99 protein-coding genes, 5 pseudogenes and 1 riboswitch (2 of these 105 running past the window's edge) are annotated in these 115,343 nt (G+C 46.6%); of the genes and pseudogenes, 48 read left to right on the forward strand and 56 right to left on the reverse strand.

The features are described from left to right. Window positions 1-1,010, forward strand: partial view of a BatD family protein gene (locus PTW35_RS23500; RefSeq protein WP_281027703.1) — the 3' portion only. It extends 601 nt beyond the left edge of the window; 1,010 of the gene's 1,611 nt are visible here — the last part of the coding sequence; the start codon falls outside the window, past its left edge; it ends in the stop codon at window positions 1,008-1,010. Between the two features lie 265 nt (window positions 1,011-1,275). Continuing rightward, the gene (gene sstT, locus PTW35_RS23505; protein WP_281027704.1) at window positions 1,276-2,517 is read left to right on the forward strand and encodes a serine/threonine transporter SstT; all 1,242 of its coding nucleotides are present in this window, start codon (window positions 1,276-1,278) and stop codon (window positions 2,515-2,517) included. Between the two features lie 96 nt (window positions 2,518-2,613). On the opposite strand, the gene PTW35_RS23510 is transcribed toward sstT, so the two are convergent. Next, complete coding sequence (locus PTW35_RS23510) at window positions 2,614-3,588, reverse strand: outer membrane beta-barrel protein (protein WP_281027705.1); 975 nt, start codon at window positions 3,586-3,588, stop codon at window positions 2,614-2,616. A gap of 268 nt (window positions 3,589-3,856) precedes the next feature. On the opposite strand from PTW35_RS23510, the gene PTW35_RS23515 reads away from it, so the two are divergent. Beyond that, on the forward strand, window positions 3,857-5,350 hold the full coding sequence (locus PTW35_RS23515; protein ID WP_281027706.1) for an FAD-dependent oxidoreductase: 1,494 nt from the start codon (window positions 3,857-3,859) through the stop codon (window positions 5,348-5,350). Between the two features lie 59 nt (window positions 5,351-5,409). Here PTW35_RS23515 and PTW35_RS23520 read toward each other — a convergent pair whose 3' ends face one another. From PTW35_RS23520 to PTW35_RS23530, 3 genes are all read right to left on the reverse strand, one after another. After that, window positions 5,410-5,733, reverse strand: coding sequence for a cupin domain-containing protein (locus tag PTW35_RS23520; protein ID WP_281027707.1), 324 nt, complete (start codon window positions 5,731-5,733; stop codon window positions 5,410-5,412). 48 nt (window positions 5,734-5,781) lie between these two features. Then, the gene (locus tag PTW35_RS23525) at window positions 5,782-6,534 is read right to left on the reverse strand and encodes a chromosome segregation ATPase (protein ID WP_281029131.1); all 753 of its coding nucleotides are present in this window, start codon (window positions 6,532-6,534) and stop codon (window positions 5,782-5,784) included. Between the two features lie 107 nt (window positions 6,535-6,641). Beyond that, window positions 6,642-7,703 (reverse strand): PTS sugar transporter subunit IIC, encoded by a 1,062-nt coding sequence (locus tag PTW35_RS23530; RefSeq protein ID WP_281027708.1) that lies wholly within the window; start codon window positions 7,701-7,703, stop codon window positions 6,642-6,644. Between the two features lie 390 nt (window positions 7,704-8,093). Between PTW35_RS23530 and PTW35_RS23535 the strand changes: the two genes are divergently transcribed. After that, window positions 8,094-8,885, forward strand: a complete 792-nt coding sequence (locus PTW35_RS23535) for a DNA ligase (protein WP_281027709.1) — start codon at window positions 8,094-8,096, stop codon at window positions 8,883-8,885. A gap of 673 nt (window positions 8,886-9,558) precedes the next feature. Then, window positions 9,559-10,719 (forward strand): MFS transporter, encoded by a 1,161-nt coding sequence (locus PTW35_RS23540; protein ID WP_281027710.1) that lies wholly within the window; start codon window positions 9,559-9,561, stop codon window positions 10,717-10,719. 620 nt (window positions 10,720-11,339) lie between these two features. Here PTW35_RS23540 and PTW35_RS23545 read toward each other — a convergent pair. Beyond that, window positions 11,340-14,177 (reverse strand): ATP-binding protein, encoded by a 2,838-nt coding sequence (locus PTW35_RS23545; protein ID WP_281027711.1) that lies wholly within the window; start codon window positions 14,175-14,177, stop codon window positions 11,340-11,342. Between the two features lie 53 nt (window positions 14,178-14,230). On the opposite strand from PTW35_RS23545, the gene PTW35_RS23550 reads away from it, so the two are divergent. Then, window positions 14,231-14,710, forward strand: a complete 480-nt coding sequence (locus PTW35_RS23550) for a hypothetical protein (protein WP_044620900.1) — start codon at window positions 14,231-14,233, stop codon at window positions 14,708-14,710. A gap of 3 nt (window positions 14,711-14,713) precedes the next feature. Further along, window positions 14,714-15,766 (forward strand): hypothetical protein, encoded by a 1,053-nt coding sequence (locus PTW35_RS23555; protein ID WP_281027712.1) that lies wholly within the window; start codon window positions 14,714-14,716, stop codon window positions 15,764-15,766. A gap of 57 nt (window positions 15,767-15,823) precedes the next feature. Here PTW35_RS23555 and PTW35_RS23560 read toward each other — a convergent pair whose 3' ends face one another. Then, window positions 15,824-16,738, reverse strand: a complete 915-nt coding sequence (locus tag PTW35_RS23560) for an ROK family protein (RefSeq protein ID WP_281027713.1) — start codon at window positions 16,736-16,738, stop codon at window positions 15,824-15,826. A gap of 228 nt (window positions 16,739-16,966) precedes the next feature. Between PTW35_RS23560 and PTW35_RS23565 the strand changes: the two genes are divergently transcribed. Next, window positions 16,967-17,182 (forward strand): hypothetical protein, encoded by a 216-nt coding sequence (locus tag PTW35_RS23565; protein WP_044620897.1) that lies wholly within the window; start codon window positions 16,967-16,969, stop codon window positions 17,180-17,182. Between the two features lie 59 nt (window positions 17,183-17,241). On the opposite strand, the gene PTW35_RS23570 is transcribed toward PTW35_RS23565, so the two are convergent. The 5 genes from PTW35_RS23570 to phhA all read right to left on the reverse strand — a co-directional run bounded on the left by PTW35_RS23570 (window position 17,242) and on the right by phhA (window position 22,177). Then, entirely contained in the window at window positions 17,242-17,829 is a 588-nt protein-coding gene (locus tag PTW35_RS23570) for an ABC-type transport auxiliary lipoprotein family protein (protein ID WP_281027714.1), read from the reverse strand. Then, window positions 17,829-19,475, reverse strand: coding sequence for an intermembrane transport protein PqiB (gene pqiB, locus PTW35_RS23575; protein ID WP_281027715.1), 1,647 nt, complete (start codon window positions 19,473-19,475; stop codon window positions 17,829-17,831). The genes PTW35_RS23570 and pqiB overlap by 1 nt, the downstream gene beginning before the upstream one ends. Continuing rightward, entirely contained in the window at window positions 19,468-20,802 is a 1,335-nt protein-coding gene (locus PTW35_RS23580) for a paraquat-inducible protein A (RefSeq protein ID WP_281027716.1), read from the reverse strand. The genes pqiB and PTW35_RS23580 overlap by 8 nt, the downstream gene beginning before the upstream one ends. Before the next feature lie 172 nt (window positions 20,803-20,974). Continuing rightward, a complete protein-coding gene (locus tag PTW35_RS23585; RefSeq protein WP_281027717.1) occupies window positions 20,975-21,319 on the reverse strand; it encodes a 4a-hydroxytetrahydrobiopterin dehydratase in 345 nt (114 codons plus the stop codon). Window positions 21,320-21,328: 9 nt separating this feature from the next. Then, window positions 21,329-22,177 carry a phenylalanine 4-monooxygenase gene (gene phhA, locus PTW35_RS23590; RefSeq protein WP_281027718.1) on the reverse strand — a complete coding sequence of 283 codons (849 nt, stop codon included), beginning with the start codon at window positions 22,175-22,177 and terminating at the stop codon, window positions 21,329-21,331. A 390-nt stretch (window positions 22,178-22,567) separates the two neighbouring features. On the opposite strand from phhA, the gene PTW35_RS23595 reads away from it, so the two are divergent. The 4 genes from PTW35_RS23595 (at window position 22,568) to PTW35_RS23610 (ending at window position 27,587) form a co-directional block, all read left to right on the forward strand. Then, a complete protein-coding gene (locus tag PTW35_RS23595; RefSeq protein ID WP_281027719.1) occupies window positions 22,568-23,704 on the forward strand; it encodes a homogentisate 1,2-dioxygenase in 1,137 nt (378 codons plus the stop codon). Between the two features lie 38 nt (window positions 23,705-23,742). Beyond that, window positions 23,743-24,774: a fumarylacetoacetate hydrolase family protein gene (locus PTW35_RS23600; protein ID WP_281027720.1), complete on the forward strand. Its 1,032-nt coding sequence runs from the start codon at window positions 23,743-23,745 to the stop codon at window positions 24,772-24,774. Between the two features lie 90 nt (window positions 24,775-24,864). After that, window positions 24,865-25,536: a maleylacetoacetate isomerase gene (gene maiA / locus PTW35_RS23605; RefSeq protein WP_281027721.1), complete on the forward strand. Its 672-nt coding sequence runs from the start codon at window positions 24,865-24,867 to the stop codon at window positions 25,534-25,536. Between the two features lie 11 nt (window positions 25,537-25,547). Next, window positions 25,548-27,587, forward strand: coding sequence for an acetoacetate--CoA ligase (locus PTW35_RS23610; protein ID WP_281027722.1), 2,040 nt, complete (start codon window positions 25,548-25,550; stop codon window positions 27,585-27,587). 104 nt (window positions 27,588-27,691) lie between these two features. On the opposite strand, the gene PTW35_RS23615 is transcribed toward PTW35_RS23610, so the two are convergent. Together PTW35_RS23615 and PTW35_RS23620 are read right to left on the reverse strand one after the other, a co-directional pair. Beyond that, window positions 27,692-28,066: a hypothetical protein gene (locus PTW35_RS23615; protein WP_281027723.1), complete on the reverse strand. Its 375-nt coding sequence runs from the start codon at window positions 28,064-28,066 to the stop codon at window positions 27,692-27,694. A 126-nt stretch (window positions 28,067-28,192) separates the two neighbouring features. Next, entirely contained in the window at window positions 28,193-29,167 is a 975-nt protein-coding gene (locus tag PTW35_RS23620) for a GTP-binding protein (RefSeq protein ID WP_281027724.1), read from the reverse strand. Between the two features lie 251 nt (window positions 29,168-29,418). On the opposite strand from PTW35_RS23620, the gene PTW35_RS23625 reads away from it, so the two are divergent. The 3 genes from PTW35_RS23625 to PTW35_RS23635 all read left to right on the forward strand — a co-directional run bounded on the left by PTW35_RS23625 (window position 29,419) and on the right by PTW35_RS23635 (window position 32,872). After that, window positions 29,419-30,801 (forward strand): TldD/PmbA family protein, encoded by a 1,383-nt coding sequence (locus PTW35_RS23625; protein ID WP_281027725.1) that lies wholly within the window; start codon window positions 29,419-29,421, stop codon window positions 30,799-30,801. Next, window positions 30,801-32,141 (forward strand): TldD/PmbA family protein, encoded by a 1,341-nt coding sequence (locus tag PTW35_RS23630; RefSeq protein WP_281027726.1) that lies wholly within the window; start codon window positions 30,801-30,803, stop codon window positions 32,139-32,141. The genes PTW35_RS23625 and PTW35_RS23630 overlap by 1 nt, the downstream gene beginning before the upstream one ends. Before the next feature lie 467 nt (window positions 32,142-32,608). Beyond that, window positions 32,609-32,872 (forward strand): Lpp/OprI family alanine-zipper lipoprotein, encoded by a 264-nt coding sequence (locus tag PTW35_RS23635; RefSeq protein ID WP_039460796.1) that lies wholly within the window; start codon window positions 32,609-32,611, stop codon window positions 32,870-32,872. 54 nt (window positions 32,873-32,926) lie between these two features. On the opposite strand, the gene PTW35_RS23640 is transcribed toward PTW35_RS23635, so the two are convergent. Continuing rightward, window positions 32,927-33,175 carry a hypothetical protein gene (locus PTW35_RS23640; protein ID WP_044620881.1) on the reverse strand — a complete coding sequence of 83 codons (249 nt, stop codon included), beginning with the start codon at window positions 33,173-33,175 and terminating at the stop codon, window positions 32,927-32,929. A gap of 84 nt (window positions 33,176-33,259) precedes the next feature. After that, window positions 33,260-33,715 (reverse strand): thioesterase family protein, encoded by a 456-nt coding sequence (locus PTW35_RS23645; protein ID WP_281027727.1) that lies wholly within the window; start codon window positions 33,713-33,715, stop codon window positions 33,260-33,262. Between the two features lie 357 nt (window positions 33,716-34,072). Between PTW35_RS23645 and PTW35_RS23650 the strand changes: the two genes are divergently transcribed. Further along, entirely contained in the window at window positions 34,073-35,143 is a 1,071-nt protein-coding gene (locus PTW35_RS23650; RefSeq protein WP_281027728.1) for a Preprotein translocase subunit SecY, read from the forward strand. 95 nt (window positions 35,144-35,238) lie between these two features. On the opposite strand, the gene PTW35_RS23655 is transcribed toward PTW35_RS23650, so the two are convergent. After that, the gene (locus tag PTW35_RS23655; RefSeq protein ID WP_281027729.1) at window positions 35,239-37,485 is read right to left on the reverse strand and encodes a peptidase U32 family protein; all 2,247 of its coding nucleotides are present in this window, start codon (window positions 37,483-37,485) and stop codon (window positions 35,239-35,241) included. A 112-nt stretch (window positions 37,486-37,597) separates the two neighbouring features. Next, complete coding sequence (locus tag PTW35_RS23660) at window positions 37,598-38,530, reverse strand: LysR substrate-binding domain-containing protein (RefSeq protein WP_044620877.1); 933 nt, start codon at window positions 38,528-38,530, stop codon at window positions 37,598-37,600. Window positions 38,531-38,670: 140 nt separating this feature from the next. On the opposite strand from PTW35_RS23660, the gene PTW35_RS23665 reads away from it, so the two are divergent. Both PTW35_RS23665 and PTW35_RS23670 read left to right on the forward strand, forming a co-directional pair. Then, window positions 38,671-39,543 (forward strand): DMT family transporter, encoded by an 873-nt coding sequence (locus PTW35_RS23665; RefSeq protein WP_281027730.1) that lies wholly within the window; start codon window positions 38,671-38,673, stop codon window positions 39,541-39,543. A gap of 3 nt (window positions 39,544-39,546) precedes the next feature. Next, window positions 39,547-40,059, forward strand: coding sequence for a YgjV family protein (locus PTW35_RS23670; protein ID WP_281027731.1), 513 nt, complete (start codon window positions 39,547-39,549; stop codon window positions 40,057-40,059). Window positions 40,060-40,368: 309 nt separating this feature from the next. Here the strand turns inward: PTW35_RS23670 and PTW35_RS23675 are convergent, their stop codons facing one another. Next, window positions 40,369-40,719, reverse strand: a complete 351-nt coding sequence (locus tag PTW35_RS23675; RefSeq protein ID WP_231580621.1) for a hypothetical protein — start codon at window positions 40,717-40,719, stop codon at window positions 40,369-40,371. Window positions 40,720-41,022: 303 nt separating this feature from the next. After that, window positions 41,023-41,457, reverse strand: a complete 435-nt coding sequence (tnpA, locus tag PTW35_RS23680; protein ID WP_039460255.1) for an IS200/IS605 family transposase — start codon at window positions 41,455-41,457, stop codon at window positions 41,023-41,025. Window positions 41,458-41,876: 419 nt separating this feature from the next. Between tnpA and PTW35_RS23685 the strand changes: the two genes are divergently transcribed. After that, the gene (locus PTW35_RS23685) at window positions 41,877-43,352 is read left to right on the forward strand and encodes a peptide MFS transporter (RefSeq protein WP_281027733.1); all 1,476 of its coding nucleotides are present in this window, start codon (window positions 41,877-41,879) and stop codon (window positions 43,350-43,352) included. 363 nt (window positions 43,353-43,715) lie between these two features. After that, window positions 43,716-44,759: a GMP reductase gene (locus PTW35_RS23690; RefSeq protein ID WP_281027734.1), complete on the forward strand. Its 1,044-nt coding sequence runs from the start codon at window positions 43,716-43,718 to the stop codon at window positions 44,757-44,759. 92 nt (window positions 44,760-44,851) lie between these two features. Here the strand turns inward: PTW35_RS23690 and PTW35_RS23695 are convergent, their stop codons facing one another. Next, a complete protein-coding gene (locus PTW35_RS23695; protein ID WP_348637739.1) occupies window positions 44,852-45,511 on the reverse strand; it encodes a Crp/Fnr family transcriptional regulator in 660 nt (219 codons plus the stop codon). A gap of 229 nt (window positions 45,512-45,740) precedes the next feature. On the opposite strand from PTW35_RS23695, the gene add reads away from it, so the two are divergent. Further along, window positions 45,741-46,736, forward strand: coding sequence for an adenosine deaminase (gene add, locus PTW35_RS23700; protein ID WP_281027735.1), 996 nt, complete (start codon window positions 45,741-45,743; stop codon window positions 46,734-46,736). A gap of 82 nt (window positions 46,737-46,818) precedes the next feature. On the opposite strand, the gene PTW35_RS23705 is transcribed toward add, so the two are convergent. The 4 genes from PTW35_RS23705 to PTW35_RS23720 form a co-directional block, all read right to left on the reverse strand. Next, window positions 46,819-47,916, reverse strand: coding sequence for an ABC transporter permease (locus PTW35_RS23705; RefSeq protein WP_281027736.1), 1,098 nt, complete (start codon window positions 47,914-47,916; stop codon window positions 46,819-46,821). Continuing rightward, window positions 47,913-48,839, reverse strand: a complete 927-nt coding sequence (locus PTW35_RS23710; protein ID WP_281027737.1) for an ABC transporter ATP-binding protein — start codon at window positions 48,837-48,839, stop codon at window positions 47,913-47,915. Before PTW35_RS23710 ends, PTW35_RS23705 begins: the two co-directional genes overlap by 4 nt. Window positions 48,840-48,841: 2 nt before the next feature. Next, the gene (locus PTW35_RS23715; RefSeq protein WP_281027738.1) at window positions 48,842-49,807 is read right to left on the reverse strand and encodes an HlyD family efflux transporter periplasmic adaptor subunit; all 966 of its coding nucleotides are present in this window, start codon (window positions 49,805-49,807) and stop codon (window positions 48,842-48,844) included. Window positions 49,808-50,199: 392 nt separating this feature from the next. Further along, window positions 50,200-51,102 carry a LysR family transcriptional regulator gene (locus PTW35_RS23720; RefSeq protein ID WP_281027739.1) on the reverse strand — a complete coding sequence of 301 codons (903 nt, stop codon included), beginning with the start codon at window positions 51,100-51,102 and terminating at the stop codon, window positions 50,200-50,202. Window positions 51,103-51,229: 127 nt separating this feature from the next. On the opposite strand from PTW35_RS23720, the gene PTW35_RS23725 reads away from it, so the two are divergent. The 3 genes and pseudogenes from PTW35_RS23725 to PTW35_RS23735 form a co-directional block, all read left to right on the forward strand. Then, window positions 51,230-52,234 (forward strand): zinc-binding alcohol dehydrogenase family protein, encoded by a 1,005-nt coding sequence (locus tag PTW35_RS23725; protein WP_281027740.1) that lies wholly within the window; start codon window positions 51,230-51,232, stop codon window positions 52,232-52,234. A 261-nt stretch (window positions 52,235-52,495) separates the two neighbouring features. After that, complete coding sequence (locus PTW35_RS23730) at window positions 52,496-53,539, forward strand: GMP reductase (protein ID WP_281027734.1); 1,044 nt, start codon at window positions 52,496-52,498, stop codon at window positions 53,537-53,539. A gap of 146 nt (window positions 53,540-53,685) precedes the next feature. Next, window positions 53,686-53,816: pseudogene (locus PTW35_RS23735) on the forward strand (heteromeric transposase endonuclease subunit TnsA); the annotation flags it as partial. A 15-nt stretch (window positions 53,817-53,831) separates the two neighbouring features. Here the strand turns inward: PTW35_RS23735 and PTW35_RS23740 are convergent. The 6 genes and pseudogenes from PTW35_RS23740 to PTW35_RS23765 all read right to left on the reverse strand — a co-directional run. Further along, the gene (locus PTW35_RS23740; protein WP_281027741.1) at window positions 53,832-55,163 is read right to left on the reverse strand and encodes a hypothetical protein; all 1,332 of its coding nucleotides are present in this window, start codon (window positions 55,161-55,163) and stop codon (window positions 53,832-53,834) included. Then, window positions 55,163-55,804 carry a hypothetical protein gene (locus tag PTW35_RS23745; protein ID WP_281027742.1) on the reverse strand — a complete coding sequence of 214 codons (642 nt, stop codon included), beginning with the start codon at window positions 55,802-55,804 and terminating at the stop codon, window positions 55,163-55,165. The genes PTW35_RS23740 and PTW35_RS23745 overlap by 1 nt, the downstream gene beginning before the upstream one ends. Continuing rightward, window positions 55,798-56,727, reverse strand: coding sequence for a VWA domain-containing protein (locus PTW35_RS23750; RefSeq protein WP_281027743.1), 930 nt, complete (start codon window positions 56,725-56,727; stop codon window positions 55,798-55,800). The genes PTW35_RS23745 and PTW35_RS23750 overlap by 7 nt, the downstream gene beginning before the upstream one ends. A 1-nt stretch (window position 56,728) precedes the next feature. Continuing rightward, window positions 56,729-57,751, reverse strand: coding sequence for a VWA domain-containing protein (locus PTW35_RS23755; protein ID WP_281027744.1), 1,023 nt, complete (start codon window positions 57,749-57,751; stop codon window positions 56,729-56,731). Beyond that, window positions 57,748-58,251 carry a DUF4381 domain-containing protein gene (locus tag PTW35_RS23760; RefSeq protein ID WP_281027745.1) on the reverse strand — a complete coding sequence of 168 codons (504 nt, stop codon included), beginning with the start codon at window positions 58,249-58,251 and terminating at the stop codon, window positions 57,748-57,750. The genes PTW35_RS23755 and PTW35_RS23760 overlap by 4 nt, the downstream gene beginning before the upstream one ends. 222 nt (window positions 58,252-58,473) lie before the next feature. Continuing rightward, a pseudogene (locus PTW35_RS23765) lies at window positions 58,474-58,578 on the reverse strand (IS630 family transposase); the annotation flags it as partial. A 222-nt stretch (window positions 58,579-58,800) separates the two neighbouring features. Here PTW35_RS23765 and PTW35_RS23770 point away from each other — a divergent pair. Both PTW35_RS23770 and PTW35_RS23775 read left to right on the forward strand, forming a co-directional pair. After that, window positions 58,801-59,769 carry a MoxR family ATPase gene (locus PTW35_RS23770; protein ID WP_281027746.1) on the forward strand — a complete coding sequence of 323 codons (969 nt, stop codon included), beginning with the start codon at window positions 58,801-58,803 and terminating at the stop codon, window positions 59,767-59,769. A gap of 6 nt (window positions 59,770-59,775) precedes the next feature. Continuing rightward, the gene (locus PTW35_RS23775) at window positions 59,776-60,717 is read left to right on the forward strand and encodes a DUF58 domain-containing protein (protein WP_281027747.1); all 942 of its coding nucleotides are present in this window, start codon (window positions 59,776-59,778) and stop codon (window positions 60,715-60,717) included. Here PTW35_RS23775 and PTW35_RS23780 read toward each other — a convergent pair. Beyond that, window positions 60,714-61,682 (reverse strand): LysR family transcriptional regulator, encoded by a 969-nt coding sequence (locus PTW35_RS23780; RefSeq protein ID WP_281027748.1) that lies wholly within the window; start codon window positions 61,680-61,682, stop codon window positions 60,714-60,716. The genes PTW35_RS23775 and PTW35_RS23780 overlap by 4 nt on opposite strands. A 193-nt stretch (window positions 61,683-61,875) precedes the next feature. Here PTW35_RS23780 and PTW35_RS23785 point away from each other — a divergent pair, with 193 nt between their 5' ends. The 4 genes and pseudogenes from PTW35_RS23785 (at window position 61,876) to PTW35_RS23800 (ending at window position 65,223) form a co-directional block, all read left to right on the forward strand. Further along, on the forward strand, window positions 61,876-63,387 hold the full coding sequence (locus PTW35_RS23785; RefSeq protein WP_281027749.1) for a DUF1214 domain-containing protein: 1,512 nt from the start codon (window positions 61,876-61,878) through the stop codon (window positions 63,385-63,387). Window positions 63,388-63,555: 168 nt separating this feature from the next. Then, window positions 63,556-63,830: pseudogene (locus tag PTW35_RS23790) on the forward strand (IS66 family insertion sequence element accessory protein TnpB). 329 nt (window positions 63,831-64,159) lie between these two features. Continuing rightward, window positions 64,160-64,327 (forward strand): annotated as a pseudogene (locus PTW35_RS23795) (IS66 family transposase); the annotation flags it as partial. Between the two features lie 584 nt (window positions 64,328-64,911). Further along, the gene (locus PTW35_RS23800) at window positions 64,912-65,223 is read left to right on the forward strand and encodes a hypothetical protein (RefSeq protein WP_281027750.1); all 312 of its coding nucleotides are present in this window, start codon (window positions 64,912-64,914) and stop codon (window positions 65,221-65,223) included. 148 nt (window positions 65,224-65,371) lie between these two features. Here PTW35_RS23800 and PTW35_RS23805 read toward each other — a convergent pair whose 3' ends face one another. Further along, on the reverse strand, window positions 65,372-66,019 hold the full coding sequence (locus PTW35_RS23805; protein ID WP_281027751.1) for a methyltransferase domain-containing protein: 648 nt from the start codon (window positions 66,017-66,019) through the stop codon (window positions 65,372-65,374). Between the two features lie 588 nt (window positions 66,020-66,607). On the opposite strand from PTW35_RS23805, the pseudogene PTW35_RS23810 reads away from it, so the two are divergent. From PTW35_RS23810 to PTW35_RS23820, 3 genes and pseudogenes are all read left to right on the forward strand, one after another. Beyond that, window positions 66,608-69,258 (forward strand): annotated as a pseudogene (locus PTW35_RS23810) (molybdopterin-dependent oxidoreductase). A 144-nt stretch (window positions 69,259-69,402) separates the two neighbouring features. Continuing rightward, window positions 69,403-70,773 (forward strand): FAD-binding oxidoreductase, encoded by a 1,371-nt coding sequence (locus tag PTW35_RS23815; RefSeq protein WP_281027752.1) that lies wholly within the window; start codon window positions 69,403-69,405, stop codon window positions 70,771-70,773. Between the two features lie 171 nt (window positions 70,774-70,944). Continuing rightward, complete coding sequence (locus PTW35_RS23820; protein ID WP_281027753.1) at window positions 70,945-71,112, forward strand: hypothetical protein; 168 nt, start codon at window positions 70,945-70,947, stop codon at window positions 71,110-71,112. Between the two features lie 22 nt (window positions 71,113-71,134). Here PTW35_RS23820 and PTW35_RS23825 read toward each other — a convergent pair whose 3' ends face one another. Then, window positions 71,135-71,617 (reverse strand): GNAT family N-acetyltransferase, encoded by a 483-nt coding sequence (locus PTW35_RS23825; RefSeq protein ID WP_281027754.1) that lies wholly within the window; start codon window positions 71,615-71,617, stop codon window positions 71,135-71,137. Between the two features lie 288 nt (window positions 71,618-71,905). Here PTW35_RS23825 and ylqF point away from each other — a divergent pair, with 288 nt between their 5' ends. The 4 genes from ylqF (at window position 71,906) to PTW35_RS23845 (ending at window position 76,215) form a co-directional block, all read left to right on the forward strand. Beyond that, the gene (ylqF, locus tag PTW35_RS23830) at window positions 71,906-72,859 is read left to right on the forward strand and encodes a ribosome biogenesis GTPase YlqF (RefSeq protein WP_039463519.1); all 954 of its coding nucleotides are present in this window, start codon (window positions 71,906-71,908) and stop codon (window positions 72,857-72,859) included. A gap of 244 nt (window positions 72,860-73,103) precedes the next feature. Next, on the forward strand, window positions 73,104-73,490 hold the full coding sequence (locus PTW35_RS23835) for a hypothetical protein (protein ID WP_044620863.1): 387 nt from the start codon (window positions 73,104-73,106) through the stop codon (window positions 73,488-73,490). A gap of 72 nt (window positions 73,491-73,562) precedes the next feature. Next, on the forward strand, window positions 73,563-75,665 hold the full coding sequence (locus tag PTW35_RS23840) for a protein-disulfide reductase DsbD domain-containing protein (RefSeq protein WP_281029133.1): 2,103 nt from the start codon (window positions 73,563-73,565) through the stop codon (window positions 75,663-75,665). Window positions 75,666-75,726: 61 nt separating this feature from the next. Then, on the forward strand, window positions 75,727-76,215 hold the full coding sequence (locus tag PTW35_RS23845; protein ID WP_281027755.1) for a protein disulfide oxidoreductase: 489 nt from the start codon (window positions 75,727-75,729) through the stop codon (window positions 76,213-76,215). Window positions 76,216-76,304: 89 nt separating this feature from the next. On the opposite strand, the gene PTW35_RS23850 is transcribed toward PTW35_RS23845, so the two are convergent. Both PTW35_RS23850 and PTW35_RS23855 read right to left on the reverse strand, forming a co-directional pair. Continuing rightward, window positions 76,305-76,823 (reverse strand): YbaK/EbsC family protein, encoded by a 519-nt coding sequence (locus PTW35_RS23850; protein ID WP_281027756.1) that lies wholly within the window; start codon window positions 76,821-76,823, stop codon window positions 76,305-76,307. Window positions 76,824-76,992: 169 nt separating this feature from the next. After that, entirely contained in the window at window positions 76,993-77,505 is a 513-nt protein-coding gene (locus PTW35_RS23855) for an NlpC/P60 family protein (protein WP_281027757.1), read from the reverse strand. A gap of 586 nt (window positions 77,506-78,091) precedes the next feature. Between PTW35_RS23855 and PTW35_RS23860 the strand changes: the two genes are divergently transcribed. After that, window positions 78,092-78,853: a 1-acylglycerol-3-phosphate O-acyltransferase gene (locus tag PTW35_RS23860; protein ID WP_044620858.1), complete on the forward strand. Its 762-nt coding sequence runs from the start codon at window positions 78,092-78,094 to the stop codon at window positions 78,851-78,853. Between the two features lie 62 nt (window positions 78,854-78,915). On the opposite strand, the gene PTW35_RS23865 is transcribed toward PTW35_RS23860, so the two are convergent. From PTW35_RS23865 to PTW35_RS23880, 4 genes are all read right to left on the reverse strand, one after another. Next, entirely contained in the window at window positions 78,916-79,773 is an 858-nt protein-coding gene (locus PTW35_RS23865) for an alpha/beta hydrolase (protein ID WP_281027758.1), read from the reverse strand. Window positions 79,774-79,871: 98 nt separating this feature from the next. Further along, the gene (locus PTW35_RS23870) at window positions 79,872-80,462 is read right to left on the reverse strand and encodes a TetR/AcrR family transcriptional regulator (protein ID WP_281027759.1); all 591 of its coding nucleotides are present in this window, start codon (window positions 80,460-80,462) and stop codon (window positions 79,872-79,874) included. Between the two features lie 153 nt (window positions 80,463-80,615). Next, on the reverse strand, window positions 80,616-80,864 hold the full coding sequence (locus tag PTW35_RS23875) for a hypothetical protein (RefSeq protein ID WP_281027760.1): 249 nt from the start codon (window positions 80,862-80,864) through the stop codon (window positions 80,616-80,618). A 163-nt stretch (window positions 80,865-81,027) separates the two neighbouring features. Then, entirely contained in the window at window positions 81,028-81,381 is a 354-nt protein-coding gene (locus PTW35_RS23880; protein WP_281027761.1) for a DUF2750 domain-containing protein, read from the reverse strand. Window positions 81,382-81,621: 240 nt separating this feature from the next. Between PTW35_RS23880 and PTW35_RS23885 the strand changes: the two genes are divergently transcribed. From PTW35_RS23885 to PTW35_RS23900, 4 genes are all read left to right on the forward strand, one after another. Then, the gene (locus tag PTW35_RS23885) at window positions 81,622-82,218 is read left to right on the forward strand and encodes a class I SAM-dependent methyltransferase (protein WP_044620855.1); all 597 of its coding nucleotides are present in this window, start codon (window positions 81,622-81,624) and stop codon (window positions 82,216-82,218) included. Window positions 82,219-82,423: 205 nt separating this feature from the next. Further along, entirely contained in the window at window positions 82,424-83,320 is an 897-nt protein-coding gene (rarD, locus tag PTW35_RS23890) for an EamA family transporter RarD (protein WP_281027762.1), read from the forward strand. Window positions 83,321-83,417: 97 nt separating this feature from the next. Then, on the forward strand, window positions 83,418-83,816 hold the full coding sequence (locus PTW35_RS23895; protein ID WP_281027763.1) for a globin: 399 nt from the start codon (window positions 83,418-83,420) through the stop codon (window positions 83,814-83,816). A 9-nt stretch (window positions 83,817-83,825) separates the two neighbouring features. Then, the gene (locus PTW35_RS23900) at window positions 83,826-84,740 is read left to right on the forward strand and encodes a hypothetical protein (RefSeq protein WP_281027764.1); all 915 of its coding nucleotides are present in this window, start codon (window positions 83,826-83,828) and stop codon (window positions 84,738-84,740) included. Here PTW35_RS23900 and ltrA read toward each other — a convergent pair. The 5 genes from ltrA to nrdD form a co-directional block, all read right to left on the reverse strand. Continuing rightward, window positions 84,684-85,976, reverse strand: coding sequence for a group II intron reverse transcriptase/maturase (gene ltrA / locus PTW35_RS23905; RefSeq protein WP_348637735.1), 1,293 nt, complete (start codon window positions 85,974-85,976; stop codon window positions 84,684-84,686). The two genes, PTW35_RS23900 and ltrA, sit on opposite strands and share 57 nt — an antisense overlap. A gap of 612 nt (window positions 85,977-86,588) precedes the next feature. After that, window positions 86,589-86,852: a DUF2960 domain-containing protein gene (locus tag PTW35_RS23910; protein WP_044620852.1), complete on the reverse strand. Its 264-nt coding sequence runs from the start codon at window positions 86,850-86,852 to the stop codon at window positions 86,589-86,591. A 34-nt stretch (window positions 86,853-86,886) separates the two neighbouring features. Continuing rightward, window positions 86,887-88,884: an EAL domain-containing protein gene (locus tag PTW35_RS23915; RefSeq protein ID WP_281027765.1), complete on the reverse strand. Its 1,998-nt coding sequence runs from the start codon at window positions 88,882-88,884 to the stop codon at window positions 86,887-86,889. Window positions 88,885-89,412: 528 nt separating this feature from the next. Next, window positions 89,413-89,880 (reverse strand): anaerobic ribonucleoside-triphosphate reductase-activating protein, encoded by a 468-nt coding sequence (gene nrdG, locus PTW35_RS23920; RefSeq protein WP_281027766.1) that lies wholly within the window; start codon window positions 89,878-89,880, stop codon window positions 89,413-89,415. Between the two features lie 68 nt (window positions 89,881-89,948). After that, window positions 89,949-92,069, reverse strand: coding sequence for an anaerobic ribonucleoside-triphosphate reductase (gene nrdD / locus PTW35_RS23925; protein ID WP_281027767.1), 2,121 nt, complete (start codon window positions 92,067-92,069; stop codon window positions 89,949-89,951). Between the two features lie 388 nt (window positions 92,070-92,457). Here nrdD and PTW35_RS23930 point away from each other — a divergent pair, with 388 nt between their 5' ends. Further along, window positions 92,458-93,897, forward strand: coding sequence for a lytic transglycosylase F (locus PTW35_RS23930; protein ID WP_281027768.1), 1,440 nt, complete (start codon window positions 92,458-92,460; stop codon window positions 93,895-93,897). 192 nt (window positions 93,898-94,089) lie between these two features. Next, window positions 94,090-94,215: a hypothetical protein gene (locus PTW35_RS23935; RefSeq protein ID WP_281027769.1), complete on the forward strand. Its 126-nt coding sequence runs from the start codon at window positions 94,090-94,092 to the stop codon at window positions 94,213-94,215. A gap of 114 nt (window positions 94,216-94,329) precedes the next feature. Here the strand turns inward: PTW35_RS23935 and PTW35_RS23940 are convergent, their stop codons facing one another. The 5 genes from PTW35_RS23940 to PTW35_RS23960 all read right to left on the reverse strand — a co-directional run bounded on the left by PTW35_RS23940 (window position 94,330) and on the right by PTW35_RS23960 (window position 98,931). Next, window positions 94,330-94,545, reverse strand: coding sequence for a DUF3820 family protein (locus PTW35_RS23940; RefSeq protein ID WP_044620842.1), 216 nt, complete (start codon window positions 94,543-94,545; stop codon window positions 94,330-94,332). Between the two features lie 43 nt (window positions 94,546-94,588). Further along, complete coding sequence (locus PTW35_RS23945) at window positions 94,589-95,206, reverse strand: fumarylacetoacetate hydrolase family protein (RefSeq protein ID WP_281027770.1); 618 nt, start codon at window positions 95,204-95,206, stop codon at window positions 94,589-94,591. Window positions 95,207-95,338: 132 nt separating this feature from the next. Continuing rightward, complete coding sequence (locus tag PTW35_RS23950) at window positions 95,339-95,938, reverse strand: YceI family protein (protein WP_281027771.1); 600 nt, start codon at window positions 95,936-95,938, stop codon at window positions 95,339-95,341. Between the two features lie 60 nt (window positions 95,939-95,998). Next, entirely contained in the window at window positions 95,999-97,954 is a 1,956-nt protein-coding gene (locus PTW35_RS23955) for an alkaline phosphatase D family protein (RefSeq protein ID WP_281027772.1), read from the reverse strand. Between the two features lie 104 nt (window positions 97,955-98,058). Beyond that, on the reverse strand, window positions 98,059-98,931 hold the full coding sequence (locus tag PTW35_RS23960) for a LysR family transcriptional regulator (protein ID WP_044621850.1): 873 nt from the start codon (window positions 98,929-98,931) through the stop codon (window positions 98,059-98,061). Between the two features lie 126 nt (window positions 98,932-99,057). On the opposite strand from PTW35_RS23960, the gene PTW35_RS23965 reads away from it, so the two are divergent. Next, the gene (locus tag PTW35_RS23965; RefSeq protein ID WP_281027773.1) at window positions 99,058-100,449 is read left to right on the forward strand and encodes an MATE family efflux transporter; all 1,392 of its coding nucleotides are present in this window, start codon (window positions 99,058-99,060) and stop codon (window positions 100,447-100,449) included. A gap of 74 nt (window positions 100,450-100,523) precedes the next feature. Here the strand turns inward: PTW35_RS23965 and PTW35_RS23970 are convergent, their stop codons facing one another. Together PTW35_RS23970 and parM are read right to left on the reverse strand one after the other, a co-directional pair. Continuing rightward, the gene (locus PTW35_RS23970; RefSeq protein ID WP_044620815.1) at window positions 100,524-101,282 is read right to left on the reverse strand and encodes a hypothetical protein; all 759 of its coding nucleotides are present in this window, start codon (window positions 101,280-101,282) and stop codon (window positions 100,524-100,526) included. Next, the gene (gene parM / locus PTW35_RS23975) at window positions 101,275-102,306 is read right to left on the reverse strand and encodes a plasmid segregation protein ParM domain-containing protein (RefSeq protein ID WP_044620814.1); all 1,032 of its coding nucleotides are present in this window, start codon (window positions 102,304-102,306) and stop codon (window positions 101,275-101,277) included. The genes PTW35_RS23970 and parM overlap by 8 nt, the downstream gene beginning before the upstream one ends. A 728-nt stretch (window positions 102,307-103,034) precedes the next feature. Continuing rightward, window positions 103,035-103,118: riboswitch (cyclic di-GMP riboswitch) on the forward strand. A gap of 156 nt (window positions 103,119-103,274) precedes the next feature. Between parM and PTW35_RS23980 the strand changes: the two genes are divergently transcribed. Then, window positions 103,275-105,872 (forward strand): glycosyl hydrolase family 18 protein, encoded by a 2,598-nt coding sequence (locus PTW35_RS23980; protein ID WP_281027774.1) that lies wholly within the window; start codon window positions 103,275-103,277, stop codon window positions 105,870-105,872. A 74-nt stretch (window positions 105,873-105,946) separates the two neighbouring features. Here the strand turns inward: PTW35_RS23980 and PTW35_RS23985 are convergent, their stop codons facing one another. The 4 genes from PTW35_RS23985 to PTW35_RS24000 form a co-directional block, all read right to left on the reverse strand. Next, window positions 105,947-108,763 carry a cadherin repeat domain-containing protein gene (locus PTW35_RS23985; protein WP_281027775.1) on the reverse strand — a complete coding sequence of 939 codons (2,817 nt, stop codon included), beginning with the start codon at window positions 108,761-108,763 and terminating at the stop codon, window positions 105,947-105,949. Between the two features lie 553 nt (window positions 108,764-109,316). Next, a complete protein-coding gene (locus PTW35_RS23990; protein WP_281029134.1) occupies window positions 109,317-109,844 on the reverse strand; it encodes an NADPH-dependent FMN reductase in 528 nt (175 codons plus the stop codon). 170 nt (window positions 109,845-110,014) lie between these two features. Beyond that, window positions 110,015-111,220 carry a NupC/NupG family nucleoside CNT transporter gene (locus tag PTW35_RS23995; protein ID WP_281027776.1) on the reverse strand — a complete coding sequence of 402 codons (1,206 nt, stop codon included), beginning with the start codon at window positions 111,218-111,220 and terminating at the stop codon, window positions 110,015-110,017. A gap of 271 nt (window positions 111,221-111,491) precedes the next feature. Then, window positions 111,492-112,430: a LysR family transcriptional regulator gene (locus tag PTW35_RS24000; RefSeq protein ID WP_044620810.1), complete on the reverse strand. Its 939-nt coding sequence runs from the start codon at window positions 112,428-112,430 to the stop codon at window positions 111,492-111,494. 219 nt (window positions 112,431-112,649) lie between these two features. Here PTW35_RS24000 and PTW35_RS24005 point away from each other — a divergent pair, with 219 nt between their 5' ends. Both PTW35_RS24005 and PTW35_RS24010 read left to right on the forward strand, forming a co-directional pair. Beyond that, the gene (locus tag PTW35_RS24005; protein WP_281027777.1) at window positions 112,650-113,966 is read left to right on the forward strand and encodes a GMC family oxidoreductase; all 1,317 of its coding nucleotides are present in this window, start codon (window positions 112,650-112,652) and stop codon (window positions 113,964-113,966) included. 18 nt (window positions 113,967-113,984) lie between these two features. Next, entirely contained in the window at window positions 113,985-114,698 is a 714-nt protein-coding gene (locus PTW35_RS24010; RefSeq protein WP_281027778.1) for a DUF3047 domain-containing protein, read from the forward strand. Between the two features lie 149 nt (window positions 114,699-114,847). On the opposite strand, the gene PTW35_RS24015 is transcribed toward PTW35_RS24010, so the two are convergent. Next, window positions 114,848-115,343, reverse strand: the 3' portion of a protein-coding gene (locus PTW35_RS24015; RefSeq protein WP_281027779.1) for a citryl-CoA lyase. 350 nt of this gene lie beyond the right edge of the window; only the last 496 of its 846 coding nucleotides appear in the window; its start codon lies off the right edge, out of view — the gene reads right to left on this strand; it ends in the stop codon at window positions 114,848-114,850.

Genomic DNA, 115,343 nt, shown 5'->3' on the forward strand with positions numbered 1-115,343 from the left:
ATATCCTGCTACGCGGTGCCAAATTTACCGGTAACCTTATCAAAGGCAACCGCGGGTTTGGCTCAACCCTTCAAATCCCTTTTGAGCAGCAGGCGGACGACTTAACTTTATCTGTATTAGCAAAACCAGCTGACTATCAAGGCTTGTGGCTACCCACTGAAGCGCTTGAGTTAGAGCAACAATGGCAGCCTGATGTGAAAGAAATAAAAGTCGGTGAGCCCGTCAGCCGCACTATCACCTTACGCATCAAGAACGCCGAACAAAGCTCCCTACCCAACCTGAACCTGCAATATCCGGATTCCGTGCGTGTTTATGATGAGAACCCTACTTACGGCAGTGATAATGACTTCACATTCATGACCATCAAGCAGGTGATCATTCCCCGCCAGGCCGGTGAAATCAAGCTGCCAGCATTATCAATCAACTGGTGGAATACGGCAACTTCACGGCAAGAAACCAGTAATATCGATGGCCTGACACTTACTGTTCTGCCAGGAGATCCAAGTACACAGGCTTACGTACCGCCTCAAGCATTGCAATTGGACAATGCAGAATCGGCACCGGGTAATGTCCAGACGGAAGTCATTCGTGACAGTGGATGGTGGCCTTGGTTGAGCCTATGTCTCGCCATACTGTGGGTGGCGACAGTGCTACTCTGGCTCACCGAAAAGAATAAGAACAAACAGCGTACGCAAAAAAGTGACCCAAAACATCATGAACCAGCATTTTCCCCTGTAGCTGGGATGATTAAGTCTCTGGAGCAAAATCAACCGGTTCAACTACAGAGCTATTTTCACCAGTGGTCGAGACAGAACCCGAACCACCCACACTTTGAAGAGCTAGACGCTGCAATACAAAACATCATGAAGAGCCATTACAGCAAAAACAAGCACCAAGTTGACGACAAAGACAAGAATAAGGCACTGGAAATTATGCAAATACTGAATGAAAACACCATAAATATTGCAAATAATAAGTCAAGTGCACTTGAACCCATAACCCCTCAATAGCAGCAAGTTATTGCCCATAAAGCCCACTACATAGTGGGCTTTTTAACATCCCCTATCGCTTAAGCCCAACCATTCTTAACAACGGCCATTTAGCAGGCCAATAGAATTAACGCCTTCACAATAAGCAGAAAAGCATTGTTAAATATTGGTGAACCAAAAGTTTCTTTAATAGACTATGGAAATGTGCCAAAATTCCTGTTACAAAATGTGTCGCAGGCAAAATTTAATGCTTAGCGTCAAAACTATAAAATATGCAGGATGTATTATGAATCAAACACAACCCTTTCTAGCCCGAGTTGCGAACGGTAGCCTCGTCGTACAAATACTTTTTGGTATTGTCGCCGGTATTATCCTCGCAATGCTATCACCCGCCAATGCGATAAAAGTCGGCTTCCTTGGCGGCCTGTTCGTCAGCGCCCTGAAGGCCGTAGCACCAATCTTGGTTTTCATTCTAGTTGCCTCTTCTATCGCCAACCAGAAGAAAGGCGCGCACACCAACATGAAGCCAATCATTGTGTTGTACCTTTTCGGTACCTTGATGGCATCATTGACAGCCGTAACCATGAGTTTCCTTTTCCCAACCACTTTAACTCTGGTAACCGGTGCAACGGGCGCAACACCGCCAGAAGGTATTACCGAAGTACTGAATACTTTGCTATTTAAGATCGTTGATAACCCAGTCAATGCCCTCATGTCAGGCAACTTTATTGGTATTTTGGCATGGGCCATTGCCCTTGGTTTTGCCCTACACCAAGCCAGCGATGCCACCAAACAAGTTTTCCATGATGTGTCTAACGGCATCACACTGATTGTCCGCTTTGTCATTCGCCTTGCACCAATCGGTATTTTCGGTCTGGTTGCCAATACATTCGCAGAAACTGGTTTTGATGCCCTATTTGGTTATGGCCACCTACTCGCGGTACTGCTGGGTTCAATGGCTGTCATTGCGTTTGTGGTTAACCCAATCATTGTGTTTGTAAAAACCAAAGAGAACCCATACCCACTGGTACTTCGCTGTATCCGCGAAAGTGGTATTACGGCTTTCTTCACCCGCAGTTCTGCAGCAAACATCCCAGTGAACATGCAGCTATGTAAAGACTTGGACTTGCATGAAGATACCTACTCAGTGTCTATTCCCCTGGGGGCAACCATCAATATGGCGGGTGCCGCAATCACTATCACCGTATTAACACTGGCTGCGGTACAAACTATGGGCATCGAAGTTGATGTTGCTACCGCCGTGCTATTGAGTGTTGTTGCTGCTGTGTCTGCATGCGGTGCATCGGGTGTCGCAGGTGGTTCATTACTCTTGATCCCACTCGCATGTAGCTTGTTCGGTATTCCAAACGAAATTGCGATGCAGGTTGTTGCGGTAGGCTTCATCATCGGTGTTATTCAAGACTCTGCGGAAACAGCCCTGAACAGCTCAACCGACGTTATCTTCACCGCCGCGGCTTGTAAGGCTGCAGAAGCTAAGCTTGAAGGCACTAATGTCAAAGCAGTTTAAGTCAACAGCTTGCTTGACCCATTAATCATATAACGGAAACATCCAGCATCTTCCGATGCTGGATTTTTTTGTATCGGTCACATTGGCTAACTGAAACTACTTGGTCACTTCAAAACCCGGAACAAAGACTTCAACACGGCGATTGCGCGCACGCCCTTCCTCTGTATCATTGGTTGCCACGGGCTCTAGCTCACCTCGACCTTGGGCTACAATGCGAGTTTTATCAATGCCGAAATGGCTGCCAACATACCCGGCAACAACAGCGGCACGATCTTCAGACAGCTTTTGGTTATATTCAATGGAACCGCGACTATCTGTGTGCCCTACGACATAAAGCTGAGTATCCGGGTATTTAACCAGCTGTTGCGCGACCGGTTGCAGCATCTCGATATCACGCTGAGTCAACTTGTCACTGTCAAAGGCAAATGGCAGCACCGCTCCAACCGCTTCCACTTTAACCACTTCTGGTACTGGCTCTGGCATCGGTTCCGGCTCGGGCTCTACGACAGGCACGGGAGCTGGCGCCCCCCAATGATAAACCAAGCTCAAGCCATAAAAATGAATGTCGCTTTCGCCCGGAGATTCGGTTTTACCTACCTGGTTATAATATTGATATTCAGCTCGAGCAGATAAATCACGATTAAAGAAGTACTCAATACCCACCCCCGCCGTACCGGCTAAGTTTGTATTGTCATCATTTACTACACCGTTATCCGCATCTCCGACAAAACCACCTAGCTTAGCGTAAATATCAAACGAATTTGACACCTGGTAGGTAAACTTGCCCAGCAGGTCCAGCCCTTGGACTTCGAAGCCATCATCGGCGTAGTCTGCCTGCCCCAAATAGGTATAACCACCTTCCAAGGCAAACCAAGAGTTGAAGTTATACCCCACAAACACACCACCGCCCCAATCGTCCTTGTCGGCGTTCTGACCTTTAATCACCCCATCGAGGTTATCGTAAGTCGTACCACCAATACGTGCACCTACATACCATGGATTATCGGTGGCAGCATGCACAGCGCCGGATATCAGCAAGGCAAGCGGAAGTATCTTGAAGACTTTATACATAACTAACTGTCCTTATTTATTATTAGCCACTACCCAATTAGGTGTAGAACAAAGAACAGTTTTTTTACAAATTTATACCTGCAAATTAGTACTTTTTTGTCTATTTACGAGTAAAAATCACCAACCTGATATCGTGGGAGGTTCAGTTAATACTTTGCATTCCTTTACCAATTATCCTAATGTCCCTATTCTTTTTCGGTTTTCAATGTGATCTAGGCACAGTAAAATCGTGTAACTTAGACATTGTATGGTAACGACGCGCATTTATATGAAAGATATAGCTCTCCCGCATAATCATCGCTCCTCTCTCTCAGTTGGCATTATTGGCGGTGGTATAGCAGGCTCTACCATTGCGCTGCGTTTGGCTGAGTTGGGTATCAACGTCGAGATTTTTGAAGAAGGTACTAGTTTGGTCAACGGCCCGCCCATTTGCCATCTCCACGCAGGCGGAAATCTTTACCGTGAAATATCAGATGAACAATGTATCGTACTTCTCCAACAGTCCATCGACTCGCTGAAGGTGTTTCCGCATACCGTCAATGTGCGCCCGACAGTCATTGCCGTGCCTAAGCATGACAAAGGTGATCCGGCTGATCTTATTCCCCGTCTGAAGAAGCTCCAGTCCGTTTACCGCCAGTTAGTTGAACAGGATCCGGCCAACCAGGTCATTGGTCACCCGGACCGCTATTTCAAGCTTTATGAGCAAAGCGATTTAGAACGGCTATCACAACAATCGATGCCGACACACCCTGTATCATTCGATGACTGGATGATTCCCGTTGCCAATAACCTTGACCTTAGCCAGTTTAAGTACCCATTAGCACTGGTGCAGGAGTATGGCTGGAGTGTTTTTCGCCTTGCCGCAACCGCCAACCTGGCCTTGGACAAACTGCCAACCAGCCAAATACATACCCAGAGCAAAGTGACACATGTATCCCAACTGGCCGACTCAGGATGGCAAATTGAATACCAGCGATACGATAATGACCGCCAAGATTATTTGACGCACCGACTCAGGGTTGACTACCTAATCAACGCGTGTGGGTTTCAAACCGGCCAAATAGATGATATGGCCAAGCAGCAGCGAAGCCGGCTTGTCGAATTCAAAGCCGCCTATGTGACTCAGTGGCCGGATGGCCAGGGATGCTGGCCTGAAGTGATTTTTCACGGCGAGCGTGGAACCCCTGACGGAATGGCACAGCTGACCCCATACCCAGACGGCTACTTTCAGCTTCACGGCATGACCGAGGACATTACCCTCTTCAAACAGGGCCTGGCAAGAAGCACCCCGAACAGCTCACAGCCCAAACTTGCCGATGGATTCATTCGCAAAATAAAGTCTGGTTGGGAAAATCAGGAAATCCACACCCGTTCGACGCGAGCTATCAACCACATGTCCCGTTTTGTACCCAATTACAAAACGGCCACAGTAGGCGGAAAGCCCCTTTTTGGAGCGCAGCAGATACCTGGTGACGACATTACCCTGCGTGCCGCAGATGTTTCCTTCGCAGGCAAACGCTATGCCCGTACCGAGATCGTAAAAGCCTCTTCGGCACTGTCGGCAGCAAACAGCATTGTTGAGCAACTGCACTCTGAAGGATTATTTCAAGCACAGACTGGTGAAATGAGCATTACGCAAGCCTTTCCTGTGACGCGGTCACTTTCAGCCAAGGATATCGAAGACTACGCCATCGAGTTGGCCCTCGAACGTGACTACCCTGAAGCGCTAGCAAAAACGCTTTCGTATGACCTGACAGATTAACCCTCCCTATGTCACTGCCGCTTTGCGAGGGGATCCCTGCCCCTCGCTACAAAGACACCTCAATTGTTGCTGTAGAACACCGCAAGCCAAATTGTTTCCTGCTCAGGGTCGGTCCAAGATACCCTGTGGCGCTGATGGGCGGGAATATTGATATGGTCACCAGCAGCCATAGAGATCTCTCGCATCCCCTCTTCAAATAGGATTCTTGCGCTTCCCTTCACGACCATAACCCACTCCCCTTCATCTTGATCGTACCAGTCTCCTTCGGGAGTGGTATGTCCTCGAGAGACTATACGCTCAATCCTCATAGAGCTTGTCTTGAGAATGTCTTCAAACAGCTCCTCAGGCAGAGAAGCCGGTATCGTATCGAACAGGTTATCCATACAAACTCCTAAAGAAAAGGCGAGCCTTAGCTCGCCTCTTTCATTCAATTAATTCGGTCGTGGAATTTCAATCTCTATACGCTGATTGAGGACGTCCAACTCTTGCTCCAATGCTGCAAGCTGGGCTTGCTCACCTTCGACTACCTTCAGCCGTGCTTCATACTTGTCACAGTCAGCTTGTGAAACCCAATTCCAACTGGTGCCGGATTTGAATTCATCGCAGGCTTGCTTGAATTCCGCCGCCACCTGCTCAGCCTTCTTGACATCAGCCTTAGCCGCAACTATCTGTTTTTGCAGTAACAGCTGTTGCTGATACAAGGCCTTTGAATTATCCAATACTGCTTTTTGCTGCTCGGCAGTACTGGTCAGTTTTACCACCTGGGTATCAAGCTTCTTCTTTGTGACTGTCAGTTTTTTTTGCTGACTCGTCAATGCCATGATTTGTTTCTCAAACTCAGCCTTCTGCAGTTCAATTGCTTGCTGTGACGCTTCCAGCTCTGCTCGTACTTGCTCGATATCGAGTGCACTCTGGGTTTGATAGTCTTCAAACTCCCGTTCGATAGCTGATTTTTCCGCAACTAGCTGCTGATTTTGGTTCTGAAGCTGTTCAAATTCCGCTTGAGTTGGTCGCGGTGAACGATGCCATACTGCGGTTGTTAGCAAACCACCTATCACTAAACCTGCAACTAACGATAATTTCCAAGATGCCATATCACAATATCCATAAGTTCTGGAATTCTTTCCCTCACTGAGCAGCACTACAGCCTTGTAAGCCATCCACGTTGAGCAACCGAAAATCACAACATCCAATTGCTAGCTACTAAAGTATCAGTGTAAGGAAAGTGAATGTCAGATTTATATCAAATTTTCTTAATTTTCTATATGAGTAAATGACTTGCGGTCAATCATTACTGCAAGTTCAACTTAAGATCACCTGGCTTGATCCAGCCCACCTTCCTTAGCAATTCAGAAAAGAACAACGTGAGCAACGCAGGAAACAAAAAGTGCAGCATAAAAATTACGCTGTACATGGTCATGCTGTCCCAACCGACAGCTTCAAGAGCAATAAAAGTCTGAATTTGGCCGACAAAACCCGATGTCCCCATACCGGCCCCCAATGGCGTATTCTCAACGGCAAATACCGTCGTCGCAATAGGGCCAAGAATGGCAGAGGTCAAAATTGTCGGGATCCAAACCTTATAGTTCTTAATAATGTTCGGCATTTGCAGCATTGAGGTACCCAAACCTTGGGCCATCACCCCGGCCCAGCGGTTCTCGCGAAAGCTCATAACCGCAAAACCGACCATCTGGGCGCAACAGCCTACTGTCGCCGCCCCAGCCGCAAGACCGTTAAGACTTAGCATAATAGCGATAGCGGCACTGCTAATAGGAAGAGTCAATGCCATACCCATTAACACAGCGACCACGACTCCCATCAAAAATGGCTGTAATAACGTCGCTGACATCACAAGATCGCCCAACGATGTCATAAACTGGCTGATATATGGCCCTATCAAGGTTCCGACCAAGACCCCACTGACCATAGTCACAGCCGGCGCTACAAGAATATCGACCTTGGTCTCATTTGCGACAAGTTTTCCAAGCTCGGTGGCAACCAAGGCGGAGACAAACGCGCCGACAGGCCCACCAAGCATTGCCCCTGCGGCTCCCACCGTCGTTACCGAAAACATCACCAAAGGCGGCGCTTTTAACGCGAAAGCCACGGCAACCGCTATCGCAGGACCGGTCATTTGCTTCGCCAGCGGCCATAACGTATCGGTAAACAACGGGATACCAAATTTAATCCCTGCGGTATTCAAAATCGAACCGATAAGCAAAGAGGAAAACAGTCCCAATGCCATAAAACTCATCGCATGGATGAAATAGGTTCTAGGAGAGAGTGTTACCCCCTTCCGTTGCAAAAAAGCATTACACTGGGTAAAAAAAGTTGCTGACTGAGTAGTAGACATGGTCAATCGTTAGTAGGCTTCAGAAACACAAACACGCAATTTTATTCTTGCCCTGCCAAGATGCAACAAAATTAGTCAAGCTTTGCTGAAATTGCTTCCCTGGCCGAAATGAGCACCACTTCGCACTTTGGCTAGCTCTTGCTGACGATAGAGGATAAAAAGTGCCTTATGGGTCGTAACTCAAAGCCGCTTAACGCAATGATATTTTTATCACCGTCGATTCCCCCCCTAACGTTGCTAGATATGTTAATGCACTTTATGAGGCCGCCGGTGATAAACAACACTCTTCTCCCGCCAAATATTCAATTTAGCTCCCTATCCGCTGCTATCCTACTAGCTCTTAGTCCTTTTAACCCTGCCGTCGCATCAGACCCTGTCGCATACGAGCTTATGCATGCGCACGCTATTAACATCGACACGCTAGACCAAGAAGAATTCATACCGCAACTACAGAACTACCTAGCCAGTGAAAAGCTTGATGGTATCAGGGCTGTATGGACAGGTAAGGGGCTTGTAACCAGGCAAGGTAACCCAATTTTTGCCCCCTCTTGGTTTACGGAGGCTTTACCCAAGGATACTTGGCTGGAAGGTGAGTTATGGGTTGAGCGTAATAACTTTCAGTTGATCAGCAGCATCGTTCGCGATCATCACCCCAATGAGAAAGAATGGCAAAGAGTCAAGCTCATGGTATTTGACTCTCCATCGCTCAGTGCTCCGTTTCAAGATAGAGTGATCATCCTCAAAACACATATTCAGACTATCGACCAGCCATATATCCAATTAATCCCCCAGCATGACATTGCGAACATCACTGATTTAGAACAGTTGCTAGAAACTATCAAGAGTCAGGGTGGTGAAGGAATCATGCTGCATCGCAAAGATAATCTTTACCAACCCGGCCGTAGCCAAAACCTAATCAAGGTGAAACCCTATCAAGATGACGAGGCTATCGTTATCGGCTATGTGCCGGGAAAGGGCAAATACCACGGGATAATGGGGGCTGTTTGGGTCACTACATCCGATAACCGAAAGTTTAAGATTGGATCCGGTTTTAGCGATCACGACAGGCAATACCCGCCTCCGCTAGGTTCAATCGTTCAGTATCGGTTCAATGGCTATACTGACAGCGGCTTGCCTCGGTTTGCCCGCTTCCTCAGGGTGAGAAGTAGCCCTGACTCATAACACACTGAAATTAAATACAAAAAAAGTACTACTCCCCCGCTACTGGGAGTAGTACATAAAAGATGTCATTGTGTACCATCTGCTGCAACCATAAGCCTTAGTAAATAGAGCTTTGGATTGCACATAAGTAAATGCACAATGCTTGCCAATCTTTATGGCAAATAAAATCAACAACTTAATTGCAACAATGTCTATCCGCTGCCCCATAACAGTGAGTTAATGCACCATTATGCAACACAACCTTCCCCACATTAGCTTTCAGCTCACAGCAAAGAAGTAAAAAATAATTTTTGCTATAAAAGTTTCTGTGATCGCTCGCGCAATAAATTATTTAGTATTCTAAATAACGCACACTCTTACAAGAACTATAAAATTAGAAAACTAAACTTATCTACACCTAAAATTCAATCACTTAATTTAAATATTTAAATAATATTAATGTTCACACAATATTACCCATCAAAACATTATTTACCCCAAATTAATCACATGAATCTGATTGCCTTTTCGCATTAGAATTAGTCATTTTACTCAGCCGCTTTTTCTCGCCATATTCCCGATCAGCGACAATTCTCATGGCATTTCCTGTGCCTGTATCTCGCCTAAATACCCTGCGTATCCGCCACTCGAGCAGAGAGGACGGTAATTTTTTGCTTTTTCGGAGAACACAGTAGTGAACAAGCACGCTACGACATCAGCTAAGAAACCTGTTTGGGTTCCAATTTTAGGGCTAACTATCTTTGCCGTTGCCTCAGGGTATTTTATGAGCGTGCTGCCTCTTACCTTGGCGAGCCACGCAATTCCGAATAGTGCCGCGGGTTGGCTGGCCAGTATTTACTACTTTGGCTTGCTTGCTGGCGCCATGCTTATTGAGCCTGTTATCAAAAAAATAGGTCACCGACTGGCTTTCATCTGCTTTGTGAGTGTATTGGCTTTGTCTGTGGGTTTCATGGGGCTGAGCTCAACGTTATCACTCTGGATGGCAAGCCGTTTTATCGCGGGTTTCGCCGTCGCCGGTATCTTTGTAGTCATCGAATCTTGGCTGCTGATCGGAGACAATAAAGAAGAAAGGGCCAAGAACCTAGGCCTTTACATGACCTCACTCTATGGCGGTACCACTGTCGGTCAATTTGGTATTGGCCTGCTCGGTGCCAGCGGGATAATACCGTTTGTGGCAACCGTCGGCCTGCTGATAGTTGCCATTATCCCAGCATTAGCGACCAAACAAGCAAATCCGGCTCAAGAGCAGCATGTTAGCCTAAGCCTGCCGCAAATACTGGCACTGAGCAAACCAGCACTGATTGGCTGCCTTGTCTCAGGCATTGTAATGGGGTCTATTTATGGATTACTGCCTCTGGCGTTGAAAGCAACCACTAGTAATCTGGAGCAGGTAGGAAGCTTGATGGCGGCAACAGTATTAGGGGGGATGAGCATTCAGCCTATCCTCAGTAAATTGTCCTGTCGAATGCCAAAATCGCTGCTACTGGCATTAATGAGCCTTTTGGGCGTATTCGCTATGGGGTTATTTCACTTAGATAGCAGTTATGGCGTTCAGATAGTCGCTTTAGCCCTATTGGGGATGTCGGCATTTGCACTCTATCCAATCGCGATCACACTGGCTTGTGATGGACTAGCATCGGAATCCATTGTGTCAGCGACACAAATTATGCTGTTCAGCTACAGTGTAGGATCCGCTTTCGGTCCGGTTGCAGCCAATTACTTGATGCACACAGATACGGGGCTAATGGGCTTTTTCTTTGCCGTATTGCTAACTACTGCTATTTACATGCTAATGGTCAGCCTGCGCACGAAACCAACCGCTTTGGCACAGTAATATCTCGGCGGTACAAAAAGAGCGGGCGCGACTTTCGTCGCGCCCTTGGTCTTACTTGCAGCGATCCAGCTACTATGGTGCTCCCTGCATCATTCCATGATTAAGCTGTTTCCTTCAGCGCTTTCCCTTTGTTTCCTTCCTGGACATGTCCTATCGGTCTCGCCTTGACCCGTCGATACTTCCTGTCTCGACTCTCTTCTCCTTCCTGGAGGTGTCCCTAACTTCATCCTGAAGTGGTCCATCTATGTCGTCATGACTAGTAGGTATCCTACCTACTGTATCACTTCCTTTTGATTTTCCCTTCACAGTCCTTGTCCGATAAATCTTCCTGATCCACCGCCCTCTTCCTGAGGGTGCCAACATCCCTGGCCGCTTTCCTGTTCCGTTCCGTCAGTTCCTTCCGACGCAGATAAGATTACGTGAACTAAAATTCTAAACAACCGACAGCGATCACATTTTTTATACCCACTTCGTCGCTATTCAACAAATTACCTATAACTGCATGATTTTAAAGAAATCAAATAGTAGCGCTAAATTTATCTGACGACCACAAACTTAAAAATCCCACCTCGCTGTAAGAGATATCTCACATTGAAGCAGGATAAAGGGGTCAATTGGCACTAAATAGCCCGTTCCTGATCATCCTCAGTAGGCTCAAGCCCTTCAAGCTTCTCGAGTAAAACTTCTTTCTTAAACGGTTTTGCCACATAGTCATTCATGCCAACCTCGTAACATTTCGATATGTCCTCATCAAGAACACTGGCCGTCAGGGCGATGATATGCAAACTCGCCTGTCCCGTTTTCTTTTCCCACTCTCGAATGGCTGTTGTCGCCGTGAATCCATCCATTACAGGCATCATGCAATCCATTAGCACGGCATAGTAGCTATTGCCTTTTTTGACCATATCAAGGGCCTGCTGCCCGTTGTTGGCAATATCAAATTGGTACCCTGATTTCTTCAAGAATAAACTGGCAACTTTTTGGTTTACCGCATTATCTTCAACAATTAGCACCTTGGGCTTTACCGATAACACCGACTCTTCTTGTCGTAGGCCGTTTATGGCGTCTATCTCTTGCTCAAGCAAAACTTGCTTTACGGCAGACTCAGAGGGTGGGATGCTGACTGCATAATCATTATCGGGATCCTTGGCTATAGTTGGCTCCTGCCCTGCCGACAAAGCCACGGCCTTTTGCTTCAACGCTTTTTTAACACTCTTTACCAAGCGCTTGCCAAAAAATGGCAGGGTTACAATACCTGAGATCACGCTACCAAAATCGCATTGCTCATCGCGATGGTCAATACACAAAATGATAGGCAAATTCGGCATTATCGTCTTAATCAGACCAAGATCATATCTCGTTTGCTTGGTACTTTGCTGACAGTAGAAAATCACATCAACATCATTTTCATACCTTGTCGAAAGCTCTGGTACATCGGTTACATAGGCTACCATTCCCAGCCCTTTACACTCAGGTTCAATACGCTGTGCTGCGGCTTTGTTCGGCCCCAAAACCAGTGCTCGGCAGGCTTGCAAATCAGCCTCGCCAGGTTCGTTCTCCTCGCAGACATCTACCTCTAAACTGAAGAAAAATCGGCTACCCAGCCCCTTTTCCGATTCAAGCTCCAAATGGCCACCCAGTAATTCAACAAGCTGGCGGCAAATAGCCAACCCCAATCCGGTTCCGCCAAATTGACGTGTAATCGAGCCGTCCTCCTGGGTAAATGGGGCAAATACCTGATCCTGTTTGTCCTTATCAATACCTATGCCGGTATCTATCATGGAGAAACGAAGCTGAACACGGCCTTCTTGTTGGCTGATACAATCGATCTCAAGAGTCACCCCCCCCTTCTGGGTAAATTTCACCGCATTGGAAGCCAAATTCATCAGCACTTGCCTTAAGCGATACTCATCCAGAATAACCACTGCCGGTAGCTCCGGATCGACTTTTACTTCAAGGTTTAGTTTGCTCGCTGTTGCCTTAGCCAATACAACAGTCATCGTATCGTAGGCAACCTCAGCCAACCGGCACTCACTTGGCGACAACACTAAGTTACCCGATTCAATTTTCGACAAATCCAGAATATCGTTAATTAACAACAATAGCGTTTGGGAGGAAGTCTCAATGGTTTGAACATATTCCGCTTGGGAGGGACTCAAGTCGGTATCAACCAAGATGCCTGACATCCCTATAATGCCATTGAGCGGCGTGCGGATCTCATGGGACATATTGGCCAAAAATGAGCTCTTGGCCAAATTAGCCTTTTCCGCTTCTTCTTTTGCTTGGAGAAGCTTATTATGGTTGGCAATCCGCTCCTCAATCATGCCGTTTAGTTGGTGGCTAAAAACGGTAAACTCGTCTTTGCCGTCCACTTTTATTTTCGCGACCGAGTGATCTTTATTACTGGTTTCAAGCAGCGCCATTGCTTTTAGTATCCGGTTTAAGTACGAGCCAATCCGCCTAATAAGATTAACCCCTAGCCAAATAATCATAATAACAGAGACTAAGATCACTCCGGCATACAGCCAAATAAGCCCCTTCGACTGGCTAATACTCGCCTGAATATCCTGTGCCAGCTGGCGGCTGACCTCTGTCACAACAAACTGTATCAAGGTATACCGTTCATCCAAGGCGGAAAGCGAATTATTCTCACCAAAACCAGTAAAAGTCCCCAAAAATATACTTTCACGTAACTTATAACTGGCTGCGAATACCGGATTAGCAAACGTTCTGCGCAATAACTCAATCTGTGCCGGGTTCGCGTTAATAGATAAATAACGCTCAATGATTAATTGCTGCCGTTCTATAAGTGTGTCCAATTGCTCCTTGTAATCCGACGCTTGCTCTGACTGGGTGGCAATCATACGGATATACCAATTTTCTTGCTGCGCCCATAACTGCAGCCATTGAAGTTGGTACAAAATAGATAGCTTTTGTTCAATATTGGCGTCGGCAACGTCGATGGGAGCTTTTTCAAGCGATACTAGGTTTTGGATAACAAGATCAAACCCCCAATCAGACCAATCATTCAATTCCATTATTTCAACATATTCATACTCGGAGATAAGATCTTTCATCTCCTCACTGGTGGATAACGCCTCAGCAGATTGAGTACTAGAAAAAGCACGGGGAATAATAGCTGAATACTGTGATGCTTGTTCAAGTATATTTGAAACTGTTTCATCTATTTCATTACCGGATAGTCTATTAATTTTCAGTTCATGAACAGAATTTGAAAACTTCGAATTTGCCTTTAACAAATCCAACCGAGCCGTTAATTTATTCAATGAAGTAACTTTGTCGAACAGACTAGAAATTTCAATGGCTGCAAAGACACCGGAAAACGTAAGTGGCAGAACAACAAGAGAAATCAGCCTTAATTTTATCGAAAACCGATTCAGCAACCCCATAACCTCACCTTGATCAAAAAATTCAATCTTGCCTATTTGTACTAACATCAATGTCTACTAACATTTATAGCAGGAATGAACATGATGATGGAACTAATTCAATGATCAAAGGATTGACTTTAAAAAGTTTATTGCCTTTCACGACATTATTGACACTAGCATCAATAATTAGCCCTCCGTCTTTTGCCAACGATAATGCAAAAGATATTGAGTTTGCCGTTTTTTCATTAAATGAAGAGATCCCAGCTTTAACAAAAAGTAAAGCCAGAATGCTCTACAAAGGAAAAACCAAGAAACTTAACGGCAGTATTAAAATTGTTTTAGTTGACTTGCCCGAAAAGTCTATTCATCGCGAAGAATTCTACAACATGCTGTTAGGCAAATCCGTTTCGCAAATGAACGGATATTGGGCCAGCCTGTCATTTTCTGGCAAAGGAGCCCCGCCAGAGGAACTAAGCAGTGATGATATAAAAGAAATCATCGAATGGCTTAATAAGAACCCCAACGGGATTGCCTATGCTCCTGTCAGTGCCGTGCCAGAAAATGCCAATATTCTCATTACAGTCTTACAAGGAGAGTAAGATATGACTCAAAAATCATTGCTTGCACTCGCTGTACTTGTATCGCCTTTAACCAGTGTGGCAGCTATACAAATCACCGATAATTTTTCCATCAGTGGCTTTGGTTCTACCTCTATCACCAAGTCAGATAACAGCACTCCTTTGTTTGTACACCGTGAAATCACCGATGAGACATGCTACGACTGCGACACCACCTTCGGCCTTCAAGCTGACCTTTCAATCATCGAAGATGTCAATGCCTCGGTTCAGGTGGTCAAGCGGCCACAAGATCATTGGTCTGATGTCGAATTAGAATGGGCATACCTAAACTACGAGGTAAACCAGTTTTCCTTTCGCGGAGGCAGGTTGCGCATACCGCTATTTCTTATTTCGGAATATTACTATATCGGCCAAGCCTACCCTTGGGCCCGTCCGCCCCAAGAGGTATATGACAGTATTCTCGGCTTTACCTCATACGAAGGGATCAGTGCCTCCTGGTTGTGGGACGTCAATGATGAAGCTGTTGTGAGAATAACGCCTTACTATGGCTTTGGTAATGACAACAAAGTCAAATTCAGCGGCGCCCGGTTCAACTTCAAAACTGACTATCTGGCAGGGCTATCTGCAGAGCTCAGCGGGTTCAACTACCGCGTGCATTTTGGCTACTTAAATTCAAAGTACTTAATGTCCCCTAGCTCGTCTTCCGAAAAAGAAACATTGAATATCTACACCCTTGGTGGCGAATACTCGATGGATGACTGGCTATTTATGTCAGAAGTACAAACAGACGATCTACAGACCAATTGGTATGTCAGTGCCGCTTACAGCGTCGATAAATTCACACCTTATCTGGTCTATGGAGAAAGCCACCACCGCCGTAAGTCAAACAGTGTAACCGCTGGAATACGTTATGACCTAACCCACAAGATTTCACTCAATGCCGAATGGCAAGGCATCTATATGGACAGGGAAGATTACAACGCCGGTAACGAGGGGCAATTTGTCACGGCGCCAATTCATTACAATGAAGACAAAGATGTTCAAGTGTATACGGTTATGATTAACTTTATTTTCTAATTGCCCCAAACAGACCAGAGCGCTTCAGGCCAATCGCCTGAAGCACTGGCAGCTCAGCTACTTCACTAACATGGCAGCACCGAAAACCCCGGCGCTGTCGCCCAACGCGGGCTTGGCCAGTACCGTATTGAGAACAGGATTGAACAAATGCGGTAAAATCGCCTCGCGCCCCTCGGTATACAGGGATTCAATGTTTCCTACCCCACCGCCTACGACGATCACATCTGGATCCAGCACATTGATAATTGTCGCAACCGCCCGACCAAACTGCTGGTGCATGCGGTCAATCGTCTGCCGCGCCAACTCATCGCCCTGACTTGCCAATGCCACTATCTCCGGAAGATTTCGAGAAACAGCTGGATAACCACTGTTCTCTCGGTAGTAACGCTCTAGTCCTTTTCCCGACAACACAGTTTCAACACAGCCATTTTTACCGCAATAACAAGGTGCGCCATCAGCTTCGAGCACATTATGCCCCCACTCGCCTGCGATACCATGACAGCCATTGAGCACCTTGCCGTTAACAACAATACCACTACCGACGCCTGTCCCCATAATGATACCGAATACCACTTCAGCATCAGGCTTTATGTCCTGGACCACCCCCAGTGTTGCTTCTGCCAGGGCAAAGCAATTAGCGTCGTTGGCCAAACGCACGGGGATCCCCAGTAGTGACGCCAAGTCTTGATCCAACGGCTGGCCATTGAGATGGGTCGAGTTACAGTTTTTCATGGTGCCGGTTGCCGGATCCAAGGTTCCAGGCGTGCCAAAACCAACAATTTTAGGGTACTCACCCACCTCCTCGGCGCATGAGTCGATCAACTTCTTAATCTGTCCGAGCACATGCTGATAGCCACCTTCGCCCTCGGTGGGCAGGCGCTTACGCAACATACAGTGGTCATCAGTATATTGCATGACAGCACACTCGATTTTTGTCCCGCCCAGATCAATACCCCAATAATATTTGCTCATAACTCTCCCGCTTTGTGGCTTGCCGCTCTATATGGCTACAGATTTCAGTAGATACAGTCCATGCTGCTGCAATGGAGTATGTGTCGCGCTTTCACCTCTGCACTGCAAAGCGCGCAAAATCAGCCATACTTATACCAAAACATAATGGTTACTGATGTCTAATCATCGTCATTTTAAGCAATTAACACGCTGATTAATCGACAATACAACATATTTTGGAGATTTGTGATGTTTCTAAGAGAGTCACGCACTGGTGATTTAGTTGACGTCATCGACATGTCTTCTTTGGTCAACCCCTTCTCCTCACATGTCAAAGTGCAGTATCAATCCGGCGAAGATCTTGCCGATCCGGTTACTGTCGACAAACAAAGTTTGGCTTTTCCTTCTGGTGAGGAATTACCAGAGTGCTGGATAAACGGCTATTACAGGCATAGTCAACGATAACCAAACAAAAGAGCCCTCTGATGAGGGCTCTTTTTTCAGCAAATCAAATCGGACCCGATTTACATCGCCAGACTATTAATGCTCTGGCTGATCTGGTTGGTTAAACGCGCCACGCCTTCAGCCAATGCTTTCACCTGTGCATCATAGCCATCTTGCTCGAGTGGGACTTGAATGAAAAACGGCTGCCTTGCCAAGGCTTCACCTTGCTTATCAACCAGTAGCCATTGTCCGCTCAATCTTGCGCCACCGCTGTAGTGACCGTTGAACTGGGTAAACTTCACCTGAAGTTTCGGCAAATTGCCGCTATTTACAACAGGAGTCAGCTCATCGAACCAGTATCTTGATTGCTTCTGGCGTAAATCCTGAGTAATGATCCGTGTCAGCTGACGCGATAAGCTTTCTGCCCATAAGTTTTGCTGAGCCTGGACCACTTCGGTTTCACTGCTTTGGTAAACAAGCCCAGTTCCCGCCAGATGCTCGGCTACTTCAACGGGGCGAACAATAACCACCGGTTGATGCTTGTTGGCAAACGCCATGGTTAAATCACTGCTGTGATCAGGCAGCAAATACGTTTTCGTCACTGGCTCTGTAGAGCTGCAGCCCGCTACCGCCAACAGGGCAAGCGCTAGAATTATTCCCTTGTTCATTATTGACGTCCTCCGACAGGAATGGGATCAGCTGCTTTTTCCCCGCTGAAAATCAGTGAGTTGGGTTTTTCATTTATCTGCCGCAATACAGGCTGTAGCTCTGCCATCACTTGTTCAAACTGTATCAATGCCTGCTCCAAATTCTGATAAGGTGCACCATCGGGACTGTAGCCGTTAAGAGTATCTTGGATCTGCTGCAAGCTTTCACGAATTTCACCCGGTATTGCCTTGGTGTCTTTCTGTGCCAGTAAGCTGTTGAGCTCTGTTGCAACTTTTTCAGCCGCTAGTAATGTCTTCTGCGATGTTTCCAGCGTTTTGTTCAGGGTCTGCAAGGTATCTTCAACGGGTAAATTGTTGATCTTTTTCAATATTGAAGTGATCTCTTTTTGAATCTGTGCAAAACCGCCAGCCTTGGTCGGAAAAACATCATACTCACCATAATTACGGTGTTTATATTTTTTCTCTTCAGGATAGACCTCAACATCCACTAATAAGGCACCGGTTAGGATATTCGCAGTTTTCAATGACCCGCGCAGGCCATAACTAAACTCTTCTTCGAGGCTAGCCCTAAGCTTCTCTAAATTATCGTATTTCACATGGGCAATCACCCTGTCCAATTCGATACGTACCAGTACCGGAATTTGCCGATTAGAAAAACTTTTCTCCTCACTCATAATATCCAGAGGCACTTTACGCACCGTACCGATTTGAATACCGCGATACTCAACAGGCGCACCAGGTTTCAAGCCCCGTACGGACTCATCAAATAGCATAACGTATTCAAGGTAATCTTCGAAAAATCGCTCACGCACTTGCTTGATGTTGTCATATAAACGGAACTTAGATTTATCTTTGGTAATAAGCTCACCGGGCTCTCGCCCCTGAGGCACACGAAAGCTCACCCCGCCAGTGATCAGTGATTCGATCGAGCCAATTTTCAAATTGAACCCTTCCGCCGACATTTGCAGCTCAACCCCGGAGGTCAACCAAAAACGGGTACTTTTCCTTATCAGGCTGTTATATGGCTCGAAAATAAATAGCTGGTAGTGGGCTTTTTTACTTTCCGTATCAAAGCTCACATTTTCAACCCGCCCCACCGTAAAGCCCTCATAAAGCACCGGGTCACCCACTCCCAGCTTACCCGCTTCATTATGGCTCAGGATCAAACGCAGCCCCTTGGCATCTGGCGGCGCAACCGGTGGGACGTCCAGCACATCGAAGGTAAATTGTTCTTTCTCACTTTTACCTGGTTGCAGTTGGATGTATGCCCCCGATAACAAGGTATCCAACCCGGACACCCCTGACTTTCCGATGCGCGGCTTTACCACCCAAAATAAAGAGTCTTCCTTGAGCATCCGGGCTGCGTCTTTATCCATTTGCGCTGTCACTTGAATAGCACTGTAGTCCTCATTTAAGGTTACCGCCGTGACCACACCGACTTTAACGTTCAACGCTTTAATTTCAGTTTTACCAACCTCAATACCCTCAGCAGTATCGATATTCAATACAATTTCAGGCCCTTGGCTAGTGATAAACTGAATCAGCATCCATATACCAATCCCGACGGCAATAACAGGTACCAACCATATCGACGATATTTGTTTAATGGCTTCTTTCTTAGCCTGGGGAGATGAGGTTTCACTCATAACTGTTTTTCTCTTTATTATTGTTCACATAGCCTGCGGGGGAGACAAACGCCGAATCCTTGGGCCAAAACACACGGGGATCAAAAGACATTGCTGAGATCATAGTCAGTAGAACAACACAGGCAAACGATAATGCAGCAGGGCCTGGGTAAATTGCCATTAAGTTCTGAAGTTGAACCAAGGCCACCAAAATCGCCACCACAAAAATATCAATCATCGACCAACGACCAATAAACTCTGTCATTCGATACACCTTTAACTTTCGCACCGCTTTCTTTTCATCGAGGCTGCCACCTTTCCCAGCCATGATATACAGCCAAGACAGCGCAATAATTTTTGCCAGCGGAATGACCACACTTGCCAGAAAAATAACTGCCGCTATGGGATATGACTTTAATTGCCATAACAACACAACCCCGCCCAGTATGGTTGAGCCTTCTGCTTTGCCCAAACTGACGGTATACATCATGGGATAAAGATTGGCGGGAATAAAAAAGACAGCGGCGGCGATAAGCAACGCCCAGGACCGCTGCAACATCTGCTGAGGCTCGTAGGGGTGGAGCCGGCCATGGCAGCGGATACAGCGAGCATGCTTCTCTTCCGTCAGCGGATTGAGTTGCGAGCACACATGGCAGCTGACATGGTTATAACTGTTGTGGCAATCACCGGCCTTTACGCCATCCTGCGGCTCGAGAGGAAGAAACTGCAACCATAGCCAGGTACGATCAGCCATCGAGACGCATTTCACCACCAGCATGGTATAGAGGCAAAACGCCCAAAACGACATCCCCAGTCCGATATCCGCCAACGACGCAATTTTTATCAAGCTGACCAATACCCCAATTAAAAACACATCAACCATCAACCAAGGTTCAATCCGGATCATTAGCCGACATAACTTTTTCTCCCACAAGGCAATAGGCTTTTCTCCCGGATACTTTAGCCGCTGGCCTGCACGGAAATACAAATATAGCAGCGAGACCAAATACAAAGCCGGCAACACTAATACCGTTAACAGGAGCAAAAGTGCCAGCAAACTATTTTGAAAAACACTGAGCATTTCTGCCGAATGCATCAGGGTGATTTCCTGGCTGATCCCCTTCACGCTGAACGACATAAAAGGGAAACTGATGCTGGCAACAAGCATTACCAAGCTCGCCAAACCATAAGACAGTGGCCGCTGAAATGGCTGGGCTATGCGTTTAACCAGAGTGTGATGGCACCTTGGACAAACCGACTTCTCATCATCGCCGAGCTCAGGCAACGCCACCACTAATCCACACTCCTCACAGCCGACTAGCGCTTGTCGTTGTTGTGGTTTACCCATTTGTACCTCAATTCACCTTGCATCGGGCAAGGCAACATTATCAATTAGCGTTATTTTACTTTATTTAAGTTAGTATACCCAAGTGGCATTAAGTTGCTTAACTGCAACACATAACTGAAAAAGCACCCGATTGCTTCGAGTGCTTTATAGAAGTAAGCGGTTTGTTTTAACGTTAACCCGCAGTGAAAAGCTGGTCAGTTTTGGCCGCGCAGATAAAATCATTCTTGTGTAGCCCTTTGGCCGAATGGCTCCACCAGCGAACCCTTACCTTACCCCACTCAAGGGTAATTTCAGGATGGTGAAACTCTGCTTCAGCCAGCGCTGCAACCCTGTCAGTGAATGCCCAGGCCATTTTAAAATTCTTGAAAGTAAATTGCCGTTCAAGCTGTTCAACACCATCAACTTCAACCGCCTGCCATTCTGGCAAAGTGGCGAGCAGTGCTATTTTTTCATTTTCTGTCACCTTAGGTGCTCCAGCATGGCAGGCTTCGCACTTGAGTTCATGTAGTTCAATCATTGATTCCCCTTAACTCACTTCCTTGATTTTGCTTTCAAACAGTGGCTCATGTAATCCCAGCTTCTGTGCCTCAGTGACCAACTGCATGATATCTTGGTGGGCCAACTCGTAGAGCTGGTTAATATCCTCAAGAATAAAATAGAGCGGCTGCATGATGTCGATCCGGTAAGGCGTACGCATGATATCAATAGGCTCAAACGGTTTATAAAGAGGCCTAGGCTGGTGCGCTTTACTGTCCAGCTTATCAAGCTTGTCCGAGGCCATTTGCCCGGTTAACGCATAGCGCGTTTCGCCGGGGGACGACAGAATGCCTCCACCATATATGCGCAACCCTTCTTGCTGCTGCAGCAGTCCAAATTCAACTGTAAACCAGTATAGCCTTGCCAAGTAGACTCTTTGCGCAGAATTCGCCTTGGCTCCCAATTTTCCGTACGTATGGGTAAAGGCGGCAAAGGCCGGGTTGGTCAGCATGGCACAGTGGCCAAAGATTTCGTGGAAAAAGTCTGGCTCCTGCAGATAGTCAAACTCTTCCCTTCGCCGCAAAAACGTGGCGACAGGAAATTGCTTGTTGGCTAACAACCTGAAGAAACGATCAAAGTTTATCAAGGCTGGGACAGCAACACACTCCCACCCCGTGGTGGACTGCAATACCCGGTTTATTTCCACCAATTGCGGTGCTCGCTGCTGGGGTAAATCGAGTAATTCCAGACCGTCGATATACGCCTGGCAGGCTCTTCCTTCGATACATGCCAATTGGCGCTCAACCAGATCGTGCCACACTTGGTTTTCAGATCGGTCCCAATGGATCACACCCTGTTCATCTGGCTTTTTTGAGACATATTTTGTTCCGCTACCCATAATTGACCTTCTTTGTTCTGCTGCCTCGCCCTGGCAAATCAACATTCCGCTAATATCATGTTCGTTTCCTTTAGATTAGGTCGCTTAGCCAACCCACCGACAGTCGTTCTTAGCAATGAAACTCCGGCAAAACGTAACAATTATTTTACAGAACATTATCCACCCTATACTGGCAGCCGGTACGAGTACACATCATTCAATGACTTAAAAACAGCTCAGCAACATGCAAGCGAACAATCATGGCTTGTAAATCAATACGGACACTGGTTGGTGAATTCAGTTAAGGCTTCAAGTTGCCTTGCCCGAATGACTGCGCCAGAGTTAAGCCATTGAGCTAACATTTAATTAACACGGTCAATGTGGAATGACTGTGATCACGAGGGATATGCAATGCGGCAATGGTTTCAATTTCCAATCACCGAGGGAGAGGCTTCTCGCCAAGCACATTGTGACTTGCCTGAAGGTACGTTCGAACGTGAGTGCGGCCGAGAAGGTTTTTTTGGCCCAGCAAGCCATATGTATCACCGCCACCCTCCAACAGGGTGGATAGACTGGGATGGTCCCCTACGCCCCAGGGCAATAGACACTAATCAAATCCCCTCTGAAGGGGCCTCGCCTTGGGATGCCTCGCTTATCCTGTTCAACAATAACCTCAAGTTTCGGGTTTGGCACTGCGACAGAGCCATGGAAGATCTCGCGCGAAATGGCGATGGCGACGAAGTGCTATTCATCCATCATGGGTGTGGCGATTTGTTCTGCGATTATGGCCATATGACCTTCCGAGACGGCGATTATATTGTACTACCTAGGGCAACGAGTTGGCGGATAGAACCCAAGGCCCCTGTCACCATGCTGCTCATCGAGGCAACGAACAGTGCCTATCAGATGGCAGAACGCGGCATAGTCGGCCAGCATGCCGTCTATGATCCGGCCGTATTGGAATATGCCAGGATCAATGATGCCTTCCTCCACCAGCAGAATGACAACCGGTACTGGAAAGTCCAACTCAAGGCCCGTAACCAACTTAACACTATTACTTATCCCTATAACCCACTCGATGCACAAGGTTGGAAAGGTAACCTGACGGCCTTCAAGCTTAACTGGCGCGATATCAGACCGCTGATGAGCCACCGCTATCACCTCCCCCCTTCGGCCCATACCACTTTTGTTGCCGATGGTTTTGTGATTTGTACCTTTGTGCCTCGGCCAATCGAAAGCGATCCGAATGCCTTGAAAGTACCCTTCTACCATAACAACGATGATTTCGATGAAGTCCTGTTCTATCACCGGGGTAACTTCTTCAGCAGAGACAATATCGAAGCCGGCATGATCACCCATCACCCCTGCGGCTTCTCCCACGGCCCCCACCCCAAAGCACTGGCAGCCAGCATGACCGCGCCGAAAAAAGAGACCGATGAAGTGGCGGTCATGATCGACGCCCGCTGGCCGCTGGAAGTCGCCCCTTTGCCCGACGGGGCTGAAAACACAAATTATGTCTTTTCATGGCAGGGCAACAACGCGGAGTAGCCAAGCCAAGCTAAATCGAAAATATTAAGGAGACGAACGTGAAACTTGCATCGCTCAACCACGGCCGCGACGGCCAACTCATTGTGGTTTCCCGTGACCTGAAAATGGCTGTACATGCCCATGACATCGCGCCAACATTGCAATTCGCCCTCGATAACTGGCACGAAGTCGAAGCGGACTTGCAGCATTTATACCGCAACCTCAATGACGGTATCGCGCAACATACCTTCCCTTTCAATCCGGCTTTATGCAGCTCCCCCCTTCCGCGGGCCTATCAGTGGGCCGATGGTAGCGCTTACGTTAACCATGTCGAGCTAGTCCGTAAGGCCAGGGGGGCGGACATGCCGGAGAGTTTCTGGACCGATCCCTTGATTTACCAAGGCATGTCAGATGGTTTCTTGGCTCCTACCGAAGATATCAAGGTTGCCGACGAGCAATGGGGGATCGATTTTGAAGGGGAAATAGCCATTATCACCGACGATATTGCGATGGGCACCCGCACCGAAGAAGTCCATGGCCATATCAAGCTGCTGATGCTGGTCAACGATGTCTCGCTGCGCAACCTGATCCCGGCTGAACTTGCCAAAGGATTTGGGTTTTTCCAGTCCAAACCGTCGTCGGCCTTCTCGCCTGTTGCCGTGACGCCGGATGAACTGGGTAACAGCTGGCATGATTACAAACTCCATCACCGGCTCACTGTTCACCTCAACGGGGAGTTATTCGGCCAGCCCCATGCCGGCACTGACATGACGTTTAATTTCGCCGAGCTTATCCAACATGTAGCCAAAAGCCGGGCCATTTTCGCCGGTAGCATAATCGGCTCGGGAACAGTCTCGAATAAGGACCGCAGCAACGGTTCGTGCTGCCTTGCCGAGCGCCGTATGTTGGAGACCTTGGAGTATGGCCATGCTGAAACGCCTTTCATGAAATTTGGCGATACGGTCAAGATCGAAATGTTTGACGACAGCGGCCACTCCATTTTCGGGGCCATAGAACAAACCGTCGCTCGATACGAACATCATTATCACGATGAAGATTTGAACCACCATAACCCACATCATCAGCAATAATTAGAAAACGGGACCGATTAACTTGGAATGAGTCCTTGGAGTAGGCACTCGGAGTTGCCGTTAGAATATTGGGGCTAAGGATAAAACAACGTGAAATTGTATGATTACTATCGCTCATCGGCATCGTACCGGGTGCGAATTGCGCTAAACATAAAGGGACTCAACTACCAACAGGTAGCGGTTTCGCTACTCGACAACGAGCAGCGCAGCACCGCCTACGCTGCACTTAACCCCAGCCAACTGGTGCCGGGCTTTTCACCCGCCGCAACAGAGCCAGCAGATGCTTTGACGCTAGAGGGGGGCTCTGGCGGTGATACCGGGATATTGGGCCAGTCGCTGGCCATCATTGAATATTTGGACGAGTATTACCCCGAGCCGGCGTTACTCCCCAGCGATCCTTGGCACAAAGCTCAATGTCGAGAGATCGCCTTGGTTGTTGCCTGTGACATTCACCCCCTGAACAATTTGCGAGTCCTTAACTATTTAAACAGTGAGCTGGGGGTCAGCCAAAATGAAAAAATGATTTGGTATCACCACTGGTTGAGACAAGGTTTCCAAAGCCTGGAAACTCTCTCTAGACGTTATCACACCCAGTTTACCTGCACTGAAACGCCTTCCCTAGCTGATATCTGCCTGATCCCTCAGCTCTACAATGCCAAGCGATTCGGATTTGACACCAAGCATTACCCAAGGCTGCTAGAGATCGAGCAACGTTGTTTGCAACTGCCTCCATTTCAACAGGCCCACCCGGATAACCAGTAAAGGAGAGAACGATGACGAACCAAGATCCTAACGGCAATGGTTATCACTCGGACACTCAGCCAAAACTGCTATGGATGCCGGAAAAAGATCGCATCCACAATAGCAGGCTGTATCAATTCATGGTTGAGTTGAGCGAGAAAAAAAACATCCTCTATCATGACTATAATCAGCTCCACCATTGGAGTGTCAGCCACAGTGAAGAATTCTGGAGCATGGTGTGGGACTTCTGCAAAGTCGAGGGGGCCAAGAAGCCCCCAGTGGCATTTTGCCCGCCAGAGAGCACAACCCCGGCCAAGGATACCCAATGGTTCCCCTATGCCAAGCTCAACTATGCCGAAAACCTGCTTCGCGACTGGCGTACCCGCGCCGCGGCGGATGCCATCATATTCCAGTGCGAAGGCGATCCCGAGCAGCGCCAGCACCTCAGTTGGCAACAGCTCTACCGGCAAACCTCGCAGGTCGCCAGTTTTCTCCATAACCATGGGGTCAAAAAAGGCGATGTCGTCGCCGGCTACCTGCCCAATATCCCCCAAACTGTCGTCGCGATGCTGGCCACAGCTTCTCTGGGGGCTATTTGGACGTCGACGTCACCGGATTTCGGTACCGAAAGCGTCATTGAGCGCTTCGGACAAACCCAACCCAAGGTGCTGTTTTTCGCCCAGGGTTACCAGTACAACGGCAAACCCGTCTCCTACCGCGACAAAGTCGCTGAGGTAAGCGCCAGTATTCCCGGGCTGGAGCATGTAGTCGAAATATCCGCAGTAGCACCTAGCCCGGGCCAATCCACCAAAACAGCCATACCAGATACCGTCAGCCAGCATTTTTGGCACGACATACTCGACAGCACGGTACCCTGCGAGCTCGGCTTCACGCCGGTCCCGTTCGACCACCCGCTCTATATCCTCTATTCGTCAGGTACAACGGGAAAACCCAAATGTATTGTGCACAGCGTTGGCGGCACCCTCCTCAACCACCTCAAGGAGCATCAGCTGCAAACTGATATCCGCTCCGGCGACCGGGTATTTTTCTTCACCACTTGCGGCTGGATGATGTGGAACTGGCTCGTATCTGGCCTTGCCTGCGGCGCGACCTTGGTGTTGTATGACGGCTCGCCCTTCTATCCCGACGGCAACGTTTTGTGGCAGCTAGCCGAGCAAGAGCAGATAACGTTGTTTGGTACCTCGGCCAAGTACCTCGAGACCTTGGAAAAGCAAGGCTATCGCCCCAAAGACAACACAGACCTGTCCTCGCTGCGTACCCTGTGCTCTACCGGCTCAGTGCTTGCCCCTGAGCAATTTGATTATGTCTATGACGCTATCCATGATGATATTCAACTCGCCAGCATTTCAGGCGGCACCGACATCTGCGGCTGCTTTGCCATTGGTAACCCTCTCGGCCCGGTTTACCGTGGTGAATGCCAAGGGTTGGCACTGGGGATGGACGTACAGGTCTTCAATGACAATGGCCAAGCGATTTACCAACAGCAAGGTGAGCTCGTCTGCCGCAACAGCTTTCCCAATCAACCGGTTGGATTCTGGAACGATCCAGACGGCAGCAAGTACCACAACGCCTATTGGAATAGCTTCCCCGGTGTTTGGCATCATGGCGACTTCGTCAGCCTATCCAGTACCGGGGGGATGGTGTTCTACGGCCGCTCCGATGCGGTTCTTAACCCTAGCGGGATAAGAATAGGTACCGCTGAAATATACCGCCAGGTAAACCGGTTGGAGGAAGTCAAAGACTCGCTGGTTATCGGCCAGAACAAAGGCACCGATGTTCGTGTTGTCTTGTTTGTCCAATTAACCGAAGGGGAACAGCTCACAGACGAGCTGAAAGCCCGTATCCAGAAGACGATCCGCGAGCACTGCTCGCCGCGCCATGTGCCGGAAGTAATCCTGGCGGTAAAAGATGTCCCCCGCACCAAGTCGGGCAAGCTGGTCGAGTTGGCCGTGCGCAATATCGTCCACAACCAACCGGTGAAAAATATCGGTGCACTGGCCAACCCTGAATCTTTGGAAGAGTTTAAGGACAGGGATGAGTTGAAGATTTAGCCTTAGGCTTAATGTGCTAACACCAGAGCCAACGTAAAAACCGCCCATACCAGTAAGCCGGTATGGGCGGTTTTATAATATACAGTCCCGAAACAAGGGCGATATTATGAGCTCTCTTTCATCGCAGAGATAACCGATGGGTCATTCAGCAAGTTAAAGAGCATGCTTTTAGCTGATGCTCGCTGGGAATCGGATAGCACCTTCTTTGGGTTTTCCCTGGCGAGGGTTAGGATATTCTTGATGAACTTGCTGTTAGTTCCGGATAGCTCATAGACAAAGCGGAGGGTATCGAGCAGCTCACCCTGAGGCAAACTGTAAACCGCCATTTCACAGCTCAGTCCATCCATCGAAAGAAAATTGTTTACCACTTCCCTACGTTCAGCATTGAACTTCTCTTTGGCTAAATGGCCGTCAATCAACGCCTGAACTCTGTCGGCGATAGCTACAGGCACTTCCATGGTTTTTGTTTCTTGATTCATTACTGATTCTCCTGCTCTCGCTGGTACACAATGCCGATACTGGTTGGTGGGATTTACCTCCAGCTCAAGCAATTTGGTTACGTTTCTTTCCTGACAACTTTAGACTAACCACCTTCAAATAAGGGGTTATAAATCTGAGATACCCAACAGTACCTGCTCTAATTCATCCCAGGGCATGAGCTGACTGTCGATCACTTCGAGGCGGCTTTCAAACCCTTCCAGAGTCACTTGGTTAACAGACACTACACCATTGTTGACGTTGAACGCGTGGCAGCCCTTGTTAGTATTAACCACGCCTTTGACCCGCTCAGCCGTCAAGTTACAGAACATGGCAAAGAGTTGGTCAAAATCAAAAGTGATTTCGGCACCAAAAATCCAGCCACAGCTGAAGTAGCCCTGACCTTTGTTTTCCTTGCGGATAAACTTCTGGTTCGGCGGCAACTGGAACTGGGGCTCCATTTCTGCATGCTCATGGTGATGGGCCTCCATTGCCGGTGCCTCGTTTTGCGCAGCCCTGTCCGTATCAAGCAGGTTGGCTGGAAACTCGCCCTGCTTGACCAGCATACTCGCCAGTTTCTTTGGCTGTTGAGTCGCCACCCAGTGCTCGAAGATACCGACATCAACCTCATCACACTCGTCAAGTTTGTTGCCAATAACAATTTCTGCCACATCGAGCTGATCGTTGAAGTTCTGGTTTTCCGTATACTTTTTATTGGAAAGGTTACGCGGGTCAACCAAAGCCACCGTCGCCTTCAAGTCGATGTAGTCCTTGAACTGGCTTGAAGTCAGAACCGAGATGATCTTATGCGGATGGCCAAGCCCTGTCGGCTCTATCAGCAGCCGGTCGGGGTTCTGACGAAGCAAGGCCGTGATCCCGACGGATGTCGGTACTCCGGCTGTACAGCACATACAGCCGCCCGGTACCTCTTTGATCATTGCGCCAGAATCGGTAAGAATGGCACCATCAATCCCGATTTCACCAAATTCGTTGACCAGAACCGCCCACTTTTCATCGGCTGGCTTGTTCTTAAGCAGGTTGAGAATCGTTGTGGTTTTGCCAACCCCAAGGAAACCGGTGATAACATTCGTTGGTATACGCATAGTGAGTGTTTTTTCCGAAAATATTGACGGCAAATTACCATGAAATGCGCCTGTGCCACAAATCAGGTTTTTGATTTATTTTGTGATTTTGACTAAGCCTATAATACAAACCCAATTTTGATTAAAAAGTCGCCCCGATTGGGCACATAACACACATTTTACCTTTTTATACCAAGCCATCATTGGCAATTGTGCTCACAGTTTGATTACATATCGTTTTCCGTGAGATTGCTAACACGCAAGGAGCATCTATGCTAAACCCTGCAACAGCGCAAGCAGTGATCGACCATGCCCTATTCCTTGGCGCCGATTTTGCCGAACTGTTCGTTGAACACCACCAGTCCAGCTCTGTCGAGCTTCTATCTGGTGATATCGACAAAGTAAATTCCGGTATCGATTTTGGTATTGGTATTCGCTTATTCTTCGGCCACAAAGTGCTTTATGGCTACACCAACAGCACCGACGAGGAAGAACTTAAACGCGTCACCAGCCTACTCGCCGCCAAAGACAAACGCGACCAAATCGCCAATGCGGGCGCACTCAACCTCAACCGCTACCAGAGCAAGCACATTTGCCACCAGCCCTTGAGCCAAAACCCGAACCTTGAGGCCAAGATTGCTTTCCTGCGCCAGTGTGATAATGCTGCGCGGGATGAAGATGACAAGATCAACCAGTTCATCGGCCGTATCTTGCAGCGCGAGCAGCAAATCGAGATTTTCAACTCAACGGGACTGCACATTGGTGATACCCGCCATTATACCCGTGTCGCGGCTACCGCCATTGCCCAGAACGGCAGCGAGCAGTCTACGGGCTTCGAAGCACCGGGGGCGCTGACGGGTTGGGAATTCAATACCCAGCTTGATGCCAGAGAGCTTGGCCAAACCGTTGCGAAACAAGCTATGGTCAAACTCTTTGCCGACAATTGCCCGTCAGGTGAAATGCCTGTCATTATCGGCAATGGGTTTGGTGGGGTCATTTTCCACGAAGCGTGTGGTCACTTGCTAGAGACAACTTCGGTTGCCAAAAAAGCCTCAGTCTTCCACGATAAAATGGGCGAAATGATTGCCAATCCTGTAGTCAGTGCGGTTGATGACGGTACGATGACCAACGAGTGGGGCTCAATCAATATCGATGACGAAGGGATGGAAACCCAGCGCACCCAATTAATCAAAGACGGTCAGTTGACCAGCTTCATGGTTGATCACATGGGCTCACTCAAAACTGGCTTTGCGCCTACCGGCTCAGGCCGTCGCGAGTCTTACAAATTTGCCCCGACTTCAAGAATGCGTAACACCTTCATCGAGCCGGGTGATAGCTCGCTGGACGAGATGATTGCTAACGTCGAAAAAGGCATTTATGCCAAGAAGATGGGCGGCGGCTCGGTGCAGCCGGGTACGGGTGAATTCAACTTTGCCGTTCAGGAGGCTTACTTGGTTGAAAACGGCCAGATCACCAAACCACTAAAATCAGCCACGTTGATCAGCACGGGACCTAAAGTGCTTAAAGAAATCTCCATGATCGGACGTGATTTTGCCTTGGCCGCAGGAATGTGTGGCTCAGTGAGCGGTTCGGTGCCAACCACCGTTGGCCAGCCAGCGCTTAAAGTGGACAACATTCTTGTAGGGGGTAACTAATGGCCGAACAACAACTGCAACACGCGATTGATCAAGTACTCGAGCGTGCCAAAGCCGCCGGTGCCGAAGCCGATGTCATTGCCAGCAGCAGCAACAACTTCTCGCTGAAAGCCAATGCGGGCGAGCTCGACGAGTACAAAGTGACATCCGGCCAGGTGATTGGCGTGCGTATCGTCAAAGATCAGCATATTGCGACTAGCTACTCTGAGTCACTAGAACCTGCCAGCCTAGATATGATGGTGGAGCATGCCCTTGCCAATGCGACCTACACTAAGCAGGATCAGCATCAAACCATTGCGTGTGCCAATAGTCAGCTTGTCACCGAGTACCCAGAGATCTATCAAACAGACACAGCAACGGTGGATGACAAAATCGCTCTGGCACTAGCGTTGGAGAAAGGCGTAGTTGAAAAACCAAACGCAACCTCTGCGCCTTACAACGGTTTCGGCGAATCCGATAGCCAGGTCATTCTAGCCAATACCCTTGGCACCCGTTGTTATCACAAAGAGCGTTCAACCTATTGTTATGCCTACACACTGTTTGAAAAAGACGGCAAGCAAGCGATGCACGGCGGCATGTCGACCGGCCGTCGTTTTGAAGAGTTAGACCCACAGTACTGTATCAACCACGGTTACGACATGGCAAAAGCCTTGCTAGATGGTGAGCCGGTGACAACCGGAAACTACAGTGTGGTGTTTGATCTCAATTGCCTAAGCAGCCTGTTTGGCGCATTTGGGATGTGCTTCTCGGGCCAATCGGCCATGAAAGGCATCAACCCATGGCGTGATTCTTTAAATTCCATGGTAGCGAGCCCATTGCTCACGATTTCCGATACTGCCTATATCGAAGGAGGCTCAGCCATCAAAGCCTTCGATAGCGAAGGTTTTGCAACTCGCGACACCATCTTGGTCGGTGAAGGACAATTGCAGAGCTTGCTCCACAACAGCCATACGGCAAACTTCTTCGGTATTGAGAATACCGCTAATGGCTCCCGCTCTGCCAAAGGTGGACTTGGCGTTTCTGCGCGACATACGGTTATCGCCACGGGTCAAAGTAGTGACACCGAACTAACTGGGGGAGAATACCTAGAGCTCATCGAGCTACAGGGTGTCCACTCGGGAGCCGATGCGGTAAGCGGTGACTTCTCATTCGGCGCCAGCGGCTTCCTATGCCGAGACGGCAAGCGCATTCAGCCTGTTCGTGGTATTACGGTCGCAGGTAACTTCTATAAAATGATCAAAGAAATTGATGCAGTCGGCGATACACTGGCCCATGATCACGGAAAACATTTCTTTGCACCTCTTATTCGCTTTAGCAAACTCAGCATTGCTGGCAAATAAGGCGCTCTAAAAATAGTCTTCACCCACCGGCAGGAGATATCCCCGCCGGTGGGCTTAATGACAGGTTTGTAATTAAAGCCTTTACCCAACCTATTATTGATATGCCCTTCTTTAATTGAATCTTAAATATCAACGCCCTTCCCCCTAGCTATGTGACTTATATCACACTTAGCCTTATCTTTACTTTCCCCTGACTTTAGCTACTAAAAAACAATCAGTTGCTGAAATTTCCATAACAATTGCATTCACATTTTTTGTTTTAATACCGCTCATACTGAAAAGCATAAATAAGACTGCTTACGTCATAAATACACCGTACAAAAAGGTATTAAAAATTAACAGAAAATCTAAAAGTGGTGCTTTTAACACATTTTTCATCTATTTTCTTGTTAAACATAATGGCTTTATGTAATGCTGATTCAGTGTTTGTAGCAGTAGTTAATATCAACCAATTGTGGAGAATAACAATGAAACGTTCTATGACTCTAGTCGCTGGCCTAATTCTAAGTGCTACTCTTATGGGCTGTTCTAGCAGCGAAGAAGCAGAGCAGCTAAGTCAACTAACAAATAAAGTTGATGCACTATCTGATCAAGTTGCCGGCCTACAGAGCCAGCAAGATCAAATGGCAGGTGCTATCAACGACACCCGCGCGACATCTGACGCGGCATACCAAGAAGCAATGCGTGCTAACCAGCGCATCGACAACATTGCTGACTCTTACAAGAAGTAATATAAAAGGTGGCGCAAGATATTGCGCCACCTTCTAAAAGATCTACCCAGGGGCTTATCCTATCGCTCTATCCGGATCAACCAAGCCATAGGTATTGATACTGGCCTCACCAAGTTCGGGCTCAAGGTAATCCCTGACCATATCAATTGATTCCGCTTCCCACATGCACTGACACAATTTGTGTCTTTCCACAATCATCGTAGCGTGAAGACGCATCCCTGATGGTGGATGAGTAAGAACACCGCTAGCTCTTTGCCAAAACAATTCAGGATCGGTAATCTCATGCTGGATAACAATATACATCCCCTACTCCTTTTGTTTTAGCAATGGCCATAATCCAATTATAGGTGGAATACAGCCGAAGCGATGTATCAACTGTGATGATAATCAATCAGTTGTGACGGCAAACTCAGCGAGCTCAGGCTGCATGGACACTATCTTTTCAACTAATGATGGGCTCAGGCTCGCGCGTTTTTGTTGCTTAAAGTTGAACATTACCACCTTTGCCGTACCTGAAGTTGTTACAGCCCCTTGCTGTTGACTGACAATTTTGTATTCCATTACAAAACTATCTCCGGTAAGTTCGGATATCCGGCTTCCGACCAATAGCTTATCGGGGTATGTCACAGGCCTACGGTACCGGCTCGAAGTCTCACTCAATACAGGGCCGGTTTGGGTTGCCTGCATTTCTTCCATCAAACCAATACCCGCAAAGTAATCTAGCCTGGCCGTTTCAAAATAGCGGAAATACACCACATTGTTTACGTGGTTTAATGCATCCATTTCCCCCCAGGCCACTGGAATTTCAGTAACGATTGGGTAACCTTCAAGTAAATTGGGCATACGCGGGTCCTTGCAATAAATTTTGTGATAACGCTATCTAACGAAAAACCTCTTACTATAAACACCTGATTTAAACATGCGTTCGACTATTAACCTACACTTGCGATAACAAGTTTGCAACATGCAAGGCAAATTATTGATGCTCCGGTGTTGTTTCTGCATTTATGATGAGTATCTTTTCTACAGTAATGAAAGCAGCGTGTAAAAATTCAGCGTTAAAACGGCAAAGGCCTTAATTTATAAGGGATAGAGGGCTATTTTACGGTATCCTAAGCCACCTTTTTCTACCTGACGATGAACAAGCGTTTTTCGGCAGGTTACTGTCGGCGCTAGCGCCAGTTACAACTATCAACAATTATGCTTTACGATAACAACATTCCAGTCCGTTACCCCAAAGGGGCTTTTGCAATGGGGACGGTGTACAGCTTTACCGGCGCATCGATTCTTGCCTCGATCATTTTCTCACTGCTGCTCTTTCTCTCGATAGATGAAGATCCCGTCATGCAAATTCTGTTTGGCGGTCTTGCGGTTATCTTCGAGCTGGGCAAGTTCTTTGCGTGGTATGAATTTGGTGAACGCCGAGCAAGGCGTAATTACGCTGGAGCCGTTTCCGCCTTTGCCTTTTATGCGGTACTCGCAGCTATCTCTATTGGTGGTTCGGTTGGTGGTATCAATAGCGCGACCAACCAAGCCCAGAGCCATGTCAATGTGCAACAGAGTCGGGTCAACAACTACAATATGCAGATCGCTGCAATTGAACGGCAAATCGAGCTTAACAATAGCGCTGCAGAGAAATATATCGAGATGGAGCGTATTGCCACCGGGGTTGCCCGCATCCAGCGTGAAAACGATGAACTTCGCGAGCAGCAGCTAAAACTTGCTGCCGAGCGGGACAGCTTGCCGGTGGTCAATCAAGGCAGCGTGATTGGCCTTATCGACAGCCTAGCCCAGTCTTTGAAGATAGAAACAGAAACTGCCCAGCTCAGCTTGGTGATTTTCCTTTCTGTCTTGCTTGATTTCTTTGCGGCATTTTTCGTTGGCCTCATCGGCGAGGAGCTTCGTTTCAGGAACCAGTTCCGCCGTGTCGGCCCTATCACTATCGATACCTATACGGATAACGAGATCAAGCAGCCAGAGCTGTTGACCAATCAGCAGCAGGAAACGGTAGGCGACGACGATGGGCAGGCTGAGCAACAGCCTGAAACCCCGGCCGAACCAGAAAAGCCGAAATCACTCTACGAACAAGCGATCGAGGCATTGAGCACCAATCAGGTCAACTGCACCAAACGTGCGGTTACCAAATACCTCAAGACCAGCAGTGATGAGGTCGACGACATCTTCAGCCGCTTTATGGAAGAAGGCATTGTCAGTAAAAAGCCGAACAACCATTACCAATGGCATGGTGTTTCCGCTACTGCCGAGGCATAGATCGCGCCCTATTTAGCGACCCCGCAATAAAAAGCCCGACTTTATCTTCATAAAGTCGGGCTTTTTCATACTGGAAGCTTGAGGAATTGATTGCCTTACAAGCCTTTTTTGTATTGAGCCATCGTCGTCGGCGCAATCTTGGCATGAAGAGCTGACGGCGCTGCATCACCTGTTAGCTGCTCACGGAAAGCTTTAAGCAATACTGGTTTTTCCAACGCCATCTGGGTATGGGTCTTAATATCGCGCATATCCACCATATAGCCATCAAATAAACCGGGGTGATCCTTGATCACATCCAAGTTAAGATAATTCTCTTGGCTATACAGCGAATTATGGGCTCCACGCTGTTTATCTACCACATACGAGGCATGCTTAAGACTCAGGATCGACGCCGACTTATCACACTTTCGCAGGCACTTGTCATCGAATCGCTTCTTCTTACAGCCAACCGTTTGGTGGAACAAGCACTGGCGGCTGGTCAGTAGTGTGATCGGGTGATAAATACTGTAGAAAAGCTCGAAATTATCCGGCTTAACCAATGGTTTTATCTGCTTTTTGTTAATTTCGTTGGAGATAAATGCACCGACACAATTGAACTCTTCCTTCAGGCAAGCAAGGCTGTACGAGTTAATAATGTTCATTTGAGGGCCAGCCACCCAGTCAATACCGCGCTGATAGGCCGCATACCCTACCCCGCTGTTATTGGTCACAATACGGCTTGGTTGAACCTGCTCGAGGAAGGCAACTGCTGCATCATAGTTTTCACCAATGAGAATGGCAGGGAACCAAGGCACTAACTGATCATTATGCTCAAATAAGTCAACCAATCGGTCCAAATCACAGGCCAGCGCTTCGGGCAATTGATAGTACACGCAGGTATTTGGCTCTGACTGCAGCACCAGATCCTCTACTGAAGAAATCAAGGTGTGTAATTGAGGGGGTTGAGCATACTCAGAAGCCGCTTCCATTCCAGGTTTGCTCAACTCGACCGGCGCAATAAGTGGCTTGTTGCCGTTAAGCGCTACCGCGACTTTTTCTTTGATTACCGTTTGTTCTTTGTATGGGATGTAAAGGCCGCTTGCCAGCGTGCTCAAGTCGATCTGATTGACCCGGTAATCGGCATTGGCAAAACTGTTGACCCACTTGCTTACCCCTTCCTTATCAAGGGTAAATTTCTCAGAGGATACCAAATTTGATTCTGATTGCAGCTCAATCAAACCCTGCGGTGTGATGAGCTCAACCTTCAATGGCAGACCTTCAGTAGCAATGACTTTAATATCCAGCGCCAGCTTCTCGATACACAAGTCCTTAGTGACACGCTCCACCTGCTGGATAATATCGGTTTTCGTGTCGTAGAGCTTCTTCTTAACCGCTTTGACCTCATCCATGCTGGTGCAACTGTAGATATTCGAAAAATGGGTAGCAGCATGATCCCTCGGATTATCAATAAACATGCTCTTATTGATATCGCCTTTCAAGAACGCATTGGAAAAGTCACGGTTAAATACCGTATATAGCCGGCTGGTATCTGTCAGCATCTCTCCTTTGCTACAGTAGCTATCAATTTGCTGGCGCCACGTATCTACGACCGTATAGACATAATGGGACTTTTTGATCCGCCCCTCGACTTTCAGCGAATACACCCCTGCATCAGCCAAAGCCGCCATATCAGAAAAGGCCGAGTTATCTTTCAGATTCAACGGATAGTCTTTGCCGGTCTCTGTGGTCTGGTACTGCTCTCGGCATGGCTGACTGCAACGGCCACGGTTACCAGAGCTGCCATTTCTGACCGAGCTGATATAGCACAGCCCCGAAAAGCCAATACAGTAGGAACCGTGGACGAAGACTTCCATCAACACATCGTGCTGATGGCCAAATTGCGCCAAATGTTTGATCTCATCAATATTCAGCTCACGCGAGAGGTTAACCCGAGAGGCAGTGAGCTGTTTGAGGAATAATATCTGGCCTTCATTGTGGGTGTTGAGCTGCGTCGAGGCATGCACATCCAAGGAAGGAAAATGCGTCTTTAGTATCGAGAAAAGACCGATATCCTGAACAATCACCCCGTCAATATCGGTATTGACCAGCTTGTTCAACAGACGAACCAGTGCTGGTACTTCGCTCTCCAGAATAATGACATTAAGTGTCAGGAAGATCTTGCATTGGTGCTGGTGAGCCAGCCGGACAACACCGCTGAGGTTTTCAAACGTGAGGTTGGTCGCCCGGTTGCGCGCATTAAAGTTGTCCAGCCCGCAATACACCGCATCAGCGCCGGCAACAATGGCTGCTTTTATTGATTCTAAATCGCCGCCCGGTGCTAACAGCTCAAATTGGTCACTCATTTCGACATTACCCTTTTGCCAATACCCAATGCAAAAGGGCGGTATTCTACGTGGTACGGACTCGAAATGCCATTAATAGCACTGTGGTTAATCACTCATGTGGAGAATAACCCTATGTCGCGGCCAAGTTCTGGCCATTAGGATCGCTGTCATGCTCAAAACACTGTTGCTTAAGCCATCGCCCTAGGGTTGTTATCTCAAATTGTTTGGCACGTGATTGCTTATACACAAAATAGAGGTTGTCACCCGTTGGCAGCTCATGCATAGGAATACGCACTAGGTTCTGCTGGTGGTCGTGATCGTTTAGGAAGTAGTCATTCAAAAAGGCAATTCCCTGATGATACTTCACGGCCTCTGCAGCAAGAACCATATGGCTAAAGTGACTAACCTTCACATCGGCAGGCAAACTAAACCCGCCACGCTGACACCAAGTTTGCCAATCTAACGCCTGATTCCCATCTTTGAAAATCGAATGTACCGATAAGAGTGGATGCTCCCAGAGTGCCTCTGGTAAGGATTTGCCTTCGATCTGCAGCCAAAGTTTCTGGCTACAGAACGGGTACAGCAACTCCTTATACAGAAAGTCACTGACATAGTTTTTCTTGGGGGGATGAGCTGTAATGAAACAGTCTGCTACCTGATCCGAAAATTCTGGCTCGTCGGCGAACATGGCAAGCGATAAATCAATTTCAGGGTGTTGCTGACGCAAACTTTCCAGTCTGGGGACCAACCATTTCACAGCTAGTGAACTGTACATCGCGAGCCGGATTTTCCCACTTTCACCTTCTCGTATTTGCTGGCTGGCCTGGGCAATATTCTGCAATGAATGGGAGATTTCTTCGTAATACTTTTCACCCATCGGCGTTAAAGACAAACGTCTCCCCTGCCGGACAAACAAGGTTTCACCCAGGTATTCCTCCAACAAACGTACCTGATGACTAATGGCACTCTGTGTCACGTTCAATGACGTTGCCGCATGCGAGAAGCTATTTAAACGAGCAACAGATTCAAAACACTGAACGGCACGTAATGGCGGTAACTTCATTATTAGCTGAACTCATACTAAGTGAATATTTATCATTATATATGAAGGTGATTTATGACTTAAGCTTACGCAATCACAAATCATCACTTTCTTATTGCACTAACACTGAACACGCGTCAGTCAATGACAGGAGCTTGGTCATGCCTTCAATAACTGTTGGAATGGCAATGGGTTTACTCATTGCCGGAAACCTTATTGCGGTTTTTTCTGATGCCTTAATTAAAACGCTGGGTGAAGATACGGCGGTATTTCAATTTGTCTTTTTCAGGCAGTTAACTGCTGTACTGATATTGCTGCCTTTTTGTTATGGCGTGAGTAAAAAAAGCTTCACCGACGGACTGAAATGGCATGCCTTGCGTGCCCATATCTGGTTGCTTGGTGCAATTTTTATGGTCTTTGCCATCAATGCGATGCCACTGGCAACCGCCAATGCCATCTTCTATGCCGCCCCTCTGATGATGCTGCCGCTTGCATTGGTGTTTTTCAAAGAGCAGCTCACCCGCTACTCCATTTCAGCAGGGGTACTTGGCTTCATGGGTGTGTTGGTAATTATCCGGCCGACAGAAATTGACTGGGCGGCGATTGCTGCACTGATCGTCGCACTGAGTATCGCCAGCAATAACTTACTTATCCGCAAATTGCCCAAACATCAAACAGTAGCGCAAACCTTGTTATTGACCAATCTGGCGGGTATCCCAGCCTCCCTAGGGTTGGCACTATGGGAAGGGCGGGAATGGGATTGGACACCACTAATTACTGCGGCAGGTTCAAGTAGTTTCATCTTAATTTATGCCGCTATCTGTGTGATTGCCTACCGCTCGGCGGAAAGCAATAAAATTGCCAGTGCCGAATACAGTGGCCTACTCGGTGCTGTCGGGGTTGGCTTAATATGGTTTGGAGAAACCCCGGACTTTGCAATGGTACTTGGCACGGCCATGATCATTTTACCGCTAATTTGGCTGGCTCGAATTGAAAAAAATAAGGCAGCTACGAACCCTGAACTTTCGGAATAACCTATGTCGGCTTTTTTACTCTCACAAATAATAATTGGTATCGCCGTTTGCTTTGACCTTGTTTCATTTCAATTCAAGGATAAAAAAAACATCATCAAATGTTTTATCTGTGCCGTCATCCTGATAGGTATCCACTTTGCGCTCTTAGAGCAATGGACAGGCGCTGGGCTAATGGCGCTGGGAGCATTCCGCTACCTAATCAGCCTCTACACCACATCCAATAAAATGGCGTTGTTGTTCTGCATCAGCACACTGGTCGTCACCTTCTTCACGTATGCCGGTATTGCTAGCATTCTCAGTTGTTCCGCGGCACTGATTCAGAATGTTGCCGCTTTCAGCAACAACGATAAACGGCTTCGCCAACTGATGATTGTCGGTACCAGCTTGTGGCTGACTCATAATATCGTTATTGGCTCACCCACTGCCGTGCTGCTGGAGGCGTTATTCCTCTCAAGTAACCTCATCGGCTACTATCGCTACTACCTAAAACCAGCGAAAACCGCCGAGCAATTGTAAAAAAGAGTCTATACCCAAGTTACCTCAAGGTGCAGGATTCAGAGGGTTGTCAGGTTATTCAGTACAAGGCGAAGGTTTGCCGGAATGGCATTCCCTTTCAAAAAGCTTCAACGAAGGAGTGAATGGCCTGACACCCTCCCAGAGGGCGAGTTTTCTAAGCTCATATACAGCGTTATTGTTTCTTGATTTAGAACCACTAGAACTTCAAAACAATGCCTTGTCTATAAGCTTATAAATTCTCGCTGAACCTGCATCTTGAAGTAGCTCGGGTATAAAGAGGCCCTTTTTAACGTTAATCTCTGGTCGATATTAGGCCGTCGCCTTGTCCGCTCTTTCCTTCACCTTTTCAAGGATGGCAGAGATCGGAACAATCGGACCCATCATATTTACCCGAAGTGCATCACTACCTGAGGCATAATGCAGCTCAGATGAGTCGTAAGAGGAATAGTTATACTTGTAGTTGAACTTTCCCGTCGCGATATGTAACAGATCGAATTCTTTACGGTGGCAAGAGATATAAGCACGCCAGTACATCGCATCCACGACTTCTGACGGGCGGTCTGCACGAATTATAAACCGCCAGCTTCCGTCCTCACCGTAGAAGTCCAAAGGAAAAGTATTTTTTGTTTTTCTTTTGCTAAACAAAGTCAATTTATCCACTTAACCAGCCAATCAAGTGGATTATCCAAGGATTGAGGAAGAATGGAAGAGATTACAGATTAAAACCGTCAATTTTGACATAACTGTACAAATTTCAGCGCCTTTTATTTAACTGTATTCACTTATCCTTCTTGCTGTTAACCCATTACTCATAACGGCAACCCATATCACAACCTTACCCTCAATGCCGCAACACGCACTTTTTCAACATGCGCTTTTAAACTTCGACCTCGCTATACAAGTAAAAGATCCACCTTCTAAAGAAGGTGGCTTTGCATGAGCCCCCTCGAAGGGGGCCTTTGTTTAGTTCAGCGCTAACTCTCCCTGTTCTTGACGCTCTTTCTTCTCTTGATGCCTTACATATCGCCGGATTATTTCTTCATTAATTCCAACGCTATCGACAAAATAGCCTCTTTGCCAAAAGTGATTTCCCCAAAGCTTATTCTTTCTCAAATACGGAAACTTACTGAATAACTTCAAGGCTATTTTGCCTTTCAATACCCCCATCAACTTGGATATTGATAACTTTGGCGGAACCTTTACGACAAGGTGTACATGGTCAACTTGTACATTCAACTCAATGACCTCACATCCAAGTTGATTACAATAGACCTGGATACACCGATAAACCTCTTTACCCACATTGTTCTTCAAAATCCTGAAGCGGTACTTGGGCGTCCATACGATGTGATATTGACATCGCCAAAATACGTGGGAAGCTTGGTTATATCTACTCATGTTATTTGTCCTCTTTGACTTCGCGAAAAATCAAGAGAGCATTTAGCATGAGTAGTACTTCAGGCAAAGCCTCGCTGGATGATAACCACCTACTGAAGTAGGTGGTTTAGGGCTGAAAACAAAAATAATAATTATTAATAATAATGTAGCAAGATAGTAATTAGCATAAAGATCAACCAAAAAACAGTTAATCACAATTAAAAATACTTAAATATCAGTAGTATTGATGCATCTGTAATTTATCCACATGAAAATTATTCAACCAATAGATAAATAAAACTAATGATTAACTGCTTGCGAAACATACACTTTATCAAGTAGATGACGGTAAGAAATGATAATATCCCCGGCAATTTACATTTAGTTACAATTGCGCTTTCAAAAAGCCGAATCTAACTCCATAACCTTAGAGATGTATTATGTGGAACAGACTCAATAAGTCGATGATGGTTTGCCAAATGATGTTTGGCCTCTCCTTCTACGGTGTGATGGTGATCCTCACCCGCTTTTTCCTTGAGAACCTAAATTACAGTGAAGCCGACACCATGATGATCGTTGGCGCTTTCTCGTCTATTGGACCACTTTTTGCTATTGCTGGCGGATTTATTGCTGATAAATTCTTAGGTGCCTACCGCTCGCTGACAATCAGCTACTTTGGCTTTGCTATGGGTTATGCACTTTTAGTCATGGGCGCATCCAGCTTGAATATTCCGATGAGCCTGATTGGTATTGCTCTGGCGAGTTATTCGCGCGGCTTAATGTCACCTTCATACCCAAGTCTTTACAAGCGTACCTTCAAGTCAGAAGAGGACTTTGAAAACGCCTATCCGGTTAACTACTCAGTAAACAACATTGGCGCTTTTCTAGGACAGTATCTCTTCCCGATGATCGTTTTGATCCTTGGTTTCAATGGCAGCTTTGCGCTGTCAGCAGCGATGGCAACGCTGGCTTTGATTATTCTAATCACTTCACGCAAGCCGCTACTCTCCGTGGCAACAGAGATGGATAACAGACCTGCGGGCGTCAAAAACTGGCTTGCCTTCGGTGTTATCTCGGCATCAATGATCGGCCTGGTGTTCTTTATGTTCTCCCACATGGACATCGGCAAAAACATTGTCTATGCCATTGGCGCGGCCGCTATCGGTTACTTTATCTGGCTGATGATGCAGGCAAACCGCTCAGATGCCTTGAGAATGGGCACTATCCTGATCATGACGGCTCTGACCACTGCATTCTTTGTCTACTACGGCCAGATGATGACTTCCATGACTATGGTGACGATCAATACCATGCGTGGTGATCTGTTCGGTATTATCCCTATCGCACCCGAAGCCTCGATGGCAATGAACCCGCTGTGGTGTATCCTTGGCGGCCCACTGGTATCATGGACTTTCTCATCATTAGAAAAGCGTAATATCAACTTTTCGACGGCAACCAAAGTCAGCTTTTCCTTCGTTCTGACTGCCATTGCCTTTGGCATCCTGACCATGGCGATCTACAACATCGGCGAAAACGTCATCATTCGTCCTGAAGTCTTCTTGGCTATCCACTTCTTCCAGGCATTGGCCGAAGTGATCGTGGGTAGCTTGGTTGTCGCCTTCATCCTTTCCGTTGCACCTAAGCATATCGAGAACTTCTCGGTCAGCTTGTTCTCTGTGGCGATTGCACTGAGTGGTATCGTCGGTGCGGTCTTCTCGACCTCAATCGCGATGGAAAAAGGCCAAGCGATCACCCAAGAGTTGGTACAGACCGTATACGGTGACTACTTCAGCCTGCTGACTATACTGGCAGTGGTGATGGTGGCAATTGCCCTGCTGGCCTCAAGAATGATCCGCGTCATGCTTAAAAAAGCAGAAGACGGCCAGGAACAAGATGCCGCACTTGCAGAGGCATGATGAATTAATTCGTCACTTTGCCGAACAGATAATGAGGAGGCTCCTGCACGGGGCCTTTTTGATTTCTAAATGCAAGCGCACTCAGATTGAGCAACGATTACTCTCAATAAATGAATTTGGCGTTTTTTTGTGCAACAGGAGAAGGGGACTTGAAGGATAGTCCGGATGCTATCTTGCTAAAGGTAACACAAAAAAATTTACATTATTAGACTTGTTAAAAAACTTTCTCTGCCTATAATGCTGAAAACCGGAGCGTCTGCCAACGCTCCGGTTTTTTTGTGCCTGCAACATGGTGAATCTCAATGCTATCTGCCAATAGCCTCAAAGCCATGATGCTACATTCGATAAGATAAGGAATGACCAATGCGTATCGAACAAGACTTGAAACTGGGCTTTAAAGATGTACTGTTTCGTCCAAAACGTTCAACCCTAAAAAGCCGTTCTCAAGTTGAATTAACCCGCGATTTTACATTCAAGCATAGCGGTCGTCAATGGTCTGGGGTACCAATTATTGCTGCTAACATGGACTCCGTCGGTAGCTTCGAAATGACCGCTGCCCTTGCCAAGCACGGCGTTATGACTGCGGTTCACAAGCACTACACCGTGGCTGACTGGGCTGAGTTCGTTAACAACAACGACGCTAGCGTACTGAACAATGCTATGGTTTCTACCGGTACGTCTGAAGCAGACTTCCAGAAAACCAAAGACATCATGGAACTGTCTGAAGACCTTATCTTCATCTGTATCGATATCGCCAACGGCTACTCCGAGCACCTGGTTGAGTACGTGCAAAAAGTCCGTGCTGAGTTCCCTAACAAGGTTATCAGTGCAGGTAACGTCGTTACTGGCGACATGGTTGAAGAGCTTATCCTTGCGGGTGCTGACATCGTTAAAGTCGGTATCGGCCCTGGCTCTGTCTGTACTACCCGTGTTAAGACCGGTGTAGGCTACCCTCAGCTTTCTGCCATCATCGAGTGTGCTGACGCTGCCCACGGCCTAGGCGGCCGTATCATCGGTGACGGTGGCTGTGCCTGTGCTGGTGACGTTGCCAAAGCCTTCGGTGGCGGTGCCGACTTCGTGATGCTTGGCGGTATGCTGGCTGGCCACGAGGAAAGCAACGGCGAAATCATCGAGCAAGACGGCAAGACCTTCATGAAGTTCTACGGCATGTCTTCGCAAAGCGCGATGGACAAGCACTCGGGCGGCGTGGCCAAATACCGTGCTGCAGAAGGCAAAACAGTTCTTCTGCCATTCCGTGGCCCGGTTGAGAACACTATCCAGGACATCATGGGTGGCGTACGCTCGACCTGTACTTACGTCGGTGCCGCCAAGCTGAAAGAGCTGACCAAGCGCACAACCTTCATCCGCGTGCAAGAGCAGGAAAACAACGTCTTCGGTAAAGAGTAAAATGTGCCCTTTAGCTAAGATATGATTTTGCAAAAGCCACTGTTTTCAGTGGCTTTTTTTGTCATTACCGATCAGCTAAACGCAGAAGCGCATCATTGCTGTGATTGATTCAAATAATCTATCAACCCATCTAAATTGACCGGAACGATCGTAGATTTATCCTTCCCTTTCTTCACTAGCCCTTCTTTGATGAGCTCATGAATAATTCGGGTATAGGCCCGATCCGTACAACCAAAACGCTGTGCCTCCTGATACATATAATCATGATTTAATGATCGGGTTTCAGAGGTACAGCGGCTCACGATATCTTTGACAATGTTGAACTTCAGCGGATACAGAGATCGTTCTATGGCGATATTCATTGATGATTGGTACATATTCGCCATGCGGTGGTTCATCCAAAAAGAAATTGACGCGTCTTCAAGCAGGATCTCGGCAAAACGCTCTTTTGGAATCACAACAAGCTCTGTCGTCGCTGTTGCCACCACATCGAAAGAACAAGGTTTTCCTGAGAAAAACTCGATCTCTCCAAAGAAGTTATCTTCGAGGTAGTAGTCACCCAGGCTAAGCGTTTTACCATTAAGGGCTGTGTGGAGCAGCATAAACTGGGCGGCAGCGGACCAATATACCTCGGTGATATCATGCTCTTGCCTCACGATATAGTCGCCCTTATGCCGGGTAATGCGCCGGAAGCTCTCATTGGCAATTAACTGGCGAAACCTTTCTGGCCCTTTGCTTAAAATTTCAGACATAACCATTTGTGTAAACTGTGTCCAACCTATCAAAATATAAAAATAATCTTGCCACACCCGGACAATTGTCGTGCTAATGTCCCCAAGCGATTCTATAAGCTACAGTTCATAAGCTTAGGAAGCAAAATGCTACATATATACCCAAGCTACTTGGGTATACTGATAATAATCAACCACAATTTGGGAAACACTGCATTTTCCCAGATTATTCATAGTTGGGACAACACGAATGAATTACTTCGACCTACCAAAAATTGATCTTCATTGCCACCTAGATGGCAGCGTCAGACCACAAACTGTTATCGATCTGGCCAAACAGCAAAACATCACGCTGCCTAGTTATGATGTTGATGAAATCAACGCCTTGATGGTTGCCCCAGAAACTTGCCCTAACCTACCAGAATACCTAAGCCGCTTTGACCTGCCGGTATCGGTTATGCAAACGGCTGAAAGCTTGGAGCGTATTTCGTTTGAGTTGTTTGAAGACGCCGCCAAAGAAAATGTGAAGTACCTGGAAGTTCGCTTTGCCCCTCAGCTTCACATTCAAAACGCCCTGACTTATGAGCAAATCATCGCCAGTGCGGTCAAAGGCATGAAAAAAGCTGAAGCTCTATACGACATCAAAGGTAACTACATCCTTTCGATGGTGAAGTTCCTGCCTTCTGATACCATCCCGCAAGTGATTGATGCCGGTGTTGGCCTGCTGAACCAAGGGGTTGTTGCCTTTGATCTTGCTGGTAGTGAACTTGATGGCTTTAGCCATGACTATGCCACTTTCGCACAGGATGCAAAAGATAAAGGGTATAGAGTGACTATTCACGCTGGTGAACAGGGCTGCGGACAAAATGTCTACGAGGCTATTTCTATCCTAGGCGCAGAGCGCATCGGCCATGGTGTTGCGATAAAAGATCACGAAAAAGCATACAACCTAGTGAAAAAAGAAGACGTCGCGCTTGAGACTTGCCCAAGCAGCAATGTGCAAACTAAAGCGATCCCAGAACTAGCACAGCACCCAATCAAAGCGTTTTACAAAGATGGCGTGCCAGTAACGATCAACACCGACAACCGCACAGTATCCAACACCACAATGACCGATGAAGTTCGCAAGGTGATGGAGCAATTTGAGCTAAGTGAAGAAGATTACTACCAAATCTACAAGATGAGTGTTAAGCACTCCTTCGCTTCAGACGACGTCAAGCAAGCATTGATGCAGTTTGCTAAGTAAGCACATCTCAAAATACTTAAAAGGCCACTTTATCTTTAAAGTGGCCTTTTTCATGTTTGCCGTATACCAAGCCGGTTATATATCAATCTAACGATTTCTTAAACCGTTTAGATGCCACCAGCAAGCCGATAACGGTAAAGCCTGCCAGCCATAGCGTGTCTTTCCACAGCCCGATCAAATCAGCACCACGCAGCACAATCCCTCTGATCAAACGCATAAAGTGTGTCGCTGGTAGCGCTTCTGATATCCACTGCGCAGCAACAGGCATGGCTTCATAGGGAAACATAAAGCCAGAGAGCAAGATCGATGGCAGTAGAATGAACACGGTCATTTGCATCGCTTGAAGCTGGGTCGATGCGATCGTCGAGATCACCAACCCCAAGGTTAAACTGGCAGAGATAAACAGCAAGGTACCAAACAAGATCTGGCTGATCGCCCCATTGATCGGCACATCAAAGATAAAATGCCCCAGTCCCAATATAATGAACACCTGAATCAAACCAACAAAGATATAGGGAACTATCTTGGCCACCATCAATTCAAACGAGTGGATAGGTGTGGTGATCAGCAATTCGAGGTTGCCGCGCTCACGCTCCCTCACTATCGCGGCACTGGTAAACAGGATCATCGTCATGGTTAGAATCACCCCCAAGAGCCCGGGAATAATATTCACTGCCGAGCGTTGCGTAGGGTTGAAATACAGTACCACCTCAAAAGTTTTTTCAATTGGCGGGCGAATTTCAATATCCAAATCCGTGAGCGGCATGGTCTGTAGACCAAGGATTGCAGCACTGATCATGGTATCCGAACCATCGACAATCCACTGGCCAAGCTCTCGGCCCTGCATCGCACGTTGGGTAAGATCACCGGGTAAAATCAACGCAGCCCTCACTTCTCCTTGTTGAATAGCCACCTCTGCTTCTTGGGGTGATGAAAATTGCCTTTTAACATCAATAACCTGGGTCACCTTCACTGACTCGATTATCATTCGCCCTGCGACGCTATTGCTCTGATCCACGATGGCGACAGGGATATTGCGAACATCGGTATTTATCGCAAAGCCAAACAGCAACAACTGGATCAGCGGGATCATCACTACCATGCCAAAGGTAATACGGTCGCGTGATAACTGGCGAATCTCTTTCACCATCACTGCTTTCATACGGTTGAGAGCATTCATTGCCTACCCTCCCCAGTCACTGTCACAAAAACATCTTCCAAGCTAGGTCGAGCAATGTTCATCTCGCTATTGGCCAATTTGGGGAACGAACCCTTCAACCACTCAATAGGATCATCGATATGTTGACGTATCAGTACCCGTAAACGGATGCCAAGCTGAGCTGCCGAGCGGACCTCATTTTTTTCCAATAATTGCTCTTTCAGCTCCCGCAAACGCTCTGCCTTAATCTCGACAACATGTACCCCCATCTCTTCCATCAGCGTTTCTGGCTCGCCATCAGCGCGGATCTTACCGGCTTCCATAATTGCTAGCCGGTGGCAACGCTCTGCTTCATCCATATAGTGGGTTGTCACCAAAATCGTGGTGCCCTGATCCGAAAGATCAAAAAGCTGCTCCCAGAACTCACGGCGATTTTCAGGATCAACCGCTGATGTCGGCTCATCGAGAAACAGTAATTCTGGTTTATGCATGGTTGCTGCAGCCAATGACAAACGCTGTTTTTGACCGCCACTCATACCGGAAACACGCTGCTTTCGCCGCTGATCTAAGCCATAGGTAGCTAGCTGCTCGTCAATCCTTTGCGCTAATTCCTTTTTTCCCATTCCGAAGATCTGGCCAATAAACTCTAAGTTCTCTTCCACGCTTAAGTCATCGTAAAGCGAGAACTTCTGGGTCATATAACCTATTTTAAGCCTCAGCTTTTCTGACTCCAGAGGGATAGTTAAACCCAGTACAGAAACATCACCTTCAGTCGGGCTCAGTAAGCCTGTCAGTACACGGATAGTGGTCGATTTGCCGCAGCCGTTGGGGCCTAAAAAGCCGTAGATACTGCCTTTCGGCACATTGAGGTTAATGTTGTCGATAGCAATGAAATCACCAAACGCTTTCTTTACGTTATGGGCTTGGATCGCGTATTCCTTCATGATCATTCCCCAGCCAGTTCCACTTGGGCAGGTACACCAGAGGGGAGTTGTTCCGCACTATCAGGCAAGTCAACTTCAGCGAGATACATCAAACGGGAGCGCTCATCTTCCGTTAATGCATAATAAGGGGTAAATGCAGGCTCTGACGATACCCAACGGACTGTGCCTTCAAAGGGGAGCTCTACACCATCCACATGAACAGGGACTTTTCGTCCAGGTACGAAATCCACCCGATGGCTGGCTGGTACATAAACCCTTGCATAGGGAATGCGGTTGGCCTGAACGACAGCGACGACCCCATTAACAGGCACCCGCTCGCCAAGGTTATATGGCAGGTTATCCAATATGCCATCACGGGTAGCGACAATCGTCAGCTCATCCAGCTTTTGCTGCTCCAACACCACATCCGCTTTGGCAGCGGCCAGTTCGGCCTTAGCTTGATCAATGTCCTCTGGCCTCGATCCTGCGGTCAGTTTGCTGAACTCTTCGTTGGCAGAGTCCAATTCAGCTTTGGCTGAATCCCTTGCTGCGAGTGCACTGTCTTGTTCTGATTGGCTGATCAGTCTTCGACTGACCAATTCGGCCTTACGGTGATAATTCTTATCAGCCTCTGTAAGTTGTGCCTGCGCTCTGGCAACTTTGGCCTGTGCCGCAGCGATATCTTCCGGCCTTTCACCGTTTGTAAGCCTGAGCAAGTAGGCCTCTGCTTTAGATTGCTCGGCAATAGCGTGTGCCAATATTGCTTGCTGGTTCTTACTATCAAGCCTTACCAGCACATCCCCTTGTTGTACCGTACTGCCCTCTTTGACGGGGAGCTCCCTAATGATTTCATTGGCAGTCGCACTGAAAGTGACCCGGTCACGCTCAAGGGTACCTAAAGCTTGCTTGGGTGAGTCTTTCAAACATCCTGTCAGCAGCAAGGGGACAAATAGGAGGAAAATGATACGTACGCAAAAGCTTCCTTTCATTGCTTTATCTCTTATGGCTGGTTCATTGAATCAATGACATTTATCCATACTACTTACAATAGCACTCAGGCAGGGCAAATCACTTAGCACTACCTCATAACTTCAATGGTTTACTTGTTACCTAAGAAGTAAAATATTCCTTTCACTTCCGAAAGGAAATAACCATTTAATCACTTTCTTCTTATTGAAGAATTAATTGAGAGCAATACAAAGAAAACCAATATAGTCAATTTAATCAGTAACTTAATTTCAGACCAGAATACTAAGTAACATCAACATGTAATGTGAGATTGGTTAGATATAGAATAAAGCTACGAATTAAACAGCGATTGGTTTGTCTGCAATGGCTGTTGGGATTGTGGCAATTATTGTTTTACAGTGCTTCGCAAAAATCATGAAGCAAGATAGTGTTTTGCTTTATCTGCCAAAAACTCTTTCAGCGCCTGAATCTGCGGGTTAATGACTCTTCTGCTAGCACAAACCAGATATAAGGGAGCCGGCTCTGGCTCTAGACCAATATCAACGCCCATTAGGCGCCCTGCGACCAGATCTTCTTTCACATCCAACAGCGACTTATAGGCAATCCCCTTCCCCGCAAGCGCCCAGCGCCTGACCGCCTCGCCGTCACTAGCATAGCGATTTCCCTTCACAACCAGCGTCACCTCATGACCGCGCTGAAAGAACCGCCAGCGGTTATACAAGCTATCTCCCAAGGCAAAACACAAACAGTTGTGAGTAGCCAACTCTTCCGAGGTCAAAGGTGTACCATATTCCGCCAAGTAGCCAGGAGACGCACACAAGATGCGGGTATTTCCCCCAGCAATCGGTAAGGCCACCAACGAAGAGTCACTCGGTTCACCATATCGAAGTGCAATATCGACAGGTTGGGTATACATATCTGCTAACCCATCGCTAAGCTGCACCCTGACTTCCAACTTTGGGTGTTGCGCCATGAACTCATCGATCCAACCTAGAAAGATATTTCGACCACAATCCGAGGGCATAGAGAGTTTAATCACTCCCCGAAATTCTGCCTGGCCCTCAGTGATCGTACTGCAAGCTTCTGTCATCAGACCGACAGCCTGCTCGCAGTAATTGAGGAACTGCTCACCCTGCTGGGTAAGACGGAGGTTACGGGTCGAGCGGATAAACAGCAGTGCACCAACTTCACTTTCCAGCCGCTTCAATGCCGCACTGGCTGCCGCAGGGGTGATATCCATGTTCCTCGCCGCAGCAGAGAGGCTGTGCTGTTTGGCTGTCTCGATAAAAATTTTGAGGTCGTTGAGCGCTTTCATTTTCAAAATCTATTTGAAAGTAAATTAAGTCAATACTGGTTTTTCAAAATTTAATTGTCAAATAAACTTCGACCATAGAGTTAAGAAAACACCTACCCTTTTGTAAGGGCAGTCGAAGGAGAAGATCATGAAAGCAGTCGGCTATCAACAATCACTACCCGTTTCTGAACCACAGTCTCTGGTGGATATCACCTTGCCAGAGCCCGTTGCTACAGGTAGCGATATTCTGGTCGAAGTCAAAGCCATCTCGGTTAACCCGGTTGATACCAAGGTACGCATGCGTGCAGCCCCGGAACCAGGTCAGTACAAAATACTTGGCTGGGATGCCGCCGGCATCGTCAAATCTGTCGGCCCGGAGGTTACCCTATTCAAACCTGGCGATAAAGTCTGGTACGCTGGCGATTTGACCCGCTCAGGCTCCAACGCTGAGTACCAACTGGTGGATGAGAAAATCGTCGGTCACATGCCAGCAAGCCTTGACTTTGCCCAAGCAGCTGCCTTACCTCTGACAACCATCACTGCGTGGGAAATGCTATTTGACCGCTTACAGGTTGAAAAGGACAGCAATAAAAAATTACTGATCATCGGTGCAGCCGGCGGTGTAGGATCGATTATGGTTCAATTGGCGAAGAAATTGACTAACCTGACGGTTATCGGTACCGCTTCACGTCCTGAGACCCAATCATGGCTTAAAGAGCTAGGAGCTGATCATGTTATCAATCACCGAGAATCACTGAGCAAGCAATTGGCCGAGCTGGAGCTGGGCGAAGTGGACTATATCGTAAGCCTGACCAACTCTGATGATCACCTTAGCGAAATTGTCGAATCAATCAAACCGCAAGGCAAATTCGGCCTGATTGATGATCCGGCGTCGTTTGACATCTTGCAGCTCAAGCGTAAAAGCATTTCACTGCATTGGGAATTCATGTACACCCGCTCACTATTTGGCACTGAAGACATGATTGAGCAGCATCACCTACTCAACAATGTTGCAAAAATGGTCGATAAGGGGGGCATAAAATCAACAATTGCCCATCAAGGCGGTAAGATTTGTGCGGATAATTTGAAGAAAGCGCATGAGCTCTTAGAGTCACAGAGAGCGCTCGGCAAAATCGTACTTGAAGGTTTCTAATTTAAAATCAGAGCACTAGAGGCAAAAAGGAAGGAATTGCGAAGATAGTAAGCAGCAGTCGAGGTGCTATCTTCGTAAAGGTAACACAAAAAAATTTACATTATTAGACTTGTTAAAAAACTTTCTCTGCCTATAATGCTGAAAACCGGAGCGTCTGCCAACGCTCCGGTTTTTTTGTGCCTGCAACATGGTGAATCTCAATGCTATCTGCCAATAGCCTCAAAGCCATGATGCTACATTCGATAAGATAAGGAATGACCAATGCGTATCGAACAAGACTTGAAACTGGGCTTTAAAGATGTACTGTTTCGTCCAAAACGTTCAACCCTAAAAAGCCGTTCTCAAGTTGAATTAACCCGCGATTTTACATTCAAGCATAGCGGTCGTCAATGGTCTGGGGTACCAATTATTGCTGCTAACATGGACTCCGTCGGTAGCTTCGAAATGACCGCTGCCCTTGCCAAGCACGGCGTTATGACTGCGGTTCACAAGCACTACACCGTGGCTGACTGGGCTGAGTTCGTTAACAACAACGACGCTAGCGTACTGAACAATGCTATGGTTTCTACCGGTACGTCTGAAGCAGACTTCCAGAAAACCAAAGACATCATGGAACTGTCTGAAGACCTTATCTTCATCTGTATCGATATCGCCAACGGCTACTCCGAGCACCTGGTTGAGTACGTGCAAAAAGTCCGTGCTGAGTTCCCTAACAAGGTTATCAGTGCTGGTAACGTCGTTACTGGTGACATGGTTGAAGAACTTATCCTTGCGGGTGCTGACATCGTTAAAGTCGGTATCGGCCCTGGCTCTGTATGTACTACCCGTGTTAAGACCGGTGTAGGCTACCCTCAGCTTTCTGCCATCATCGAGTGTGCCGATGCTGCCCACGGCCTAGGCGGCCGTATCATCGGTGACGGTGGCTGTGCCTGTGCTGGTGACGTTGCCAAAGCCTTCGGTGGCGGTGCCGACTTCGTGATGCTTGGCGGTATGCTGGCTGGCCACGAAGAGAGCAACGGTGAAATCATCGAGCAAGACGGCAAGACTTTCATGAAGTTCTACGGCATGTCTTCGCAGAGCGCGATGGACAAGCACTCTGGCGGCGTGGCCAAATACCGTGCTGCAGAAGGCAAAACAGTTCTTCTGCCATTCCGTGGCCCGGTTGAGAACACTATCCAGGACATCATGGGTGGCGTACGCTCGACCTGTACTTACGTCGGTGCCGCTAAGCTGAAAGAGCTGACCAAGCGCACAACCTTCATCCGCGTGCAAGAGCAGGAAAACAACGTCTTCGGTAAAGAATAACTCCAAAGTTATTCAACAACTTGCAAAAACAACCGTAAATTGATTTTACGAAATCTTACCTTGAAATAAAAAACAACCATATCTTGAAATGGCTTATAAAGTGTACAATGCTTGAGTAAGTTTACTCTAGGTATGGTTGTTTTTGTATGATAAAACAAATTCTAAGAAACTCATCAGTAAAAACTTATCACGGTTTGTCAGCCTCAAAACTGATTCCATACATACAGTTGAATCCGACTTAGAGTTTGATGCCTGTTTTCACTTTGAATTTTCAGCACAAGCCTAGGTGTTATTACTCGATAACATCGTTGAGTTCTATTGTAAAATCTTTAGATACCTTCGAATGATTACCCATGTTAAGCGAGCTTACAATTCTAAACAGTGTATCCGCTTGATTGGTGGTAAATTGTTTTTCATTATTCTCTGAATAGGCAATTTCAACCAATTCATCGAGCAGTTCTTTGCCTTCTCTATTAGAGCTGATCGCTTGTCTAACATTATAAACACCTAATAGATGTGATAACGCCAATAAGTCATTGATTGCAGATTTGTAGTTTTTTTCATTAATCTGTTTTAGATAAGATTGTTTTCTATACCTCACCTTTACATGAATTGAGTTTCGATATCGTGTGACCCACCGCTTATGATTTTTCACATAGATAACAACAACTATGAAAGCCAGACATAATGCAGCGAATATTGTTAGCAAGGTTGCCCAGTCATTTTTAATCGATACGAATACATTACCACCAACTTCATCTTGATTTAGTGTATTGACAACTTCACCTACTTGAATTGTACGCTCTTTAAGCTCAATAACTTGCCTCTTATTGGTAGATGTATCCCACCAAACAAACGACAACTCAGGTAATGTATAGGTACCATCGTTGTCAAGCATATAAGTTATCACCACTTCTTTATGAGTTTGGTTTACCCTTTCCCTCGGGCGATAGATTTCTTCAACTTTAGGAGATGTTTGAAGTATCTCAATACCAGGGATTGCGTTAATTTCTATTGTCGGCATTAACATAGTTGGTGCATCTTGCGCAATAATATATATAGAACGCTCAATCGCATCACCCACTTGAAACTCTTTGACCAGTTCGCTCGAAAAGTTGTCTTTCACTTCCATATGCTCAGTAACAACATAAAAATCGTCAGCAGCTAACTCTTGTTGCTTAACCACGTCAATAGTGAATGATTTAGTCTGTATCGTAGTTTTATCTTCCTGAGTATTTTCCGTTTCCTTTGCTATCAACTTGACTGTACTACTCGGTAACGCCAGTTTTCCCGCCTTTAAAGGATAAACTGTTAACGTCTGTTGGTATGTAAACGTTTGAGCATCTTTATGCTTGAGTTTAATAGGGGGTGGTTCAATCGTGACGGCATTGTCAAATGTTTGATAAACGATAGAAGTATCTTTAGACAGCTTAATAGCTGACTCGATTTCGAGCTCGAAAACAACGGGCTCAAATGGAATTATAGAACCTTCTTGGTTTACGCGAGTTATCGACACACTAATATCATTCGCTGCTATCGCCTCATCCAATGTTTGCGCAATAACAGTTGGCGCTAGTATAGTAGCTAGGAATAACAGGACTGTATACAAGCTAATTTTTTTCACTATTCCACCTTTTCCGCAACAGAATTCCTAAGCTTTTTCTCTAAAGCAAACTTCTTCTGTAAAAAAAAAGAAGGGTTAACTTTAACTTGCTCCAACCACATTTCATCAGTTGGTATTGTTACAGGAATGCCTAGTTGCTTTTCTTCTTCAGATTCTGGCTCTGGATTAGACTGCTCATCATCCATAGCCAAAGAATCGTTTTTGTTAGGTTTACTTTTATCACTTTTAGTTTGTTGTGCTAATGCACTGACGATTTCCAAATTGGTGATGAAGTCTTGATTTTCAGGATCAAACTCCAATAGTTCGGTATAAATCTTCTGAGCACCAAAATATTCACCATTGTGCGCGAAAGCATTAGCCCGAGCAAACATATCTTTTTTGCTGCCAGCATATTCCCAAAGTTGTCCGGCAAGCTCAAACTCTTCAATGGCATATAAACTATATGCTTTCCAGCGAGCATCGGTAAACTTGTCAGCCGCTAAGTCATAATCTTGATTACTAAACAGCAATGCACCTTGCTGATCGGGCGTCAACCATAGGTTTATAAATGCTTGGGGGTTGAGGTATCCCCAGACCGCAACAATAACGATAGTTAATGAAGCGACTATGTATTTAAAACGCTGTTGAATTTTAATTACCATTTAATTGTCCAACCTTTTCTAAACCAAAACAGTTGAATTATCATTATTATTAGTAGTAATAAATATCCAGAATCGTACCAAGGAAGTGCGTTATCTGCGGCGTTTTTTATTTGTGAGCGAATGGCATCATCAACCTTCTCAACATCTTCTCCTCTTGGGGCAAAAGCAACGAACTCACCAGAATTTTCGCTAGCCATAGACTCCATCGCTGTTGTAGCCCCCTCATCAATGGCGTTAAACCCCCAGATAACTAGGTTGCTAGGGTTTTCAGTATTCTTTTGCTTAAATGCTTGGCTCGCTTGTGGGTTCGATTTGTCGGTAATTAATAGAATCGTAGATTGAATATCATTGCTAGTGATTAAGCTATCAACCAATGGTACAACCGCGGCAGGGTTTTTACCTTTTTCTGGCATAATCCTAGGGGTTAACGTACCCAAAAAATGTTCAATCATCCTTCTATCATCAGTTACTGGCATTGCTATGTGCGCACTGCCTGAATACACAATCAGAGCGGTGTTAGTATCCCCACGTCGCTCCAATAATTGGATTATTTTCTGCTTTGCGCGTGTTAGCCGACTTGGCTGTATGTCTTCGCTATTCATCGTTTGCGACAAGTCTAAGGCGATTATCAAAACAGCGTCATCTTTGATAAAGGGCGAAGGCTGCTGATACCAACTAGGGCCAGCGAGGACAATGGTTGATAGTATCAAGAACGGTAGCAACAAAAGTCTTGGCGACAAATACTGTAATCGATTCCCTTTAATCGTCAATTGCTCAATAATTTGAGGCGACATGACTTTTTTCCACTGCGTTAAATGTGTTGCTTCCCGAGCAACTAACCAATAAATAAAGAGGCTTGGAACCAAAAATAGTAACCAAAGCGGTCTTAAGAAATGAAAATTCACAATCCAGTCAGGCCACATATTATTCTTCCCTCTGTAAGACACGACGCTGATTGCGGGCACTTGAAATAACTACTTTCGTTCTTCTATAAAACGATGGTAAAAGAGCAATAAAGTTCAAAACAATATATAAAGCAAGAGGCACGTAATGCAGACTCGTTTTAGGTCGAAAACTCAACGTTTCATACTCCTGCTTTTCGAGCGTATTAATTCGATTGTATACATTATTTAGCTCCTCTCTATTGTATGCTTGGAAGCTTTCGCCACCAGTTATCTCAGATATTTTGAGGAGAGTATCGACGTCTAATTTGTATTCTCCTTTGCCATTCGGGTCACCCATCGCGATAGTATAAATTTTAATGTCAAATTTTTTGGCCACTTCTGCAGCTTTAATTGGGGGCATTTTAGAGCCAGTATCATGCCCATCAGTTAACAATATGAGTACACGATCTTTTATTTTATTCTGTTCAAAAGCACTTACAGACAATCCTATCGCATCACCGATAGCCGTTTGCCAACCAGCGACACCTAAAGCAGACTGGTTTAACAACGATAACCAAGTGTCAATATCCTGAGTAAATGGGGCTTGAAGGTAGGCGGCATCACCAAACAATATTAAACCTAATCTATCGTTCTCACGTTGCTGAGCAAACTCTGCAAGTACTTGCTTTGATGCTGTCAAGCGATCTATAGGTTGTTTATTTAGGTCACAAAAATCTTGTTCTGACATTGAACCTGAAAGATCAAGTGCAACCATTATTTCCTTGGCTGCATTTTTTTGTTCAATCGGCTCCCCAATCAATTCAGGTTTTGCAACGGCTACGACCAAACTGCACCAGCCAAGGAACAATAATACCCGTTGTAAATTGCTTCGTCGTAATTTTACTGCCCCGGTACTTGGTGTTTTGACAGTTGAAAAAATCACCTTTTGGAAAAAAGGAACTTGTATCGCGTCTTTTTGCTCTTTATAAGTCGAAAAAAGAAAATATACGGCAATAGGCAAGAACAAAGCAAAAAGTGCCCAAGGGTAAGCTAACTCTATCATTTTTCCCCCTCATGAGTATTTATCCAAAGCTTCACTTGTCGGGCTAGTTCGTTAAATTTACTCTTCTCTAGACTTTGCCTATCACCATGGGCCAATTGATTCAGCATACCTTTGTATTCCGTCGAAAAGGCACATATGTTGCATTCATTATCTAACCAAACCTCCCAGTTTTCACCGACCAAAGAGCCAACGTCCTCTCTTGAGTATGCATAAAGCGCCACTCGCTTCAGCAATTGAGGCAGTAACACGTATGTGTTTGGGTTTTCTTTAAGGTTCTCTAACTCCAAGATGGCCTTTCTACGATATGCATTTCGCTGATAGTTTTTAAAGGCTTTTAGTAGAAACATAAACACTAAAAGCGTAACTATCAGCAAAACGGCGAGCCAACCGGATGTTTGTGGCCACCAACTAATTTCTTGGGGTGGTGATACCTCAATGAGGCCTTTTAATTCAGGGTTGCCCCATGCCTTTGAGTCTAAAAATTGATTATCTTCAGCCAAAATAGCGCTCTTCAGTAAAATGAGTAAAAAAATGTTGAAAAATCAGACAACAGGATGAAGCATGAATGGGCACTAACTTACTATACATATACCCGCGATCGATGATGATGCTTGATTTCTTCAATAATGAGGATCATGCTACAGCTCAATAAGAGCCATAGTTTGAGTTACAGATAAGTATCCCGATGACCCACCATTTTCAGGTATCAGTTTTTCAGATTATTCATAGTCTTTGAAGTGACGAAGAACTGTCGTTTCATGGATTGGCAGAGCCTGTGAAATCATGGAGGTACTCCAACCTTCAGATGCAAGAAATACCGCTTTTATACGGTCGCGAACTCGACCGTCACGAGTCTTATCATGCCGTTTTTCAAGTTCTTGCTTCTGCTATTGGGTTAGAGTCTTTTCATAGTGTGTAGCATGATCCTCATTATTGAAGAAATCAAGCATCATCATTGAACACGGATATAGAGTTGAATAATGATTTAAATCCTATTACGTAGTAGGTTCTAAAACTATTTCTCTATTTCATTCTTTGTGGACTAGTAAATGAACACAACTTTAGAGCAAGTGCTTGATTTAAAAAAACGCTTGATGGTCTCTGTAATTAACCAGATTCATATGGCCGACACACTTATTATCGCTTTATTAACAAACGGTAACGTATTGTTAGAAGGTTTACCTGGCACAGCAAAAACACGCTCAATAAAAGCCTTATCAAAGGCATTAAGTGTCCAATTAGGTCGTGTACAATTTACACCAGATCTGCTTCCCACTGATATTACTGGCACAGAGGTTTATCAAGAAGTAAACGGTAAAGCAACTCTAACATTTCAACCTGGCCCAGTATTTAATAACTTCCTACTTGCGGATGAAATAAACCGCTCTCCAGCAAAGGTACAAGCAGCATTACTTGAAGCGATGGAAGAAAGGCAAGTAACCGTGGCAGGTCAAACGCATCGTTTACCTGAATTATTTATGGTACTGGCAACTCAAAATCCTATTGAACAAGAAGGCACTTATCCATTACCAGAGGCACAGATGGATAGATTCTTAATGAAAATCTCACTAGATTATCCAGGATTAGATGCCGAAATTGACATTATCAAATTAATGCAAAAAGAAGATAGCAACTCTGTAGAAGTATCTGAGCCAATCAGTACGGATGTGATTTTTGATGCACGAGAGCAAGTAAAAAAAATCCATTGCAGTGATGCGATTATAAAGTATATCGCGAGCATTATTGTTGCGACCAGAAAACCGCAAGCATTCGAAGACTCAATGTTATCCACATGGATCGCGACTGGAGCGAGCCCAAGAGCTAGTATTGCGTTAGACAAATGTGCTCGAGCTTATGCCTGGTTAAATAACAAAGACTTTGTTGACCCACTTGATGTACAACATGTAGTACATGCTGTTCTAAGACACAGAATCGCCCTGAGCTATGATGCATTATCTGATGGAGTAAGCTCGGATCAGGTGATTGACGAAATCATTAAACATGTTGCCGTTGCATAAACGCTTATGAAAAATATCCCAAGTGATCTCTTTCCAAATATATACACAAACGTCGATTTACTAAAACGTTTAAAGTATAAAGCGACTGGCTTTTCATTTTTTCCTGAACAACCGGTCGATAGCGTGTTGACTGGAATAAATGCCTCTCGTTTAAGAGGTCGAGGCTTAAACTTTGAAGAAATGCGTCAATACCATATAGGCGATGATATTCGCACAATGGACTGGAAAGTGACTCTTCGCACAAAAAAACCTCATGTAAAAGTGTTCACCGAGGAACGTGAGCGCAATGTGATTTTGCTCGTAGACCAAAGGCTGTCCATGTTTTTTGGTAGCGAAAAGAAAATGAAATCCGTCATTGCTGCAGAGGCTGCATCACTAGCATCTTGGAAAGTAATCGAATCTACTGATAGACTTGGCGCCATCATTTTTAACGATGAAGAAACGGTTTATTTTAAACCTCAGCGAAGTAGTCAACAGGTGGTAAAAGTTCTTTCTGAACTAGTTAAAAAAAATCAGCAACTTAAGCAAGGAAGCACATCCGTATCACATTCTGAATCTATTAACAGAGCCTTTGAAAGGCTGTCTCGTGTAGTAAATCATGACACTTTGGTCATTCTTATATCAGACGGTCGCGGCTGGGATAATAAAACAACCGAATATATCAGAAAGCTGCGACAACACAGTGAGTTGATACTGTTTCATATAGTTGACCATTTGGAAAGAACCCCTCCCCCATTGGACCAGATGATTTTGAGTGATGGGCAACTCCAAGTGGAGCTCTCCACGCAAGAACCCGTCGTACTATCAAAATTTGCTGACGACATAGTTGCTCAATTGGATACACTTTCCACTATTTCCAAAAAATACAAGATACCTGTCTTGTCCTTTGACACATTACATGACACAGCAACGCAAGTGCGAAAGAAATTGTCAGGGCCGGGCGCTTAATCTTGACCCTGCACCACCCCAGAAATAATTTCTCCCACTTTACTAATTAACCATTGGTAAAGTGGGGACTGATGATTCTGTGTGTGATGAAAAGAACTTATGCAGAATTTGTCTATTGGCAGAGGTTTAATATTTCTCATTGATTTCAAAGTCAACTCTTGAGGTAATTGTCGTTTATTTGTCAACAATGTAATCATTACAAGGTTAGATTTGCTGACTAAATGATATAAACTCAGGTTACTCTCTGCTCGTAATCTCATATCAATCCCTAAACGTTGATACGTTTGTTGAAACAGCGCTTGATAACGATTTAGTTCTGGGATAATTAGTCCAGCGACTTGCTCACCGTTAAGGTCTTCGTTTCTAACCTCACTATCCGCCAGTCGATGATCTTTTCTAACAACTATAGCCAGCGGAATTGACACTATTCTGGTTTCTCGAAGGCTTTTATTGGTAGTAAAAAGGTCGCCAAACTGGTGTGAGGCACTTCCCCCATCTGGTACCAAATTAATACCAATTTGAATGTCCCCTTTTTCAATTTTTTCGCTTGTATTCTCATCCCAATTAGTTAGATTAAATCGAACTAATGGCAGTTCCTTGCTTAACTCTAATAATAACTCACCACCAATTTGCTCAAATAATGTTGGTGTAACTGCAATATTGATCTTCTCATTAGCTTTTTTAGGATCAAACTCTTCTGGCAAAAGACACAATGAGTATAAATCGTTTAGTTTAGCATCTAGCGTTTCACCAATGGCTATCGCTCTACTTGTTGGGACAAACTCATTGCTCACACGAACAAAAAGTGGGTCGTCTAACTCGTCCCTTAATCGACTTAAAGACTTACTGACTGCAGTACGTGTTATGCCCAGCTTCTTAGCCGTCGATTTAGCGTTTCTGGACTTATAAAGTTCGTTAAATACTTTTAGTAAATTTAAATTTACATCCGATTTAGCGCTTTTCATTATGGATTCTCTTTAACAGTCAACTGAAGCAACATTAGCCAATGATGACAAATTTTCACATTCGATTGTCCTTATAAATCATAACCGCTGCGGCTATATTTATCTAACAATTTATTACGTGAAATATTTAAAATTATCCGTCTATTAATAGATTACTAATCTCCCAACCCTCAAAACATTTTAAGGCATTAATATGAGTTTTTTTAACAAATTAGCATGTGCAGTAGCAGTTAGTGCTGTTGCATTCAGCGCTACAGCCGCGAATAATAACCACGATTGGGCCAGAGGTTCACATCAGGTTGACACATCGATTGGCAAGCTCGAGTACTACAATGGTTTCCCAACAGACGAAACCGCGCAAAAGCTATATGACGAGTTAGACTATCAACGCGCAGTACAAGCCTACATTGATACTGTTCCATTTGTAGCTTATCAAGGTTGGTATGAAGGTCTTGTCAAGATTGGTGCAGGTAAGGTAACCGACACCCCCGTCTTTACTAAAATGTTAGACGCTTCGACTTGTATTTTCACGGGTAATGAAACCACTATTTATGGAGCTAACGCCTTCTTCCTTAACGGGAAGCCAGTAGTGTTAGAAATTCCTGCTGGCATCATGGCTGGTTTAATCAATAATGCTTGGCAACAAGAATTAACACCTATCGGCTTAGTTGGTCCGAATCAAGGTAAAGGTGGTAAGTATCTGATATTGCCTCCGGGTTACGAAGGTGATATCCCTGAAGGCTATCAGGTTATTCAAAGTGATACCGACAAGATTGTATGGATGGCTCGTGGATTTGTTACACCAAACCAGACTGAAGAAGGTGCTCGTGATCTATTACGTAAGATTAATGGTTACGAACTTGCCAACGCAGGAAAAAATAACAAGCCAAATATTGTTGATTTAGGCGAGGGTGCAGACGATTGGTGCTACACAGAAACTAACGGTTACTTTGACCAGTTAGCTCGTGGTTGGGAAAAAGAGCCTGGTCGAGTTCAAGACAAGATGCTACAAGGTAAACTATACACTTTAGGTATCCCAGTAGGAGAAAAACGAGTAGCACCAGATGCTCGCCTACAAAAAATCTTAGACAAAGCTGAAGTAATGGGTCGTTCAATGGTTAATACCATAGCCTATGCGAGTAAAGATGAAGATATTACTAAATGGGAGGGTAGAAAGTACGAAAATGTCTTCCTAGGTAAAGATGCTACCGTTTGGGAAAATGATAAGTACATAGAGGTCGACCGCCGAGCACAGTATACTTATCAAGCCATTACCGCCTCTCATGCAATGGTTGCAGAATGGGTTGGCAAAGGTTCTAAATATTTTGCTGGTACCGTGGATAATGACGGCAAGCGATACGACGGAGCGAATACATATCGTGTACCTGTTCCAGCGAAAGTACCTGCAGGACGCTTTTGGAGTGTAACGTTATATGATTCAGCAACCCGCTCTATACTTAAAAATAAAACGGGTGTCGCTTCCATTGACTCATATGGTGACTTTGAAAGAAACAGTGATGGTTCAGTAGACATAATTCTTTCTCCAAATAAGCCAGAAGGTATGGAGAAAAACTGGATTCAAACTAATGAGGGCGCAGGCTATTTCTTCTACTTCCGTGTTTACTCACCTGAAAAAGAGTACTACACATCATTCATTATGGACGATGTAGAGCATGTGAAAGATGGTGAAGTAAGTCTTCGATAACACCTAGACGATTGACCAGTTAGTTCGAAGCCCCTAAGTATATTAGTTCGGGGGCTTTTTTATTGTCAGGTAAGACCCCACTACAATCGTGAGCGCCCCATAAACCCCGCATTCTATTAAGCTATCTCGAGACTTATGATTTGGTTTTCACTTATAGAAGACAAAATCATGGCCCACCAGCGACGTAGCGACCAGGAATGGTTGGCGATCTTTCGGCAATTTGAAAACAGCTCTCTGACCCAGAGGGAATTTTGCCGCCGGCATGACATCATCACCTAACGTTCTTTGCGAAACGGCGCCTGTTGGAATGCGACGGTGGCAACCAGCAAGGTGGCTTTATCCGCGCAGAAGTGGTTGAACAGACCACCCATTACCAAGTCGCCAAGCCTATTGCATCCAACATGACACTCAGCGTCAATGATATTGAACTGAGTACTCCCTAAGGAACACCGGTTTCGTATGTCGCTGAGCTTATTGGTGCCTTGTCATCATGAAAGGCTTATAGTGCACCCTCCGGCTATTTACCTCTACCGGGAGTTCGTTGACTTCAGGAAGTCAATCAACGGCCTGGCGGCACTGGTTGAGCCCAGACTGACTTACCCCTGAGCTCTAGCGCTCTATTCCTGTTCACCAACAAGCAGCGTGACAAAATAAAGGGGCTTTATTGAGATACCACAGGCTTCGCCCTGTGGTATAAGCGCCTGGAAAAAGCCAAGTTCAAATAGTCTGATATGTCAGGAGGTTGGGCAACCATTTTGATATAATAGTGGCTATGAAAATGACGCCTGAAATTAACCCTGACAGCCAAGATGTTGCTGCCCTCCAAGTGATGGTAAGGCAGCTTATGGCTGAACAACAAGTCAAAGAACAGCAATGGTAGCAAGAGCGACAAATACTTTTTGAGCAGTTCAAGCTTGCCATCGACCGCCAGTTCGCCAAACCTCCACTTTCACAAAATTATCATTAAATGGTTGTTTTTCTCAATATCAGTATATGGTTGCATTTCATATAACCAACTGATTATATGAAAATTGTGATTATCACTTTATGATTGTTTCAACAGCAACTGTTCTAAAGGCCACTATCAAGTGGCCTTTTTCATAGAAAAAGTTAGTGTATCACGCATATACTATTCAATCAGACTTGAGTAATACTGTAGCCACGTAACTTCAAACTACTCCCATAACACTACTGCTACAATGGCAACAGCTATTAAGAAAAACCAAAACATGTATCTTGAAAAACCTATCTTCTTCTTAGTATCACAACAGCCCATAAATCACCATGAATGATAATCAATCTCATTGCTGTAAATGTTATTAACATTCACCCTGTGTGTAAAGATTTTTATTCATCGACAGCAATATCATTAATTCCATCCTAATACTCTTACATAAAGAATATGATTACAGAATTGTCATTATTACGTCAGAGTTATGTCAGTGCCCTGCAATCATAATTAGCAATGTAAGCTAAGAACAAGGGCATATACGCCAAAACAACAAATAAAAAAGGATACGGAATATGGCAACTATCAAAACTGTTATTGCTTCAGGTTTACTGCTTTTATCAGGGACTGCACTAGCCGATATAAAAATTGCGGACACTCATTCCGGAGCATGGATATCAGTCTCGCATGATGGCTCCCCAATTAAAGGGGCAGAAGTAACTGTAAAAAATGTTCCCCAGCAAAAGTCTACTTTTTCTACCAATGAAAACGGGCGTGTATTTATTCCTCTAACACTTGAAAATTCTCGTTCAATAAAATATGAGGTCATCAAACCAGGTACAAATACGACTGAAACCCGAATAGCATTCCACTCAAGTAACAAATAATTAAAATTACCTCAAGACTGTTCTAATGCAGTCTTGAGTTTTTTATTCTCCATGTATTACGATGAATGCACCATGATACATTTGTATCAAACAGGTTAAACTATATTCATAGAGAGACAAATCTTCCGCTTTGATGTATAGCTAATAATTACTTACCGGTCGTTCCCGTTAGTATATAAATCATTCCACCATAATGGGTTTCAAATGCTATTTCCTTAAAATAGTGTTCAACAGAATCCCATGGGCGCACACTGAAATACTCAGGTGTGTAGCCATACTGACCACCAAGTTTCAATACAATTTTGAATAGCCATAAAGGCAGATTTTCTGGCTGTTTTCCGTCAAGGATCGATAGATGCCCATCAGGCGTAAGCGCCTCAGACACGGCTTTTATCACCTGGTCATATTCAGGAACATAACCCAGTACACCAGTAACAAGCACCGCATTTAATGGTTGAGGCAACTCATATGATGCAATATCTGACTGAATCAGTTCTACATTCCGCCAGCCATTTTGATCGACCCTTTTTCTTGCAATATCCAGCATGCCAGGGGTTAGATCAACACCTATCAGACGCCCTTCTATCCCAATTTTCTCAAGCAGCAAAGAAAAGTTTAAACCTGTTCCGCAGCCGAGCTCGACAACGACATCACCTCGCTTCAGTGACAACCGTTCAATAGCTATCGCACGATAGGTATTCATTCTTAGTCCAATCAGCCGGAAAAGAAGCGTTGTAAAGTCATAGCTCTTTGCTCCGGCTTGATATAAGTTCTGAACATGTTGCCTTGATAGCATTGCTCTTTCCTTTGGTTATGCTGCCAGCGCTGCAGCTTTATTTCAGTTTAGTCCCGCCCTTTACAAACAGGAAGCGGAGAAACGGCCACTCAAAAGATTGGAAGCTTAATAATAGCTCGTAGCCCTATTGGTGTGTGTTTTTGAAGAATTAATTGGCCGCCGTAGGATTGAGCGATCGATTGAGTTATAGATAAACTAGGGCCATTATATCCATGATACTTTTGTAGATAGTCATCATTGGCTTAATCATATGGGCAGCTATTTCCTACAGAAGGAGTGAACCATTACACAGAGAATCGCCTCTTGACATAGCCCCAAAAAGATATGCCAGGGGAGAAATATCATTAGATGAGTTCAATGAAATTAACCGCAACCTTGGAATATAAGTAACTGCTTGTGGGATGTAACAAGCAACTACTTTCACACTAAGAGCCTCCTATGCCACTTCGTATGTTTTAATAGCTATCAAAACAATCTTATGCCTCCAATAAGAATTATTTGAAATGCATTATTTGGTTTTATACTATCAGCTTTCTTATCAAATAATGATCTCCTTACTACAGTGTCAGTAAGGTACCGGGTAATATCATGGCTATTTCACGTCGCGCATTCCTCAAAGCCTCCATTGCAACCGCTGTTGCTGCAACAGGCGGACTTACCGTTTTTCATGCATCTACTCGCTTTGACGAGGCTGGTACAATTATCATTCCCCACGCCAGTCATTGGGGGCCATTTAATGCCATTGTAAAAGACGGTATTCTCATCGGCGTTCAACCTCTGAAAGATCTCGACGCCATGCCTACCGAAATGCTGACCGAGGGCATTATCAGCCGAGTCTACGACAAAACCCGAGTAAAATACCCCATGGTACGGCAATCCTATTTAGCTGACCCTAAGGGTGATACGAAGCCTCACTTACGCGGTAAAGAGCCCTTCGTACGAGTGAGCTGGGAAACGGCTTTGGCCTTGGTCGCCGATGCTATTCAGACCACAGCCCAAACTCATGGCAATCAGGCACTGTTTAGTAGCTCTTATGGTGGTTGGTCGCATGCCGGATTGATGCGACCACAAGTGCTACAAGGCCGCTTCTTTAATTTGATAGGCGGACAGAGTACTACCACCGGCGACTATTCCGGTGGCGCATCCCAAGTCATCTTGCCGCACGTTATTGGTGATATGGAAGTCTACTCTCCGCAGACCGCCTGGCCGGTGATCGAAAAGCACACCGAAGTGTTCGTCCTGATCGGTTGTGACCCGTGGAAAAACAACCGTATTGAGTTTCGCGTCGCTGACCACCAAATGTATCCACATTGGAAGCGTTTCGCGGATAACGGCATGCAATTCATCTCCATCAACCCCCAGCGCACTCGCACCGATGACGAATTAGATGCCGAGTGGGTGAAGATCATTCCAAACACTGACACCGCGCTTTTCCTTGCCATGGCTTACCATGCCTACAACCAAAATCTGCATGATGCCGACTACCTCGACCGCTACACTGTCGGTGCCGATAAGTTTATTGAGCACTTACTTGGCACACAGGATGGCACCGTAAAATCCCCTCAATGGGCTGCAAATATTACAGGTATTCCCGCTGAGAAAATTATCGAGATGGCCGAGCTATTTACCCGCAAGAAAACCCAATTTGCTGCAGGCTGGTCGCTGCAACGTGCCGATCATGGTGAAATGACCCACTGGGCCATTATCAACTTTGCAGCTATGCTGGGTAAAATCGGTAAACCAGGTGAAGGCGTCGGGTTCAGTTGGCACTACGGCAATGGCGGGATGCCTCAATCCGGCGCAACCATGCCTGTCGGCTTGTCGCAAGGCAAAAACCCTATCAGTGCTAACTGCCCAGCATCACGCATCTCAGAGATGCTGAATAATCCAGGGACAACGTTTTCCCGCGACGGGATCGAGTACACCTATCCGGACGTAAAACTGGTTTATAATGCGGGGAATAACCTTCTTTCCCACCAGCAAAACACCAATGAGCTCATTGCTGCGCTCAATAAACAGGTGGAAACCTTCATCTGCCAAGATCCTTGGTGGTGTGCCTCATCGCGGTTTGCCGACATCGTACTGCCTGCCACCAGTACCTTAGAGCGGGACGATTTGTCATCTGGCGGTACTTATAGCAACGACAAAATTTCGCCATGCGCCAGGTTATTCAGCCTTACGGCGAAAGCTTGGATGATTTTGAGATCTTCCGTCGGTTGTCAGAAATATTCGGTGTCGAAGAACAATTCACCGAGGGCCTGAGCTACCCTGAAATATTGCAACGCGCTTATCATGCCTCTTCTGCTACATTGCCGTTCGATGAGTTTTGGCAACAGGGCCATACCAGAGTAATCACACCGGAAAGTGCCAATACCTGGGTACGTCATGGTGACTTCTACCGCGATCCAGAACAGTTCCCATTGCATACGACTTCAGGAAAAATTGAGCTGTACTGCCAGGATATCGCCAACTTTGCCGTTCAAGACTGCCCCCCAATGCCAACTTTCTTAGCACCGTTTGAGTACCTTGGGAATGCAAAGCCAAACCAAGTCCATGTTGTCAGCCCCCACCCTTACATGCGAGTGCATTCGCAAATGGCCAATGCCGACACAAGGAAATATGAAGATGTACAAGGAAGACAATATGTTCTCATCAACAAGCAGGATGCAGAGCGGCGCGGGATCCGTAACGGGCACTTGGTTGAGATATTTAACGAGAGAGGCCGGATCATAGCAGGCGCTAAAGTCTCTGATAGCATCATGCCTGGCGTGATCAGTTTGGAAGAAGGTGCTTGGCTTCAATTTGATAGCCAAGGACGTTGCAACAGCGGTGCGATCAATGTGATCACATCTAGCCAGGCCTGTAGCGGACTGAGCCAAGCGAATAGTGCCAATACCTGCCTTGCCTTTATTCAGCGCTGCCGTGATCCAGAATCCGACAACTTGGCCTTTGAACCGCCACAGATATTGGCTGACGAGAGAGCGACGCCTGTATCATCAACGAACATAACCCTGGCAGCAGACCAAGCCATAAAGCAGGTCGAACAAAGCCCAGGCGAAACCCTATTTTATCAGCGTTGTACGTTATGCCATTCAGCTAAAGACCCGCGTCAGTACACCAAAGCCCAGTGGCACGGAATAACCAAAAGCATGTTTCCAAGTGCAGGCCTAAGCCCAGCCGAGCGAGAAGCAGTGATGAGCTTCCTGGAAGCCAACGCAAAAGATTCTCCATCAAAATAGCTGCACATTGAGAACCTGCAACACATGCCTCGGCCATACTTTCGTATGGCCTGTTTCATTCTTTTTGAACTGGAAAAATACCCTCGCCCGTCTACAGTAATGTCTAATACCACCACTTATGGCAATGCCATATAAGCTGACATTATGAGTTCCCACCAAGCCAACCTCACCAGTCAAATTCAGGGAAGAGTGATCGTACCCGGCGACGCTGAATATGATGAAGCCCGTCAAATATGGAATGCGATGATAGATAAACGTCCTGCGGTTATTGTTAAATGCACCAATACATCAGATGTACTCGCCGCATTAAATTATGCCAAAGCCCAAAAGCTAGAAATTACCATCAGAGGCGCAGGCCACAACATCGCTGGTAACGCCATTTGTGATGACGGATTAATGATTGACCTTTCAGACATGAAAAAAGTAACGGTTGATCCCGGAGCCAAGCGCGCCCTCGTCCAGCCAGGGGCGACGTTAGCAGACATCGATGCCGCTACACAGCAACATGGATTGGCAACGCCCGTAGGCATTAACTCGACTACGGGTATATCTGGACTAACACTGGGCGGTGGTTTTGGCTGGCTCACCCGCAAATTTGGCATGACAATCGACAACTTAGTCTCTGCCCAAGTTGTTACCGCCGATGGCCGCCAACTCACTGCCTCTTCAACTGAAAACAGTGAGTTGTTTTGGGCTATCCGTGGTGGGGGCGGTAACTTTGGCATTGTGACCGAGTTCGAATTCCAGCTTCACTCTGTGGGCCCTGAGATACTCGCAGGTTTGATTGTCTACCCATTCGATCAAGCTAAGCAGGTTTTGGAGCAATATCGAACCTTCACTCAAACCGCCCCAGAAGATCTCAATGTATGGGTTGTTATGCGCCAGGCTCCCCCATTACCGTTCTTACCGGAGGAGGTGCATGGCAAAGAAGTGATCGTCCTTGCAATATTTTACACCGGTGATTTGCAGCAGGGAGAAACCTTGATCGAGCCATTGCGCCAGTTCGGTACCCCACACGGTGAACACATCGGCGCCCAACCTTATACTGCGTGGCAGCAAGCCTTTGATCCATTACTAACCGAAGGTATGCGTAACTATTGGAAATCCCACAATTTCACTGAGCTGCATGACGATGCTCTTGATCTGTTACTCCACTATGCCGGTTACCTCCCCTCCCCGCATTGTGAAATCTTCATTGGTCAGTTAGCAGGTTCGGCCAATACTGTCGCCTCTGATGCCATGGCTTACAGTAGCCGTGACGCGAAGTTTGTCCTCAACGTCCATGCCCGCTGGGAAACCCCGGCTGAAGATGAAAACGCAATTAACTGGGCAAGGGACTTCTTCAAAGCCACGACCCCCTTTGCCTCGGCGGGTGCCTATGTCAACTTCATGACTGCCGAAGAAGGCGGACGGGTAACCGCCGCATATGACAGTAATTATCAACGTCTGGTGGAAATTAAACGCCAGTATGATCCTGATAACTTATTCCACCACAATCAAAACATTAAGCCATAGATTATTAACTAAAAGACGACCGCTCCGAAGTCTATCTCCACCCAATAAGGGCTGATCCGACTAATCAGCCCTTTTGCCTCGACCCAGATCAAACTTCTGCAACTTAACCCCTGAGCACTTCGATGCAATGACTACACTTATAGTGAAATCATCATTGGAGGGGGAAGCTATATGGACTTCACACAAAAGATGAGACTAAGAGGCAAAGCAGAAGAAGATCTTTATTTCGCCCAGCAAGATCAAGCTTTGATTGAAGCACTGCATGACATGCAGGAAAGCGGTGAGATTGAAAATTGGCACAAGTCGGCAAAAAAAGAGAGCAAATCAGAGTCGCAATAACTTTCAGTCAACCTCTAGTGACTTAGATTACCTTGCTCATATATAACGCCGTCCATATTTCCCCATTCGCGGCGTGAAAGCCGGATCTCCGCTTGTCGGTCACAAAACCCAGTGACTCATAGCAGCGTCGAGCATGGTGATTGTGCTCGAATACTGTCAGCTTAGCTCGCTCTGCATGAAATTGTTTACGTGCATGTTCTATCGCCAGTTCCACCATTTTCTGGCCATACCCCATACCACGAATAGCAGCCTCGCCAATGAGTACCCGACACAGTCGGTATGTCGTCTCGGATTCACGAAACAGCTCAATGTAACCCACTCGTTGATTACCATGGCACAACATCAGGGCAGTTACCTCTTCAGTTTGAAGATGCGCAGCTAACTGCTTGGTATCGAGAGGATAATTAAAACGGTCTCCACTCCATAAATGGTTGAACTCCGCCGAAGGAACCCAGTCAATCAGCACGTCTATATCGTCCTCGGTAAAAGCCACTAATTTCAACATACCGTCCCTCCTTGGTTAAAAATCCGTCTACTTCTTTCTAGCATGTTTTGATGAGGCAAAGAAGCAACTGAAAGGACTAAGCTGCAATCAAACACCGAAAACATTTATGTATCCTGCCAGTTACGTTAAACTTCACCACAACTGACAATCATGAGTCTTGCAAAGATCCACAAACCGCTCGCTACCTTGAACGGCTAGTGGTGATCGTTTGAAGACTGATTTCGGGCCAATGTAAGTGCAGCGCGACTGCATCAAAAGTGGTACCGAACAATTAAGAGTTAACAATCAATGAGCAACACAATCCAGTGGTTCCCGGGCCACATGCACAAGGCCCGCAAAGAGATCGAAGAAGTCCTACCGAAGGTGGATGTGATCATCGAGGTACTTGATGCCCGCATTCCGTTCAGTAGCGAGAACCCACTGATCAAAACCTTTCGCGAGAAAACCAACAAGCCGGTTGTTAAGGTTCTAAACAAACGCGACCTTGCTGATCCAGAAATGACCCAGATGTGGATTGAGCACCTTGAAAAAGAGCAAGGTGTGAAGGCACTGGCGATCACCACTGAGAATGTGAACGAAGTTAATAAGATCATGGATCTTTGCCGCAAACTGGCGCCTAACCGTGAAGAAATGGGCAAGAACATTCGTACCATGATCATGGGTATCCCGAATGTCGGTAAATCTACCATCATCAATACCCTTGCCGGACGTACTGTTGCGATCACCGGGAACCAACCAGCGGTTACCCGCCAACAGCAGCGCATCAACTTGCAAAATGGTATTGTCCTTTCTGATACTCCGGGGATCCTTTGGCCGAAAGTGGAAAACCCACACAGTGGTTTCCGCCTAGCGGCTACCGGTGCTGTTAAAGACACCGCCATGGACTACATCGATGTAGCCTTCTTTACCATCGAGTACCTGATCAAGGCCTACCCTAACCTCATCAAGGCCCGTTACGACCTAGATGAAGATGAAGTACCAGAAACCGAAATCGAGCTGATGGAAGCCATTGGCCGCAAACGTGGCTGCCTGAAGGCCGGTGGCCGTGTTGACCTTCACAAAGCTTCTGAAATTCTGATCAACGAGCTGCGTAACGGCACGCTGGGGCAAATCACCATGGAACGCCCAGAAATGATCACTCAGGAACTGATCGACGTCGCAATCGAAGCTGAACAAAAAGCTGAACAGAAAGCGAAAAAGAAAGAAGAACGCCGCAAACGCTACCTGAAAAACAAGCGATAATTGCGATAATAGGCAAAGCCCTCATATGCTAAATGGTATATGAGGGCTTTTTTGTGCCCAACTCATTCGCACTCACAGTCATCTCGCACATCAGTTGCGGTACAGAGCGAAAAAATAGAGAATACCGCCAAGCAAGCTTACGGTGAAACTTTTCCCACCTCTCACGGTCTGAATGACATTGTAAGCCGCTTCTTTGTAACTAGGCAAAGAATCACCATAAATCAATTTCTTACTGAGAGTTTCAATGCGCAAAACGGTAAACCAAAGCCAAACAGCCAAATTTACCTTGCTGTTAGTGTTGGTCGTCATTTTTGTCTGTTCCGGGCAAAATTTCGGCTATGCCGCCACGTGTGAATTGAGAGCCTCTTCCTCTGATGTCATCGACCAAGCGACTTTTTCTGACTCAGTAACAACAAAAACGGGTGCTTCTACGGTCTCAGACCAATGCTCAATGGCCGATCATTTGCTGCAAATGCACAAGCATTCCATTGAGCATGCCATTGTCAGTTTATTCATTTTTGTTCTGGCTGTGCTGAGCTATGCCGCAATAACCAAAGCAATACTGGTATTCACCGAACCGATCCCTCCCACACGGCGGCGTCACCTGACGCTGTGTGTGTTCCGAGAATAAATCAAGGCACACCACTCTCGAACCATACTTGAGACCGCTTTCGCTATTCTTGGAGTTATTACATTGAAAAATATGATTATTAAACGATTTTCCATTCTCACTGCCTTCGTGATGCTGCTGGGCAGCCTTTTTTCGTTATCGGCTTCGGCTGTTGAATACTCAACCGGCTGGCTACAAAACCCAAATCATCCACCTGTCGAGTTGCGCTACATGCTGACAGGGCAACAAAATCCGGAAAATAAAACCGTCGAAGCCCTGTTGGAAGTAAAACTCGATACTGATTGGAAAACCTACTGGCGCAGCCCTGGTGAAGGTGGCGTCGCCCCCTCTATTGATTGGTCACTATCGAATAACCTCGATAATGTGGACTGGCATTGGCCAATGCCTAAACGCTATGAGTTTTTGGGTGTCGAGACTCTAGGTTACAAAGATACCATCATCTTCCCGATGACCATTCACGTCCAAGATATGTCTAAGCCGGTTTTCCTGTCCGGTATCTTGACCATGTCTTCCTGTACCAACATTTGTGTACTGACCGATTACGAAATCACGCTCGACTTCAATCCCGCCAACCTGACGGCATCAGAACAGGCGATGCACCTGTACAATCAGGGAATGAGCCGTGTACCAACCGAGCAGCCAAGTGTCGAAATCAAGGCTCTCTCTTGGAATAAAGAAAACAAAACGATGTCAGTGATTGCCACTAACACACTGGGATGGACCCAGCCTGATGTGTTCATCGACGGCGAATCGCAAAATGTCCAGGATGCCTCGTTCCTTAAACCGACCATTCACGTAAACGGTGACACCCTCACTGCGCAAATGAAAGTGAGCAGCTGGTTCGGGGAACCCAAATTGCTGGGTGAAGCACTCAATGTCGCTATCAGTGATACAGACTTCTCGGTAGAAACCCAGGGCATTGCCACTGATACCCCAGTCATTCTGCCCACAAGTGACAGCAACCTCATCGAAATTATCGGTATCGCCTTACTCGGTGGTTTAATCCTCAACATCATGCCTTGCGTACTGCCGGTATTGGGGATGAAACTGAGCAGTGTCATTGCCGCTGAAGGGCTTGAACAGCGCCAAATCCGTATGCAGTTCCTATCTTCTGCAGCCGGCATCATCACATCATTCTGGCTATTGGCTGGTTTCCTCATCACCCTGAAACTATCGGGGCAGGCACTAGGCTGGGGAGTGCAATTCCAGAGTCCATACTTTATCGCTGCCATGGTGATTATCACCGCGCTGTTTGCCGCCAATATGCTTGGCCTATTCGAAATCCGCCTATCGAGCAAAACGAATACCTGGATGGCCACCAAAGGCGATGACTCTTATGCCGGACACTTTGTTCAGGGTATGTTCGCGACCTTACTGGCAACACCATGCAGTGCACCTTTCCTCGGTACAGCTGTGGCCTTTGCATTGGGTGCTGATATCATCACTCTCATTGCCATCTTCACAGCCCTTGCTGTCGGTATGGCAGCTCCTTGGCTAGTAATCGCTCTATTCCCTCGCCTAGCGAAACTGTTGCCGAAGCCGGGCATGTGGATGGATAAGGTCAAAAGCCTCTTCGGCTTGATGATGCTTGCAACCAGTTTGTGGCTATTGAGCTTGATGACAAGCTTCCTATCAACAGCGTCCGTCGTTCTTGTCGGTGTATTGCTCGTCGTTGTCTTACTGTGGCGTCTGGGCAAGGTTAAAGGTCGCAAGCCTGTTATTCTGGCCATGGCATTTATCATCGTCGGGTCAGGCGGCGGGCTTATCGCAGGCAGCATGACGGCCGAACACTGGTCGACACCGCTTCCCAAAGATCATGCCTGGCAGCCGCTTGATATTAATGCAATCCAACAGCAGGTTAACCAAGGAAAAACCGTCTTCGTTGATGTCACCGCTGATTGGTGTATCACCTGCAAGGTCAACAAAATGAGCGTTCTGCTTCAAGACCCTGTTTATTCGGCATTAGATAATGAACATATTGTATTGATGAAAGGTGATTGGACCCGACCGTCTGATTACGTAACAGGCTACCTGCGCTCTAATGGCCGCTTTGGTGTACCGTTCAATATCGTATACGGACCTAATGCACCGACGGGGATCCCTCTTCCGGTTATTCTGACCAGCAGCGATGTCATCAGCGCGATTGAAGCAGCGAGTGGTAAAGGAGTGGAGTAATGGGCTCAGATTGTTCTCCCGAGCCAAAACAGCCCGTACCCAAACAGCAAGGCCGTCGAAAATGAAGCGCTTAGTGAAAGAAGCTGTTTTCATGCTGCTGGTATTACTCGCAGTCACAACCGGGCTTGATATATGGCGAAGCCGAAGCATGCCACAAGGAGACATCCCACACCTTGTCGCAGAATCGACAACCGGCGAGCAGATCGATCTGATTACCCGTAGCCATGAAAAACCCGTGATGGTCTATTTCTGGGGGACGTGGTGCAGTGTGTGCCGCTTTGTTAGCCCAACCATTAACTGGTTAGATAGCGATTATGACGTTATCTCTATCGCGGTTAATTCAGGTGACAACCGACGGCTCAATGGCTACCTTGACCATCATGGTTATGGCTTTACCACCATCAACGATGATCGAGGCGCTCTGATGCGAGAATGGGGAGTTTCCGCTGTGCCTACCATTTTCATCATCCAAAGTGGCAAGGTCTCGTCGGTAACGACGGGCTTTAGCACTCCTCCTGGATTATGGCTAAAAATGCGAATGGCTATCTAATTTGATGAAAACCATATAATAATCAGCCCAGTTTAATACTGGGCTGAATTCTATGCTGTTAACCTAGCACTCCGGTAATGGCATGCACTCTACTCCCATTCCCAATGCCTACCTTCATGGCCATCAGAAAACATCATCCGGTAACCACTGATATTTTTGTGCGGGATATCGTGCATGATTTTGTGGAACTGTTTACTGTCAACATGAATTAGATTTTCATGATCACCCGACTCTATAAACAGCTCATCTTGTTCGAACAACATGTCATCTACCAGCATATCAACCTGGTAGGCCTGTCCGATAGACGGAACCGCACCGGGTTCACAATCTTGGAAGATATCTGATAGTTCATGCTCGCCGACAAGGAAGTACTGTTTACCCATCATGCGGCTGATCTTGTCTATCATTACGCGGCGGTTTGAAGGTACGACAGCCATCAAAAACTCACCGTTTTGATCTTTTAGCATTACCGCCTTTGCAACCTGCGATGTCGGTACATGGGCCGAGATGGCCGAGCTAAATGACGTATCGGTATGTTTATGTCGAGTCAGACTGAAATCGACATTGTGGCTGTTAAGAAATTGCCCTACTGTCAGTGCCATAGCCATAGGATCACCTCCTGAACAATCACCAAGCCACTTTCACTGGTAGAAAACGGGCCTGATGGAAACTGGGCCTACAGCCTCAGTATGGAAGGGGATAGCCGATTTCGCTAACAAATTTCAGCACAACAAACGTAAACATTAACCCACATCAAAACAGTTAAGCGTGCTGCTGTTAAATAACACGCCTCGCTTGCCAGTAGGTGCTCCGCCAATAAGGATTCTTCAAGTTAGAAATCATAACCCCTTGCGAAGTGGATGCATGAAGAAAGCGAGACTCACCAAGATAGATCCCGACATGGCGCAAGGTACGGCCTGTTTTGAAGAAAACAAGATCACCCTCCTGCAGTTCGGTGATTGCCACCCACTTTCCTTGCCTGACTTGCTCTCCAGTCGTTCGTGGGAGCTTCTGCTGGAAAACTTCAGCAAGCCCAACCTGAACAAAAGCCGAGCAATCAATGCCCGCCTTGGTCGTCCCTCCCAAGCGGTAAGGGGTCCCCCGCCATTGTCGATAGACATTATCAAGAGAGGGAGATTGATGAATCGGTACATTCATCTCGACAAATTCATAGCGAGGAGTATGGGTGTGTAAATCGTCTGAAGAGTCATCACTTGCCGCTTTATCAGGTGAGGATGAGCATCCTGAAAGCCAAATTGTCACAGCCAGTGATAGTAACAGTCTCTTCACTGCGATAGACCCCTTTGATGCGCCAGATTGTCCTGACTATGAGTATTTTGTGGTAGTAATTTATTAGATTAGCTAATTGATGAGGTTTCGAAAACATAATTCTGCGTACAGCGGAAGGAATTGACATAACTGATGGGAAAGCCAGCAAAGCTGCTGGGAAATTGGGCTGGAAAGAAAAAAAAGGCTGACAATTGTCAGCCAAGAAAACTCCACACAACAGAAGAGATAGATTGCATAGCCCTCCTAATCAAGGAAGGTTCCTTGCATCTATCGGAAAACATTTATCTCTTTAATTCAGCCACTTATCCAGTTTTTTTTTGCCAGCTCGCACACAACTGCGAGCAACTTCACGCATTCACGCTTCAAAAAACTGTAATTTGTCAAATATTTGCTTTTTTAGGGAAACACTTACCATACCCAAATAACTTCAAGTAGTTGGCTATATACCAAATAGAACTGCGCAAGAAGCCTTCTCCCATCCCCCTTGAGCAATATTTCTGATAAAACATGCAACTATACACTGGTCATACAACTGAAAAGATTTCATAATGCAGGCAGTTTTTCATTAAATCGCTAAGGAGTAAGCGTGCTTGCATTCTTCCGTATTTTCCTCGCGGCCATTTTCATCGTTTTCACAACACTGTTCGCACTGGTGTACTGTACCCTGTTCAAACCTCGCGATCCTAAGCACGTGCATTTTTTCTGCCGCTGGTTTAATCAACTACAACGTATTGTTGGCGTCGAGCTGATCCATCGCGGCAAAGAAAAAATCGCAGACGTTCCCAAAGCCGTTTACATCTCTAACCACCAGAATGTATTCGACTTTGTAACCTCTCCCGGTATGTTGCCACCCCGTGCTGTATCCATTGGCAAGAAAAGCCTGCTGTGGATCCCTTTCTTTGGCCAGTTGTATTGGATTACCGGCAATATCTTGATTGATCGTGAAAACAAATCAAGCGCCCGAAACACTATCCAACAAGTTGCTGACGCTATCCACAAACGTAACCTGTCGGTATGGATGTATCCAGAAGGAACCCGAAGCAAAGGCCGTGGCCTGCTGCCGTTTAAAACTGGTGCTTTCCGCATGGCTATCGAGGCTGGAGTGCCTATCGTACCGATGTGCGTCAGCTCTATTCACAACAAAATCTCCCTCTCGGACCGCGACAACGGTATTGTAATTGCAGAAATGCTAGATCCTATCGATGTTTCCGGTTACGAGCTGAAAGATGCCCGACAGCTGGCTGATCATTGCCACCAGCTAATGGAAAGGAAGATTGCTGAACTCGATGCCGAAGTTGCCGAGTTAGAACAAGCTCGCTCAAGCGATAAAGTGACTATCAACTCTTAGTTGCCTCTACCTCGAGAAATGAAACAGGCTTGCCAAAGCAAGCCTGTTTTTATTTACGCCGGCTACCCCTTCTGTTCGGTAATCAGCATATCAAAGCCGCTCTTTAGTTGATCACTTTGCAAGATCCGCCCATGCCCTAGCCCCTCGGTTGTAATTAAAGTCACGTGCTGATTCGTACTTGCAAGCTCCGAGTGAGCATAAGAAGCGAAGCGGTCATATTTGTCATGAACAATTACCGCTTTTGCCTGCCGGCCATTCAAGCGATTAAGTGGATTGATACTATCAAGCGGAGAGTGATACTGCTCGGCAATATCTTCGACAACATCATGAAACAGCTTCATTGAATACCCCGACCGCTCAACAGTTGAGATAAGGTTCTCGGTATAGTTCAAAACCGGCGCCACTAGCAACACGGGCTTGTCTTGCAGCAAAGGATGTCGGCTCTCCAACACCATCGCTCCACCCATGCTGTGTGCGACAACCCCAGCAATACAATTCTGCTGCTCCAAGATACTATCAAATGCTGCCACAAAGCCCGGTAAATGCCCGAACTGCCCCTCGCTTTCTCCATGCGCGGGATTATCAAACGCCAACGCTTTGAAGCCTGAGGCAGCAATATGCTCCATCAGAGTATAGAACTGGCGAGAAGAGCCAGACCAACCATGACCAAGTACCCAAGTTGGCCCTTCTCCCAGGCTGTATGTCATCATCATACCTTCTGAAGTGGCAATCGGTTGACGGGTTAATCCAGCTGGCTCTGCAGCGGCTTTTTTGCTGCGCACCGGCGTCAGCAACACCTTCCGAGCAACACTTCTGGCATGGTTAGGCGCAATCCGATGATGTAAGCGGGTCGTCAGATTAATTAGCCGCCTGCGTAAATCAAAGCCCCGGCTTTTCTTGAAATAGATTTTGCTGCTCATTATTTTTTCACCCTTAAAATAGTACGACCGTGCTTTTTAAAGCTTGAGCTAATTGCTCACTATGCGCAGTGCATCTATTCCTGCTTAAAAGCTATTGACTACACACGCCAATGGGTCATCAGCCCTTCAACCCCTTGCCAAAAACGCTGGTGATCATCCGTTTCCAGCTCCATGCTGAGGAACAAATGGCTGCTGAGGTATACCCCGTATAACTGATATACGCACTGCCAACTGTCCAAGGTTGCAACAAACTCCCCCTGTTGCTTACCTTGCTCAATCTGCCGGTATAGATAATCAAGCCAGCGTCTTGTAACGCTCTTGAGCCTGAGCTGAACAGACTGCTCTTTATCACCGTGCTCTGTCCAAGCATCAAGAAACATACAAGACCCTTGGAAAGATCGATTCCAAGCTAGCCAGTTCGCCAGCAACAGCCGCAGTTTCTGCTCAATTTTGTCTGGTGCTTGCAGCCTGGCAGGCTGGATGACCCTTTCAACAAATAGCTCTCCAGCATAGTCCAGCACGGCAATTTGGAGGTTTTCACGAGAGTTAAAATGCGCAAACAAGCCGCTCTTTGACATGCCTGACGCTTTAGCCAGTTGGCCAATAGTCAAACTGTCCAGCCCTTCTCGACTTGCCAGCGAAAAAGCGGTATCCAAAATATGCTGGCGAGTTGCTGCTTTCTTGCTCATTAACTATTGTCCTTATTCACAACACCAAAAAATGGTGCTGCCTTACTGCTTTTGCTATTTTTAGCACGATCGTACTATTATTGAAAGCGATAAATCCTCGTCATCAGCACTCACTTCGTCCCATCGTCAATCCTTGCTATCTTGCAGCTAGCATCAACGTTCAGCGAAACGGAACAAACTGTCGATACGTATTGGGCAACTACCCACCTGGTGGACCATATCTTCGGCTTGCTTGAGTGAATCGTAGCTACATGGGATGCCATAGGTATCTGTAACTGGGTACTCATTTCCATCGACATCGATAAAATTAACACTCCAGCCAGCACTGAGAAAATCATGTACCAAGCGTGCTTCAACAATTGCATTATCAGCCATCAACTGGCGACACTCTGACAGGACCATAATCCCCTCCTTAACAGAAAGAGCCTTATACCCCCACTAGGAGAACAGCGTATATGGCTTAGCTGGGTATATGGGCTCAGCTAGTAGTCAATACAAGTATAGCAAGGGTATAAAAAAGGCTACCAGAGCGGTAGCCTTAAGAGTTCTTGCTGAGCCGATAACCTTACAGGTACATCTTCGCCACATCAGAAGGTTCAGCTTCAGAGCCTTCCAGCTGAGCGGTCCAGTTCAAACCAACCAATACACCGTCTTCAGCCAACGTGATCATCCAGTCTTCAACAAAAACATCTAGCGGGATCATCACTGCAGAAAACTCAGCCCACTCATCAACACAGTGAACAGCTGCATCGGCTTCGTTCGACCAGAATGGCATTACTTCAGATTCTTCGAACTCGCTAGAGTCAACAGAAAGCCAGTCACCTTCTTCGTTACAAAGTCCCCATACCTGCTGAGTATCTTTGGTCTCTTCAACAAACAGCTCGCTATTTGCCTTAATATCTGCGGTTAACTTAGTCATTCTATTCTCTCTTATGGATGTCTATACCCAAGAGGCTTGGATATAACATCAGTAACTTGATGTGCTGTAATAATACCAGAGTTTCATGTCAGAACATGAATAATTTCGTCCCCCAACTGGTGCTAACTCCATTAGATTATTACCTGTTCAGGGTTTGGATCGAGAATTGGGCATTGATGGCTATACTTGTTTAAACAGCAACAACAACAATACGTAACGGCTAGCATTAGAGGGTATCGCATGGCAACCGTTGACTGGCTATCAAGCCTTAGTAATCAGACCATTTTGAATCCACGCTCGCATCTCATCGAAGCCCACGAGTATATCGGCGAGCATGGTGAAAGAAAGGTTGCGGTTGACTGTGCCTGTGGAAACGGCAGAGATACCTTATACCTACTTGAGCAAGGCTACCATGTCTACGCCTTTGATAATGATCGGCCTCGCCTCAAGGCTCTATCAGAACATCCTCTGCTAGGAGCCCATCCTAACCTCGACATTCAAATCAGCAGTTTTGCCGACTATAAGTTTCCCCGCGCTAACTTAATCAATGCCAGCGCTTGCCTGTTCTTCTGCACGCCACAGGATTTCAACACGCTGTGGGGCAATATCTCAAACAGTCTCAAGAAAAACGGGATTTTTTGCGGGCATTTCCTCGGAAAGGAAGCGCTAGAGCCAAATGAAAAGCTCCCTATCCTCACCCACAGCCAATTCGAGCTCGAGCAATTATTAGCTGACTACTACATTATTTCCTGGAAAAAAAAGCAAGAGTACTCGGCTAACCTCACCGGAAAGAAAAGACTCTGGCTAATTCACACTATCATTGCAATGAAGAAATAAACGGCCATTTATTGCCAGCCTGAATAAGCAAAAAAACTGGCAATTTGTGCTTGTTTTTTGTTCTTGTTTAGACCAATCCATGCCAAAATATAGACCTTCCCCCACGGGCTCACCCTGCGCATTCACCGCATTGACTCAAACTCAATCAAACCCTTGATTGACACTGTTGGGGTTTCGTCTTGTATTTTTTTGTAGGTTAGCTTCTATGCACACTCAACGTGCCGGAAATGCCCTTGCTGCATTTTCATTTGTGCTATGGGGGATCCTCCCTCTTTACTATCAGTTTCTTCCAAGAGCAGACATTAATGATTTGCTAGCGTTGCGGATTGTTTTTTCCATACCGTTTATGCTGCTGGTAATGCTGCTATTGCGCCGGCCTTTTCCTAAAGCCTCACAGATCTGGCAGGACAAGCGCTCGTTAATGATGGCCGGTATGGCGGGATTAATCATGTGTGTATCATGGTATGCCTTTACATGGGCGATCACCCATGATCAAGTGCTAGCAGCAAGCTTAGGGTTTTTCATTAACCCGTTGTTTGCAATCGCGCTAGGGGTATTTTTCCTCAAGGAAAAGCTCAGTAAAGCACAATCTGCTGCCGTAATACTCGGCATCGTTGGTATTGGCTATCAAGTATGGCATTACGGAGAGCTACCATGGATTTCGCTGATTATGGGGAGTTTCTTCGCCATCTATGGCCTATGTAAAAAACATATTCGCTACGACGCCCTTACATCCGTCACCCTAGAGGCTGTGATACTTGCCCCATTTGCACTTGCTTACTTGGCAATTACCTATGTCAACCAGACTTCCACAGCATTATCGGCAGATTTCAGCACCCTGCTGCTGTACATCGGTTCTGCGCCCGTTACGCTAGCGCCACTGATTTTCTTTGCACTGGCCATCAGCCGAACCAGCCTAACGATGGTTGGGCTAATGCAGTACATTGAACCGACTTTGCAGTTCTTGTTGGCAGTTTTCTTGTTTGGTGAAGTTTTCGACCAGGTGAAAGCGGTAAGCTTTGGATTTATATGGCTAGGCCTATTACTCTGCAGCCTCGAAGCCCTGAGTGGCCTAGCTATGAGGCGACTAAGGACATCGTAGTTAGTTGCCCCTGAAAATTACTCCAACTGTTGCATAATTCATTTAAATTGCCATACTTTTTGTATGGCTTTTTTTTGATGAGGCTCCTGATAGTGGTATGGATACCCATGAAACCTTCAATGACAGCTATGCCCGCTGCCAACGAAACAAGTCATTTTTCCTCATTTTCTATCGCCATTTCTGGCAAAAAGATCAGCGTTTCGAAGACCTTTTTAAAAATGTTGATATGGAGCAGCAAATTCGAATGCTCAAACTCTCTATCTCGATGATAATGCTGGCATCATCGTCTGATCAGGCCCGGGAGGGAATTCGACGCTTTGGCAAAATCCACGGCCGCGAAGGAATTGGCGTTCAGCCCAATGATTTTGAAGCTTGGCTTGACTCGCTTATCGAAGCAGTCAGTATTTGCGACCCAAAATACAATGATGAGATTGCTTTAGCCTGGCGTCAGTGCTTTAAGCAAGGGATCGCTATAATGAAAGAGGAATGTCAATGAGGCAGCCCTATGCCAGCCAGCCCACAACCAAAAAGCACGCAACCTGATAGCTCTCAGCAAAAGTCCGCCCCGGCAAGTAAACGCTCACTTTTTGATTGGCGGTACGTGTTGCTGATAGTCATCGCGCTAATCCTCGGACTGCTGGCGATTTATTTCTCGCCGATCCGGCAGAGTCGAAACTTCTATGACTATGCTGATCAACGGTTACTGCTTGGCATCCCACACTTTTGGAATGTTGTCAGCAACGTGGGTTTCCTTGTCGTCGGGCTGATAGGGCTCAAGAAAAATCACCATCACTCTCTTGCAAGTGAGCCTGCCCTATCCTTCGCTTACCCGCTGTTTTTTGTCAGCTTAATTGGGGCTTTTTTGGGATCTAGCCTATACCATTTATTGCCAGGCCCTTTCACCTTGATGCTTGATAGGATCCCAATTACGATCGGCTTCATCAGCCTATATTGCATTATCATTGCACAATACCTTTCCCCAAAATTAGGCAAAGCAATGCTGCTACCCACCCTGGCCTACGGTGTACTCTCTGTCATCTACTGGTATATGACGGATGTCGTTGATGGGCGCGGTGATATGGCACCTTATGTATTAGTGCAACTACTTCCCATCATTCATATTCCCTTAATTCTCTGGCTGTACCCAAACAGAAACAATCCGACCCAATATTACCTCTATGCCCTCGGCTTATACGTTCTTTGTAAAATAGCCGAATCAAAAGACGACGAGCTATACCAACTCACGTCACAAGTCAGCGGCCATACCCTGAAGCATATTTTGGCGGCCTTGGCAGGATATTGCGTTTACCGAGGCTGGAAAAAAAGCAATCGAGTAGGAGGAGGCCTCGCGGCCTCCGTCCTCTCACACCACCGTACAAGCGTGGGTCGCATACGGCGGTTCCGAATATATTTTCAGTGACTCATACCCATCTCTCAATGAGTACATGCCCATCTCCTTGAACCGTTTCGTTGGCATGGCCTGATTGAGCTGCGGCGATAAAGCCAGATGCCACCATCCTTTCTCTGACATCGCTAGCTTCCAAGCATTGCGCTCGTTTACGCCTTCTTGGCGTAACCATATCGCTATGCTGTGTCTGCGTTTTCGCTGCTTGAGTCGGTAGCACCGTAAGCGCCGTCTTATCCATTCATCCAAGCGCTGCATCGCGCTTTTCCGCATGGCGAGCTTGAAGTAGTGTTGCCAACCTCTTAGATATTGAGTTAGTTCGACTATTACTGTCTTCAACTCTCGTCCTCGATTCCGCTTCGTTATTTGACGCACTCGCTTCTTCATGTGAGTTTGTGCTGTCTTCGAGATATGGATACTTCCATCTCGTTGGAAGCGATGGCCTAAGTAAGTCCGCTCTGTCACTCTTGTTGCTGCACTCTTCTCCCGGTTGACCGTGAGTTTCAGTTTCTGCTCCAAGAACTCCGTTATCGAGGCTTTTACTCGATTTGCGGCTTCCTCACTGTGCACGTAGATTTGGCAGTCGTCTGCATATCGGCAGAACTTATGCCCTCTTCGTTCAAGCTCTTTATCCAACTCATCTAATACGATATTTGATAGCAGCGGAGATAATGGGCCACCCTGTGGTGTCCCTCGTTGCCTCTGCTCGACTAACCCGTTTCGCATTATGCCTGCCTGTAGGTATGACCTGATCAGCTTCAGTACCCGTTTATCTGTGATATCTTTCGATAACCTGTGCATCAGCCTATCGTGGTTCACAGTATCGAAGTATTTCGCTAGGTCAACATCGACTACATAACCCCGCCCCTCCCTGATGTAGTGGCTTGCTGCCGCCAGAGCATGGTGGGCACTACGGTTGGGCCTGAACCCGTAACTGCTGTTGGAGAACTTAGGTTCGTAGATATCTGTCAGGACTGATGTGATGGCCTGCTGGACGATCCTATCAAGTACCGTTGGGATACCTAGCTGCCTCACTCCCCCACTAGGTTTAGGGATTTCTACACCCAAGACGGGTTGGGGTTGATAGCTACCGTCCAGAAGGCTCTGGCGGAGCGCTTGCCCATTGGAAGACTGCCGAAGCACCGAGATAGTGGCTGCTATGTCGAGTTTATCAACCCCAGCACATCCCTTGTTCTTCTTTACTCTTCTCAGGGCTTGGTTCAGATTCGTTGATGAACAGATCTGCTCCATCAACTGAGTGGAGGTCACCAAGACTCGTCCTCCTGTCTACGCCAAACATGCTTGTCATTCTTCGTGGCCATGAGCGTCACTTGCGGTGTTGCCCATTGGTACGTAGAGATATTGTTCATCTTGCTATGACTCCACATGATTGAGTGTCTAATGACTGCTTCTTGATATATTCAGTTCCGGCCTTCCCTTGGGTTGTACTTCCCCAAGGTACTATGCCTTCTGCTGACTTCTTATTAACCGTCACGCAGCATCACTGCTGCACTAGTCTCGTCCGAGACAGCTAATAAGATCTCCCGAGGTAAGACGTTGTTCTTTCCCTTGGTTGTGCCTGATTTACCCGTACACACTTCCCGTCGAGGCATTGGGCTATTCTATATATGGCTAGGTTACCCAAGTTGTACTGGCCTACTATCAGATTTCTGTTCGTCACAACCAAGTTTTGCCGTTTGCTTCCTTCAGATCCCACCTCACGGTGGGCACCCTTGCATAGGCTAACGGTTCTCGCTCGACTGAGCCCGTAGAGGACTTTCACCTCCTAGAACAACGCCATGCTCGGCGCACCAAAAAAGCCCCATGGCTAATGGGGCTCTGTTTCTACAGTAACTCGGCGGTCTATTTTTCGCCAATACCGCGGTTTTCTTTTTTCGCTAAGGTGATTTTTCCAAAGCCTAGTTTGCGAAAGTGGCTATCGCGAAAATCCCTAACCGCTTTGCTACCAGAAGAAACAGCTTCAACCTGCTGCTCCATCTTCAAGTACTGGCGTAAATCAATTCCTTCTGCTGCTGCTACCGCCTCATGAATCGTATGATACTGAGAGTAAGAAAACGTAAGCGTTTTCTCTTCGTTCTTATAGGTATAAATAATAGTGCGTGACATAACGCCTCCAACAGCAAAACTCAGACAGGGGAATTTACCCTACTTCAATTTCAGAAGAAACCTTTTTTCTAGCCTGACTCGAACATGTCGGCACGATATGCTCGGCAATGATCTGTGCTTTTGTCATTGGGCGGTAGAAAAAGAAGCCCTGTACATACTGCACCCCTTTTTCATGAATGAAGTCCAACTCTTCTGCCGTCTCGACGCCTTCCACCACAATCTTAGCCTGTGCGATATGGCCAAGCTGAACAACAACATCAAACAAGTTTCTGCCTCGTTCAGAATGTAAGTTTTCCACCAGAGAGCGATCAATTTTGATCTTATCAAACTCAAAGCGTGACAAATATGCCAACGACGAGTACCCAGTCCCGAAGTCATCCAGCGCAACGGATACTCCCATGGCTTTGATCTCTTGAATCACTTTCGCCGTACGGACTTCGTCCTGAATAAGCACTTCTTCTGTCACTTCAATTTCGACTTGCTCATAATCCAAGCGACTACAGTCTATGACCTGCTTCAGTGATTTCACAAATCCCTTTTTAAGCATAGTATCGGCAGACACGTTGACCGAGACAGTAAAATTTGGCGAATGCACCATTTCGGACGCGTCTGAAATCGCCTTTTCCAACACCCACAAATCTACATCGGCTAGCAGCCCAAGTTGACCAAATGACTTCAAAAAAGTTGGCCCCGTTACTCGTCCATTTACATCTTCATGGCGCAGCAACGCTTCCAACGCCACCACTTCAGAACGCTGTATATCAACTTGCGGCTGGTAATAAAGAACAAATGCACCGTTACTCTGGAGTTCCTCGACTTCTCGCTGAGCATTCATATTGTCCTGTATCGAAGGAATAAAACTGTTCAGCTTTGATTTGACCGGTACTTCGTCATCCTTAAAGAAATGAGTGCGGAAGATTGAAGATACATCTACACCAAGCGAACGCTTATCCATGATTTTGAAAAATGGATAATAAATAGCAATTCCGACCAAAATAAGAAACACCTGGAAGAGAGCCACCGAGACTTCGCCACCGGAGGCAACATACCCACTGAGCACGGGTGGGATCAACCAGCTGTGTACTTCGCTTAAGGGAGGAATGATTCCCGCAGCTGTTGCACCATATGCCAACAAGAAGCTCACAAGCGGCACCGACAAGAATGGCAAGATCATAATCGGATTAAATATAACTGGAATGCCAAACAATATTGGCTCATTGATGTTGAATATCGTCAAAATGAGCGCAGCTTTCGCCAACAAGCGATACCCTTTGCTTTTGGCAAATAACAGCATACACATAACCAAGCTTATCGTATTGCCACTTCCCCCCATTCCGGTGAAAAAATCATAAAAATTAGTGCTGATAATGTTGAGCTCAGCCCCAAAGTTCTTCCAGTCCGCCATATTAGCAATACTGATATCATAAAGTTCAGTTTTATAAACATGCAGAATATTATGGCCGTTAATACCCAGACTCCATAATATCCCTCGAATAAATTCATAAAACAGACCATCCTTAAAGGATGCGGGATCCAAGTCAGGAAATACTATTTCTGGATGAATAAATGTTTTAAATACAAATGCGGATAAATGAGAAGTTATGATTAATATGGCTAAAGTGAGAACACAAGTGACTATCATTTGAATTGATGAGTCCACTGTTGTTATAAACCGGTCAAAGTCAAACAGCCTAACCTTATGTATTCTTGAAATAATGACACAAGAAGCATAAGCCGTCAGCAGGGAAAGCAAAAAATTATTGGGTAGAGCTATGACAGGTGAAATGAGATCCCACTGCTGGGAAATAATAAAAAAAGAGGCCAGAGCACAAGATATTGGTGCCGCTTTCGGTAAGCGTAGTATTGATGAGTAATATGTTGTCAGGAAAATGTTCAATAACAGCGGGAACATATGTCCTGTCATCTCCCCGGCATAGCCGAGTGTAACACTGAGACTGTCATAACCAAGCTTACCTGTAAATATAGACAGCAAGTTAAAAAGCGCCGCCATCAAAGACACAGGCAAAGCCATAATAAAAACATTGCTTATAGCAACCAATAAGGAATTTGTAGATAACTTTGAAAGTAAAGGAGGCAATGTACACTATCCAATTTCTAAAACATAAGCCACATAGAGCCCGTTATAAATGCATAATTTCAACTTAACGAGTCGATATTATCAATCATATCAAATTAGGTTTATGAGCACACTATAATTGAGTTTTAATAAACTATTATTCCTAATAATTATAAGCTATATCTTAAATTTAACCCCTAGCAAAATATATAATGTAGATATAATAAAATTATACATTGAGATGAATTATGATTGATAATATAGAATAATTCGACGTAGCGTTTAAATCAGGGCCTATACAAGCCTGGTTTATATCAGCATAAAAATGCCACCAAATACTCAAGCTGTTTTCCCAGAGTTATACACAGAAACAGTGGATAACCCTCTAATTTAAACATAAATTTAACAGAAGAGGGCAAGTTATAGACACTTCGTGCCAATTTTTTGGCAAAATTACCGCGTAACGTAGCTAAATGTCTTTGTTTAGCCTTTTAGATGATGGATAACTTGATTACTGCTGCCCCGCCAGACTAATTCAGGATCATGCAGCTCTTTCTCAAACTTGCCATCTACGACAACATCGACAAACTCTAGTACCGCTCGTTGCTGCTCATCAAGCTCTGCAAAGCAATAACCTGTCCATAACCAAATATCCTTGCCAGGACATTCTGCCTGCACACGCTTTACCAAGCCTAAAACAGCATCTACATTCGCAGGGTGCAGGGGGTCTCCTCCTGACAATGAAAGCCCACGGCGCTTAATACGGCTGTCATTCAGATCAGCAATGATTTGGTCTTCCAACTCCCGGGTATAGGCATGGCCTGCATCCAGCCGCCAAGTACTCTGGTTGTAGCAACCACGGCATTGGTGCACACAGCCAGAGACAAACAAGGTACACCGTGTGCCAGGGCCATTGACTACATCTACAGGATAATAGTTGTGATAATTCATTGCAGCTCCAAATAAAAAAGTGCCGATTACTCGGCACTTGTTTCGATATTGCGGATAAACGTCTGTGATTACATATGTTTTACGCGGCGTTTAACTTCTTCTTGTTTACCGAAGTTAAACGGGCGAGCATCGGGGCTACCTAGGTATCCACACACGCGTCGGGTAACCGACACTTTGGATGGCTCATGGTTGCCGCACTTAGGACAGGTAAAGCCTTTACTTGTACAGTCAAACTCACCGGTAAATCCACACTCGTAACACTCATCGATAGGGGTGTTAGTGCCATAGTATGGCACACGGGTGTAGCTGTAATCCCACACGTTCTCCAAAGCTTCAACATTATGCTGGATGTTCGGATATTCGCCGTAACAGATAAATCCACCGTTAGCGATTTCTGGGTATGGCATCTCAAAGTCAATCTTATCGTAAGGGTTGACCTTCTTCTCAACATCCAGGTGGAAACTGTTGGTGTAATAACCTTTGTCTGTCACACCATCAACCACACCATACTCTTTGGTGTCGATCGCGCAGAAACGACTACACAGGTTCTCACTTGGCGTGCTGTAAAGGCTGAAACCGTAACCGGTCTCTTCTTTCCAGCTGTCTGTTGCCGCTTTCAGGCGCTCAACGATAGCAATCGCTTTTTCACGTAGTGTTTCACTATCGTAAACATGGGTTTCAGTACCATACAGCGCATTAATAGTTTCGTGGATACCAATGTAGCCTAGTGAAATCGAAGCACGGCCATTTTTAAAGATTTCAGAAACATTGTCATCTGGCTGCAAACGCACACCACATGCGCCTTCCATATACAGAATTGGTGCCACGCGAGCTTTAACACCTTCAAGGCGGCTGATGCGGGATTCCAATGCACGGCGCGCAAGGCCAAGCTTTTCATCAAGCAATGCAAAGAACGTCGTTTCATCGCCTTTTGCTTGCAAAGCAATACGCGGCAGGTTCAAACTCACCACACCCAGGTTGTTACGACCTTCGTGGATCAGTTCACCATTTTCTTCATATGGCCCCAAGAAGCTACGGCATCCCATCGGCGTCTTGAATGACCCCGTCACTTCGACTACTTTGTCGTAGTTCAGGATATCTGGGTACATACGCTTCGATGCACACTCTAGTGCCAGTTGCTTGATATCGTAGTTGGCATCACCTTTTTTATGATTCAAGCCATCGCGGATAGCGAAAACCAGTTTAGGGAACACCGCTGTTTTACGGTTTTTGCCCAAGCCGGCAATACGGTTCTTTAGAATCGACGATTGGATCAAGCGCGATTCCCATGAGGTGCCCAGGCCGAAACCAAAGGTGACGAACGGTGTCTGACCATTGGCAGTGTGCAGGGTGTTTACTTCATACTCCAAAGACTGGAATGCATCGTAACACTCTTTCTCGGTGCGGGCTCTAGCGAATTCCTCTGGCTGAGGGATATCCCACTCTTTCGCCACTTTTAAGTGTTTCTCGTAGCTCACGGCGACATAAGGAGCCAGCACTTCATCGATACGATTGATCGTGGTACCGCCATAAATATGGCTAGCCACCTGAGCGATAATCTGCGCCGTTACAGCTGTAGCGGTAGAAATCGATTTTGGAGTGTCGATTTCTGCATTGCCCATTTTGAAACCATGGGTCAGCATGCCGTTGAGGTCAATAAGCATACAGTTGAACATCGGGAAGAATGGAGAGTAATCCAGATCGTGGAAGTGGAGATCGCCGTCTTCATGTGCTTTGACAATATCACGCGGCAGTAGGTGCTGCTTTGCGTAATGCTTAGCAACAATACCCGCCAGCAGGTCACGCTGGGTAGGAATAACCTTGCTGTCTTTGTTCGCGTTCTCGTTAAGTAGAGACGCATTGCTTTGCTCAATCAAGCCGCGAATTTCACTGTTCAGGTGACTTTTCTTTTCACGCGCGATATCACGGTCATGACGGTACTCAATATAAGCACGAGCAACAGCCTTATGTGGCCCCATCATCAGGTGATTCTCAACCGCATCCTGAATAGCGTGGATCTCAACCTGCTCCTGGTCAGCAAACTGAGACAAAACTCGCTCAGCAACAGACTCAGCATAGGTGGCATCCATCGCCTCTACAGATTCGGCAGCACTCAATACCGCTTCTTTAATACGCTTGGTATTAAACGGTACAAGGCATCCATCACGCTTAATCACAACAGGGTTCACACAAGTCTCCTAAAAATGACAGTGTCACTAAAACCACTAAATATAGGGCTTACAAAATTGACCGATACAAGATGTGGTGTATTAAGCGAGAATTCAGGAACAGAAACATTGATCTAAGTCAGTATTTTACCAAGAGCGTTCACCTTACAACCGATGTTTTCGGTGACCTCTCAAAACTGACATTTTCACTCGTTTCATTGCAAAAATGTCAACCCATTTATTTTTGCTTCAGCACTGAATTCTCTAAAAAAAAGCTTGAATAATTTTGATAGTTTGAGTTCAAAACTGCTTTTATCAAAGTACCATTCAGTCACCTTGTTAGGGGGCTTTTTGTCGGTTGTGCCCTTGCCCTCTATACTCAAAATCATCATCGTGAAGAGTATTGCCCATGCATTCTGCTCTGCCCTTCTTATTCATCATTGCTCTCGTGCTGCCTGCTTTCAGTAATGCATTCCAACTTACCCCGCAGGCTTATGATAGATACACGGGCGATCTACCGGTAATGGAAAAAAAGCGTGTTATCCGGGTTCTGGTGGCCGCTGATCTTGGGTTTTATTATCTTGACCGAGGCCAACCCAAAGGGCTGATCTCCGAGATGCTGTTGCTGTTTGAAAAATTCGTTACGGAAAAGACCCAACGCAAGTACCGCATCCAAATCATCCCCGTCCATCGCGACCAACTGCTTCCGGCATTAAATGCTGGCATCGGTGATTTGGTCACCGCAAACCTAACCATCACTCCTGAACGAATGAGGCAGGTGGACTTCAGCCGCCCAATACTCAGTGACATACAAGAACTTTTTATTACCCACTCAACCCGCAGCCCTATTACCGACATAAAGCAGCTGTCGAAGAAGAGTGTCTGGCTTCGCGCGAGCTCAAGCTACTATCAAAGCGTCCGGCGGATTAACAAGCGGCTCCAGAAGCTCGGCAAAGAACCCATGTATGTGCACTTTATAGAAGAGACCCTACAAGACTTTGAAATGCTGCAGATGGTTCAGGAGGGCATTATTCCGATGACTGTCCTTGATTCGCACAAAGCGGAATTCTGGGATTTGGTCAACGATGACCTCCAAATCCACTATGAATACCCAATCAGGAAGAATGGTGCCATCGGCTGGAGTTTTCGCAAAAACAGCCCCAAATTTAAAGCGTTAGTTGATGAGTTTATTGAAAACAACCGACGAGGCACGCTAAACGGAAACATCCTTTTCAACCGCTACCTCAACAGTAAGCAATGGTTTCAAAAAGTGATGAGTCCTGACAACATTGAGACATTCAAGAAACTTGAAAAAAAGTTTATCCGCTACGGCAACATGTATGACATCAACTGGCTGATCATCGCGGCCCAGGCTTACCAAGAATCGGGCTTTGACCAATCCAAGCGATCACATGCGGGCGCCATAGGTATCATGCAAGTCCTCCCCCAAACCGCCAGTGAGCCCTATATCAACATCCGTAATATCCAGCATATCGAAAACAATATCCATGCTGGAGTTAAGTATATGGACTTTATCCGTGAGAACTATGTCGATGATGATGAAACGGATGAACTCAACCAGCTCTACTTTGCCCTTGCCAGTTATAATGCGGGCCCAAACAGGATAAAGCGGTTAAGAAAAGTAGCCGAAGAACGCGGCTATGACCCGACAATCTGGTTCAACAATGTCGAGGTTATTGTCAAAGAAGAAGTCGGCATGGAGCCGATTACCTATGTCGGCAACATTAATCGCTATTTCACTATCTACAAACAGATTTTCTCATTGCAAAACGCCGCAGGCCAGCGCATGGCAAACACCAATCGCCTGCGTTTCATGTTATCTCGATAACCCGCATATTTGTTTATATTTCGACCAGAACTAGCCTCAGGCATCCATTTCGATGAGATCAATGTCGCGCTTTCATCACGCTGTCATTTAATGTTCCTATTCTTGCCAGTAAAACATTAGGTAATGGAAATGTCCCTTAGGGGAGAAAATAGCTATGGGCCTCTGCCATAGCACTATACAAGGTGTGTAACTATGGATTTACTAAACAATACAACCATTGTCGTACCGACAGATGAAGAGCTGCTGGCAAACTGCCCTGATAGCTTGAATTTCAACGATGATGAAGACGAGCTTGCCAATGACATTATTGTGCTCTAGCTGCCATCTACATGAAAAAAGAGCGGGTCAATGACTCGCTCTTTTTGTTTTAACTATTTCTCATGACCATCTATTTAATTAGCCATGAGATTTATTGTCTGTTTTTTTAACGCTCTAATCCCGCTTGAGCGGACGTATCACACTCTCCAGCCCTTCGATTTTCATCTCCAGGGCTAATGCCATCAGCAAACCCAACTCCCCTTCAGGAAAGCCTTTTTTCTGGAACCACAGTAAGTATTCTTCCGGTAGATCAATAATCACCCGGCCCGCATACTTACCAAACGGCATCTTCACATTGGCTAACTTTACAATTTTTTCTTTATCAAACACGCTTAGTTTTTCTCTTTCGATATGGCGTTAGTATTTCAACGGGTTACTTGGCTAGCCACTGCGTTGAAACGATAACCTCTTCACCCGCTGTTACCTGAGCCTCGAACTGACTTCCGGCTTGTACTTTGCCCACACCAGAGGGTGTACCTGTCATCACAATATCACCATCGTTCAAGCTCATGAAGGTTTGGACTTCTTGCAAAACCACATCTGGCGAATAAATCATCAATGACGTTGAGCCCGATTGAGTCAATTTATCATTGATGAACAGGCGCAAGCCCAACTCCCCACGCTCAGATGGTGGCAGCGGTACAAACTCGCCAAACAAAGCTGAACCATCAAACGCTTTACTGCGCTCCCAAGGTAGCCCTTTTTCCTTGAGTTTGCTTTGTACACGACGCTTGGTGAGATCTAACCCTACAGCCACGGCATCAAAACGCCCATTGCGATAAAGAAAAGATAGCTCAGCCTCGTAGTGAAGCTCATCGCCGCCATGGGAAGACCGCAGCGTATTAGATATGGCCGAATTCGGCTTGATGAACAGTACCATCTCATCGGGTATTTCATTACCCAGTTCATGGATATGGGCAACGTAATTTCGACCTACGCATACAACTTTGCTCGGCGTAACTGTTTGTCCTTCAATGTTAACTTTTCTCATGTCTATCCCTGTAAACGCTCCGTTGTAGAGGAAAAGTAACACCATTAAAAAAAGCCGGCAATGGCCGGCTTGGTAAAACTATCGGATCTCAGAAGTACTATTATGTAAGAAGATGCCATGTATCTGTTGATACTATTCGGCCACAAACACCAAATTCGCATTAACGGGTACGGTAAGCAGTATCGAATTAAGCTCGGCGATCTCTTTGAGCTTGCCTATCCCGCCATCGAGACCAAAGGCGCCCGCTTTCACTTCGACGGGCTGAATGGTAGAAACCAGTAAGCCTCCGTCATCCAGACCAGTGACTTGAACTTTGGCATTCAGTGTTTCTTCCTTACCATGTAGATCGAGCTTGAATTCGACATCTTGTACCAAGGTTTGTCCTGCGGCTAACCCGCTGATAGCCTCACCATTCACTTTGGCTTCGATATTGGTTAGCGGAAACTTATCAGTATGAAACAGCTCTTTCTTCATTCGCTCATCACGGATCTGGATCTTGGTATCTACACTGGTCAAATCGATAGATAGCGATACTTCACCATCATCAGAAATAGACCCACTCAAATTACGAAAGCCGTGCTGCTCCATCACACTGTCATTCTTTACAGAGGAAAACCCAATCGAGGAGTGAGTGCTATCCAATTTCCACCCCGCCCAGGCACTAACAGCCCCAAATACGAGTACCGCTGAGACAGAACTCAATACCAACCTTTTTTTCCACGTTAACGCCATCGACTTCCCCTTCTATTGTTATTTCTTTGAAATATCACTTAGAAAATATAGGCCAGTTCTTTACTTGGCGTTAATTGGCGGAAAACTCACCCTCTCTCCTTCGGCAGTCAAAATAGCAATATCGACAGGCTTACCGTCAGCATCCAGCCTAACTTCACCGATAGCGCTACGGTTAATCAGGCGGTGATTCCCCGGCAAGTCCGGATCGCGTTTGAAGATTTTAAGACGCTTTCGCTTGGTGAGCCAATTGAGCGGGGAGCGAGGGCTATATAATATACGGTCCATGAAATCACAGACACGCAATAACGCATTGGGAAATTCGTTTTTGATCCCGCTTGAGGTGATCTGGTAAATATTCGGGCTACTATTGCGAAAACGCAGCTTAACGTCATAAGCGAACGAGTAATGCACATCACCAGATAAAATCACAAAATTGGTTGGGGTTTTGGTATGGGTGAAAATGCTGATCAAAGTATTGGCCGAGCCTGGATGGGCCATCCAGTTTTCAGCATCGATAAGCAATGGCTGCCCTAGCCAAGTCATGCCACGCTGCAAGGATTCAATAAACTTCACCCCGAACATCGGCGCAGCAGAAACCAAAATCACTGCGGGTTCATTCATCAAAGACATTTGCAGCTCGCTGAGCGCTTCCCAGTCCATCAAACCCGAAGGCTTGTTCATCTTGGACTCAGAACGCCAGCGGCGGGTACGGGTATCGAGTACCAGCATTTTCGGTTCTGTATTAATGGTGTAGTGCCATTGCTCAAACCGGTAGAGAAAGTCAATCAGACTGTCTTGGCTATCGCTGGTTGGCTGCTCGAAATAACTTTCAACATGACTAAAAAACGTCTCGTCAAAGCTCTCAGGCGCATTGCCCCACCCCTGACATAGCCAATAACTGATCAAGCCGTTACCGATGATCCGCCGAGAAAAGTGGTTATGGTAAGCCGCTTGCTCCCACCCTACCGTCAGGTTCCAGTCGTCAGTAATATCGTGATCATCAAAAATCATGTAGGTTGGAATATGCGCCATCAAGCGGCGGACTTGCGGTAAGCCTTTGACAAACTGATCTATCTGTATTTTTTCATCAGCCCAAAGCGTTTGCCATTTAGCTTCAAGTGTATTGCCTTGCCACTGGAACAGGTTGTGCTCCAGTCTCGCACTATCGACCAACTGCCACAGCTCTGGAGACCATACCAACAAGTACATAGCGTTGAACTCACTTAGTGTGATCAGGTGATTGCCAGATTCACGAGAGCTGAAAACCGGAGACTTGCGCCGTAACCAACTGGCAACTCGGGGAAATCTCTCAATGATATCTTCCCCTCCTTCCAGGTATTGCGGTAACAGTTTTTCCCTTCCATAGAAGTTATCAGCATGGCAGCGCAGCTCCTTGGTATTGGCTACCGGTGCCTTATCGAAATCTTCATCATAGAGCCCCAGTAAATCAATAACCTGCTGAATACTGTCAAGTGTTGAACCGGCAACATGATCGGCATAGATTTGATCACCGCTCATCATGAGCAATGACGGCCTATCGTCAATTTCTTGCCCTGCAACTTTAACATCAGCGGCCACTAGGCTGTCTTTACTTGGATAATGCGGATTGCGACAAGAGCCATGCATCACATAATCGGCTTGTGTTTTAATGATAAAGGCTGGGCGTGATTCCCCGTCATAGAGCAGATCTGGAATGAGCTCAGTGAGTACGCCGTCCTGTGTTTCAACTTGGTATTCCAATGGGGTGTCAGCAGGAAACTCGCCCAAATACGTTACCTGGTATATCCAAGCTCGCTCACCGATTCGGACATGTTTACCCTGCGAGAGGCTGCCGGAAAATAGCTCTTTTTGATCTGCTTGCTGATATAAAGTAAAAATTCCTTCCAGCGGACTCGAGACTGCAAACCACAACGTCAGCTCCTTGGGCGTTACCTTACGCAATATTGGCCCAGCAAGAATAAGCGGCAACGATTGGGAGGTGTCATGGGCAGTGGTTAGCGGTGATTCTTCGGTCATAGCTCGGCAGCACTCTTTACTTCAACATATTTCAATTGGTTATAAGTACGACATTAACAGCAACAATTTGTTTAATAAAGATAACTAGAAAATGATCGCGATAGCTAGAAGATTTGGGCCATTTCGCTATACAACCAGTCCATCACTCGACCTACGCCCTTATCCCTGCGCTTCACGACCCCCATCTCTACCATTAGTGGCTCAGGGATCTCTTCCGTTGATAGTTCTACAAGCTCGTCTACATACCACTCTTCTTGTGCAACATGCTCTGGCACCAAGGCCCAGCCGATCCCACGTATAACCATTGAAGAAATGAGGTAGTAGCTATCAATATGCCAATAATTAGATGAAATGGGCGTCGCTTTCCCCACTCCCATCCTGTCCCGAATAACCAGCTGCCGGTATTGAATCAAATCAGTCACTTTCGGTACCGGAATACCTGCCAAAGGGTGATCTCGCGATACAATCAACGCATGTTTGAACTGACCGATAGAAGTGAACTCCAAACTCTCAGGCAGGGTATCTTGATGAAACAACACCCCGAGGTCAGCTTTCTCCGTCGCGACCCACTGAGCAATATCTTGTTGTGATCCATTGATAACCGTTAGCTTTAGAAACGGGTGTGTCACGGATATCGACGTAAACAAACTTTCAAAGGCAGTAATCGGCACTGCCTCATCAATTGCGATCGTAAATGTCGCCTCCTGCCCGGAGGATACTGTCATCGCCCGCGCGGACATCCGCTCGCATTGCGCCAGCACCGCTCGGGCTTCAATATACATTTCTTCACCAGCAGCAGTCAGTACCGGTAAACGGGCACTTCGGTCAAACAATTCAAAACCCAAGTCCACTTCTAGGTTGTTAATAGCGGTACTCACTCGAGATTGAGCTTTACCAAGATGCCTCGCTGCGGCTGAAAAAGAGCCCTGCTGCACCGCACACACAAAAGCTTCCAGCTGATCTATCGTCCAATTCACCTTGTTCATCTCACTCTATTAGCATATTACAACCTCATTCTATCCGAAAAGCGGATAGTTCCTAACTTCAATCAATCATAAAAAGGGGGATAATGTTCTCAAAGTCACAAAAGCCAAAGATCTCCTATGCAAGAGAAATTTACACAAAGTCTCCCCCAGCAAGACACCACAATCGATAATAAAAGTATCAGCAAAACCTTTTGGCGATATGCGATCCCCTCCGTTGCCGCCATGCTGGTTAACGGCCTCTATCAAGTCATTGATGGTATTTTCGTTGGCCACTTCATAGGCTTTGAAGGATTAGCCGGGATCAATATGGCCTGGCCTATCATCGGGCTTATTGCGGGCCTTGGCCTGCTTGTCGGCATGGGGACTGGCAGCCTGATTTCGATATACAAAGGTGAAGACAACCACACAAAAGCACAACAGGCGCTTGCTACTGGCCTTGGCTTAATCGCCATTGCGGGCCTGTTGGTGATGGCTGCACTGGCGCTGATTGCGCCGTCGCTCTTAATCGCTCAAGGTGCAACTGGCGCACCGCTGGCAATGGGCCGGGCTTATATTGATGTCTTCACCTGGGGAGCCGTATTCACCATTGCGGCAGGTGCCTTGCCAATGCTCATTCGCAACGACGACAGCCCTAACTTTTCAACCGCCCTGATGATGGCTGGTGCCATTGTGAATATTATCCTCGATTATATCTTCATTGCGCAGCTGGACATGGGGCTAAGAGGAGCAGCTATTGCGACTATCATTGCCCAAATATCAATTACTATCGTGGCAGTAGGCTACTTTTTCACTGGCTATTCCAAATTGAGGCTCAGCCTCGGCACCTTCAAGTTTAACGCAGGGATTGCTGCCAATGCAGTTAGCCTTGGAACATCAAGCTTATTCATGTACGTCTACTTTAGTTTCATTATCGCCGTGCATAATAAGTTATTTATGCACTACGGCAGTGCCGTGCATGTCGGGGCATTCGCCATTGTCGGCTACTTGATGACGATGTACTACCTACTTGCCGAAGGGATCGCCAGTGGTATGCAGCCCCCAGTGAGTTATTACTACGGTGCCGGACACGGCAGAAAGATCCGAGCGACACTGCTCCTTGCGAGCAAAGTGGTAATGCTAACGGGTATCACTTCGGTGCTATTCCTGAATCTATTTCCGAACGCCCTAGTAAGCTTATTTAGCAACGGGGATCCGGCTCTCGCAACCGAAACAGTCAATGGCCTACGCCTGCACCTGTTCGCAATGTTCCTCGATGGCTTGATCGCGCTGGCTTCTGTGTATTTTATGTCAGTTAACCAAGGGGCAAAGGCCCTCGGGATTTCGGCGGGCAACATGCTGGTACAACTGCCTTTCTTGTACCTATTGCCCCAGTGGCTAGGTGTAGATGGGGTATGGCTGTCGGTGCCGCTGTCTAACATCCTGCTGGCCGCTATTGTTATACCGCTGGTTTGGAAAGATATTCAGAACAAGCAACATAGTGATATTACAGTAGGCGCTGTCACTGCCTAATCACAGTCGCTACGATGGCCAATAAAAAAGTACACGCCATTGCGTGTACTTTTTCTATTCAACAACAGGCAACCCTAAAAGATCCCTTTCTTCTTGATCTTCTGCACATGGGCAAGACGCTCGTTCAAATCTACAACAGGGGTTTCACCTTGTTCTTGGTTTGATAAGCCCGCCTGCGAACTTATGCCGCCCTTAGATAACTTGCCGATGAGTTCAGACTGCGACGCCAGCATCTGCTTAAGCTCAGCAATTTCTTGCGATTGTCGTTCGACCAGCTTAACCAATCTCGCGTTTTGTGCATGATGGCCTTCTACCGCATCAGAAACAGCAGCAGTCACCGCTTCAACCGTATTCGCCGCACTTCCCTTTTCACCCTCTGCTGCCAACGTTGATGACATGACCGCTGATAGGTGCTCGCGCGTACGCTCAGCCTCAGTGGTGACCTGCTCGAAAATCGACGCCTTTAAAGCCTCAAACAGCTCTTCCTGGGTTTGCTGGTTGCACACTTGCTCAGTGTTCGTCGCTAGATACCCAAGTCCCTGGAGGGTCTTTTCCAGCGTAAATTCAGATACCTGGGCTTCAGTGAGCTGCATGCTCAGTTGCTGAGATAAGTCAGGACTCAGCAAGTGCATGAACAGGCCACTCAAATAGACCTGCTTTTGGACATTCCGCGCATTGAGTAATGCCAGGCTGTGCTCATTGCCGGATTCTGATTTCAGCCTGGCAAAATCGTCAGCCCATTGGTGCAGTACCTTACTGGCATAAAGATCTGCCGGGTTATTAACCGGGTCGAGATAAATGGAATAATTGATCCGTTTTAGACGATCAGCCATTTACAACCTCTTGTTCTGGCATATTAACCGCCTCGCCATCGGCATGATACAGACACAATTCACGCGCCAAGGCTTCTTGCGGCTCGTCCACCAGCACTACGCGCTCGCCCAGTGTTTCGTAGGCTTTTTTCACTGCCGGGAAAATTAAGCTCGCACCGCCACCGACCAAGTAGACACGGTTCGGGTTCTTGGCAAACTTCTTCGCTTCGTACGCAACCTGCTTGCCAAGCTCGTCGATTTTGGTTTCGATTTTTTCAAGGATAACTGGGATCTGGGTTTCATCATTCACGACTTCCCGCACAAAATCCAGGTTATCGCGCTGCTTGATAAGCTCATTCGCCACCAGGTAGCTTGAATCACTATCAGCAACTGCCAAGGACTTACGAGCAACATCGGTCACCATGGATACGCCAATTTCGTTATTTCCGTAAATGGCAGAGACATCATCAAATTCGCCGACAATCACCCCCATATCCAGCGTAGTCCCGCCAATATCAATGACCAGTGAGCGATTGAATTGGCTAACAGACTGCATCGTCAAAGTCGAGAGCACAGCAGGTAAACTCTCGGGCATTACTTCGACATCAATGATATCGAACAACTCACCTTTGTTGAGTTCAATTTGACGCATCAAATTATCGCGCTTGCGGGCAATTTTCGCTTCGTTTTTTTGGCAATCTTCGGCGTTGTAATATTCGGTAATAGGTAGTGTCACCACCAACTTAACCGGACCCGGTTCAATACCTGTCTGCAGCAGCGCATGGTGAACGGAAAGTAGATTCAGATCATCATACTGGTAATCAACATGCGTTGTTTCCAGGGCTTTGTCTGAAGTCATGTCGTAGGTATATTTGGTTGAGCCAATCGTATAATTAAAGATCTTCTTGTCTTTTCTCAGTGCGGCACTTTTCCAGTTTTTACGGAACGAGTTAGGAGAGATAACGGTATGTAGTTCACCTTGTTCAATCCAACTTACTTTAACGTTGGTTGAACCGTCATCAACCGCAAATTTACGTGGCGTCATTGTTTTCCTACTTTTTCTCGGTGAGAGTGATTTGTCTGCGCGAAAGTAAATAAACCACCGGCCAATGGCAAACCTAACGCAATGGTTTTGAAGCAGTTCAGCAAAACAAAAAAAATCCGACCTTTTTGTTTAATATCCTTCAGATTTGGTCGATCCGCCCGCATTGCAAGCCAATAAATGCCACCGACTTGGATCGGCTGATACACTCAAGCAGTAAACTTAATTTACCACTTTAACTTTCTTTCTATCCAGCACTCTAGTTTGGCTCATCAATAACAGCAAACAAAAAAACCAATATATACATACTCTTAAAGTTAAATCAGCCAACCATTCACACATTATTGGTGTGGGAGTAATGAAAGGCTAATGAAATAAGTATCCAGAAACACTAAATATTTCTCATTAACTCGCCCTACCACTCACAATCAATAGAAATTCAACTGACGAATAGAAAATCACCGCCCATAAACCTGACAAATAATAAAAATAGTAGACAAAAAAGCGCTGAACATATACCAGCCGCACGCATTACCAGCCATAAACTGGTCGCACCAATTTGCTAGATAAAGATCACTTATTCATTTCAATTCAAAGAGTTAATTAAAACCCCACTTCAATCAACTTCATGAAGCAATATCACATAGTGACAATTTTTCGCTCCATTCAGGCATTAGCAAAAGATTTTTCTTTGACCAAAATAAGCGCCTTTGCTACTAATTTAATGGTACTTGTGACAACGGCAAACTAAATGAAAGTTTAGGACGCAAAGCTTCCGGTCTAACGAGTTTCTCAATGATAGCGGGGCTACCTCAAGTGGAGTTTCTCCATTTACGTTGTGCTCGTATTTATTAAAACAAATGAAGCGTGATTGTAATGGGTTAATTCTATTTTTCTTAATTTATAAATAGAAAATCAATTTATCTCGCTCCCTGAACCATTATTCGTTTTAGGTAAATGGAGTTTATTCTGTGAAAAAGTCTAATCTAGCCATATTTATTGGCGGTTTACTCTCGTCTTCAATAAGCTACGCAGCCGCGCCCGGTGCCCCTACCATCGACTGGGGTGAGCACACTTACGCCCTCGTCGAGCTAAACCGTGATGCCAGCAGCTACGAAGATATCGTCGTCGGCATCCACGATACTGTTGCCGTGACGGTGTCTTGGCAGTCCTGGAGTGGCGACCCTGCCGACACGGCCAAGGTCAAACTCGATGGCAACACGGTTTGGACCGGCAGTGGCAGCGTCAAAAGCGCCACCTTTGATGTCAGCAAAGGCGGTGTCTACGACATGACTGTCGAACTATGTAACGCTGATGGCTGTAGCGAAAGTGGCAGCGTCAAGCTTACAATCGCCGACACGGATGGCAGCCACCTCGCTCCACTAGTCCCCGTGCTACAAGAGAACAACAAGCCTTACACCAATAAGTCCGGCAAGGTGGTTGGTACCTACTTTGTCGAGTGGAGTGTGTATGACCGCGCCTTCCCTATCGATAAAGTACCCGCTCAGAACCTGACGCACATTATTTACGGTTTCACCCCAATCTGTGGCGGCAACGGCATCAACGATAGCTTGAAACAGATCCCTGGCAGCTTCGAAGCACTGCAAAAAGCCTGTGCCGGACGCGACGACTTCAAAGTCGCCATCCACGACCCATGGGCTGCACTGCAAAAAGGCCAGCAGGGGGTTAACGATTGGGCTGATCCTTACCGGGGTAACTTCGGTCAAATGATGGCATTGAAGCAAGCCTATCCGGATTTAAAAATCTTGCCATCAATTGGCGGCTGGACGCTTTCTGACCCTTTTTACTTCATGCATGATGAAGCGAAACGCCGCACCTTCGTCAACTCGGTGAAAGAGTTCCTGCAGACTTGGAAATTCTTCGACGGTGTCGATATTGACTGGGAATACCCCGGCGGTAACGGAGCCCACCCTACCCTGGGCGACAAAGAAAAAGATGGCGAATTGTACGTCACACTGATGAAAGAACTGCGTGAAATGCTGGATGACCTATCGGCAGAAACCGGCCGGACTTATGAGCTGACTTCTGCCATCGGCGTCGATGTCAAAAAGATCGAGGTGGTTGATTACAGCCGTGCCCAGCAGTACATGGATTATATTTTCCTGATGAACTATGACATGTTCGGCGCATGGGATTTCAATAACTTGGGCCATCAATCCGGACTGTATGATGCCAGCCATAATCCAGCAATCACCCACACCACAGACCGTGGGGTAAACGACCTGTTGGCTCAAGGGCTTGATCCTAAAAAACTCGTCATTGGCGTGCCGAAATATGGCCGTGGTTGGAAAGGTGTCCACAACTATACCGGTGATAATCCAATGACCGGGCAAGCTACGGGCGCTATCGATGGCACATGGGAAGCCGGCGTGCTCGATTACCGTGATATTGCCAACAACCATTCGGGGGCTGGCTGGGAAGATCGCTATGACGAACAAGCCGAAGCCTCCTACAAATGGAACCCTACCACCAAGGAACTTATCTCTTACGATAATGCCAGGGCAGTACAAGCCAAAGGGAACTATGTTCAGCAAAGAGGGTTAGCCGGTCTGTTCTCGTGGGAAATCGATGCCGATAATGGCGATGTCCTCAATGCCATGCACGATGGTTTGGGGCATGGCGGAGTGACACCACCACCGGTAAACAAGCCACCTCATGCTAATGCCGGTGTCGACCAAACGGTGACAGGGCCTATCGATGTCATTATTGATGGCTCAAATTCCTACGACCCAGAGCAACAAGCAATCAGTTATTCTTGGAAGCAAACAGCTGGCGATACTCTGCCAATTGCAGGCGAAAACGAAGCTAAGGCCACCATCACGGTACCGTCTACCGATACTGACATCAGCTATACCTTCACCCTTACCGTAACTGATGAAGAAGGCCTGACTGACACTGACACGGTGACCATCACCAACAAAGCAGAGCAGGAAAACCAGCCACCGAGCGTGTCGCTGCCAGCCCAGCTTTCGGTAAAATCGCAGGATAACTTTACCCTGACTGCCCAAGCAGATGATCCAGACGCTGATCCATTAACTTACAGTTGGGCCATCCCGCAAGGCTTTGCTCTAGTCTCCGGCCAGGGCACCGCCTCGCTGACCCTTACCGCTCCAACTGTTTCTGAGAGCACGCAGGCAACAGTATCAGTACTGGTATCAGATGGCGCTTTGGATGCCCAGGCACAAACCCAGGTCACAGTGACCCCTAAAGATACCGGCGGTAATGAGTGTGACCTCACCGACCCGAATGCTGGCAACTATCCAGCATGGTCTGGTGGTGCGGTATACAACACTGGCGATCAAGTTAGTCATGATCAGCTGGTATGGGAGGCTAAATACTGGACACAAAACAATGAGCCAAGCGTGACTGCCGATCAGTGGAAACTGATTAGCGATGTCGAGTTCGGCTGGAACACGGGAGTAGCCTATAACGGCGGCGATGAAGTCAACCATAATGGCAACCGCTGGAAGGCCAAATGGTGGACCAAAGGCGAAGAGCCTGGAGTTGCAGCTGTGTGGGACAACATCGGAGCCTCAACCTGTGACTAACAGGTAAATGGCCACCGAAATAAAAAAACAGCGGCTCACTGAGCCGCTGTTTTCAATCTAGCGCTTGTTATAAATTAATCGCGTGATAATTTCACTTCAAAACGATCCCACTCGACTAACTGCTTCTCTACATAACCCGCGCCTGATGGCTTTTCTGCGGTTCGATAGATCACGAAAGGCTGCACCGCATTCCAGTCACCATCGTAAAAGTCATATCTATCAATCAGTGATTTATCGACAACAGTGTAAGTCACAATACGGTTTGTCGGGCCAGTTTGACAATAGTTTCCTTTGTAAAAAGGCTGAGCTTGTTTTTGCGCCATCAAATTTGGCAAATTCATAACATTCACTGTCGTCGCACACCCTTCATAGCGTTGCACATATAACCTTACCGACTCTTGATATTGATGACCGGTCTCTCCAATCGGCTCGGCCGATTGCACATCCACAGACAAGGCGACTCCCAACCCCAGCTTCTGTACTTCCTCGATAGTCGGCTGCATTACCGTCGCACCCGCAAAATCAAGCTCTGTAGCCTGGTATGGCGAACTGTAGGCATCTATCGTACTCCCTACAACAGTAAATACCCCTGAAATAGTCAGATCACGGGTAGCGCTCCCTTTTGCCGGAGGCACAACGGAAAGGTAACTGGCCGACATAGGTGCCAGTGCTTTGTAGAGTTCACTTTCCTGCTCGCTAACTTGCAAAGCGAAAAATTTTGACGGCGTATAGTCCAATAACGCGAGCTCTCCCGAATTAGGATCGACCCTCAAATACTGTCCAACCCAACCACTCGACAGGCTTTGCAGGCTATAGCTTCTTGTTCCATATTCTTTTGGAAGATCAAGTGTCACTTTCTTCAGTGGCTCATATTCGAGCTTATCGTGACGAACCACGAACCCTGGGTGCGCCGCCTTATCGATAAACGCGCCGGCATAGTCAGAAGCAGATAAATAGTTTCGTGTTTCGGCAGCTTCAAAAAGCACGTGAAAAGACCCGGTTGAGCGCATCTTCACAGTACCATCAGAGGCTACGGTAACCGGAGAGGTATCAGCTTGGTACACCTTGAAAGCAATATCTCCTTTGAGGTTTTCGATTAGCGGTGAAATAACTCCATCAGACGTATAAACTGCATCACTGTAGTCAACGGTGACAGGGTTCGGTGCTTTTTCGATGGTCACTGCGAAAGAGGCCGTCGCCGGACTGTATTTATCATCACCTGCGTCAGTGACTTGTACCACTGCATGGCCTGCATTGTGGATAGTGATTGTTCCTGTTTTGGTATCAACCGCAATCACCCCTTGCTCGCTTTTATCCTCCAGCAACTTAAAGCTCAAGTTGCCAGTTCCCCCGCCAATAGCGGGTGGGCGGATGGTAGGGTTTCCTTCAGAGAAGGTACGCACCAAATCGCCGTCGACAATTAAGCGAGAATCAGCAGCGTTCACCACTACACTCATGCGTTTAGGCTCTGAGGCCAAAAAGTTATCACTCTCCTCACGCTCTACCGTGAAATTGGCAATACCGCTGCGTTTTAATCTGAAACACGCATTGGCAGCGTCATACTCAGCAATATTGCTATCACTGCTGGAGACTGGCAACACGCGCAGTATACCCACATCGCCCTCAAAGACGACAGCCTCACAATAGTCGGGGAAATAGGTCGTAGTCACATTACTGACTGTAAACTCAGGGTATGGCGCCTTGAGCACATTCACGGTCAGCGGTACCGGTGCCGATGGCAAGTAATTGTCGCCACCATCATCAATCGCCGTCAGCTTCGCTGAGCCAGCGCGCAGTACCGTCAAACGACCACCATCGAGCGATACAACATCCGACTGCCCGCTTAGCGTCAACTGGCCTAATTGCCCTTCCATTCTCGGCGATTCACTCATCCCTTCGGTATAGGTATAAGTCAGTTCACCGGCTTCCATCCCCGGGTGCACCGCCGGATTAACCGTAACGGTGAACGGATGCTCGTCAGCGGCAAAATTGGTATTGAGATCATCTATAGCGCTCACCTCAGCTTGACCCACCCGCAAAAAACGAAGTAGCCCGGTTTGTGCGTCTACCTCAATCACATCGTTACCGCTTACCACTTCGTAGCGCACTGGCGCGACATGGTTATTGACGGCCGGTGAAAACAACGTGGTAGCATCAAACATAACAACGGCATCGGATACCTCTAGCTCTGCGCGCTTACCGAGTTTGATCAAGACAGTAAAAAAGGCTTCTTGTTTGGCATAACCAAACTCACTGCCCAAGTGTTGAGTCACTTTGACTTTGGCCTCTCCTACTCTAAGAGCTGTCATCAAGCCTGAGTCTTCCGAGAGGGTAATTACTGGTTCGGCCTCTTCCTCTACCAACTGATACTTCAATCGCCCCCCTTCAGAGCCACTGATTTTCAATGGGCTTAGTGTTAAACCCGATTGAAAAGCACGCTCTTGGGATGAAAATTCGAGTTTATCGGGATCTAAGGCCGCAATAGTAATTTTGGCTGACTGGGTAGCTTCGCGGTAATTTCGATCACCACAATCAGTCAAGATCACCTCAACCTCGCCAGGTACTCCTTTCGCAGCAATAATTCCCGTTTCGGGATCAAAGTCCACTAACCCTTCCGGTTGGAACTCGACGGTTACCTCCCCCCTCTGGCCAAGGACAGGCAATATAATATCCTCGCCAGCAATGGTCGGGATGGTAATGTCCGCAAGCTCTAGCGCCTCATTTTCAGCTTGCTCAACCACAACATTAAACGTCGTGCTTGACGTCTTGTATTCCTTGCTACTATCAACGACTGTGACTTGAGTTTCTCCTGCAGCAAGTATTGTAATCTCTCCGGAAAGCGGGTCTATCCGGATCACATCACTCGGTTCACCTGCAGAAATTTTGTACACTGCACTTCCGACTTGGTGGTCTACTTGAGAATGGGCAATACCTTGCTCAGAAAAGGTTAAAGAAAGGTCTTGAGCAGATAGTGCTGCACGGTCTTGTTTTTCTGCAGGCTTTGTTAGTTCATTGGATTCGCTGGACCCACCGCCTCCGCCACCACATCCAAATAAAAGTAAGCTTAATATAACCGCTGATATTTTTAATTTCATTTTCATGCATGCTGCCCGTAAAAAAGCATGGTTTACTACATCTGTAGCAAACAACCATTGAACACCGTTTTATTTGGCTTGGGATTATAAATTCAGCATCTGTTAAGATTCAAGAATAAATATGAATAGATATGTATGGATAAAAAGCTATGTTTAAATAAAAAATGCCATGAAAAACTTTAACTCACTAAAAACAACAAGTTAAAGACAATAATAAATTGCATTTAAAATCCATTAAATTATTACACCAAACATAACTTTCAAATTTGAAATACATGAGGGTCGAAGAAGGCTGCATTGCCCTCGTGATTATTGAACTCACAAAGGCAATGTTCGAATAAGGCTTAGCTTACTGCTGCAGTAACTGAACCGTCGTCACGATCTTGTCATTTAAGTGCGGATGAAGAATTCCCCCATTTTCAGGGTCGAAGTTCTCATGAAAACTTGGCACTGACAAAGAAGCTTTCACTTCAGCACCAAAAAATGGCATCGAAGCCTCAGCGGCAGCCAATACATTCTTAGCCCCACCGGGGCCCGGAGAGGTTGACAGCAATACCATAGGTTTGTCCTGGTACACTTTCGGCTCTATACGCGAAACCCAATCGAACAGGTTTTTGTAGGCAGCGGTATAAGAGCCGTTATGCTCAGCAAATGAAATTAATAGCGCATCCGCAGATTGAATTTTCTTCAAAAAGGCATGGGCCAACGCCGGTTGCCCTAGTTCCAGTTCCTTATCATGGCTATACAACGGCAGCTCGTAATCATTCAAATCCAATATTTCGACATTGTAGCCTTGTATTTGTGAGGCAGCGTAAGTAACCAGTTGTTTATTGATAGATGTCTTGCTATTGCTGGCCGCAAAGGCGATTACTTTCATGTTGTCTTCCTTTTCATTATGTATTTTTTCACTTGCCAAATAACAGTAGCAACTCCGACCAGTTAAGCAAATCTAATCCCTTGTATCACTCCCCTATCCATATAAATCAAAAGGGGAGGCCTCAGCCTCCCCTTCTCAATCATTGATAGCGCCAGCTTAAAAGGCCCTGCTTATAGTGATAGGATAACACCAGCAATAGCCGCACTCATCAAATTGGCCAACACACCGGCAGCAATAGCACGGAAGCCCATCCGCGAGATAAAGTTACGACGCTCCGGGGCCAAACTGCCTAGGCCACCAATCAGGATTGCCATGGTAGACACATTGGCAAAACCACACAGGGCGAATGTAACAATGGCTAGCGAGTGCGCACTCAGTTGCTCTTTGACTTCCATCATTTGGATGAAGGCGACAAATTCGTTAACCACCACCTTGCTACCAATCAAAGAGCCCGCGACCAAGGCTTCATTCCATGGCACGCCAATCAAGAAGGCAATCGGGGCAAATAGATAGCCAAGGATAATTTCAAAGCTAAGCTGAATGCCAAACAAGTCACCGACATTACCCAGCAAACCGTTGAGTAGCGCAATAACACTGATAAACGCCAGCAGTGTGGCACCTACCGCTACGGCAATGCGGACCCCAGACATGGCACCATCAGCCAAGGCTTCAACTACGTTGGTCGCTCGAGGCAATTCCACTGAGGTAATTTCGTCTTCATCATTGGCCTGATCGCTTGGCGGTACCATCATTTTTGCCATCAACAAGCCTGCCGGTGCCGACATGAAAGCCGCTGCAATCAAGAAATTCAATTCCACGCCCAGTGATGCGTAACCGACCAGAGTACCGCCCGCAACAGAAGCCAAACCACAGGTCATCACAGCAAAAAACTGCGAATCACTCATTTTCGTCAGATAAGGTTTCACCACCAGCGGCGCTTCAACCATTCCAACGAAAATATTAGCGGTTGCTGAAAGCGATTCGGCTCGACCTGTGCCCAGCAGACGCTGCAGAGCGCCACCGATGATATTGATCACTTTTGGCATCAGGCCAATATGATAGAGCGCAGAAATAAGCGCCGAAAAGAAAATAATGATGCCCAGTACATTAATGGCAAAGACAAATCCGACACTGCCAGTCGCCAACCCGCCAAACAAAAAGCTAATTCCCTGCTGGCCATAATCAATGACGCTGGACACACCGGCTGTTACGGCATTTAGCGCATCTTTACCCGCCGGAACATAGAGTACCAACAAGGCAAAGATGATCTGCAAGCCAAAGGCGAGAGATACCGTTCTGACAGGAATATTGCGACGGTCTGTTGATAATAGATACGCAATAACCAAAATGGCGAAAATACCCAGTAAGGAGGACATGAAATTAGCACCTTTGCTCTAAATGTTGAGCCGCGCATTCTAGAGAGCAAAGGATTGCGTACAAGGTCAGTTTGCTATTCGTTTGTTACAGCAAGAAATGACCAAGAAACCAAACAAACATAAATAATTGATTTTAATGCAATTAATATGGATCCAGTTTTGATTATTGCCAAATGGAAAAAGTATTTATGCCTTCACGCACAATATTCTGCTGCTAGCTGTCTAAATTCTCAGCAAAAATTGAACTGCTGCCCACACAGCCAAAGGAAAATTATAGTTTCACCCAAGGCTTCAGCGCCTCATCCCAATAAGGATTATCACCAATATACTGTTTAAAAAAGGCAATGACCGCACTGATCTTTCGAGGCAAGTGCTTGCGACTCGGATAGACCGCATAGAACGGCATCGTTTGATTTGCCGTCCAGTCAGGTAGCAGCTGGATTAACTTCCCATCCCTGAACTCGTCGGTTAACAAGTAACTGGCAAGGTAGGCAACTCCCCAGCCGGCTACCGCAGCATCCCTAACCGCTTCGGCTAAATCAACCCGGTAGTTTCCTGAGACTTTTACGCTCAACGACTCACCCTGCTTGGAGAAATCCCAACAGCTATAATCGCGCTGCCGGCTTTGATAGGTCACGCAGTTATGGTTAACCAGCTCAGACGGATGGGTAGGCGCAGGATGATCGATTAAATATTTAGGTGACGCGGTAACAAGGAAACGGGTCTCAGCCAAACGCTGGGCAACGTACCCTTCCGGGATATGCTCAAAGTTAGTGATCCACAGATCCAATCCATCGGCCAACATATCCGCCTTGTGATCAAATAAGCTAAGCTCAACCTGCAGATCAGGATACAGCTGACGCAGTTTCTCGATGGCCGGGATGATATGCATCGTACCAAATGATTGCGACAGTCCTAAACGAATCAACCCCGCGACATCATCACGCTCCAGCGCCATACTGTCATTGGCTTCATTGACCGCGGCGAAAACTTGTTTCGCATATTGGGCAAAATGATGGCCGGCTTCTGTCAGGGTTAAACTACGGGTTGTTCGCTGTATCAACTTGACGTTCAACTCGCTTTCCAGCGAACCGAGTTGTTTGCTGACATGGGAAGTCGACACCCCGAGAGTACGTGCCGCGGCAGTAAAACTACCAGCTTCTACCAAGGTATGAAAAATCACCATTTGACTGGCTCGGTCATGGATCAATGCAGTGCCCTCTATCAATACATCTACAGACCATCCATGGTTTACATTCCAATATTAGGAATAAAAAGCTCGCCAGTTTACTCCTACAAAGCAAAAAGTCACGTTCGAAAAAGCCATTGAGAAAATTAATCGACCTGTTTTTGAAACGCCGCTTACAAGCATAGGATTAAGTTTTTATTTGTCATATAGTTAACACAGTAAAACGTTCAGGTCATAAAGATGGCAATACAAGAAAACGCGTATTTCGATGCGATCATTGTTGGCAGTGGGCCTGCGGGGGCAACACTGGCCAAGTCACTCAGTGAACAAGGCAAAAAGGTTCTTATTCTTGAGTGGGGATCTGATTCCCCGCTGAGAGGCTCTTTCTGGCAAATGGCAGATATCGCCGCCATTCCAAGCAAGGGAGCATTTATCGGCAAAGATCTATCCTTGCTTATTCGCGGCATTACCGCCGGCGGCAGTTCGGCGATCAACTATGCCACCGCCATGCTACCGCCGTATGACATGTTTGACCGCTACGGCATTGATTTGCGTGCTGAAGCCGAGGAAATGCAACAGGCTGTTCCCTACAGGCCCCTCCCCGATCCCCTCGTAGGACCTCGCGCAAAACGCATCTGGCAGGGGGCCGAAAAAGCAGGTTTTGAATGGCACAAGCTTGACAAGTTCATTGATGTTGAGCGCTGCCAAGCAGGCTGCCACTTGTGTGGTTACGGCTGCCCGCATGGTGCCAAGTGGACTGCCCGCCGGTTCTTGGAGGATGCTGTAACGTCTGGCGCCCAGCTCATTACCAAAGCAAAGGTCACCAGGGTGCTAACTGAAAACCAGCCTGATGATAGTCACCTAGCTATAGGGGTTGAGTACCAAACAAATAGCGGTGTTCACCTTGCTTTTTCCGAGCGAGTGATCCTATCGGCTGGTGGGATTGGCTCACCGCAAATCTTGCAACAAAGTGGCATTGCCGGGGCTGGCCAGCAGTTCTTTATCGATCCTGTCATCGCGGTTATGGGTACGGTCGATGAGAAATTTAGCGCCGGTGAAGTGCCAATGGCTGCGGGCCTGCATCTGCCCGAGGAGGGAATCGTCCTATCAGATCTCGCTCTCCCCAAACCGTTCTTCCACTTGTTTACCGCCCAGGCGGGCCGTTTCGATCGCCTGTTAGCCGCAGATAACACCCTAGCCATCATGGTGAAAGTAAAAGACAGCCTAAGTGGAAAAATATCCGCAAACTGGGCGAGTAAGTCGCTCTGTATTGAGGACAAGGCACGGTTAGACAAAGGCGCAGAAATGGCCGAAACCATTCTTACGGCCGCTGGAGCTACCCACATTTATCGCACCCACCATTTCGCTGCCCATCAAGGTGGCAGCGCCGCCATTAGCGATATTGTTGACAGCAACCTGGAAACCGAAATCAAAAGGCTGTATGTCTGTGATGCCTCGGTCATTCCTGAAGCCTGGGGACTGCCACCAACCTTTACCCTACTTTGCTTGGCAAAAAGGCTATCGAAGCATCTCGCCAACCACATGGTGGCAAATTAGATAAGCAGGCTCTAGCGTATGGCATGGCAGCAAACTCCATCATTTGTGACTATGATTAGCGTCATGCCATTACTCCTACGATTAATACCACTGCTGATTACTTTCAATGCATCCGCTACGTTTGAACGTCACGTGGTAAAATTTGGTTATGAGGATATCTCTTCCTGGAAAGTTAGACACTTTCAGGGCCGTACTCATTACTCGCAAGTCCGGCTGGATAATCAACGGGTTCTCAAGGCCACCAGCAGTAACAGCGCAACGATCCTTTCCAAGCCTATTCGCATCGATCTCGAAGAAACCCCCTACCTAAATTGGTCTTGGCGGATTGAAAATCAATTAGAGGGAATCAATGAAACCACAAAAGATGGCGACGACTACGCTGCACGGGTTTATCTCGCCATCGGTTCCAACTGGCTGACTTCTACCAGCAAAGCAATCAACTATGTGTGGTCCAGTAACCAACCCCGCTTTTCCCGTTGGAGCAATGCATTTGCCGGGGAAAGGGTTCAGATGATAGCAATACGGGGTAGCTCGGACAGCATCTCGAAATGGCAAAATGAAAAGCGCAATGTCTACCAAGACTTCATTAATGCATTCGGGGATAAAGGCAGCGAACAAGCCAATAGAGAAGCCTATCGGTATATCAATGGCATCGCCATCATGACGGATACCGACAACAGTGGCCAAGCGGTAACCGCTTATTACGGCAATATTTTCTTTTCAACAAAATAGCATTAGAAGAAAAAGTGTAATGGCAAACCAATAGACTTTGCCGCCATTACACCCTCCCAAAGGGGGAAAAAGATGAGATTTCAACATCACAAAGGTCACACAAGCCGCATCGTACCAGAACATTTACAAAACACCATACTATAAAATGGTTACTTTGGTGCTTTTTGCCACTCTCGCTGTCCAGGCCCATCGTATGACCAAAGCAGGTTGCGCGGGATAGGCCCTTTGTTTCGGCCTCCTTGACCGGTTTGCTCCCAGGCATGAGCCAAAATCCCAACCGAACGTGACAGGCAAAAAAGCCCTCTTGCTAACGGGGCAGGAAAGCCTAACTCGGCATAGATAACAGCCGTTGCCCCATCGATATTCATCGGAATACGTTTGCCTTTTTGCCGAAAAAGGTAACATTCCACCCCCATCGCGATTTCAGCAAACCGACCAGTGACGGTCCCGGCATCGGCAGCTTGCTTGATTAACGCCATCAACGCTGGTGCTCGCGGGTCAACCGGGTGAAAGCGATGGCCAAAACCTGGGATGAATTTACCGTGAAGTTCTTTATGTGTCGTCACTTCTGAGTCTATCGCAGCTTCCAGCGACTCACCTTGCTCACAACGATCAGCAATGGCTCGATATAACGCGACTGCTTGC

Origin of the sequence: Photobacterium sp. DA100, assembly GCF_029223585.1 — a bacterium.
In the GTDB taxonomy this organism is placed as follows: domain Bacteria; phylum Pseudomonadota; class Gammaproteobacteria; order Enterobacterales; family Vibrionaceae; genus Photobacterium.

Excerpts from the sequence above, each read along its gene's own strand:
- sstT (WP_281027704.1), top strand. The coding sequence starts at position 1,276 with ATGAATCAAACACAACCCTTTCTAGCCCGAGTTGCGAACGGTAGCCTC.
- PTW35_RS23510 (WP_281027705.1), bottom strand. The coding sequence starts at position 3,588 with ATGTATAAAGTCTTCAAGATACTTCCGCTTGCCTTGCTGATATCCGGC.
- PTW35_RS23515 (WP_281027706.1), top strand. The coding sequence starts at position 3,857 with ATGAAAGATATAGCTCTCCCGCATAATCATCGCTCCTCTCTCTCAGTT.
- PTW35_RS23520 (WP_281027707.1), bottom strand. The coding sequence starts at position 5,733 with ATGGATAACCTGTTCGATACGATACCGGCTTCTCTGCCTGAGGAGCTG.
- PTW35_RS23530 (WP_281027708.1), bottom strand. The coding sequence starts at position 7,703 with ATGTCTACTACTCAGTCAGCAACTTTTTTTACCCAGTGTAATGCTTTT.
- PTW35_RS23535 (WP_281027709.1), top strand. The coding sequence starts at position 8,094 with ATGCATGCGCACGCTATTAACATCGACACGCTAGACCAAGAAGAATTC.
- PTW35_RS23545 (WP_281027711.1), bottom strand. The coding sequence starts at position 14,177 with ATGTTAGTACAAATAGGCAAGATTGAATTTTTTGATCAAGGTGAGGTT.
- PTW35_RS23550 (WP_044620900.1), top strand. The coding sequence starts at position 14,231 with ATGATCAAAGGATTGACTTTAAAAAGTTTATTGCCTTTCACGACATTA.
- PTW35_RS23555 (WP_281027712.1), top strand. The coding sequence starts at position 14,714 with ATGACTCAAAAATCATTGCTTGCACTCGCTGTACTTGTATCGCCTTTA.
- PTW35_RS23560 (WP_281027713.1), bottom strand. The coding sequence starts at position 16,738 with ATGAGCAAATATTATTGGGGTATTGATCTGGGCGGGACAAAAATCGAG.
- PTW35_RS23565 (WP_044620897.1), top strand. The coding sequence starts at position 16,967 with ATGTTTCTAAGAGAGTCACGCACTGGTGATTTAGTTGACGTCATCGAC.
- PTW35_RS23570 (WP_281027714.1), bottom strand. The coding sequence starts at position 17,829 with ATGAACAAGGGAATAATTCTAGCGCTTGCCCTGTTGGCGGTAGCGGGC.
- pqiB (WP_281027715.1), bottom strand. The coding sequence starts at position 19,475 with ATGAGTGAAACCTCATCTCCCCAGGCTAAGAAAGAAGCCATTAAACAA.
- PTW35_RS23580 (WP_281027716.1), bottom strand. The coding sequence starts at position 20,802 with ATGGGTAAACCACAACAACGACAAGCGCTAGTCGGCTGTGAGGAGTGT.
- PTW35_RS23585 (WP_281027717.1), bottom strand. The coding sequence starts at position 21,319 with ATGATTGAACTACATGAACTCAAGTGCGAAGCCTGCCATGCTGGAGCA.
- phhA (WP_281027718.1), bottom strand. The coding sequence starts at position 22,177 with ATGGGTAGCGGAACAAAATATGTCTCAAAAAAGCCAGATGAACAGGGT.
- PTW35_RS23595 (WP_281027719.1), top strand. The coding sequence starts at position 22,568 with ATGCGGCAATGGTTTCAATTTCCAATCACCGAGGGAGAGGCTTCTCGC.
- PTW35_RS23610 (WP_281027722.1), top strand. The coding sequence starts at position 25,548 with ATGACGAACCAAGATCCTAACGGCAATGGTTATCACTCGGACACTCAG.
- PTW35_RS23615 (WP_281027723.1), bottom strand. The coding sequence starts at position 28,066 with ATGAATCAAGAAACAAAAACCATGGAAGTGCCTGTAGCTATCGCCGAC.
- PTW35_RS23620 (WP_281027724.1), bottom strand. The coding sequence starts at position 29,167 with ATGCGTATACCAACGAATGTTATCACCGGTTTCCTTGGGGTTGGCAAA.
- PTW35_RS23625 (WP_281027725.1), top strand. The coding sequence starts at position 29,419 with ATGCTAAACCCTGCAACAGCGCAAGCAGTGATCGACCATGCCCTATTC.
- PTW35_RS23630 (WP_281027726.1), top strand. The coding sequence starts at position 30,801 with ATGGCCGAACAACAACTGCAACACGCGATTGATCAAGTACTCGAGCGT.
- PTW35_RS23635 (WP_039460796.1), top strand. The coding sequence starts at position 32,609 with ATGAAACGTTCTATGACTCTAGTCGCTGGCCTAATTCTAAGTGCTACT.
- PTW35_RS23640 (WP_044620881.1), bottom strand. The coding sequence starts at position 33,175 with ATGTATATTGTTATCCAGCATGAGATTACCGATCCTGAATTGTTTTGG.
- PTW35_RS23645 (WP_281027727.1), bottom strand. The coding sequence starts at position 33,715 with ATGCCCAATTTACTTGAAGGTTACCCAATCGTTACTGAAATTCCAGTG.
- PTW35_RS23650 (WP_281027728.1), top strand. The coding sequence starts at position 34,073 with ATGCTTTACGATAACAACATTCCAGTCCGTTACCCCAAAGGGGCTTTT.
- PTW35_RS23655 (WP_281027729.1), bottom strand. The coding sequence starts at position 37,485 with ATGAGTGACCAATTTGAGCTGTTAGCACCGGGCGGCGATTTAGAATCA.
- PTW35_RS23660 (WP_044620877.1), bottom strand. The coding sequence starts at position 38,530 with ATGAAGTTACCGCCATTACGTGCCGTTCAGTGTTTTGAATCTGTTGCT.
- PTW35_RS23665 (WP_281027730.1), top strand. The coding sequence starts at position 38,671 with ATGCCTTCAATAACTGTTGGAATGGCAATGGGTTTACTCATTGCCGGA.
- PTW35_RS23670 (WP_281027731.1), top strand. The coding sequence starts at position 39,547 with ATGTCGGCTTTTTTACTCTCACAAATAATAATTGGTATCGCCGTTTGC.
- tnpA (WP_039460255.1), bottom strand. The coding sequence starts at position 41,457 with ATGAGTAGATATAACCAAGCTTCCCACGTATTTTGGCGATGTCAATAT.
- PTW35_RS23685 (WP_281027733.1), top strand. The coding sequence starts at position 41,877 with ATGTGGAACAGACTCAATAAGTCGATGATGGTTTGCCAAATGATGTTT.
- PTW35_RS23690 (WP_281027734.1), top strand. The coding sequence starts at position 43,716 with ATGCGTATCGAACAAGACTTGAAACTGGGCTTTAAAGATGTACTGTTT.
- PTW35_RS23695 (WP_348637739.1), bottom strand. The coding sequence starts at position 45,511 with ATGTCTGAAATTTTAAGCAAAGGGCCAGAAAGGTTTCGCCAGTTAATT.
- add (WP_281027735.1), top strand. The coding sequence starts at position 45,741 with ATGAATTACTTCGACCTACCAAAAATTGATCTTCATTGCCACCTAGAT.
- PTW35_RS23705 (WP_281027736.1), bottom strand. The coding sequence starts at position 47,916 with ATGAATGCTCTCAACCGTATGAAAGCAGTGATGGTGAAAGAGATTCGC.
- PTW35_RS23710 (WP_281027737.1), bottom strand. The coding sequence starts at position 48,839 with ATGAAGGAATACGCGATCCAAGCCCATAACGTAAAGAAAGCGTTTGGT.
- PTW35_RS23715 (WP_281027738.1), bottom strand. The coding sequence starts at position 49,807 with ATGAAAGGAAGCTTTTGCGTACGTATCATTTTCCTCCTATTTGTCCCC.
- PTW35_RS23720 (WP_281027739.1), bottom strand. The coding sequence starts at position 51,102 with ATGAAAGCGCTCAACGACCTCAAAATTTTTATCGAGACAGCCAAACAG.
- PTW35_RS23725 (WP_281027740.1), top strand. The coding sequence starts at position 51,230 with ATGAAAGCAGTCGGCTATCAACAATCACTACCCGTTTCTGAACCACAG.
- PTW35_RS23730 (WP_281027734.1), top strand. The coding sequence starts at position 52,496 with ATGCGTATCGAACAAGACTTGAAACTGGGCTTTAAAGATGTACTGTTT.
- PTW35_RS23745 (WP_281027742.1), bottom strand. The coding sequence starts at position 55,804 with ATGGTAATTAAAATTCAACAGCGTTTTAAATACATAGTCGCTTCATTA.
- PTW35_RS23750 (WP_281027743.1), bottom strand. The coding sequence starts at position 56,727 with ATGTGGCCTGACTGGATTGTGAATTTTCATTTCTTAAGACCGCTTTGG.
- PTW35_RS23755 (WP_281027744.1), bottom strand. The coding sequence starts at position 57,751 with ATGATAGAGTTAGCTTACCCTTGGGCACTTTTTGCTTTGTTCTTGCCT.
- PTW35_RS23770 (WP_281027746.1), top strand. The coding sequence starts at position 58,801 with ATGAACACAACTTTAGAGCAAGTGCTTGATTTAAAAAAACGCTTGATG.
- PTW35_RS23775 (WP_281027747.1), top strand. The coding sequence starts at position 59,776 with ATGAAAAATATCCCAAGTGATCTCTTTCCAAATATATACACAAACGTC.
- PTW35_RS23780 (WP_281027748.1), bottom strand. The coding sequence starts at position 61,682 with ATGAAAAGCGCTAAATCGGATGTAAATTTAAATTTACTAAAAGTATTT.
- PTW35_RS23785 (WP_281027749.1), top strand. The coding sequence starts at position 61,876 with ATGAGTTTTTTTAACAAATTAGCATGTGCAGTAGCAGTTAGTGCTGTT.
- PTW35_RS23800 (WP_281027750.1), top strand. The coding sequence starts at position 64,912 with ATGGCAACTATCAAAACTGTTATTGCTTCAGGTTTACTGCTTTTATCA.
- PTW35_RS23805 (WP_281027751.1), bottom strand. The coding sequence starts at position 66,019 with ATGCTATCAAGGCAACATGTTCAGAACTTATATCAAGCCGGAGCAAAG.
- PTW35_RS23815 (WP_281027752.1), top strand. The coding sequence starts at position 69,403 with ATGAGTTCCCACCAAGCCAACCTCACCAGTCAAATTCAGGGAAGAGTG.
- PTW35_RS23820 (WP_281027753.1), top strand. The coding sequence starts at position 70,945 with ATGGACTTCACACAAAAGATGAGACTAAGAGGCAAAGCAGAAGAAGAT.
- PTW35_RS23825 (WP_281027754.1), bottom strand. The coding sequence starts at position 71,617 with ATGTTGAAATTAGTGGCTTTTACCGAGGACGATATAGACGTGCTGATT.
- ylqF (WP_039463519.1), top strand. The coding sequence starts at position 71,906 with ATGAGCAACACAATCCAGTGGTTCCCGGGCCACATGCACAAGGCCCGC.
- PTW35_RS23835 (WP_044620863.1), top strand. The coding sequence starts at position 73,104 with ATGCGCAAAACGGTAAACCAAAGCCAAACAGCCAAATTTACCTTGCTG.
- PTW35_RS23840 (WP_281029133.1), top strand. The coding sequence starts at position 73,563 with ATGATTATTAAACGATTTTCCATTCTCACTGCCTTCGTGATGCTGCTG.
- PTW35_RS23845 (WP_281027755.1), top strand. The coding sequence starts at position 75,727 with ATGAAGCGCTTAGTGAAAGAAGCTGTTTTCATGCTGCTGGTATTACTC.
- PTW35_RS23850 (WP_281027756.1), bottom strand. The coding sequence starts at position 76,823 with ATGGCTATGGCACTGACAGTAGGGCAATTTCTTAACAGCCACAATGTC.
- PTW35_RS23865 (WP_281027758.1), bottom strand. The coding sequence starts at position 79,773 with ATGAGCAGCAAAATCTATTTCAAGAAAAGCCGGGGCTTTGATTTACGC.
- PTW35_RS23870 (WP_281027759.1), bottom strand. The coding sequence starts at position 80,462 with ATGAGCAAGAAAGCAGCAACTCGCCAGCATATTTTGGATACCGCTTTT.
- PTW35_RS23875 (WP_281027760.1), bottom strand. The coding sequence starts at position 80,864 with ATGGTCCTGTCAGAGTGTCGCCAGTTGATGGCTGATAATGCAATTGTT.
- PTW35_RS23880 (WP_281027761.1), bottom strand. The coding sequence starts at position 81,381 with ATGACTAAGTTAACCGCAGATATTAAGGCAAATAGCGAGCTGTTTGTT.
- PTW35_RS23885 (WP_044620855.1), top strand. The coding sequence starts at position 81,622 with ATGGCAACCGTTGACTGGCTATCAAGCCTTAGTAATCAGACCATTTTG.
- rarD (WP_281027762.1), top strand. The coding sequence starts at position 82,424 with ATGCACACTCAACGTGCCGGAAATGCCCTTGCTGCATTTTCATTTGTG.
- PTW35_RS23895 (WP_281027763.1), top strand. The coding sequence starts at position 83,418 with ATGGATACCCATGAAACCTTCAATGACAGCTATGCCCGCTGCCAACGA.
- PTW35_RS23900 (WP_281027764.1), top strand. The coding sequence starts at position 83,826 with ATGCCAGCCAGCCCACAACCAAAAAGCACGCAACCTGATAGCTCTCAG.
- ltrA (WP_348637735.1), bottom strand. The coding sequence starts at position 85,976 with ATGGAGCAGATCTGTTCATCAACGAATCTGAACCAAGCCCTGAGAAGA.
- PTW35_RS23910 (WP_044620852.1), bottom strand. The coding sequence starts at position 86,852 with ATGTCACGCACTATTATTTATACCTATAAGAACGAAGAGAAAACGCTT.
- PTW35_RS23915 (WP_281027765.1), bottom strand. The coding sequence starts at position 88,884 with ATGGCTTTGCCTGTGTCTTTGATGGCGGCGCTTTTTAACTTGCTGTCT.
- nrdG (WP_281027766.1), bottom strand. The coding sequence starts at position 89,880 with ATGAATTATCACAACTATTATCCTGTAGATGTAGTCAATGGCCCTGGC.
- PTW35_RS23930 (WP_281027768.1), top strand. The coding sequence starts at position 92,458 with ATGCATTCTGCTCTGCCCTTCTTATTCATCATTGCTCTCGTGCTGCCT.
- PTW35_RS23935 (WP_281027769.1), top strand. The coding sequence starts at position 94,090 with ATGGATTTACTAAACAATACAACCATTGTCGTACCGACAGATGAAGAG.
- PTW35_RS23945 (WP_281027770.1), bottom strand. The coding sequence starts at position 95,206 with ATGAGAAAAGTTAACATTGAAGGACAAACAGTTACGCCGAGCAAAGTT.
- PTW35_RS23950 (WP_281027771.1), bottom strand. The coding sequence starts at position 95,938 with ATGGCGTTAACGTGGAAAAAAAGGTTGGTATTGAGTTCTGTCTCAGCG.
- PTW35_RS23955 (WP_281027772.1), bottom strand. The coding sequence starts at position 97,954 with ATGACCGAAGAATCACCGCTAACCACTGCCCATGACACCTCCCAATCG.
- PTW35_RS23965 (WP_281027773.1), top strand. The coding sequence starts at position 99,058 with ATGCAAGAGAAATTTACACAAAGTCTCCCCCAGCAAGACACCACAATC.
- PTW35_RS23970 (WP_044620815.1), bottom strand. The coding sequence starts at position 101,282 with ATGGCTGATCGTCTAAAACGGATCAATTATTCCATTTATCTCGACCCG.
- parM (WP_044620814.1), bottom strand. The coding sequence starts at position 102,306 with ATGACGCCACGTAAATTTGCGGTTGATGACGGTTCAACCAACGTTAAA.
- PTW35_RS23990 (WP_281029134.1), bottom strand. The coding sequence starts at position 109,844 with ATGAAAGTAATCGCCTTTGCGGCCAGCAATAGCAAGACATCTATCAAT.
- PTW35_RS23995 (WP_281027776.1), bottom strand. The coding sequence starts at position 111,220 with ATGTCCTCCTTACTGGGTATTTTCGCCATTTTGGTTATTGCGTATCTA.
- PTW35_RS24005 (WP_281027777.1), top strand. The coding sequence starts at position 112,650 with ATGGCAATACAAGAAAACGCGTATTTCGATGCGATCATTGTTGGCAGT.
- PTW35_RS24010 (WP_281027778.1), top strand. The coding sequence starts at position 113,985 with ATGGCATGGCAGCAAACTCCATCATTTGTGACTATGATTAGCGTCATG.